Annotated in this window: 100 protein-coding genes, 4 tRNA genes, 2 pseudogenes and 1 riboswitch (1 of these 107 running past the window's edge); of the genes and pseudogenes, 58 read left to right on the top strand and 48 right to left on the bottom strand. The window is 60.6% G+C overall.

Annotated features, from left to right (window positions below; genetic code table 11):
• The 3 genes in view from srpC to srpA are tightly spaced (at most 13 nt apart) and all read right to left on the bottom strand, a layout consistent with a single transcriptional unit that may run on beyond the window.
• Nucleotides 1-173 carry the beginning of a solvent efflux RND transporter outer membrane subunit SrpC gene (gene srpC / locus ACMGGN_RS16095; RefSeq protein ID WP_023383546.1) on the bottom strand. The gene continues 1,237 nt to the left of window position 1, outside the view, so 173 of the gene's 1,410 nt are visible here — the first part of the coding sequence; its start codon is at nt 171-173; the stop codon falls past the left edge of the window.
• The gene (gene srpB / locus ACMGGN_RS16090) at nt 163-3,312 is read right to left on the bottom strand and encodes a solvent efflux RND transporter permease subunit SrpB (protein ID WP_023383545.1); all 3,150 of its coding nucleotides are present in this window, start codon (nt 3,310-3,312) and stop codon (nt 163-165) included. The genes srpC and srpB overlap by 11 nt, the downstream gene beginning before the upstream one ends.
• A gap of 13 nt (nt 3,313-3,325) precedes the next feature.
• Complete coding sequence (gene srpA, locus ACMGGN_RS16085) at nt 3,326-4,474, bottom strand: solvent efflux RND transporter periplasmic adaptor subunit SrpA (protein WP_148299951.1); 1,149 nt, start codon at nt 4,472-4,474, stop codon at nt 3,326-3,328.
• 227 nt (nt 4,475-4,701) lie between these two features.
• On the opposite strand from srpA, the gene srpS reads away from it, so the two are divergent.
• Both srpS and ACMGGN_RS16075 read left to right on the top strand, forming a co-directional pair.
• Nucleotides 4,702-5,481 (top strand): solvent efflux transporter transcriptional repressor SrpS, encoded by a 780-nt coding sequence (srpS, locus tag ACMGGN_RS16080; protein WP_060492617.1) that lies wholly within the window; start codon nt 4,702-4,704, stop codon nt 5,479-5,481.
• 5 nt (nt 5,482-5,486) lie between these two features.
• Nucleotides 5,487-6,137 carry a TetR family transcriptional regulator gene (locus ACMGGN_RS16075; RefSeq protein ID WP_414156110.1) on the top strand — a complete coding sequence of 217 codons (651 nt, stop codon included), beginning with the start codon at nt 5,487-5,489 and terminating at the stop codon, nt 6,135-6,137.
• Nucleotides 6,138-6,155: 18 nt separating this feature from the next.
• Here ACMGGN_RS16075 and ACMGGN_RS16070 read toward each other — a convergent pair whose 3' ends face one another.
• The 10 genes from ACMGGN_RS16070 to mhpB all read right to left on the bottom strand — a co-directional run bounded on the left by ACMGGN_RS16070 (nt 6,156) and on the right by mhpB (nt 18,819).
• The gene (locus tag ACMGGN_RS16070) at nt 6,156-7,799 is read right to left on the bottom strand and encodes an acetolactate synthase large subunit (protein WP_414156109.1); all 1,644 of its coding nucleotides are present in this window, start codon (nt 7,797-7,799) and stop codon (nt 6,156-6,158) included.
• A gap of 196 nt (nt 7,800-7,995) precedes the next feature.
• Nucleotides 7,996-9,744 (bottom strand): FAD-dependent monooxygenase, encoded by a 1,749-nt coding sequence (locus ACMGGN_RS16065; RefSeq protein WP_023383540.1) that lies wholly within the window; start codon nt 9,742-9,744, stop codon nt 7,996-7,998.
• Between the two features lie 371 nt (nt 9,745-10,115).
• Nucleotides 10,116-11,357 carry an MFS transporter gene (locus ACMGGN_RS16060; protein ID WP_023383539.1) on the bottom strand — a complete coding sequence of 414 codons (1,242 nt, stop codon included), beginning with the start codon at nt 11,355-11,357 and terminating at the stop codon, nt 10,116-10,118.
• 63 nt (nt 11,358-11,420) lie between these two features.
• Nucleotides 11,421-12,689, bottom strand: coding sequence for an OprD family porin (locus ACMGGN_RS16055; RefSeq protein WP_210172301.1), 1,269 nt, complete (start codon nt 12,687-12,689; stop codon nt 11,421-11,423).
• 41 nt (nt 12,690-12,730) lie between these two features.
• Nucleotides 12,731-13,948 (bottom strand): 3-(3-hydroxy-phenyl)propionate transporter MhpT, encoded by a 1,218-nt coding sequence (mhpT, locus tag ACMGGN_RS16050; RefSeq protein WP_023383537.1) that lies wholly within the window; start codon nt 13,946-13,948, stop codon nt 12,731-12,733.
• Between the two features lie 266 nt (nt 13,949-14,214).
• Complete coding sequence (mhpE, locus tag ACMGGN_RS16045) at nt 14,215-15,225, bottom strand: 4-hydroxy-2-oxovalerate aldolase (RefSeq protein ID WP_060492623.1); 1,011 nt, start codon at nt 15,223-15,225, stop codon at nt 14,215-14,217.
• 11 nt (nt 15,226-15,236) lie between these two features.
• Nucleotides 15,237-16,175: an acetaldehyde dehydrogenase (acetylating) gene (locus tag ACMGGN_RS16040; RefSeq protein WP_414156108.1), complete on the bottom strand. Its 939-nt coding sequence runs from the start codon at nt 16,173-16,175 to the stop codon at nt 15,237-15,239.
• Nucleotides 16,176-16,187: 12 nt separating this feature from the next.
• The gene (gene mhpD / locus ACMGGN_RS16035) at nt 16,188-16,982 is read right to left on the bottom strand and encodes a 2-keto-4-pentenoate hydratase (protein WP_023383534.1); all 795 of its coding nucleotides are present in this window, start codon (nt 16,980-16,982) and stop codon (nt 16,188-16,190) included.
• Nucleotides 16,983-16,993: 11 nt separating this feature from the next.
• The gene (locus tag ACMGGN_RS16030) at nt 16,994-17,851 is read right to left on the bottom strand and encodes an alpha/beta fold hydrolase (protein WP_023383533.1); all 858 of its coding nucleotides are present in this window, start codon (nt 17,849-17,851) and stop codon (nt 16,994-16,996) included.
• Nucleotides 17,852-17,874: 23 nt separating this feature from the next.
• On the bottom strand, nt 17,875-18,819 hold the full coding sequence (gene mhpB, locus ACMGGN_RS16025) for a 3-carboxyethylcatechol 2,3-dioxygenase (RefSeq protein WP_060492665.1): 945 nt from the start codon (nt 18,817-18,819) through the stop codon (nt 17,875-17,877).
• A gap of 329 nt (nt 18,820-19,148) precedes the next feature.
• On the opposite strand from mhpB, the gene ACMGGN_RS16020 reads away from it, so the two are divergent.
• The gene (locus ACMGGN_RS16020) at nt 19,149-19,814 is read left to right on the top strand and encodes a GntR family transcriptional regulator (protein WP_414156107.1); all 666 of its coding nucleotides are present in this window, start codon (nt 19,149-19,151) and stop codon (nt 19,812-19,814) included.
• Here the strand turns inward: ACMGGN_RS16020 and ACMGGN_RS16015 are convergent.
• From ACMGGN_RS16015 to ACMGGN_RS16005, 3 genes are read right to left on the bottom strand one after another with little or no spacing between them, the layout of a single operon-like run.
• The gene (locus ACMGGN_RS16015) at nt 19,809-20,726 is read right to left on the bottom strand and encodes a transporter (RefSeq protein WP_414156106.1); all 918 of its coding nucleotides are present in this window, start codon (nt 20,724-20,726) and stop codon (nt 19,809-19,811) included. The genes ACMGGN_RS16020 and ACMGGN_RS16015 overlap by 6 nt on opposite strands.
• A gap of 20 nt (nt 20,727-20,746) precedes the next feature.
• Entirely contained in the window at nt 20,747-21,286 is a 540-nt protein-coding gene (locus tag ACMGGN_RS16010) for a cupin domain-containing protein (RefSeq protein WP_414156105.1), read from the bottom strand.
• A 45-nt stretch (nt 21,287-21,331) separates the two neighbouring features.
• A complete protein-coding gene (locus ACMGGN_RS16005; RefSeq protein WP_414156104.1) occupies nt 21,332-22,447 on the bottom strand; it encodes an alcohol dehydrogenase catalytic domain-containing protein in 1,116 nt (371 codons plus the stop codon).
• A 2,647-nt stretch (nt 22,448-25,094) separates the two neighbouring features.
• Here ACMGGN_RS16005 and ACMGGN_RS16000 point away from each other — a divergent pair.
• From ACMGGN_RS16000 to ACMGGN_RS15975, 6 genes are all read left to right on the top strand, one after another.
• A complete protein-coding gene (locus tag ACMGGN_RS16000) occupies nt 25,095-25,583 on the top strand; it encodes a GNAT family N-acetyltransferase (protein ID WP_060492630.1) in 489 nt (162 codons plus the stop codon).
• Nucleotides 25,584-25,697: 114 nt separating this feature from the next.
• Nucleotides 25,698-25,970: a hypothetical protein gene (locus ACMGGN_RS15995; RefSeq protein WP_060492631.1), complete on the top strand. Its 273-nt coding sequence runs from the start codon at nt 25,698-25,700 to the stop codon at nt 25,968-25,970.
• A gap of 118 nt (nt 25,971-26,088) precedes the next feature.
• The gene (locus tag ACMGGN_RS15990; protein ID WP_414156103.1) at nt 26,089-26,877 is read left to right on the top strand and encodes a hypothetical protein; all 789 of its coding nucleotides are present in this window, start codon (nt 26,089-26,091) and stop codon (nt 26,875-26,877) included.
• A gap of 404 nt (nt 26,878-27,281) precedes the next feature.
• On the top strand, nt 27,282-28,874 hold the full coding sequence (locus ACMGGN_RS15985; RefSeq protein ID WP_414156102.1) for an SAVED domain-containing protein: 1,593 nt from the start codon (nt 27,282-27,284) through the stop codon (nt 28,872-28,874).
• Between the two features lie 47 nt (nt 28,875-28,921).
• Complete coding sequence (locus tag ACMGGN_RS15980; RefSeq protein WP_414156101.1) at nt 28,922-30,106, top strand: nucleotidyltransferase; 1,185 nt, start codon at nt 28,922-28,924, stop codon at nt 30,104-30,106.
• A complete protein-coding gene (locus ACMGGN_RS15975; protein ID WP_414156100.1) occupies nt 30,088-30,765 on the top strand; it encodes a hypothetical protein in 678 nt (225 codons plus the stop codon). Before ACMGGN_RS15980 ends, ACMGGN_RS15975 begins: the two co-directional genes overlap by 19 nt.
• Nucleotides 30,766-30,882: 117 nt before the next feature.
• Here the strand turns inward: ACMGGN_RS15975 and ACMGGN_RS15970 are convergent, their stop codons facing one another.
• The gene (locus ACMGGN_RS15970; RefSeq protein WP_060492636.1) at nt 30,883-32,001 is read right to left on the bottom strand and encodes an SAVED domain-containing protein; all 1,119 of its coding nucleotides are present in this window, start codon (nt 31,999-32,001) and stop codon (nt 30,883-30,885) included.
• A 277-nt stretch (nt 32,002-32,278) separates the two neighbouring features.
• Here ACMGGN_RS15970 and ACMGGN_RS15965 point away from each other — a divergent pair, with 277 nt between their 5' ends.
• From ACMGGN_RS15965 to ACMGGN_RS15955, 3 genes are all read left to right on the top strand, one after another.
• Nucleotides 32,279-32,638 (top strand): histone-like nucleoid-structuring protein, MvaT/MvaU family, encoded by a 360-nt coding sequence (locus tag ACMGGN_RS15965; protein ID WP_082421367.1) that lies wholly within the window; start codon nt 32,279-32,281, stop codon nt 32,636-32,638.
• 156 nt (nt 32,639-32,794) lie between these two features.
• Nucleotides 32,795-32,998 (top strand): AbrB/MazE/SpoVT family DNA-binding domain-containing protein, encoded by a 204-nt coding sequence (locus ACMGGN_RS15960; RefSeq protein WP_414156099.1) that lies wholly within the window; start codon nt 32,795-32,797, stop codon nt 32,996-32,998.
• A 105-nt stretch (nt 32,999-33,103) separates the two neighbouring features.
• On the top strand, nt 33,104-33,655 hold the full coding sequence (locus ACMGGN_RS15955; RefSeq protein ID WP_060492638.1) for a 3'-5' exonuclease: 552 nt from the start codon (nt 33,104-33,106) through the stop codon (nt 33,653-33,655).
• Here ACMGGN_RS15955 and ACMGGN_RS15950 read toward each other — a convergent pair whose 3' ends face one another.
• From ACMGGN_RS15950 to ACMGGN_RS15935, 4 genes are all read right to left on the bottom strand, one after another.
• A complete protein-coding gene (locus ACMGGN_RS15950) occupies nt 33,656-33,976 on the bottom strand; it encodes a Mov34/MPN/PAD-1 family protein (RefSeq protein WP_414156098.1) in 321 nt (106 codons plus the stop codon).
• 158 nt (nt 33,977-34,134) lie between these two features.
• Complete coding sequence (locus ACMGGN_RS15945; protein ID WP_414156097.1) at nt 34,135-35,922, bottom strand: ThiF family adenylyltransferase; 1,788 nt, start codon at nt 35,920-35,922, stop codon at nt 34,135-34,137.
• Nucleotides 35,906-37,159, bottom strand: a complete 1,254-nt coding sequence (locus tag ACMGGN_RS15940; RefSeq protein ID WP_414156096.1) for a nucleotidyltransferase — start codon at nt 37,157-37,159, stop codon at nt 35,906-35,908. The genes ACMGGN_RS15945 and ACMGGN_RS15940 overlap by 17 nt, the downstream gene beginning before the upstream one ends.
• Before the next feature lie 688 nt (nt 37,160-37,847).
• Nucleotides 37,848-38,321 (bottom strand): hypothetical protein, encoded by a 474-nt coding sequence (locus ACMGGN_RS15935; protein ID WP_414156095.1) that lies wholly within the window; start codon nt 38,319-38,321, stop codon nt 37,848-37,850.
• Nucleotides 38,322-38,464: 143 nt separating this feature from the next.
• Here ACMGGN_RS15935 and ACMGGN_RS15930 point away from each other — a divergent pair, with 143 nt between their 5' ends.
• Nucleotides 38,465-38,743, top strand: a complete 279-nt coding sequence (locus ACMGGN_RS15930) for a helix-turn-helix domain-containing protein (protein WP_082421369.1) — start codon at nt 38,465-38,467, stop codon at nt 38,741-38,743.
• A 142-nt stretch (nt 38,744-38,885) separates the two neighbouring features.
• Here ACMGGN_RS15930 and ACMGGN_RS15925 read toward each other — a convergent pair whose 3' ends face one another.
• Nucleotides 38,886-40,136, bottom strand: coding sequence for a ribonucleotide-diphosphate reductase subunit beta (locus ACMGGN_RS15925; protein ID WP_012313106.1), 1,251 nt, complete (start codon nt 40,134-40,136; stop codon nt 38,886-38,888).
• A gap of 577 nt (nt 40,137-40,713) precedes the next feature.
• Complete coding sequence (locus tag ACMGGN_RS15920) at nt 40,714-43,593, bottom strand: ribonucleoside-diphosphate reductase subunit alpha (protein WP_046787472.1); 2,880 nt, start codon at nt 43,591-43,593, stop codon at nt 40,714-40,716.
• A 680-nt stretch (nt 43,594-44,273) separates the two neighbouring features.
• Here ACMGGN_RS15920 and ACMGGN_RS15915 point away from each other — a divergent pair.
• Both ACMGGN_RS15915 and ACMGGN_RS15910 read left to right on the top strand, forming a co-directional pair.
• Complete coding sequence (locus ACMGGN_RS15915; RefSeq protein WP_039604244.1) at nt 44,274-44,972, top strand: response regulator transcription factor; 699 nt, start codon at nt 44,274-44,276, stop codon at nt 44,970-44,972.
• Nucleotides 44,969-46,576, top strand: a complete 1,608-nt coding sequence (locus ACMGGN_RS15910) for an ATP-binding protein (protein ID WP_046787471.1) — start codon at nt 44,969-44,971, stop codon at nt 46,574-46,576. The genes ACMGGN_RS15915 and ACMGGN_RS15910 overlap by 4 nt, the downstream gene beginning before the upstream one ends.
• A 3-nt stretch (nt 46,577-46,579) precedes the next feature.
• On the opposite strand, the gene ACMGGN_RS15905 is transcribed toward ACMGGN_RS15910, so the two are convergent.
• Nucleotides 46,580-47,281, bottom strand: a complete 702-nt coding sequence (locus ACMGGN_RS15905) for a 4'-phosphopantetheinyl transferase family protein (protein WP_119688394.1) — start codon at nt 47,279-47,281, stop codon at nt 46,580-46,582.
• Between the two features lie 64 nt (nt 47,282-47,345).
• On the bottom strand, nt 47,346-48,137 hold the full coding sequence (locus ACMGGN_RS15900) for a dienelactone hydrolase family protein (protein ID WP_346640972.1): 792 nt from the start codon (nt 48,135-48,137) through the stop codon (nt 47,346-47,348).
• Between the two features lie 129 nt (nt 48,138-48,266).
• Between ACMGGN_RS15900 and ACMGGN_RS15895 the strand changes: the two genes are divergently transcribed.
• The 4 genes from ACMGGN_RS15895 to ACMGGN_RS15880 all read left to right on the top strand — a co-directional run bounded on the left by ACMGGN_RS15895 (nt 48,267) and on the right by ACMGGN_RS15880 (nt 52,688).
• A complete protein-coding gene (locus ACMGGN_RS15895; protein WP_012313112.1) occupies nt 48,267-48,872 on the top strand; it encodes an outer membrane beta-barrel protein in 606 nt (201 codons plus the stop codon).
• Between the two features lie 149 nt (nt 48,873-49,021).
• On the top strand, nt 49,022-49,699 hold the full coding sequence (locus ACMGGN_RS15890) for a response regulator (RefSeq protein ID WP_046787467.1): 678 nt from the start codon (nt 49,022-49,024) through the stop codon (nt 49,697-49,699).
• On the top strand, nt 49,696-51,042 hold the full coding sequence (locus ACMGGN_RS15885; protein WP_115272989.1) for an ATP-binding protein: 1,347 nt from the start codon (nt 49,696-49,698) through the stop codon (nt 51,040-51,042). Before ACMGGN_RS15890 ends, ACMGGN_RS15885 begins: the two co-directional genes overlap by 4 nt.
• 323 nt (nt 51,043-51,365) lie before the next feature.
• Nucleotides 51,366-52,688 carry a dicarboxylate/amino acid:cation symporter gene (locus ACMGGN_RS15880; RefSeq protein WP_046787465.1) on the top strand — a complete coding sequence of 441 codons (1,323 nt, stop codon included), beginning with the start codon at nt 51,366-51,368 and terminating at the stop codon, nt 52,686-52,688.
• A 72-nt stretch (nt 52,689-52,760) separates the two neighbouring features.
• On the opposite strand, the gene ACMGGN_RS15875 is transcribed toward ACMGGN_RS15880, so the two are convergent.
• The gene (locus tag ACMGGN_RS15875; RefSeq protein ID WP_012313116.1) at nt 52,761-53,255 is read right to left on the bottom strand and encodes a SprT family zinc-dependent metalloprotease; all 495 of its coding nucleotides are present in this window, start codon (nt 53,253-53,255) and stop codon (nt 52,761-52,763) included.
• Between the two features lie 140 nt (nt 53,256-53,395).
• Nucleotides 53,396-53,995 carry a Yip1 family protein gene (locus tag ACMGGN_RS15870; protein WP_012313117.1) on the bottom strand — a complete coding sequence of 200 codons (600 nt, stop codon included), beginning with the start codon at nt 53,993-53,995 and terminating at the stop codon, nt 53,396-53,398.
• Between the two features lie 262 nt (nt 53,996-54,257).
• On the opposite strand from ACMGGN_RS15870, the gene ttcA reads away from it, so the two are divergent.
• Both ttcA and ACMGGN_RS15860 read left to right on the top strand, forming a co-directional pair.
• Nucleotides 54,258-55,082: a tRNA 2-thiocytidine(32) synthetase TtcA gene (gene ttcA / locus ACMGGN_RS15865; protein ID WP_119688396.1), complete on the top strand. Its 825-nt coding sequence runs from the start codon at nt 54,258-54,260 to the stop codon at nt 55,080-55,082.
• Nucleotides 55,083-55,086: 4 nt separating this feature from the next.
• Nucleotides 55,087-55,758 carry a DNA-3-methyladenine glycosylase I gene (locus tag ACMGGN_RS15860; protein ID WP_125924970.1) on the top strand — a complete coding sequence of 224 codons (672 nt, stop codon included), beginning with the start codon at nt 55,087-55,089 and terminating at the stop codon, nt 55,756-55,758.
• 32 nt (nt 55,759-55,790) lie between these two features.
• On the opposite strand, the gene ACMGGN_RS15855 is transcribed toward ACMGGN_RS15860, so the two are convergent.
• Genes ACMGGN_RS15855 through arsC form a run of 3 tightly spaced genes read right to left on the bottom strand, consistent with a single transcriptional unit; the run spans nt 55,791 to nt 57,152 of the window.
• Entirely contained in the window at nt 55,791-56,204 is a 414-nt protein-coding gene (locus ACMGGN_RS15855) for a DUF2069 domain-containing protein (RefSeq protein ID WP_046787461.1), read from the bottom strand.
• Entirely contained in the window at nt 56,197-56,802 is a 606-nt protein-coding gene (gene wrbA / locus ACMGGN_RS15850) for an NAD(P)H:quinone oxidoreductase (RefSeq protein ID WP_115272987.1), read from the bottom strand. The genes ACMGGN_RS15855 and wrbA overlap by 8 nt, the downstream gene beginning before the upstream one ends.
• Complete coding sequence (arsC, locus tag ACMGGN_RS15845) at nt 56,799-57,152, bottom strand: arsenate reductase (glutaredoxin) (protein ID WP_115272986.1); 354 nt, start codon at nt 57,150-57,152, stop codon at nt 56,799-56,801. Before arsC ends, wrbA begins: the two co-directional genes overlap by 4 nt.
• A gap of 85 nt (nt 57,153-57,237) precedes the next feature.
• Between arsC and ACMGGN_RS15840 the strand changes: the two genes are divergently transcribed.
• Entirely contained in the window at nt 57,238-57,702 is a 465-nt protein-coding gene (locus tag ACMGGN_RS15840) for a TlpA disulfide reductase family protein (protein ID WP_046787458.1), read from the top strand.
• A 76-nt stretch (nt 57,703-57,778) separates the two neighbouring features.
• Here the strand turns inward: ACMGGN_RS15840 and ACMGGN_RS15835 are convergent, their stop codons facing one another.
• The 4 genes from ACMGGN_RS15835 to ACMGGN_RS15820 all read right to left on the bottom strand — a co-directional run bounded on the left by ACMGGN_RS15835 (nt 57,779) and on the right by ACMGGN_RS15820 (nt 62,506).
• Nucleotides 57,779-58,183: an META domain-containing protein gene (locus tag ACMGGN_RS15835; protein ID WP_046787457.1), complete on the bottom strand. Its 405-nt coding sequence runs from the start codon at nt 58,181-58,183 to the stop codon at nt 57,779-57,781.
• Nucleotides 58,180-58,617, bottom strand: coding sequence for a hypothetical protein (locus ACMGGN_RS15830; protein ID WP_039602107.1), 438 nt, complete (start codon nt 58,615-58,617; stop codon nt 58,180-58,182). Before ACMGGN_RS15830 ends, ACMGGN_RS15835 begins: the two co-directional genes overlap by 4 nt.
• A 31-nt stretch (nt 58,618-58,648) precedes the next feature.
• Complete coding sequence (locus ACMGGN_RS15825) at nt 58,649-59,638, bottom strand: 2-hydroxyacid dehydrogenase (protein ID WP_204919968.1); 990 nt, start codon at nt 59,636-59,638, stop codon at nt 58,649-58,651.
• Nucleotides 59,639-59,746: 108 nt separating this feature from the next.
• Entirely contained in the window at nt 59,747-62,506 is a 2,760-nt protein-coding gene (locus ACMGGN_RS15820; RefSeq protein ID WP_115272983.1) for a response regulator, read from the bottom strand.
• Between the two features lie 194 nt (nt 62,507-62,700).
• Here ACMGGN_RS15820 and ACMGGN_RS15815 point away from each other — a divergent pair, with 194 nt between their 5' ends.
• The 7 genes from ACMGGN_RS15815 to ACMGGN_RS15785 all read left to right on the top strand — a co-directional run bounded on the left by ACMGGN_RS15815 (nt 62,701) and on the right by ACMGGN_RS15785 (nt 70,985).
• Nucleotides 62,701-63,417: a response regulator transcription factor gene (locus tag ACMGGN_RS15815; RefSeq protein ID WP_115275445.1), complete on the top strand. Its 717-nt coding sequence runs from the start codon at nt 62,701-62,703 to the stop codon at nt 63,415-63,417.
• 3 nt (nt 63,418-63,420) lie between these two features.
• Nucleotides 63,421-64,812: a sensor histidine kinase gene (locus tag ACMGGN_RS15810; RefSeq protein WP_414156094.1), complete on the top strand. Its 1,392-nt coding sequence runs from the start codon at nt 63,421-63,423 to the stop codon at nt 64,810-64,812.
• A 117-nt stretch (nt 64,813-64,929) separates the two neighbouring features.
• Nucleotides 64,930-65,829 (top strand): cysteine synthase CysM, encoded by a 900-nt coding sequence (cysM, locus tag ACMGGN_RS15805; protein ID WP_039602020.1) that lies wholly within the window; start codon nt 64,930-64,932, stop codon nt 65,827-65,829.
• Nucleotides 65,830-67,188, top strand: a complete 1,359-nt coding sequence (rlmD, locus tag ACMGGN_RS15800; RefSeq protein ID WP_414156093.1) for a 23S rRNA (uracil(1939)-C(5))-methyltransferase RlmD — start codon at nt 65,830-65,832, stop codon at nt 67,186-67,188.
• 95 nt (nt 67,189-67,283) lie between these two features.
• Nucleotides 67,284-69,524 carry a GTP diphosphokinase gene (relA, locus tag ACMGGN_RS15795; RefSeq protein WP_046787452.1) on the top strand — a complete coding sequence of 747 codons (2,241 nt, stop codon included), beginning with the start codon at nt 67,284-67,286 and terminating at the stop codon, nt 69,522-69,524.
• A gap of 61 nt (nt 69,525-69,585) precedes the next feature.
• Complete coding sequence (gene mazG, locus ACMGGN_RS15790; RefSeq protein ID WP_012313133.1) at nt 69,586-70,419, top strand: nucleoside triphosphate pyrophosphohydrolase; 834 nt, start codon at nt 69,586-69,588, stop codon at nt 70,417-70,419.
• Between the two features lie 26 nt (nt 70,420-70,445).
• Nucleotides 70,446-70,985, top strand: coding sequence for a DUF2058 domain-containing protein (locus ACMGGN_RS15785; protein ID WP_012313134.1), 540 nt, complete (start codon nt 70,446-70,448; stop codon nt 70,983-70,985).
• Between the two features lie 152 nt (nt 70,986-71,137).
• On the opposite strand, the gene ACMGGN_RS15780 is transcribed toward ACMGGN_RS15785, so the two are convergent.
• The 4 genes from ACMGGN_RS15780 to purM all read right to left on the bottom strand — a co-directional run bounded on the left by ACMGGN_RS15780 (nt 71,138) and on the right by purM (nt 73,916).
• Nucleotides 71,138-71,320: a hypothetical protein gene (locus ACMGGN_RS15780; RefSeq protein ID WP_119688400.1), complete on the bottom strand. Its 183-nt coding sequence runs from the start codon at nt 71,318-71,320 to the stop codon at nt 71,138-71,140.
• A gap of 165 nt (nt 71,321-71,485) precedes the next feature.
• Entirely contained in the window at nt 71,486-72,196 is a 711-nt protein-coding gene (locus tag ACMGGN_RS15775) for a DUF3108 domain-containing protein (protein ID WP_012313136.1), read from the bottom strand.
• An 8-nt stretch (nt 72,197-72,204) separates the two neighbouring features.
• The gene (gene purN, locus ACMGGN_RS15770) at nt 72,205-72,858 is read right to left on the bottom strand and encodes a phosphoribosylglycinamide formyltransferase (protein WP_046787450.1); all 654 of its coding nucleotides are present in this window, start codon (nt 72,856-72,858) and stop codon (nt 72,205-72,207) included.
• On the bottom strand, nt 72,858-73,916 hold the full coding sequence (gene purM, locus ACMGGN_RS15765; protein ID WP_012313138.1) for a phosphoribosylformylglycinamidine cyclo-ligase: 1,059 nt from the start codon (nt 73,914-73,916) through the stop codon (nt 72,858-72,860). The genes purN and purM overlap by 1 nt, the downstream gene beginning before the upstream one ends.
• Before the next feature lie 319 nt (nt 73,917-74,235).
• Here purM and ACMGGN_RS15760 point away from each other — a divergent pair, with 319 nt between their 5' ends.
• The 19 genes from ACMGGN_RS15760 to ACMGGN_RS15670 all read left to right on the top strand — a co-directional run bounded on the left by ACMGGN_RS15760 (nt 74,236) and on the right by ACMGGN_RS15670 (nt 90,359).
• The gene (locus tag ACMGGN_RS15760) at nt 74,236-75,309 is read left to right on the top strand and encodes a DUF2066 domain-containing protein (protein WP_414156092.1); all 1,074 of its coding nucleotides are present in this window, start codon (nt 74,236-74,238) and stop codon (nt 75,307-75,309) included.
• Between the two features lie 12 nt (nt 75,310-75,321).
• Nucleotides 75,322-76,395, top strand: coding sequence for an AI-2E family transporter (locus tag ACMGGN_RS15755; RefSeq protein ID WP_046787448.1), 1,074 nt, complete (start codon nt 75,322-75,324; stop codon nt 76,393-76,395).
• A 132-nt stretch (nt 76,396-76,527) separates the two neighbouring features.
• Nucleotides 76,528-77,235 (top strand): DnaA regulatory inactivator Hda, encoded by a 708-nt coding sequence (gene hda, locus ACMGGN_RS15750; RefSeq protein WP_039601502.1) that lies wholly within the window; start codon nt 76,528-76,530, stop codon nt 77,233-77,235.
• Nucleotides 77,236-77,361: 126 nt separating this feature from the next.
• A complete protein-coding gene (locus ACMGGN_RS15745; RefSeq protein ID WP_046787447.1) occupies nt 77,362-78,006 on the top strand; it encodes a C40 family peptidase in 645 nt (214 codons plus the stop codon).
• Between the two features lie 136 nt (nt 78,007-78,142).
• Entirely contained in the window at nt 78,143-78,676 is a 534-nt protein-coding gene (locus tag ACMGGN_RS15740; RefSeq protein WP_115272978.1) for a C40 family peptidase, read from the top strand.
• 125 nt (nt 78,677-78,801) lie between these two features.
• Nucleotides 78,802-79,022: riboswitch (cobalamin riboswitch) on the top strand.
• Between the two features lie 118 nt (nt 79,023-79,140).
• Nucleotides 79,141-79,752: a cob(I)yrinic acid a,c-diamide adenosyltransferase gene (gene cobO / locus ACMGGN_RS15735; protein WP_196997613.1), complete on the top strand. Its 612-nt coding sequence runs from the start codon at nt 79,141-79,143 to the stop codon at nt 79,750-79,752.
• Nucleotides 79,749-81,044 (top strand): cobyrinate a,c-diamide synthase, encoded by a 1,296-nt coding sequence (locus ACMGGN_RS15730; protein ID WP_115272977.1) that lies wholly within the window; start codon nt 79,749-79,751, stop codon nt 81,042-81,044. Before cobO ends, ACMGGN_RS15730 begins: the two co-directional genes overlap by 4 nt.
• On the top strand, nt 81,041-81,691 hold the full coding sequence (gene bluB, locus ACMGGN_RS15725) for a 5,6-dimethylbenzimidazole synthase (RefSeq protein WP_414156091.1): 651 nt from the start codon (nt 81,041-81,043) through the stop codon (nt 81,689-81,691). Before ACMGGN_RS15730 ends, bluB begins: the two co-directional genes overlap by 4 nt.
• Nucleotides 81,688-82,596, top strand: coding sequence for an adenosylcobinamide-phosphate synthase CbiB (cbiB, locus tag ACMGGN_RS15720; protein WP_115272975.1), 909 nt, complete (start codon nt 81,688-81,690; stop codon nt 82,594-82,596). Before bluB ends, cbiB begins: the two co-directional genes overlap by 4 nt.
• Nucleotides 82,589-83,581 (top strand): threonine-phosphate decarboxylase CobD, encoded by a 993-nt coding sequence (cobD, locus tag ACMGGN_RS15715; RefSeq protein ID WP_174142126.1) that lies wholly within the window; start codon nt 82,589-82,591, stop codon nt 83,579-83,581. The genes cbiB and cobD overlap by 8 nt, the downstream gene beginning before the upstream one ends.
• Nucleotides 83,578-85,032, top strand: a complete 1,455-nt coding sequence (locus ACMGGN_RS15710; protein WP_414156090.1) for a cobyric acid synthase — start codon at nt 83,578-83,580, stop codon at nt 85,030-85,032. The genes cobD and ACMGGN_RS15710 overlap by 4 nt, the downstream gene beginning before the upstream one ends.
• A gap of 1 nt (nt 85,033) precedes the next feature.
• Entirely contained in the window at nt 85,034-85,555 is a 522-nt protein-coding gene (cobU, locus tag ACMGGN_RS15705; protein ID WP_046787440.1) for a bifunctional adenosylcobinamide kinase/adenosylcobinamide-phosphate guanylyltransferase, read from the top strand.
• Nucleotides 85,552-86,607, top strand: coding sequence for a nicotinate-nucleotide--dimethylbenzimidazole phosphoribosyltransferase (gene cobT, locus ACMGGN_RS15700; protein WP_115272972.1), 1,056 nt, complete (start codon nt 85,552-85,554; stop codon nt 86,605-86,607). Before cobU ends, cobT begins: the two co-directional genes overlap by 4 nt.
• A complete protein-coding gene (cobC, locus tag ACMGGN_RS15695) occupies nt 86,604-87,173 on the top strand; it encodes an alpha-ribazole phosphatase family protein (RefSeq protein WP_046787438.1) in 570 nt (189 codons plus the stop codon). Before cobT ends, cobC begins: the two co-directional genes overlap by 4 nt.
• 1 nt (nt 87,174) lies before the next feature.
• Nucleotides 87,175-87,909 (top strand): adenosylcobinamide-GDP ribazoletransferase, encoded by a 735-nt coding sequence (locus tag ACMGGN_RS15690; protein WP_119688407.1) that lies wholly within the window; start codon nt 87,175-87,177, stop codon nt 87,907-87,909.
• Nucleotides 87,910-87,972: 63 nt separating this feature from the next.
• Nucleotides 87,973-88,377 (top strand): MarR family winged helix-turn-helix transcriptional regulator, encoded by a 405-nt coding sequence (locus ACMGGN_RS15685; RefSeq protein WP_119688408.1) that lies wholly within the window; start codon nt 87,973-87,975, stop codon nt 88,375-88,377.
• 62 nt (nt 88,378-88,439) lie between these two features.
• Nucleotides 88,440-89,642 (top strand): MFS transporter, encoded by a 1,203-nt coding sequence (locus ACMGGN_RS15680; protein ID WP_046787435.1) that lies wholly within the window; start codon nt 88,440-88,442, stop codon nt 89,640-89,642.
• Entirely contained in the window at nt 89,639-89,761 is a 123-nt protein-coding gene (locus ACMGGN_RS15675; RefSeq protein WP_256345742.1) for a hypothetical protein, read from the top strand. The genes ACMGGN_RS15680 and ACMGGN_RS15675 overlap by 4 nt, the downstream gene beginning before the upstream one ends.
• A 46-nt stretch (nt 89,762-89,807) precedes the next feature.
• A complete protein-coding gene (locus ACMGGN_RS15670; RefSeq protein WP_414156089.1) occupies nt 89,808-90,359 on the top strand; it encodes a glutathione peroxidase in 552 nt (183 codons plus the stop codon).
• Nucleotides 90,360-90,556: 197 nt separating this feature from the next.
• On the opposite strand, the gene ACMGGN_RS15665 is transcribed toward ACMGGN_RS15670, so the two are convergent.
• The 3 genes from ACMGGN_RS15665 to ACMGGN_RS15655 all read right to left on the bottom strand — a co-directional run bounded on the left by ACMGGN_RS15665 (nt 90,557) and on the right by ACMGGN_RS15655 (nt 92,924).
• A complete protein-coding gene (locus ACMGGN_RS15665; RefSeq protein WP_115272967.1) occupies nt 90,557-91,822 on the bottom strand; it encodes an OmpP1/FadL family transporter in 1,266 nt (421 codons plus the stop codon).
• 146 nt (nt 91,823-91,968) lie between these two features.
• A complete protein-coding gene (locus tag ACMGGN_RS15660) occupies nt 91,969-92,451 on the bottom strand; it encodes a hypothetical protein (RefSeq protein WP_012313161.1) in 483 nt (160 codons plus the stop codon).
• 248 nt (nt 92,452-92,699) lie between these two features.
• Nucleotides 92,700-92,924 carry a hypothetical protein gene (locus ACMGGN_RS15655; protein ID WP_012313162.1) on the bottom strand — a complete coding sequence of 75 codons (225 nt, stop codon included), beginning with the start codon at nt 92,922-92,924 and terminating at the stop codon, nt 92,700-92,702.
• 953 nt (nt 92,925-93,877) lie between these two features.
• On the opposite strand from ACMGGN_RS15655, the pseudogene ACMGGN_RS15650 reads away from it, so the two are divergent.
• Together ACMGGN_RS15650 and rmuC are read left to right on the top strand one after the other, a co-directional pair.
• Nucleotides 93,878-94,222: pseudogene (locus ACMGGN_RS15650) on the top strand (sel1 repeat family protein); the annotation flags it as partial.
• Nucleotides 94,223-94,392: 170 nt separating this feature from the next.
• Complete coding sequence (gene rmuC, locus ACMGGN_RS15645; protein WP_414156840.1) at nt 94,393-95,766, top strand: DNA recombination protein RmuC; 1,374 nt, start codon at nt 94,393-94,395, stop codon at nt 95,764-95,766.
• On the opposite strand, the gene ACMGGN_RS15640 is transcribed toward rmuC, so the two are convergent.
• Complete coding sequence (locus ACMGGN_RS15640; protein WP_125924953.1) at nt 95,738-99,214, bottom strand: hybrid sensor histidine kinase/response regulator; 3,477 nt, start codon at nt 99,212-99,214, stop codon at nt 95,738-95,740. The two genes, rmuC and ACMGGN_RS15640, sit on opposite strands and share 29 nt — an antisense overlap.
• 154 nt (nt 99,215-99,368) lie before the next feature.
• Nucleotides 99,369-100,106: a GntR family transcriptional regulator gene (locus tag ACMGGN_RS15635; protein WP_115272964.1), complete on the bottom strand. Its 738-nt coding sequence runs from the start codon at nt 100,104-100,106 to the stop codon at nt 99,369-99,371.
• Between the two features lie 166 nt (nt 100,107-100,272).
• Between ACMGGN_RS15635 and ACMGGN_RS15630 the strand changes: the two genes are divergently transcribed.
• Nucleotides 100,273-101,106 (top strand): amidohydrolase family protein, encoded by an 834-nt coding sequence (locus ACMGGN_RS15630; protein ID WP_115272963.1) that lies wholly within the window; start codon nt 100,273-100,275, stop codon nt 101,104-101,106.
• A gap of 32 nt (nt 101,107-101,138) precedes the next feature.
• Nucleotides 101,139-102,440 (top strand): SLC13 family permease, encoded by a 1,302-nt coding sequence (locus ACMGGN_RS15625; RefSeq protein ID WP_119688416.1) that lies wholly within the window; start codon nt 101,139-101,141, stop codon nt 102,438-102,440.
• A gap of 65 nt (nt 102,441-102,505) precedes the next feature.
• On the opposite strand, the gene ACMGGN_RS15620 is transcribed toward ACMGGN_RS15625, so the two are convergent.
• Complete coding sequence (locus ACMGGN_RS15620; RefSeq protein ID WP_371316832.1) at nt 102,506-103,219, bottom strand: methyl-accepting chemotaxis protein; 714 nt, start codon at nt 103,217-103,219, stop codon at nt 102,506-102,508.
• Nucleotides 103,220-103,360: 141 nt separating this feature from the next.
• Nucleotides 103,361-104,320: pseudogene (locus ACMGGN_RS15615) on the bottom strand (methyl-accepting chemotaxis protein); the annotation flags it as partial.
• Nucleotides 104,321-104,692: 372 nt separating this feature from the next.
• Here ACMGGN_RS15615 and ACMGGN_RS15610 point away from each other — a divergent pair.
• The gene (locus ACMGGN_RS15610) at nt 104,693-106,570 is read left to right on the top strand and encodes a 1-acyl-sn-glycerol-3-phosphate acyltransferase (RefSeq protein ID WP_346640979.1); all 1,878 of its coding nucleotides are present in this window, start codon (nt 104,693-104,695) and stop codon (nt 106,568-106,570) included.
• A gap of 10 nt (nt 106,571-106,580) precedes the next feature.
• On the opposite strand, the gene sugE is transcribed toward ACMGGN_RS15610, so the two are convergent.
• Both sugE and rdgC read right to left on the bottom strand, forming a co-directional pair.
• The gene (gene sugE, locus ACMGGN_RS15605) at nt 106,581-106,898 is read right to left on the bottom strand and encodes a quaternary ammonium compound efflux SMR transporter SugE (RefSeq protein ID WP_012313171.1); all 318 of its coding nucleotides are present in this window, start codon (nt 106,896-106,898) and stop codon (nt 106,581-106,583) included.
• 186 nt (nt 106,899-107,084) lie between these two features.
• Nucleotides 107,085-108,005, bottom strand: a complete 921-nt coding sequence (gene rdgC / locus ACMGGN_RS15600; protein ID WP_046787424.1) for a recombination-associated protein RdgC — start codon at nt 108,003-108,005, stop codon at nt 107,085-107,087.
• A gap of 215 nt (nt 108,006-108,220) precedes the next feature.
• On the opposite strand from rdgC, the gene ACMGGN_RS15595 reads away from it, so the two are divergent.
• From ACMGGN_RS15595 to ACMGGN_RS15580, 4 genes are all read left to right on the top strand, one after another.
• A tRNA-Val gene (locus ACMGGN_RS15595) sits at nt 108,221-108,296 on the top strand.
• Nucleotides 108,297-108,309: 13 nt separating this feature from the next.
• Nucleotides 108,310-108,386: transfer RNA gene (locus ACMGGN_RS15590), tRNA-Asp, on the top strand.
• A 170-nt stretch (nt 108,387-108,556) separates the two neighbouring features.
• Nucleotides 108,557-108,632, top strand: a tRNA-Val gene (locus ACMGGN_RS15585).
• A gap of 13 nt (nt 108,633-108,645) precedes the next feature.
• A tRNA-Asp gene (locus ACMGGN_RS15580) sits at nt 108,646-108,722 on the top strand.
• 86 nt (nt 108,723-108,808) lie between these two features.
• Here the strand turns inward: ACMGGN_RS15580 and map are convergent.
• On the bottom strand, nt 108,809-109,585 hold the full coding sequence (gene map, locus ACMGGN_RS15575; RefSeq protein WP_161871212.1) for a type I methionyl aminopeptidase: 777 nt from the start codon (nt 109,583-109,585) through the stop codon (nt 108,809-108,811).
• Nucleotides 109,586-109,918: 333 nt separating this feature from the next.
• Here map and ACMGGN_RS15570 point away from each other — a divergent pair, with 333 nt between their 5' ends.
• Complete coding sequence (locus ACMGGN_RS15570) at nt 109,919-113,692, top strand: molybdopterin-dependent oxidoreductase (protein ID WP_414156088.1); 3,774 nt, start codon at nt 109,919-109,921, stop codon at nt 113,690-113,692.
• The last annotated feature ends 64 nt before the right edge of the window (nt 113,693-113,756 follow it).

The following is a 113,756-nucleotide window of genomic DNA, read 5'->3' as shown; positions in this document are numbered from 1 at the left end:
AACTCTTTTGCCTCGGGGAGAGCCGCCCCGATGCGTTGATCTCCCTGCCCGCCGTAAGCTTCGCCCGTTGGCCACTGCGCCTGCACGGGGGCGGCTGGCTGCTCATAGTCGGGAATCAAGCTGCATCCGCTGAGCATCAGCAATGCAAACACGGGGAGCGACTTAAACATCATGAGTCACCTCCTTGACCGCTTTTGGCTTTCGTTTCATGAGCCCCTCGAACAGCTTGACAACTACCACGTAGAACAACGGAACAAAGAAAACAGCCAGCACGGTTGCTGTGATCATGCCGCCGACGACGCCCGTAGCAATGGAGTGCTGGCTGCCAGCGCCTGCGCCGGATGCAATGGCCATCGGCAGCACACCGAAGGTGAATGCCAGCGAGGTCATCAATATCGGACGCAAACGCAGCTTGGCGGCCTCTATCGCAGCTTTGACGATCGGATAACCCTCCTTCTCATACAGCTCTTTGGCGAACTCTACGATCAGGATGGCGTTCTTGGCGGACAGGCCTACCGTGGTCATCAAGCCCACCTGGAAGTACACATCCGCCGTCAGGTCGCGCCAAAGCGTTGCCAGCACCGCGCCCAAAATACCCAGAGGTACAACCATGATCACTGAGACCGGTACCGACCAGCTCTCATACAGCGCGGCCAGGCACAGGAAAACGATCAGCACAGTCAACGCATAGAGCAACGGTGCCTGGTCGCCAGTTTGGATTTCTTCATAAGAGAGACCGGTGTAGCTCAGGCCAATGCCTGGAGGCAGTTGTTGCATGATTTCAGCGATGGCTATCATCGCGTCACCAGTGCTGTATCCAGGGGCTGGCTCGCCGAGGATGTTCAGGGAAGAAATACCACCGTAGCGCTCCAGCTTCGGTGAGCCGTTTACCCACTCACCGGTTGCAAACGCCGAGAACGGAACCATCTGGCCAAGGCTATTGCGCACGTACCATTTATCGAAGTCCTCAGGTGAGATTCGCGAGATATCTTCGCCCTGGACATACACTCGCTTGACCCGGCCGCGATCGATGAAGTCGTTGACATACATCGAGCCCCAGGCTGCCGACATCGTTTCGTTGATAGACGCGATGCTTACCTGCAGCGCACGGGCCTTTTCGTCATCAATGTTCACCTGGAATTGCGGCTCGTCGTCCTTGCCGTTTGGACGCACTGCTTGGAGCTTCGGATTCTCGCTAGCCAGTTGCAGGAACTGGTTTCGAGCTGCCATCAATGCTTCATGGCCAAGACCAAGGTTGTCCTGCAGGTACAAGTTGAAGCCCATCGCATTGCCCATTTCCAAAATGGCAGGGGGCACGAATGCCATCACGCTTGCATCTTTGATCTTGGCAAAATGCTGATTAGCCCGCTGCGCGATGCTGAATACGTCTTGCCCGGCCCCGTGACGCTCCTTCCAATCCTTGAAGGTGATCAGCACCAGCCCCGAGTTCTGACCACGACCAGCAAAGTTGAAGCCATTCACCGTCATGAAGTGCTCAACCAACGCGCCCTCATCATTTGCCAAGTAGTCTCGCACCTCTTGAAGTACACCCTCGGTACGCTCTGCGGAAGCGTTTGCCGGCGTACGCACTTCGATCATCATCAAGCCCTGATCCTCGTTGGGCAGGAATGCCTTCGGGATCTGAGTGAACAAATAGCCAGTTCCCCCCGTGATGAGCAAGAATGCGAGCAGGTACCTAACGCGGCCCTTCAGCATTGCGCCGACGCCTCGCTCGAATCGCACCGTGCCGCGGTCGAAAACGCGGTTAAACCAGCCGAAGAAGCCCTTTTTCTCGTGGTGGGAATTACCCTCCGGGGCTTTGAGGATGGTCACGCAAAGTGCTGGGGTGAACACAAGGGCGACGAAGATCGACAGCCCCATGCAGACCACGATCGTGATCGCGAACTGTTGATAGATGATGCCAGCGGATCCACCAAAGAACGCCATTGGTACGAATACAGCCGACAGCACCATTCCGATGCCCACCAATGCCCCGGAGATCTGATCCATCGATTTGCGGGTAGCCTCAAGAGGCGACAAGCCCTCGTCATGCATAAGCCGCTCAACGTTCTCGACTACGACGATTGCATCGTCAACCAGCAAGCCGATAGCAAGCACCATGGCGTACATGGTGAGCACGTTGATATTCAGGCCGAAGTACGGCAGAAGGGCGAATGTGGCGAGCAGCACCACAGGAACTGCCAGAGTGGGGATAAGTGTGGCCCTGAAGCTCTGCAGGAACAGATACATGACCAGGAAGACCAGTACCACTGCCTCAAAGATGGTGTGGACTACCGATTCAATCGAAGCATCAACGACAGGTGTTGTATCGTAGGGATAAATCACTTCCACGCCGTCAGGCAGGTAGGCCTTTTGCTCCTCCATCAGCTTTTTGACCGCCTCTACGGTCTCCAGCAAGTTGCCACCAGTGGACAACCGCAGCGCCAGACTTGCAGTTGGCGAGTCCTTGTACTGTGCAGAAATGGCGAAGCTGTCAGCCCCCAGTTCGGCACGTCCGACATCCTTCACTCGTACCTGTGAGCCGTCCGCGTTCACCTTGACCAAGATCTCATCGAACTGGCTAGGCGTTGTCATGCGCGTCTTGCCGAGAACGGTGGCATTCAGCTGGACGCCTGAGCGAGTTGGTAGCCCACCCAACTGGCCAGAGGACACTTGGACGTTCTGTTCCCGGATAGCGTTGGCTACATCAGTAGGTGTCAGCTGATAGCTGTTGAGCTTGCCTGGATCTAGCCAGATACGCATTGCGTAAGGCGAGCCAAACAGCTGGAAATCACCGACGCCTGGAATACGCGAAATGGGATCCTGAAGCTGTGAAGCGATCAGGTTGCCCAGGTCGAAGTTATCGAGCTTCCCCGAGCGATCCACCAAGCTCATGACCAAGAAGAAATTCATCTGGTACTTCACTACGCGAAGCCCCTGACGCTGAACTTCCTCCGGCAAACGAGGTGTCGCCAGTTGCAGCTTGTTCTGCACCTGAACTTGAGCGATGTCCGGATCGGTCCCCTGTTCAAAGGTCACGATGATGGTCATGCTGCCGTCAGAGGCGCTCTCAGCCGACATATATCGGAACCCATCAAGACCACTGAGCTGTTGCTCAATGACCTGGACCACCGTGTCCTGGACGGTTTGTGCAGAAGCACCTGGGTAGCTGACCTGGATCGAAACGGCAGGGGCCGCGATGTTTGGATATTGGCTAATCGGCATCTTGGCCAGCGAGAGCGCTCCGGCGAGCATGGCTACGATAGCGAGAACCCAAGCGAAGATCGGCCGATCGATAAAGAAGCGAGACATTTACGGCGCCCCCTCAGTTAGCCGAGGCTTCAGTGGTAGCGGCGAAGTCAGCTACCAAATCCACATTTTTGGCTTCTACCGCATTGACGGCGATGCCGCTGCGGACACGTTGAACACCTTCGGTCACGATTCGCTCTCCCTCGGATACGCCTTTGCTGATCAGCCAGGCGTTGCCCACAGTTCGAAGGGTCTGGACCTCGCGGGCCTCAACAGTGTTGTCGGCCTTCACCACCCAGACACTTGGCACGCCACGCGTATCGCGGCTGATGGCTTGTTGTGGAACCAGGATCGCCGCCTGCTGCACACCTTCCTTCAGGAGGGCGTGAACAAACATGCCTGGAAGCAACTTGCGATTAGGATTCGGGAATTCGGCGCGAAGGGTTACTGAACCTGTAGTCGGATCAACGCTGACCTCTGAAAACTTAAGGGTGCCTGGGATTGGGTAAGCACTACCGTCATCCAAGGTCAGGCTGACCTCGGCCTGGTTCTCACCTGTCTTCTGAAGTCGCCCTGACTCCAATGCCTGTTGCAGGCCCAGCAGCTTCGTGATCGGCTGAGTGACGTCAACATAAATCGGGTCCAGCTGAGTAACAGTGGCGAGCGACTGTGCTTGACCGTTAGTAACGAGTGCACCCTCGGTAACTGTCGACCGTCCGATGCGGCCTGAGATCGGCGAAAGCACACGGGTGTACTGAACGTCGATACGAGCGACCTGATAGTCGGCCTCCGCCTGTTTCCATGCGGCAAGGGCATCGTCGTACTGCTGCTTGCTCACAGCCTTGGTTTTCAACAACGTTTCATATCGTCGCGCCAGGTTCTGCGCAGTAGTTCGATTAGCTTCGGCCCGACGCAATTGCGCCTCATAGGTACGCGGGTCAATTTGATAGAGCTGCTGACCCAGCTTGACCTCAGTCCCCTCAACAAAAGACCGCTTTTGAAGGATCCCCGATACTTGTGGGCGCACTTCCGCTACCCGGTAGGCCGAGGTCCGGCCGGGCAGGTCGGTTGTTAGGGTCAGAGATTGTGAGCGGACGGTGTATACGCCCACGTCAGGGGGGGGCGGAGCTGAGGCGACGTGGTCTTTTTCACCACAGGCGGTCACCAGCATCAGCGCCGTTAGAGGAATTGCATGTAATGCACGCGAGGATCGTATCTGTCTCACCGATTTGCTCCATCTCTGCGCCCCCTATGGCGGGGACTTGTAATTGCTGAATCACAATGTGGGCAAGTGTATCATTATGCGGTACGATGAGCGCAAGCAAGCAGTAACGACCATCGGTCGAACCTTGGTGAGATGGGTGTTTGGAACGTGTGACTGGCTAGGCGAGGCACGGAGCTCTAAAGTGGCGGCCATAACAGATGCTGCAGCGGTGCACGCTGAGGAGAGATATGAACCAATCAGACGAAGTCGGTGGCAAGGCGGGAGGTATTCAAGTCATCGCCAGAGCTGCCTCGATCATGCGAGCCCTTGGCAGTCATCCGAATGGCTTGAGTTTGGCGGCTATTGCGCAGTTGGTTGGGCTGCCGCGCTCGACCGTCCAGAGAATCATCAACGCCCTGGAAGAAGAGTTTTTGGTTGAGGCATTGGGCCCTAGCGGAGGCTTCCGCCTTGGGCCGGCGCTTGGCCAGCTCATCAACCAGGCACAATCAGACATTCTTTCGTTGGTAAAGCCGTACTTACGCTCATTGGCGGAGGAGCTTGAAGAGTCGGTCTGCCTGGCTTCTCTAGCCGGCGATAAAATCTACGTGCTGGATCGCATCGTGTCAGAACGAGAGCTGCGTGTGGTGTTCCCGATTGGCATCAATGTGCCCGCCGCTGCGACCGCCGCAGGTAAGGTCCTTTTGGCAGCGCTGCCTGAGGAGTCACTCCCAGCAGCACTCAGTGATCAACTTCCAGTGTTCACCCCAAACACGCTCGGACGACAGGCGCTGATCAAACAGCTGAGTGAAGTCAGGGCGAGTGGGGTGGCAAGCGATCTGGATGAACATATCGATGGCGTTTGCTCATTCGCAACGCTTTTGGATACCTACCTTGGCTATTACTCCCTCGCAGTCGTAATGCCGAGTTCCAGAGCGAGCAAGCAGTCCGACACCATCAAAAAAGCTCTGCTATTGAGCAAGCAGAATATAGAGCGCGCCATCGGTCGCGCGTCAAAGAAAGCGCCCTAGTTAAAATGGCCAGGAAGACGGTAGCCGAGGCTGAGGAGACACGACTGCGCATCATCGACGCGGCTGTCGAGGTGTTCGCTGCCCAAGGAGTTCCAGACGCTACGCTGGACGAAATAGCCCGAAAGGCAGGCGTCACTCGTGGCGCCGTTTATTGGCATTTCAATGGGAAGCAAGAAGTACTTCAGGCGGTGCTGACATCGCGGCAGCATCCACTTGAATTGGAGTTCTCCGCCGACGACGGGATCGAACTCTCCTGGGAAGCAGTGGTGACCGCCATGCTTGATGCTGTTAACAGCCCCCAGTCAAAGCAGTTCTCGGAAATCTTGATTTATCAGGGGGTGGACGAATCGGGTCTGATCCATAGCCGCATGGAGCAAGCGAGTAATCGATTCCTGCAGTACATTCATCAGGTGCTTAGGCATGCGATTATTCAAGGTGAATTGCCGCAGACTCTGGACCTTCACACTTCGATTGCCGTCTTCAAAGGGTTGGTCACCGGGTTGCTTTATGAGGGCCTACGCAGCCAGCATCAACCGTCTCAAGTCATCAAAGCCGCGCTGAGATCATTCTTGGCGTTGCTCAAGGAGCCTCCTCGCCACTTACTGTGCGAGGAGGTTCAAGTTCCGCAAGCCTCAACAGAGTACTGTCAGCAGTAGCGCCGTTTCTGCCACTGATTACACCGCCAGCGCTCGCTCGCGCAGTTCACTGTTCAGGATGCGGTCGTTCTCGCTGTAGTCGACCGGGCAGTCAATGACGTGAACGCCGGGGTTGGCAATACAATGATCCAACAGTGGCAGCAAAGCATCCGCGCTTTCCACCCTGTGTCCATGGGCACCATAGGCTTCGGCGTATTTGACGAAGTCCGGATTACCGTAGTCCAGACCGAAATCGGTGAAGCCCATGTTCGCCTGCTTCCAGCGGATCATGCCGTAACCGTCGTCACGCAGGATTACCACGGTGATGTGCATGCCCAGGCGCACTGCCGTTTCCAGCTCCTGGCTGTTCATCATGAAGCCGCCATCGCCGCACACCGAGATCACCGGGCGATCCGGGTGCACCAGGTGCGCCGCCATCGCCGATGGCAGGCCGGCGCCCATGGTCGCCAGGGCGTTGTCCAGCAGCACGGTGTTCGGCTTGTGCGCCTTGTAGTTACGGGCAAACCAGATCTTGTAGATGCCGTTGTCCAGGGCCACGATGCCTTCGGACGGCAACACGCGACGGATGTCGGCAACCAGGCGCTGCGGGTAGACCGGGAAGCGGTCGTCGTCGGCGCCTTCGGCGATCTGTGCTTCGTTGGCTTCACGGATGGCCATCAGGCGGGTGAAGTCCCAGTGCGACGTGTCGTTCAGCGCTTCGCTGATTTGCCACACGGCGTTGGCGATGTCGCCGATCACTTCAACCTGCGGGAAGTACACGGCATCGACTTCGGCGGAGCGGAAGTTGATGTGGATGACTTCGGTGCCGCCACGGAGCATGAAGAACGGCGGCTTCTCGATCACGTCGTGGCCGATGTTGATGATCAGGTCGGCCGCTTCGACGGCGCGGTGCACGAAGTCACCGGACGACAGGGCGGCGTTACCCAGGAAGCGCGGGTGGCGCTCGTCGACCACACCTTTACCCAGTTGAGTGGTGATGAACGGGATGCCGGTCTTGTCGATCAGTTGCTTGAGGACCTTGGCGGTCATCTTGCGGTTGGCGCCGGCACCGATCACCAGGATCGGGTTACGGGCGTTATGCAGTTTCTGCACGGCGGCTTCGATGGCCACATGCTCGGCCAGCGGGCGGCGGTGCAGGCTGCGCGGGATCGGCAGTGCATCGGTCTGCTCGGCGGCGATGTCTTCCGGCAGCTCCAGGTGTACCGCACCCGGCTTTTCTTCTTCGGCCAGGCGGAAGGCTTCTCGCATGCGCGACGGGATGTTGTCGGCCGAGGCGAACTGGTGGGTGTACTTGGTGATGGGCTCCATCATGCCGCACACGTCGATGATCTGGAAGCGGCCCTGCTTGGACTTCTTGATCGGCTTCTGGCCGGTGATCATCATCATCGGCATGCCGCCCAGGTAGGCGTAGGCGCTGGCAGTAACCAGGTTGGTGGCGCCAGGGCCGAGGGTCGACAGGCTGACGCCGGTCTTGCCGGTCAGACGGCCATAGGTGGCGGCCATAAAGCCTGCAGACTGCTCGTGACGGGTCAGTACCAGCTTGATGTTCGACTTGCGCAGGGATTCGAGCAGGTCGAGGTTTTCCTCACCAGGAATGCCGAATACATACTCGACACCTTCGTTTTCCAGGCATTGCACAACGACATCAGCGGCCTTAGCCATATTCACCCTCATCGCACTCGAGGCAGTTGGGGCCCACGAAGTGTGGCATAGCGGCAGCTGCGCCACTCAACCCACGGGCTCTTATCGGTTGATTTTGATTTCTAGCGTTCGCAGCGTAGGGGCCTAGTGGCCCATTGCGCTGGTGGGACCAAATAAAAAGAAGGCCCAGCATCGCGCCGGGCCTTTGAGGTAATGCTTAACCGAGGACGCTTTGGAGCGCCTGCTGCAGTTCTGAGGCAGCTTCGTCGGCAGACCAAACAGCATTGCTGTGCCGCCATGCGATATAGCCGTCAGGTCGAACTAAGAGCGCGCCTGCCTCGTGAATTTCTCGAACCGATTGCCAATCGCAGTAAAGGTCCGCCGTACCTTTTGCGCCTGTGACAACAGTTTTCAAGAATGGCAGGTTCAATCTCTCTGCAGCAGCCACCCAGGCCTGACCGGCAAGGCCAGTGATAAGGGTCATTTGCCCTTTACCCACGACGTCGAGCGTCGAAATCCGGTGTCCGTTCTCGTTCACCAGCCAGGCGTGGGGAAGTTTGGCACCTGCGCGAGTGGTAGCCTGGAGATACAGCTCTTTGTCCCGGGCCCAGAGCTCAACACCGTCCCTTGGGTCAGGCTTAACGGCAGAGGATACGTAACGCTGGTTCAGCTCGACGCCTTGAGCGTTAAACTCGCGACTCTTGATTTCCAGCGCTTTCTGCAGGTTCATGCGCACTTCTACACCTGCCGGGCTCGGATCGCGCATGCGATCAAGCAGTTTGGCGATGGTGTCCACGCCGTTGCCGAAGTTGAAGCACTCTTTCAGCAGGGCATAGTCCTTACGGGACTGATTGGCACGCGCCACGATCTGTTTGCCCACGGGAGCGCGCTCCGCGGTGTAGCTTTCCAGTAGATTCGGATCGGCGAATCCTTTGAGGACGTAAGCCAGTTTCCAGGCGAGGTTGAAACCGTCCTGCATGCAGGTGTTGGAGCCCAGGCCGCTGGATGGCGGGTGACGGTGCACAGCATCGCCGGCACAGAACACGCGACCACGGGAGTATTCGGTGGCATGCGCCTGGTTTACATACCAGGTCGACATCCGCTCAACCTGGACTTCCAACTTAGGATCGCCGACCAAGAGTCGGATTTTCTCCAAAACTGCTTCTGGGGACAGGTCAGGGGCGCCTTTGGCCATGTCGAAGCCCCAGCCCGCAATCCACTGGTCCCACGGGCGAATGGCGCGGAGCAAGCCCATCCCGATTTCACCGAAGCCCGCTTCGGGAGTAGCGATCCATTGCAGGATGCTCGGGCGGTGCTCTACGTACTTACTCAGGTCAGCGTTGAAGATAACGTAAGCGGTTCCGGCCCTGGCCATCTCGCCAACGATCGGCAGATCGATCTCTTTTGCTACTTTGGAGTTAGCTCCATCGGCGCCCACCAGATACTTCGCTCGGACTTCGTACTCGACACCGGTCAAAACGTCTTTCATGCGAGCAGTCACACCTTCGGCATCTTGCACATGGCTCAGATACTCGGTGTTGAAGCTCAATTGAGCACCGCGGATCGCGGCATGCTTGAGAAGGATTGATTCCATCTCGGGCTGGATGAGATCCAGCATGGTACATGGGCTGCCTTGGACATAGTCGCCCTTGCGTTTGTCGCCTGTGCCCCAGGTGCGCATACGTGCGATTTCCTCACCTGCCAGACTGGTGGTGAACAGCGTATCGCCCATCTGATCCCAAGGTGTGGCCGCTCTCACAACCTCCTCTTCCAACCCAAGATCACGCACGACCTCCATGGCACGCTGGTTCGTGATATGAGCCCGCGGCGAGTTCGCCAGCCAATTGAACATGGTGACCATTTTTACCCGGACACCGTAGGTGGCCAGCGCTAAAGCAGTGGTCGCACCGGCAGGGCCCGTGCCGATCACCAAAACGTCGGTGTCAAAGCTATCGGAGGTAGTCATTTTCTTATTCTCCAGGCATTACAAAAGTCTTTTCGAGCTCGCAAGGAGGCTCGGATCAGTTTGGGTACTGGTAACCGATACGCCGACGAACGAGGCGTCAGGGAATGCCAGTTTTTATGGACGTACGTCAGAACGCAGCGACATGGCGCATACGTGTGGGATGAGGGGATGCTGCATGGGACCTCCAAATATTTTTGTTTTCAGGCTCAAGGGCAGTCAGGTCCAGGTTAAGCGCGAGGGACAGCCTGCTACCAATCCATGCTTGCATGCTAGCATGCAAGTATTGCGTAGACAACGATATCGGTCCTGCATTTCGTCAGCCGCTCTTACCTGTACGCTCGCATTTTCTCTGAGTAAGAGGCACATCTGCGCTAGGGCTCGCTGACCGTCCCAATTCCGTCTACTTTGGGCGCTAAGCGGGTTGTGGCGATCAGTGCTATCAGGGCAATGAGCGCCAAAGCTAGACAAAAGCTCATCAGCAGTAATGCCGCACTCAACGCCGACATAACCTTGAAAAACAAAGGAAGAGTCATGCTGATGCCAGCGGAGAACAGCATTTGAACAGTTCGTACTAGTCCGGAGGCAGTGCCTCTGTCCTCTGTAGCCGTCGATAGGGCGCTATGGGTAGCTGCCGGAGATACCAACCCAAAAAAATAGATCGTTAGGCTGGAGCAGATAACCAGCATGACCAACGTTATGCCGCCAAGCGTTTTCTGCAAGACGAGTGCTGCGATGCTAACTAATAGGCCTGTACAGCCTATCACCATGACTCTTCTGTCGGTCCAACCTCGACGACTAAAGGCTGCGGTGGTCAGGGATCCAAAGAACGCGGCACCTGAGATCAGACAAATAAGCAATGAAAAGTGAAGGCTCGTTACCGGGTAATCGCCGTAAAAAATTTTTGGAGATGCAGTGATGAATACGAACATTATGGTGAAGCAAGCGGCGTAGATAATTGACGAGCAGGAAAAAACACTATTCTTCAGGAAGGCCTGGCATCGAATGAATGCTGAACTGAATGAAATCTGCTTCCGCAGGTGTGGCAACAGCGTTTCTTTGTAGGTTAAACAAACGCCAATCCAAATGGCGGCTCCCACGAGCGCTTGTACGATGTGTACCATGCGCCAAGTCCAGAAATCTATGATCACCCCACCAAGCAAAGGCGCGATCAACGGTCCGAGCCCCACAACCGCGGTCAAGCTGGCAATATGGGTGCGTGCGGCCCGTTCTGGGAGGCTTTCTCTGACAATGGAGAACGGCACTGCGACACATGCGCCAGCAGCTGCGCCCTGGAACGCTCTGGCCACTAGGAGCTCGATGAAGTCATTGGATAGTGAGCAGGCCAAGGCTGCGAGGCTGTAGCACAGTAGGCCTACTTGCAGCGTAATGCGACGACCGAATCGGTCAGCGACCAGTCCGCTGACAAGAGGAGTAGAGCAGAAGCCAGCAAGGAATATCGCCAAGGTCAGTGAGCCTTTTCCCGCTTGCGCGTCGAGCTCATTTTCCAAGTTAGGAATTCCAGGCAAGGACATGTCAATTGACATCGGGCCCAGCGCGCAGATCGCACCAAACAGAAAGATAAACCAGATTCCTAGTGAGCTGCGACCTGTCATGCTGAACTCCTCATATCGTCACTTCTTTTGCCTGAAAAATCGTACGGCGATAGCCCGTTTTTCTCACCACAAAGCAAACGTATAATCGATGTTCACACGAAGCTCATTGTCGTCACGGTGAGTCGCTCCAGGACCGAAATCATTTCGATACCAAGCGTGTCTAACCCGGAATGCCACGTCCTTGAACGTGCCGCTTTGGATTACATATGAAAGCTCGACGTCTTTTTCCGATTCTTTAAGTTTGTTGCCGCCGAGGTTCGGAAGGTCAATGTTGTCTCCGCTGACGTAGCGCAGCATCCCCTTCAGGCCGGGGATGCCAACGCCTACAAAGTCGTAGTCGTACTTGACCTGCCAGCTTCTCTCCTTAGGGTTGAGGAACTCCGAGCTCAAGGTGCCTTCCGTAATCACTAGTGGTTCGGTACCAAAGAGATAGGGCATTGCAGTGTCCCCAGTCAGCTGCATGTAGCCAGCGCCGAGACGATGCACGCCGAGCTGGTAGGTCAGCATTAAGGCGGTATTGCGGTTGTCTACCTTCCCAGCTTTTGCGGATCCATTGTCTTTGGAATCATAAAAGCGGAAGTCGGAGGTGAGCCGCCCTGGACCCAGCTCACGGTTGTCCACGAAACCGAGGTAGTTCTTGTCGTAGATGTCTTCGAGCTCTGCGTAGTAGTACTTGAGCGTGAGGTTCTTCGACCAGGCGTAATCGCCGCCAAGGAAGTAAAAGGCATCAGACTCCGCTGCTCCGTTGAAGCGTCCGTTTGGCGCTGAAACTCGCATTTTTTGATAGTCAGTAGAGTCCCGTAGGTTGATTCGGTCCAGCCAACCCGCGTGCAGAGAAAGATCTGGGATGTCTTGCGAGCGCAGGTAGGTACCGCGGAAGGTTTGTGGCAGCAGCCGTGTCGGACTTGCGAACGCGATTGGCAAGAACGTGCTCACGGTTCCGTACTGAAGCTCAGTTTTGGAAACCTTGACCTTCGCTGTCAGCCCTAGCTCGGAGTAGTCCTTAGCTGGCTTCCTGGTAGAGGCAGAGAACGGTAATAGACCGGTGCCGACACGATCTGGTGAGGAGTCAAGGCGCAACCCCATCATGGCTTGAGCATCCAGTCCAAAGCCGACTACACCCTCGGTGAACCCCGAATTGAAGTTCACGATGAAACCCTGAGCCCACTCTCGCGCTGCAGCTTGCGGTGTCTGGTTGATGTAGTTGCGATCGAAGTAGTAGTTGCGCAGTGTTACCTTGGCTTTCGAATCTTCCACGAAGCCGGCCGCTTGTAGCGAAGCTGCATTTGCAGCCAGCAGCCCTGCGAATGCAATTTTTTTTGATTTGCTCATGTCGTGTCTTCTTTCTTGTTTTTGTGATGACGCAATGCCGCTCAAACCACCGAAGGGCTCAGCTCAGGGCGTTTCTTCAGCGACGAGAGATAAAGCAGCGAGATAGCCGCCAGAACGATGCCGGGCGCCGAGGCCAACATGACACCGCCTGCACCGGCTCCAAGGACCATCATTTTTCCTACGACAAGTGGACCTGTCATTGCACCGATACGACCGACTGCGAGTGCTGCACCGGTCCCGGTAGCCCGACCATTGGCGGGATAGAACTGAGGAGCGAGGGCGTAGAGGACGCACTGGCCACCCGTTGTGAAAATGCCTGCCAAGAATCCTGCGCCGATCATGGTAGGGAGTGAGGCCGCCACTGTGAGGCAGGCCAAAGAAATCAGGATGCCCCCATATACCAGCGCCGACATGGCCCAGATAGGCAGGCGATCCATGGCAACGCCGAGCATCAAGGTACCCACGGCCGCGCCGAGCTGCATGGCCAATACTACGACGCTTGCCTCGCTCGGCTTGAATCCCTGTCCAATCAGGATGCTTGGCAGCCAGTTGATCAGGATGTAGGTGACCATCAGTGTGAAGAAGAAGCTAACCCACAGGAGCAGGGTTTTCTTCAGTGCACCGCCTTCAACCAAGATGGCTTTGGTGGAGGGAACTTCGATCGTGGTGGTGGCAGCAATCGATTGCTTGTACACGTCGGGCAGGAAGAGAACCAGCAAGGGAACGATGACCAAAGGGACCACGCCGCCGACGTAGAAGACGAGCTTCCAGCCAGCCCCGAAATCCAGCAGCCCAATGGCGGCTGCCAACGCGGCCCCCAGCGGTACACCGCAATACATCAAGCTGACTGCTGTGCCTCGCATGCGCTCACCAGCAGCCTCAGATGCGAGTGCAATGAGGTTGGGCAACGATGCACCCAGGCCCACACCTGTCAGGAACCGGGCGAATAGCAACGCGCCGAAGCTCCAGGCTACCGTTGTGACGAGAGAGAAGATGCCGAACAGTGCAACAGAGGCGATGAGCACTTTTTTCCGGCCATAGCGATCAGCCAGACGGCCGCCAACGAAAGCCCCTGGAAGCATACCCAGGACGCCAACACTGAAAACCCAGCCCATTTCCAGCTTATCCAAGCTGTACTCGGCAGACATGCCGTGGGCCGCAATTCCTGGTGCTTGGAGATCCAGGCCTTCCATCAGTGCAACGAGGAAGCAAAGCGCGATGGTGATGAAAAGTTTGGTCTTATCGGTTTTATCAGTCATAACGACCCCCTCCGAAGCCCTTTGAAAGGTCTTCAGAAATCACATGATTGTGGTTTTAGTAACGCCAGTGATGTGGAACTACATCAGCTCAGTAATCACTCAAGAAAGAGTGAGTAGGTGGGCTGATCACTGCGTGTTCGGAGGTGCTGCGAGTCGGGAGTCTGCGAGGCATTCATCTGGTGATCTCTCTTATTGTTGTGTCATAGACCCCCTCCCTTACGGGAGGGGATTGCTGCAGACAGCTTGCGTGGAGCTGTCTGCGAACCTCAGCGCTTCAGCAAATCCAATGCGACGTCGACGATCATGTCTTCCTGGCCGCCAACCATGCGGCGTTTGCCCAGCTCGACCAAGATGTCTACTGCTTTGATGCCGTAGCGAGCAGCTGCAACTTCTGCATGGCGAAGGAAGCTCGAATACACACCGGCGTAACCGAGCGCGAGAGTCTCTCGGTCAACACGTACCGGGCGGTCCTGGAGTGGGCGAACCAGGTCATCTGCTGCATCCATCAGGGCGTACAGGTCAGTGCCGTGGTTCCAGCCCAGCTTGTCTGCGGCTGCAATGAAAACTTCCAGTGGTGCATTACCAGCACCGGCGCCCATCCCCGAAAGACTCGCGTCGATGCGGTCACAGCCTTCCTCGACGGCGACGATCGAGTTGGCTACGCCTAGGCTCAGGTTGTGGTGCGCGTGGATACCGGTGTGAGTGGCCGGATCGAGCACCGCTTTCACTGCGCGGAAGCGCGCTCGGATATCATCCATATTCATCGCGCCGCCGGAGTCGACGACGTAAATGCAGGTGGCACCGTAGCTTTCCATCAGTTTTGCCTGCTGCGCGAGCCCTTCGGGGGTCTGCATGTGGCTCATCATCAGGAAGCCTACTGTGTCCATACCAAGCTCACGGGCGTACTCGATGTGTTGCTTGGAGACATCGGCCTCGGTGCAATGGGTGGCGACACGGACAACGCGAGCGCCCGCGCTATAGGCAGCTTTGAGGTCGTGCAAAGTACCGATGCCTGGGAGCAGCAACGTTGCAATCTTGGCGTGCTTCACTGCGTCGGCGGCAGCTTCGATCCACTCGATATCGGTGTGTGCGCCAAAGCCGTAGTTGAAGCTGGAGCCTTGAAGGCCGTCACCATGAGCGACCTCGATCGAATCGACCTTGGCGGCATCCAGTGCTCGAGCGATTGCTTGGACCTGATCCAGCGAGTACTGGTGACGAATAGCGTGCATACCATCACGCAGGGTCACGTCCGAAATGTAGAGCTTTTTACCGTTCATATCTGCGCTCCTCAGGCTTGGCTCATCGACTGCGCCATGCGCTCGGCGGTAGCCAACGCAGCAGAAGTCATGATGTCGAGATTGCCTGCGTACGATGGCAAGTAATGGGCAGCACCCTCGACCTCCAGGAACACAGAGGTCTTCAGGCCACTGAATTTTCCTTGGCCGGGAATGTTCAGTGGGGCAGATTCAGGGATGACTTCAAACTGCACTTTCTGCTTGAGGCGGTAGCCGGGGACATACGCATTCACTGCGGCAACCATTTCTTCAATGGAGGCCTCAACCTGATCCTGGTCCGCTGCTTCAGACAACACGTAGACGGTGTCGCGCATCATCAGAGGAGGCTCAGCCGGGTTCATGATGATGATGGCTTTACCTTTGGCTGCGCCGCCAATTACTTCGATGGCTTTCGAGGTGGTTTCAGTGAACTCGTCGATGTTCGCACGGGTGCCAGGGCCTGCCGATTTGGAGGCAATTGATGCGACGATCTCTGCGTAATGCACTTTGGCAACACGCGATACTGCAGCGACCATCGGAATAGTTGCTTGCCCGCCGCACGTGACCATGTTGAGGTTCTGCGCGTTGACATGCTCTTCGAGGTTCACGACCGGCACGCAGTAAGGGCCGATAGCTGCTGGAGTTAGGTCGATCACACGGATGCCCGGCTTGCACTCGCGCAGCAAGGCGTCGTTTTTGACGTGAGCACCGGCACTGGTTGCATCGAATACGAAATCGATGCCAGCAAACTCTGGCATCTTTACCAGCCCAGCTACACCTTCGTGAGTGGTCGCCACGCCCATCCGCCCAGCGCGGGCAAGACCGTCCGAGGCCGGGTCGATACCAACCATAACTGCCATTTCCAGGTGCTTGGAATTGCGCAGGATCTTGATCATTAAGTCGGTGCCGATGTTTCCGGAGCCGACGATGGCGACTTTGCGTTTTGTTGTCATTTTAGATCTCCATCACTCGACACTGAACGACACGCCGACTCGGCCAAGGCCATCGATCTCGGCTTCAAAATGATCACCTGGGCTTACGCCAACCATCGGCCCTAATGCACCGGTGAGGATGATGTCACCTGCTTTCAGTGGCTCACCAAACTCAGCCATTGTGCGGGCGAGCCAAACGGCCGCGTTCAGCGGGTTACCCAGGCATTCAGCGCCACTTCCGGAGCTGACAAGTTCACCGTTTTTCGAGAGGCGCATCGTTGCACCCCGCAGGTCAAGCCCGTCGATGCGCTGTGCAGGACCACCGAGCACAAAGCATCCGCTTGATGCGTTGTCTGCTACGGTGTCGGCGAACTTGATGTTCCAGCCCTCAATGCGGCTGCCGACAATTTCAAGCGCCGGGAGTACCCAGCCGGTAGCAGCGATGACATCTGCGAAGGTTGTGGAAGCGCTAGGGAGGTCGCGTTCCAGAACCAGTGCAATTTCTGCCTCGATTTTGGGCTGCAGAACACGTTCGAACGGAACCACTTCGTTGTCGCCGTAAGCCATGTCAGCGAACAGGCATCCGAAGTCCGGCTGGTCTACGCCCAACTGGGCCTGGACTTTGGGATTGGTCAAACCGATCTTGCGGCCAACCAGGCGTTGTCCATTGGCGATGGCGTAGGCTTGGTTCAAGCGTTGAATCGCATAGGCACTTTCCACGTTTGTGGCGCCGATGACGTCACGCAGTGGTCCAACTGGCTCGCCCTTTCCTTCAGCTCTGCGCAGATCTGCCGCCAAGCGCTCAAGGGTCTCTTGTGTGATGTTCATCGTGACCTCGATCAGTGGGTGAGGAAGTCGAGAACCATGCGGTTGAACGTGTCCGCGTGTTCCCATTGGGCCCAGTGGCCGCATTTGTTGAAGACATGCAGTTGTGAGTTGGGAATGCCGGCAACCAGGCGCAGACCGGTGTCCATCGGCACAAAGCGGTCATTGCGACCCCAAACTACGAGGGTCTCGGCCTGAATCTCGCCGAGGCGATGGCTGAAGTCAGGGAACTGCTTGAGGTTCGCAGCGAGGCTCGCGGTGAAGTTTTCGAGGTGGTCTTTTCGAGCCAACATGTTGTCCAGGCGCGCTTGGAACAGTTCCTCGGTGAGGTCGCTGGTGTCGTAGACGAAGATGTTCATCATCTTCTTGAGGTTTTCGATCGTTGGCTCGCGGTACAGACCGTTGAGCAATTTGATGCCTTCAGTCGGCATTGATACGAATGGGCTGACCCCACCGGTGCCACCGCCCATCAGCACGAGTTTGCCTACGCGCTCAGGCCAGGTCAGCGTGAAAGCTACGGCTGTATGGCCACCCATGGAATTGCCGAGCAAGTGCACCTTGTCCAGGTCAAGCTTATCGACCAATCCTTTCAGAACGCGGGCATTGAGATCGGAGCGAGAGCCGGTGCTGACGATCGAATCACTTTTACTCCAGCCAGGGCAGTCCATGAGGATGACCCGGAAGCCAGCCTCTACAAGCGGCTCGATGTTGCGATTGAAGTTGGCCCAGCCGCTCGCACCAGGGCCAGAACCGTGCAGCATGACAACCGTTTCTTTGCCTTCACCGCAGTCGTTGTAATGAATATTCAGATCCAGCTCGCCGTCTTGGATGCGAACGAATTTGCTGGTGCCTTTTTCAGTAATTGCAGTCACGATTGAATCTCCGTGAAGGTGTGTTAGCGCTGAGAGTGCGCACTGATTGAGCCGAAGCCTGCGATCCACTCTGGGATCTCTCGGTAATAGCGATCTGTCGCGGTGTATGCGCCGTGGGCAGCGAGCGCTGAGAAGGCTGCGACCCAGGCCTTGACCTCATGCGTGGATTTACCGGCCAATTCGGATAGATGTGCGTTGGGAAGGTGATCCAGGTCGCTCAAAAGGTCCTGTTCAACAACGTCCAAGAAGTACTGATCCCACTCGGGATTCAGCGGATGCAGGGTGTTCTGGTCTTCGACAAACCGCTCAGCTGCGATGACCACTCGTTGAGTGCGGGCGTTGCGCTCGTCTTCTGGCAGATTGCGTCCACTGCCCATGAGCCGATCAGCCATCCGGGCATCAACTTTGGCTAACTCTGGAACTGGTGGTTGGTGTGAAAGGCCTCCCGATCCCAGGAATAGCACCCGCTTGTTCAGGGTGCGGGTGAATCGACCGACTGCATCACCCATCAATCTGACTCGCTCGAAGGTAGGCAGAGGCGGGGCCACGCAGTTCACGAAGATCGGCAAGACCGGATATTTGTCTAAACCGCCAAGAAGGAATTCGAGCGGTTGAGCGAAGCCGTGGTCGACCTGCATGCGATACGAAACTGGCATGTCGATGCCATTGCTCAGCAGAGATTCAGCGCAAGCTTCCGCGATGGATTTGGGGACAGAAAGGGTGCCGGCGAGCGAGCCGAAATCGCCGATGGCTTCAGCGGCCATGCCCAGACAGAAAGGGGGCATGACATCGTAGAAGAAACCGTTGTAATGGTCTGGAGCGAAAAGCACCACGAGCTCAGGATCGAAAGCGGCGATGCGTGCACGGGCAGCGCGGACCACCTCATCCACTTCATCGAGCACGTTCTTGGGCGGATCGAAATGCCCAATGAGGGGTGTGTGCGATAGGCAATGCAGGTAAGCGTTCATCGATACGAAACCTTTACGTCGTGCCCCAGTGCCGGCCGCCTCGCACTGGGACGGCATGAGCGTTTTCCTCAATGCCTTACAACGGCAGAGGGGCAACGCCATGCAGGTAGATTTGTTTTTGTCTGCCTAATCATCATGCACGCTAGAATGCTAGCATGCAAGCTTGGCGATGCCCGCTCATCGTCGGATGGATCCTCGCCATGGGAACTGGGTTGCGACGGATGACGAAGCGATGGGTGCAAAAATCTGGTTTACTATCCGAAATGCTAGTATGCAAGCCATTTAGCGAATTGTTGAACCGCGCACTCAGCCCCAGGAAAACCACAACGATGCAAGTGGCAAACAAGAAGACCGCTATTTACCAGCACATTTTGGAGCGGCTGCTGAATCGTAGGTATGCGTTCGGCGAGAAGATCCTCGTAAAAGAAATTGGCGAGGAGACTGGTGTCAGTCGTCAGCCAATCATGACCGCACTGAACAGCCTGCAGGAAAGGGGCTTTGTGGTGATCACGGCCCAGGTTGGATGTGAGGTCGTGCACCCTACACGGTTGGAGGTCGATGACTTCTACCAAATGTTTGCGAACAACGAAGCGCTTATCGCCGGGCTTGCTGCTGAACGTGGCTCCCCTGATGAAGTGCTGCGTATGTCAGAGCTTAACGACAAAATTAGAAGTATCAATCCAGCTCACAGCGATGCTGCAGACAGTTATCGAATTTTAAACGTCGAATTCCATCGTGTGCTGCATGCAATGGCGAAATCGCCAATACTCTCGGCACGCCAGGTAGCAAATTTCGAGCTGTCCGACTTTTTCATCGTGCAGACCTGTGGCTTTCAAGTGCATTTGGGTGCTGCTACTGATGAACACGATGAGATTATTGCAGCGCTGAAAACGAGGAACAAAAAGGCCGCAGCCAATGCGGCTGCGAGCCATATTCACAGTGTGGCGAAGGACGTCGTGTCTAAGATGTCTGAGGAAGCGAAGCTCGCCTCATAGTGGGAAGGCGAACTCAAGCCACACCGAGTCGCCTTTTGGGCCGTTTTTGACCGCGGTCTCACGCATCCACTTGAGGACGACTCCTGACTTCTGATCGAACGCATAGAAGATCTGTGGGCCAACGGCGAATTTGCTCAGCCGATTCCCATCATCGAGGTCACCATGGTCGTAGCGATCGTCGGTGACCTGCTTGGTGTAATAACCCACCAAGCCTAACTGAACCTTGGGATTGGACTGCAGCCTGTAGCCGAGCAGGTAGTCAACGTTGAACACGTTGCCTGAGCGATAGTCGGTGTCGTCGTTCTTCGCATTGATAGTGAAGGTCGGTGCAATGGACACCTCCCAGTTAGGGTGGGGGAACCAGGTCAGGTCGAATTCTTGGGTATAGCTCGCATTTCCTGTAGGGCTATTCGCTAACTTATTGCCGTCATAGTTTCCCAATGGGACGAAGGCGCTGAATCCCGTTAGCAAATGCAAATTTTCGGAAGGCGAATAGCCGACATACAGAGGGGTCAGATACAGCTGCCTGAAACCGGAGTCTGTATCGCTATTTCCGAATGCCTCAACCTTGATCTTGTTCGCTGATCCGATGATTCCGCTGCTCAAAGTAACGCCGCTATCGAATTTCACGTCCCATGTGTGCACTACTCGAATGGCTTGAATAAAGTTTTCCAAGCTGAATCCGGGTACCGTAGATTTGCCGCTGTTATCTTTAAAGCTGTCCGCCTTGTAGTAGGCGGTATAGCTGTACAAAGAGGTTTCACCTGGGGGAGGCAAGATCGCCGGAAGAACGGTCTGTACACCTAGCGGCCAAACGGTATCTCCATTTTCAGTTCCGTAGCAGAGCGAAGTAACGAGCAAAGAGCATCCGAGCGCGCTGGCAACGCCAGCGCGTGTTACATAACTTTTCATTGTTATTATCCTATGTATTTTTACAGCTTGGTGTGGGCCCCAATAAGGACGAATGTAACCAGCGCAGGTTCGGTGCCAGGGTTTCGCCAAGCATGGATATTACCTTGCTGCACCACGATGTCTCCGCTCGCAAGCTCCCTTATCTGGCCGTCGTCCAGTTCGAGAACGAGAGGGCCTTTGACCACAATGCCATAGTCAATTGTCGGAGAAGCGTGCATACCTGGTCGCTCAGGATCGAAGCATTCATACAGTCCGAGTAGGTGGCGTTGCTGCTCAGCATCAGCCTCCTCGGGATTGAAATCCGAGGACTGGAAGATTGAGTCAGGCGGGAAACTCACCGCCAGACACTTTGTTTCTCCAGGCCCAGGCAGCAGGGAAGAGGTGGCTTGAACTGGGTCGTCAAATGCTTCAGGAACGGTCGGAGACGCCACCGTGTGCCAAATTAAAGAGGTAGCGAATCCCGGAACCTTTTTGTATTCATAGGTCTGAGGCGCCAGACCGTCGGAAAGGAACACAGCTTTACCATTCTGCGTACCTGCAACCACTCGTCTCACTTTCATGTTCGGTCTCCGATTGAGCGCCGCCCGATCGAGCGGCGCTGCGGTTCAGGTCAGGCTGGGGTTGATTACAACGTTGGTGAAACCGCCTTTGCGGTCTGCAATTGCATCCATTGCCTCGTTGACCTGTTCGATTGCGAAGACCTCCTGGTCGAAGATCGACAGATCCAAAGTGCCAGCGGCAGCCATTTCGGCCATGTCCTGACCTTCTGCCACAGTGAACCAGAGGGAGCCGATCACGCTGATCTGGAAGCACATGAGTTTGAACATGGGGACCGGCAGATCCTCAGACATACCGCCGATATCCACCATGCGACCGCCGCGGCGAAGGGCACCAATCGCCTCAACGGTAAGTTCGTGAGGAGCGCCAGGGCCAACCGCATCAATGAAGACGTCAGTACCGAGCTCATCAGTGTGCTTACGAACCCAATCACCCAGTGGCTCATCGCCGACAGAAATAGTGAAGATGCGATCTGGGGCGAGAGCGCGAACGCGCTCCAACAATTGGCGGTTGCGAGCCATCGCGAAGATTTTTGTAGCCCCCATCGCCAGGGCAAGCAGGACGGCTCCAAGTCCGAGCGTACCGGTGGCGCCACTGATCAGCACAGACTGGCCAGAGCACACGCCAGCTTTGCGAAGGGCCGAATAGGCGGTGCCGAGATAGCCAAACCGGCACCCTTGCTCGAAGGTGATAGCTTCCGGGAGCTTGACCAAGCCCGACGCCGGCGCGGTCATGTATTGGCACAGTCCGCCGTAGGGGTAGTCTTCAAAGATTTCTTGGGAGCCTGGGCCAAACCCGAAGTAGCCCTGGAAGGTAAATGCGGTGCAGTTGATGTGCTGACCGCGCAGGCAGGCATGACAGGAGCCGCAGCTACGGCCGGGGTTCACGTAAACCCGGTCTCCGACTTTGATGCCGTGCACGCCTTCACCCACTTCTTTAACAATGCCTGCGGCGTCCAAACCGTAGACCGCTGGCAGTTTAGGGAGGGGGAGGTAGGGGAACCAGGTGGAGTAGCTCTCGATGACATTGCGAAGGTTAGGCACCAAGTTGCAAGCCTTGACCTCAACAACTACGTCGTGTGCACGTGGTTTCGGGACCTCGATCGAGTCGAGCTGGAAGGTCGGGCCAACCTTATGCAAACGGGCAGCTTTCATCATACTCATTTTCTATTTTCCTTATTTTCATTGGGCCAGAGGCCGTGGGCACTAAATAGGCAGACACCTCTAGCTCAAGAAAGCGAAAGGACTTAACTGCTTGGGAAAACGATTCGGGTAAGACCTGCGATGATGGCGGCCTTTGGAGGATCGCTTCACGTGGAGAAATAACGTGAAGGTAGAGGGGGCTTTGCACGCAATGCTGACCATGATGGGCACCGCTTGTTTGTATTTATGAACACATCATGCATCACTGGAATGCTAGCATGCAAGATGTCTTTCGATGGACGGAGCCAGTTTTGGCTGCTCCTGTTCGAAGCGCGTATTCATGGTCTCGATGGCGAGTGAACTGTGTCGATGCGTATCACTGGGATAGTGCAGCCCTTTGGGTCGCAGGTCGCCCATTTCCCGGCAGGGCTTCCTCACCCTATGGCTTCAATGGGTACAGCACCATCAGGGGCGCATGGCGGTCAGCAAGCACAGCAGAGCATTACCAATAACGAGCCGCGTCCGAGTCGGTCGAACGCATCGTACTGCTGATCCGCAGCCCAGTGTAATTGCACAAACCCAACAGCAGTAGCCAAGCGTACTTGCTCGGCATACATGAGCCCTGTGATGGTGCAGCGCTCCGAAAGGACTGAAAAAAATCTTAGGGTAGGTGAAAAGCCACGGTTGGCATTAGGAGGTGAAACTTGCGAGCTACCGGTCTGCTAACTTAATGAACTTTCCAGTGTAGGAAATGAAGTTAAAGTAGGCATAGTGCTGATACGCTGAATCTAGTGGCAGCCCGATGATGATTGGTATTCGCAATATGAGGTGACTGGCCTTGCATGGTGTGCCGCGCATGAAAAGCTATCAGAATTCCTTTCCGTAGATGGCCAGGAACCCTTACAGAAATTCAGCTTCTGAGGGGCATCAATTCAGTTTCTCGGGATTTCGTACAGAGCCTAGAGTTGTTCCAGCGCTGACACCTGCCTGCAGCACGGCTCACAAGAGCGCTGATTGCCCTCTCCCTCACCGAGACGACCTGTGTCTTACGGCAGTGCTGGAGTGTTTTTTTAGCGTGTGGCTGTGTGGTTCGGCAGATGCGACTTCCATTCGAGACGCCTGTATCCATATACATGATGGCGCATACTAGCATTTCACTTCACTGGCGAGGAGGCACGGTCCTCGTTCACTGCCCGAGACTGGAAATCGCGCCAGGCAGCCTGCTTTAGGGTCCCGAGACTGGTCTTGACTATCAGAGTCGAGCCTTTCGTTGCCTTGAGGTACCGGATAGCCGATGGCGGGCCTGGGGGGGCCGGGTGCTGCAGGTCATAAGTGCTTATCAGTCGCTGGATCGACTAGGAGGTTCAATGGCGGATCGTTGCACAGTGGTAGCCGAACCCTGTATACCGGGGGAAGGACGCCTGCTGGCGTTCGCGAAACCGCCTAGCTCCGAACACGCTGGGCCGAGACCGTAAGTAAGGCACGTTTTTCGTGCTTGAGGTGCGTAGGCAGTATGAGCAACTTTTTTTGGCTACTGGGTGCGTTCGCACTGTTTGTTGCGGTTGTATGGGGATGGATCAAGTGGTCGCGTCGGGGGCAGCGGAAGATCTCGAAGGCAGCCGACAAAGGTTGGGAGGAGGCTGGTCGAAAGTTCTAGCGCGAACCCAGCGCAATCCAATGGAAAATCAATCAGTCGTGACTAGGACGGAAGCGAGGAGAAGCTAATGGGGACGCAGAGGATTGATGACAAGCACGACGTGACCATGCGACCACCCGATAAAATCGCACCTAGGCATTACCGGTGCGAAGCAATCATTGGACTAACCAATGGCTCAATGACGAACTCTCGGTTCATTGGTGAGGGCTCTACGGCAGCGCAAGCCGAGAGTGCTGCCCTTGGCAAGGCCCGGTCTGCTATCCATGCTGGACAGGTCAAGTATCGTGATGCCACTCCTTTCGCTGAGTAGGAACTATGGAGCAACCCCCAACCCCAACCCCATGCCCTGACCCAGAGCCTGGCGCAGTGTTCTTCCGTATCTACCAGGATCAAACCTTACGTCGGATGTACGAGCTGAGCAGAACGAACCGGACCTTTCAACCCTTCCTGCTGAGCGATGGTGGCTATCCCATGGATCTCGCCCATTGCGTACGTGGGCAGCGCTATTGACCTTCGGGTGGAAACCGCGCTTGGTTTAGTTGCTCAGTTCCAACCCGAACCACACCCGGTCGAGCCGGGATAGAGGAAAAATGCCACGGACTTACCCTCCAGGATACTGCCCTGATAAATGCTCTGGTGGTCAGTCGGATCGTCAAATGACCATACAGGAGGGGTTGTTAAACATGCTCCCAGATGGGGTTCGTGACGTGATTGCTGCCAACGGCGGTGCTAAGCGCTGCACATACTGCGGCCTGGTCTATTTGTCGGCAGGCCTGCAATGCGGACGCCGCCTCGGATTCTGGAATTCCGGAGTTCGAGGCCAAGGCTGGGCAACGTAGGGTTGATCTCTCGGATGCACCCAGGCCTGGGCCTTATGAGCCAGGGTAAATCCGGGCGTTCTCTAGTTGAATCGAAAAGCGTAGACACAGTCACAAAACCGTCTAGGCCAAGTTGGACGCCGACCACGGCGGAACGCCATATAATTCAAAGTGAAACAGGGAAAGTCACTAAATGTCAGTTATAGTCGATCCTCACATTGGTTTTCTAAGCTTCCAGGAAGCGGTGAGGGCGGGGAGAATTCAACTTGCAAAATGCGACAGTCACGCAAATCTCTATATGTTTCATGACACCCCAAAACCTGGTGTGCAACGTCTGACTTATGCGCTTGTAACGGGGGCAATGGCGACAACCTACGCCGTTTACGTTTTGGCAGAGCCCCTGAATGGAAAGCCTTGCTTCGGGTTAGGTTACGCGACGGATAGCGAGTATCGGGGGCAAGGTCTTGCGACAGAGGTTGTCCAGGCAAGTATGGCCGAATTGCAAAAAAATATGGCGCCGAGACTTCGTTCACCGGGCTTCTATGTCGAAGCGATCATTGGTGCTGATAACCTAGCTTCGCAGATCGTCGCGACACGCACTCTCAGTGGGCAACCTAAGCAAACGACGGACAAAGAATCGGGACAGCCAGCGCTCCAGTACGTGAAGCTGCTCGACGGTTAAGCGCGAGATGGAAAATTTCGCTATGCCCGAGCCTCGGCCCTGAAACACGAGGCCGTAAAGGCAGGCGACCATGATGAATAATGGCAATCCTGGCACTAAAAAAGGACGCGCACTATGGAATACCACGGTCTAGCCGATCTGACTCTCAAATACAGATCGCTCGGCGGCGAAAAGTCCGCTACCTGCAGTGGCATTACCGTGCAGCTATTCAGAGAGCCGAACTGGCGGTGGACGGTGATTTTCCACGACCCGACCAATCAGGCTCCACTCGACGGACTGATCCGCGCCGTCGTGAGGCTGCCCGATGGCCGTAGGCTTGAGGGCGCCGCCGAGCGAACGCCCAACCTAGGCGGTAATTTCACCCTGATTGAAGACAGAGAACGTTGAACGCGAGTATCGCAAGGATTGCCTTCCGATCGCGCCCGAGGCTGACATGACCGTAGCGCCCCCTACTCAAAGTCTTGTGCTGCCTCGGCGATGCAATCTGTGCCTGAGGCGCGGCAAGATGACCAAGGACCATCTATTCCCGAAGAGTCTCGTAGCTCCCGGGCAGCGTCGCGTGACGAGGATCGCGCAGCAGGTGGATCCGAACTTCCGGGGACGTCAGGGCACATTCTTGGCGCAAAACGGCGTAACGAAATCGACGTTGTGTTCAGACTGCAATAATCGGGTACTGGGTGCAGAGCTCGATCCTGCATTGATCGACGCCTACAAAGCGGCCTCGAAGCCACTGGAATCGGCGAAATACCCTGTTATGGGACAGCTCTACCTGCATGGCGTGCAGCTCAACAAAGTTGCCCGCGCTGTGGCTGGTCATATAATTGCGCTGAGTGACAAAGCCGAGCCACGCTCACCTATGATCCGGCACCTGAGGCGATTCGTGCTTGGCCGAGCAGAGCTTCATTCCAGCCTGCAATTCCACATGTGGCTCTACCCTTCATCCCGTCAGGGCATGTTGAAAGACCTATTCCATACGGTATTTGGTGCGGGCTATGAGCCGATGCAGATATCGGCCTTCAAGACTTACCCTCTCGCCTTTGCCTTCAGCAGTGTGATCCAGAACCCCAGCTACCGGCTGCATGGAGTAATGGATCTCACCGCATATGTTTCGGACGAATCAAAGGTATACAACCTAAAAATTCCGACTCGCCCACTTGTCGACTTCAACTGGCCGTATGCCCCTCACCGCAATGGCGCGATCCTTACGGGAAACACAGGCAGCCTGACCACTCACCCATTTAAGAGTGAGGCGCCTCAGCGGGTAAAAACGTTGCCTGATCACGTCGATAGTTGATCTTGGTGGACAGTGGCAAAAGCCCGCTCTTGGCGGGCTTTTTATGGTCTGCAGGATCGCTTTACAAGCTGTAAGGCTCGATGCCGATCTCCAGAGCGACTTGGCCGGCGACGGGTCAATAACGGCCTCACCGGTGGTCGACGCGGCCTGATTGATGCCCACAGTCGCCGCTGTGAAGGGCGGTAGGTGCCGGTAGGTTATGGGGGTTATTCGATATTGCGTATTAAATAAATTAAATATAGATCATTATGGAATATAAAGCACATCATGTTGTGCCTTAGCTAAAAAATGACACTATATCTTGATTTGGCGGAAGCCATTTCGTACTCTCAAAGCGCTGGGTGTCGCCAGCGATGCAGTATCCCCATGCCAAACGTAAAGGTGGTTACTCCCAGGAGGGACTAATGGCGGTACCGTTGGATGCACTCTACGATCAGGACCTGAAGGCCACTCTGGAGTATTGGCAGCAGACCCCGAACTGTCGGGTCATCATGACCTTCGAGGAGGGTGGTTGGAGGTTTGCAATCGTTCGAATCGACACGTTATCAGGCGCGCTTGATCATGCTGTCACTGGCGATTTGGGGGAGGACACCAAGGAGTTCTTGATCGCCTGGGCAGCAGCGAGGCCTGCATTCAATATCAAGCTCGAGCTTCATGCTGTATCAGATATACCTGTGGTTGCTACCGACGTTACTCAGTTCGCAGAAGGCCTGGCTGCGCTTCCTGAAGCAAAGGCTACAAAAGGGGCTCTGACATGCTTCATAAAATGCCGTGAGGCTCTGCTTAGCGACCTCAAACGGCCTAGCCTGCCAGACCAGGTCGTTAACTGGGTCTATTCGAGGTCTGCCGGCATTTGTGAGTTTGAGGGCTGTGATGCCGTCTTGTTCAAGGATGATCGTGACCACTACGGCTATTATGGGTATCTCGCGCATATCGTAGCGGCTAAGGCCAAGGGACCTCGGGGCGATGAAAAGCTCTCCGCTGTCTTGGCGCAGTCGCCGAACAACATCATGCTCTGCTGCGACATCCATCACCGGTTAATAGACAAAGTCGACCCCGACAGCTATCCGCGTGAGCGACTAGAGGCCATGGTTGCGTCTCGGGTGAAATGGCGTACTCATCAGGTCAGGACACTGGCGTATCCGGTGGTTCATGCCCTGGCATTCATTGGCGACATCGCAGGTAGAACCACCTCGTTCTCTCAGCACGATGCCCGTAAGGCTTTGCTGCAAGCTCAGTTGACCCCGACCAGCGAAAGGGTTGCTGAGTTCCTGCTACGCGACTCCCAGGGCGGCAATGACGTGAATGACCCGGGTTATTGGTCGTCGTTCTTGAGAGCATTCCGGTCTCAGATCTTGCACATCCACGAAGCGGTTCGTGGACACGGCGCATTTGGTACCCAAGCAGAGCAGTTGGCAATCTTTCCGTTGGGCAACATGCCGGCAATGTTGCTGGGCGGATGGTTGATCGGCGAGGCTCGCCGGGTTGAATTATTTAGCTTCAGACGCAATCACGGCACATGGGTACGCCCTGAGACGAATCCAGCACCTGTGACCTTCACTTGGACTAAGCCAGACCAGCCCCCTTCGCCCGCGGGTAGGGTGCTGATCACTCTGGAATTGACTGCGGAAATCACTGACTCGGCGCTGAATGATGAGCTTCTGTCGATGCCCCGCATCCGTATTGAGCCCAGCGTCCATGGTGTTGATGTGGTTGTGCTCCCGAAGGCAATGGAGGCTTACCGGGTGGCTTGTCATGAGGCCTGGGCTTACGTCACTGATGTCCTCAAAGCATCGGAAGTATGTATATGCGCCATCGCCCCGGCAGCTGCAGTCTTTGCTTTTGGGATGAAGCTGCAGGCAAGGTTGCATCCACTAATCCACATGTACCAGATGGCTCCGCAGAAGCCGCCATTCAGGGCCTTCAGTCTCGGCCGGCACACCATCATTGCTCCACATGAACCACCCCATAACGAGCTGCAGCTCGAAGCCTTCTGAGCGCTGGCTGGACAATATCGGCTTCAACCCAATCAAGGAATTTCAACGTGGACCATGAAGAACGTAGCCTGACCACCGCAGTGGAAGCGCTTGAGTTGCCACCTGGTGCGTATGAGAGAGCTAAGCGCCGGTATGAATCGTTGGGGGAGTGGTTCAGCCGCAAGGAGTCAACGCTGGCGGATAACGATCCCCATATCTTCGTGCAGGGGTCATTTGCCCTCGGCACGGCGATCAAGCCGCTGCTGGAGGGTGAAAGCTATGATCTAGACCTCTCCTGCAAGCTGCGGGAGGAAGTGTTCCGCCATACTCACAGCCAGGCACAACTCAAGGAAATGGTGCGCCTCGAGCTCGAAGGCTACCGTGATGCCAAGCAAATCCGCGAGGATCTGGAAGAGAAGCATCGGTGCTGGCGTCTCTACTACCAGGATGATATGAATTTTCACATGGACGTAGTGCCCGGAGTTCCTGTGGATGAGGCCAGAAAACAAGCGCTTTCTATCGCCATGGAGAGTTTCGGCTTCAGGCAAGTGCTTGCGAACGATGTCGCGGAGTTGGCCGTTTACATCACTGATGATCAACGCCCTAACTACGAGGCAATCAGTGATGACTGGCTTCTAAGCAATCCTGATGGTTACTGCAAATGGTTTGAGTCGAAGTCAGACCCAGAGCCGGTCGGGCCGGCCGGGGCGGTAGTGACGATGGAAGCACAGGTTGATGAGGTGCCATTCCACTCAAGAAAAACTAATCTGCAGCGGGCAGTTCAGCTCCTCAAGCGGCATCGGGATGTCATGTACATGGACGATCCGGATCCCAAGCCCATCTCGGTCATCATCACTACCCTGGCTGCAAGCAGTTATCTGCCCGCCGCGACGCTTGGAGAGGCCCTCACCTGCTGCTTAGGTGCTCTCAGCCACTTCGTCGAGTCAAATGCCAATGTGGTGCCGAACCCAGTCAACCCAAAAGAAAACTTTGCCGACCGCTGGGCAACCCTTGAAGGGAAAAAGCTTCGGTTGAAGGAAAACTTCCAACTCTGGGTACGCCAAGCACTACGTGACTTCGAGAAAATCCGCTCACTCGATGGGCAGTCTCTTATCGACCACTTGAAAGACGTGCTTGGCGTTAACGTTTCATTGAACCAGGTCGGCGCACCTGTCATGGCTTCAGCAGCATCGACGCCGGCGTCCACGATCGTCGTTACCAAGGCGCCGAGGCCATGGAGTGGTCGCGGTTGAGGGCATTCGATCCAGAGATAGAGGCATTTTTAGACGCCTATCCAATGATGCGGCATCGGCCATCAGTGGCCGGTGCTGTCAGGTTGGCTGGCCGTTTAGTGTTCTCTGCGTTTTCGGAAGGGCTTCCGGAGTTAGGGGATGAGTATCGCGTCCAGATCGGCATAGCCAAGCCCTTGGATCAGTCGCTGCCTCAGGTTTTCGAGACGGGTGGTCGAATTGCCAGGGAGAGGGTGAATCATGTGAACCCTGATGGCTCACTCTGTCTGGGCTCTCTGCTCAGTCAGCGCCTTGTCCTCGGTGCCAAGCCAACCTTGACTGACTTCGTCGAAAAGTGCGTCATTCCGTTTCTTTATGCTCATAGCTTGCGTGAGCAAGGCTTGGCACTGTTCCCTTTTGGTGAACTCGAGCATGGGGAGCAGGGCCTGATTGACGACTACCTCAAGATTTTTGGCGTGCCTGATTCTGCCAGTCTGCGATTGCTTATGAAAATGCTCGCACTTAAGCGGCGGCGAGCGAACAAGCTTTCTTGTATCTGCGGTTGCGGACGCCGCTTCGCGGCTTGCGGCCTTCATGCTCGTGCTCATGCCGCTCGGCGCACGCTTTCCCGCTTGGATATAAAACGAGCCTACAAAGAGATATGGTTTGAGGATGCTCACTAGTGCGGCGGTCAGCCTCTTGCGGTCGCGGGTGATGTCCTCATCACGGATGGCCAACTGCGTAGGTGTGGATCAGCACGCCAGCCGGCCAACAAACTCGTCGGTTTCTTACTGCGTAGTTTAAGACAGTGGTTCTGCTGCTCTTTTCACCTCGTATCGAAAAATTGATGGCTCATCCTGCGCGTGAGAGGGAAGGGCAACCCCCCAGGGGAACGCCGGACTGGATGACCGTTCGTATTGATAGACAATGGCCGAAGGTAGCAGTCTCCGATCATAGATACGCCCCAGATTGAATACCACGCTGTTTGGCGCGGCGATGATCAGGTGAATTGTCTTGGCCCCTTTAGCTAACAAGCCCTTCACAACTTGCAGGAATTGTTCTGCTAAGGCGCTTTGTTTTTCAAGGGACCAGTGGGCGTTGGACGAGAGATCGTCCATTTTCATGTGCAAAACAGGCAATTCTGGGAAAGTGGTTGCGATGCCGGCCTCGTCTACCGGATAAGAAATCGAAAGCGCCAGGACGACTTCTTCTACCTCTCCGGCGATAGAAGACGCAGCTTGAAGCCGCTGATTGTCGTCAACGCCGCTCTGAATCAAGCGCCATTGTCCGGCCCCTAGGCGGTCCCAATCAAAGACCTTAATTTTGCCTCCCGCGTCATCAATGAGGCACCCAGTCAAAAACGTGAATGGCACTGCCATGAGTCCGCCGTAGACGATCTCAATATCATCTTTGTTCTGCCCATCAAGGCGTCGGACCAGATCACCCCTTCCGTCCACCACCTTTTTCAGGGCCGCCTCTGGGCTTGTGATGCGGCCCTCGGTAATGCCTTCGCGAATATCGACGAGGATGGTGTCGACGTTACCTCCAATAGTGTTCTTGACCGTGGTGTCCAAAGGGCTATCGATTTTGAAAAGTCCTTTTTGCTCGAGGATCAGTACCCGTTGACGGGCCAGTTGCTGACGGTCGTGCAGGTTGATGCAAACCCCAAGCACAATCATCAGTACGCCAACGCCGAATGCAGTCAGGCTGATCCAGGTGGCAGGTCCGCCTGAGGTGTCTACGCTGGCCTGTAGCTGGGTCGAATCGCTTTTATACACAATTTGCCCGACGATCCCGCCGGCAAGCGAAAGGCCTATGACTAAAGCGCCGCTGCGGATCAGCGTTACGCCCAGGTTTTTGGGGCGCACAAACCAGTCGACTAGCTTTCTTCCCCAATTCAGCAATTCTTCCTTAAGCATAAGTACATCCTAGGTCTGGTTGGCTGCCGCAATCTTAAAACTGACTGCAGGTGGTTAGTTGATCGGGCGGGCTAGGGTGAAATTAATAGATTTAGCAATTCAACAGGTCGGAAAAACTATAAGCGTTGGTGAGAATGATATCAAACTGTCCGGATAGGTAAGATTTCTTGCGCACTTTGGATTCGTTTTTTCGTCGGGCATAGATGATTGCATCAGGTTGACATGCTAAGCAAGCTAATGATTGAATGTTTGGACTTACTCACTGAAGGTTATTTTCATGTCTAAACTCGCTGAATTTCGTGCCCTTGAGCAAAAGCTTGCGGCGCAGCTGGCCGAGCTGGAAAGCTTGAAAAATGACAGCGCGCTGAAGCAAGAAATCGAATTTGAAGGAAAGCTGCGTTCGTTGTTGGGAGAATATGGTTACAGCTTGCGCGACGTAATTCAGATTTTGGACCCCAGCGCTCGTGCAGTAGTAGCAGTCCTGCCGGCCAAAAATGCTCGAAAACCTCGTCAAATGAAGGTCTTCAAAAACCCCCACACGGGAGAGGTGGTTGAAACCAAGGGTGGGAATCATCGTACCCTGAAAGAATGGAAAGCTCAGTACGGTGCCGGTACCGTAGAGTCCTGGCTTTCTTGAGTCCCTCACTGATCCTGTTTCCCAACAAGGTGGCCCAGATTGGCGGCCACCGTACCCTTCAAGGCAGGCAAATGAGTGCTGCCTTGAGCGAGTCAGGTGCTGAGCAGGATTTGGGTCTTGTGGGATTTTCTATGCGTGGCGGATTTTGGAGCGACGATGAGTACTCGATTCAGAATAACCATTGAAGACTGGGATGGAGACGGAGCCGTCCGCATACCCGACCAAGCCTTGCAAGAGCTTGGCGTTGACGTTGGGGATTCGCTCTATCTGATTGAAGAGTTTGTCGGTACTACACGCTGTTTGGTGCTCTCAAAGACGCCAAAAATTCCGGATTGCGTGGACGAGCTATTTGGCGTTTAAATACTTATTGCCATATTCCAATATGCTCGGCTGCTAGCCTGTGTTCTAGTAGCATAGAGAATTCGACCCTGCAGATCGTCAGGTGTCTATCCAGGAGGTAAGGGAATGAGCACTGAAGAACTTTATATTTCTATAGATATTGAGGCTTCGGGCCCGATCCCTGGAGAGTACAGCATGCTCTCCCTTGGGGCGTGTGTTGTCGGGTGCCCAGATCAGGCTATCTACCTGGAACTAAAGCCAGACAGCCCCAAGCACGATCCTGAAGCGGTGGCTGTAACGGGATTCGATCTGCAGGAGTTGACAGTTACAGGAATTGTTCCCGTACAAGCGATGCAGAGGCTTGCGGAATGGTTGGCCAATGTCAGTCTGCCCGGTCAAAGAGCTGTATTTGTCGGTCTTAACGCTCCTTTTGATTGGTCGTTTGTCAATTATTACTTTCATAAGTATGTGGGGGAGAACCCCTTCGGGTTTGCGGCACTTGATATCAAGGCCTATTACATGGGGGCTTTCAATCTCGATTGGAAGCAGACCAAATCATCGCACATGAGTGCAAATCTGCTACCGCAGTCATCTCCCACGCATAATGCGCTGGATGACGCGCGCTATCAGGCAGAGCTTTTCCAGTTGATGCTGCAGCGTAGGGCAGCGCTGCCCTGATCAGTTGGCCAAGGCGGCTTCCACGCATTTCCCGTCACGGAACAACCACGCCTTGATGCCGTCGGGTTCTGGGGATAGGCCTACAATCACTGCGATCGGGTGAGGTAGTTCCTGCGCGTAGCGTGCTGCGAATCGAGAAAAGCTTGCTATATCTGTGGGTGAAATCGCCGTAACGGTTTGCGGATGTGTATGCCAATACCCCACAAGCCGAAGCCCTTGTGCATTGGCCGATTCAATTTCCCTGCGGCAGCGGTCAGCGTCGAGTTCCAGCCAGGACCATCCAGCGCGGTCTCTTGCATGTGGCGGTGTGGCGAGGCTCATGATCAATCCAGCGGGGTTCGCCAGGTCGACAAACAGTTGACCACCTCTTTCAGTTCTCCACGTTCGTTGCCTGTACTGATCGAGCACTTCGGCAACAGCTTGGGAAACCGACAAGCGAACATCGATGCCAGGCCATTGCCATGCCCACGCTATAGCACTCACTGCTTACCACTCTCCGCATCTGGCCAATCACGTTCAAGCACGATGTGTTGGACGCCATCTGCTAAGGGTGGCCCGCTGTAAGTGCCCTCATGAGTAGGAATGTCCTGAGGTCGATAGATACTTGTGGTCCACACAGGTTTGGTGATCTGCCCGGTAAGACCCCGCAATGCTACTTGGGTAACCATCGACGCCACGTTGACCATGCCTGAGGCGCCTCCAGGGATGAAGGTTTGGCCACACGCCGGCAGTGAAACCACCCCGCCACCGTTCGGCCACTCGGTGTACTTGAAGTTGAAATTACCAGTGTCATCGAACAAGGGGCGTCCATCATGCTGCCCCTGTGGCGCTAAGAGCGCATGCCCAACAAACGAGTGAGGCTCACTCCACGCTTGCAGGAGATTCCAGCCTGCGGCTTGCGCTTTGCGGAACCACAGGGCTACTTCCGATGACCAGTCTGCAGTGGTGACAAGCACCATGTCTGCATTGTCGAAAATTTCCGGCATCTTGAGCAGCATGAGCTCAGCGAAATCCATGAAGGCTGTGACCTTAACGGTAGGCAGATCATGCGTAATCTTTTCGGCAAGAGCAGTCGCTTTTGACTGAGCGAGATCGTCGGCCCCTAGTACATGACGTCCCAGATTCGCAGACTCTAGGATGTCAGGGTCGATGAGGACGAGCTCTCCCACGCCCGAGCGGGCCAATTGTAAGGCAACAGTGCTCCCCAGCGAGCCGACGCCGACCATTACTACTTTGGACTTTTCCAGACTCTTGGCGGTACCGCTGAGGTCGCGGGAAAGAATGTCATCCCGATCTAACACATTGAGGATGGCGCCCCTCACCAGAACAGGCGAGTGGGATGGCTGATTCTTGCCTGACCATCGCCGAGCTGAGCGAAAGCCATACCAGCGGCCATGGTCTGGTTGTTTACTGTAAGAACGGACATCTAGGCAATACAGAGGCGCTCCTGTGGGGCCGGGTAACTCAAGTACAAGCCACCGATTGGCCAGTGAGCCCTTTCCGGAGAACCAGGCCAGGAATTGCTTGCTATCGTCTGGGCTGAGGTGCGGTGTCAGCCATTCCAGCAAGCGATCAGGAGTTGGACATTGGATATCGGGGTAGGTCAGCAACTTCAGATAGAAGCCTGCGACTGCTGGTGCTTTGATTTTCGCGCTTAACCCAAGCGTACGGTTGATATGCGTTCTGAGTAATTGCACATCCGGTGCAAGCCAGGCGCTACGGGTGCGTCGGCCAGGGCGAGGGTCGCTGGTTGCAAACAGTTCTGATGCCGCCTTAGGCCTCTCCAGCAGCAAGACATCTTGAGGAGAAATATCAAGCTGCATGTTCCAATACGAGGTAAATTCTTTTTCGAATTCAGTGTCACGCAATGCAGGATCGGCATCTGTTCGAACAAACTCAAGAATTGCCCCAAGCCGTACGAGGCAGTCCTGTACCACTGTTTCCGGATCTCCCGTAATTGGCCTTTCGCGGAAACCGTGCAGACAGAGCCCGGATCTAGTGGCATGCGGCCATGCGAGCCAGGGGGACGGCTCGACTTGGATCCTCAGCGAGACCAATGGAAACTGGTTTGGAAACGCTATGCGCAGCTGCCTTTCAATGCCGGTGTAGTCGGGTGGGAGAGGCAACAGAAAGCTGGCGGCTTCGCCTTGTTTTCGATCTGTGGTTCTAAGGATCGTAGTCGCAACTTCCTCGCCTATAAATGCGCGAAGCGCGGCGATGCCACGCTCCACGGCCGTGGATAGGTTGGGCTTAACCGAGGCGTTCAACTGGCTTCACATTCGTTTGTGGAGTGGCGTGGCTCGAGCTGCCAAAGATTGCAGTAGCGGCTAAGATGTTTTTGGTAGTCCCAACTTTTCGACCAGCCATCGTCCAGTGCCCCGGAATTTCGTTGTTGACCTCTGTAATCACACTCTGGCCGATCCCGAAGCTTCGCTTCATGACGTTGGCGAATGAGTCAGCGCTGTCGTGGGGCTGCAGGCCAAGCATAAAGGCAACCAATGCACTCGCATGCCAATTGTCAAAGGCTTGGCAGTATTTGTGTCCTTCCTCAGGCCTATTCCATTTCTCCGCAAAGTTTTCACCGGGATCTCGAGGGTTCACCACATAGTACTTCCCAGCAAAGACTTTGATCTCCTCAGGTATTTTTTCCACAATCTTGAGGATCGCATCGATCGGGGTCAGTGGAGTGTGATGTGACTCTTTTACCACCTTGAGGTAGGCATGAGTTGCCAAGGTGGTGATCACAGCCGAAATTGGGCGGTAATCCTCATTTCGCGTTTCAATTGCCCATTCATCGCGGTGCCGTTTAAGCAGTTTGATGGTGGCTCGCAAAGGATCGAGCTTGTCGTACTCCTGATACGAGGGAAGGGGCTCTTGTGTGGCAGCGTCCATGGCTCGACTCTCATTGGCCACAAAGCTCTTGAGGAGCTCCAGCGAGATTTTTTGCTCCGAAGCGCTATGTAGCCAGTCGGCATACGGGATTGGGCTACTGGCCTTCCAGCCTGTGACACGGTCAGGTACTTCAAGTTTTCCTTGACCGTTACTCTCGTTATTCACCTGCACCGCACGCGCAGGTGTGATGTCAATGTGGAATCCAGGGTTTTCGTCTGCGTACTCGATACGGATTCCTCGGCGCAGCTGGACAATATCCGATTGCACTCGGCTGCCTTCACGGAAGCGCTGTTCTATAGCTGCTAGAACCGTGTCGGCATCTGCATCACCGGCATTGGGTAGCCAGACGATGGCATCAGCATCGATCGTGCCGAGATCTTTGGGGGCATCTTTGACTGGGTTGATCGTAGTCTTGAGGCGCATTGAACCCTGAGGGAAGATATGCGCACCCTCAAGCAAAGGGTCTTTGGAGGCCGAGAGGATACTCTGCAGCTGTGAGTAGCGATCCTCAATCACCTTGTATTGGCTGGCAGTCAAAGAGATGCTGCTCGCAGCGCGCAGAAGTAGGCGTTCCCAGCTACTGCGCCTGGTTGATTCATCTTGTGTAATCATGGTCGAGTCTCGTCAGAAGTGTGGCCCAAGGTCATAAGGCGTAGGAATGGTTTAATAGCTCCATTCTTTCGCGTGTATAACGCATATGCTTCCTGCTGCTCCGGCGCTGCCAGAACCAATCTCTTTAGATGTACCGGCAATGAAGATGGTAGGGTTGCAGGTTGTAAATTTTTAGCTGATAAATAATGAGCGCGGCCGTAGGATGAAATCCCTAAGGTGCTCACAGAAGTGCGCGGTGAAATTTGCCCAAGACTAGAGCTTGCACCGTTTTTCGCTGCCGAATTGACGGCGATTTTTTGACATCGATTTGCTGTATGTTTGACCCTCACCGCACAGGCCGAAGAGCTGGTGTGGATATTCTATCTAGACCAGATTTGATCATGGATCCAATAGGAAGTCAAAGAAGATAAACTTTGATGAATCGTTTCATCTAATTTTGCTTTTGAAGCAAAACATAGTGTTTTCAAATCGTAACTTGTAACTGATTTTAGAGGGGAGTGCGACTTAATATGTCGCACCCGAATTGCCTGCTTGATCTGCTTAATGCTGTTTAAGTGATTCTCATGTTGAAAAAACTCATCGGCCTAGTGGGGGCGTGGCCTATGCGCGAAAAAAATAGCGCGAGTTCTGAAAATGATTTCAAGCGTTGTACGTTTCAACATTGGACGCCGCTTGTGATAGCTGGTGCCTACAGTTTGTTATTTTTTTGAGCTGGCGAGCGTCTTGTACGCGCTTTGTATACTGTTTTTAATGCTGGCTGATTTTGGTTTTTGCGCTTTCCGTACACACGATCCTCATAGTAGGTTTCGTCAATCGTGTGGTAGATGATCGAGTTTGGTACTTCATTGTCATCGAAGCCTACCTCAATTTTGGCGAGTGCCTCGGTGCGCCATTTCCTGGACCGGTTAGCATGAGGAGGGGTTGATATAATAATTTGCACAATTCGTATTTGCTCATCCCGTTGACAGCATTCCAGAAAATCTAGGAGCGCCCGCGGGGTCGCCAGTAATATTACGCCGAAGGTGAGCTTGGGGTCCCCTTGTTGCTTAGTATGTACCTGGAAGAATGTTTCGCTTGTATCAACTCTAGGCCAACTCTTGTGGCTGGGGTCGACCTTGCCTATAAGAGTGATGACCTCTTCCTGGGGATCTGAAACAAACACGGCTTGAATCCTCAATCGAAACGGAGACGGAGTGGGGTCGTACTGATTATTTAGGAGTACAACGAATTTTCTCATATATGCTGTATGCAGCATAGCGTTTGAGTCCGCATCAGGGCTTTATCGTTCCTTTTGTGGGTAACCAGATGGAACGCAAGTTGGCTTTTGGCTCCGCGCTTAAGGAGGTGCGGGTACGAAAGGAGATCGCACAAGAGCAGCTGGGGGCGAGCCAATCCTTCGTTTCCACAATTGAGCGTGGCATTCGCAGTCCAACGATCGAAAAAATGGAAGAATTTGCGGAGCGACTAGGAGTGAATCCTGCGACCCTGATTGTCTTGATGCAGGTCGGTCAGGAGGGCGATGTGGACGAGCTTCTGGCAAAAATCCGGGATGAAATCAGAGCGCTGAAGCGGGTAGGGGTTTAGCCGTTCTTCGGCTTATACGAAAAAGCCACCTTGGCCCTTGCGGCTCAGGTGGCTTTTTTCATTTCATGCGCTTATTTGGTGCATTCAGTCTGAGATTGCTGAAAAAAGTCTCAGTCATCGTGAAAAGTGAAGGCCCGGACAATCAGTCCCAGCTCAACGCCCCACCCGTCTGATACTCGATCACGCGGGTCTCAAAGAAGTTCTTCTCTTTCTTCAAGTCCATGATCTCGCTCATCCATGGGAACGGGTTGGTCGTCCCTGGGTACTCTTCCTTCAAACCAATCTGGGTCAAACGACGGTTGGCGATGAACTTGAGGTAGTCCTCCATCATTGCCGCGTTCATGCCCAGTACGCCGCGTGGCATGGTGTCACGGGCGTATTCGATCTCCAGCTGGGTCCCTTGCAGGATCATCTGGGTCGCTTCTTCCTTCATCGCCGCATCCCACAGGTGCGGGTTTTCGATCTTGATCTGGTTGATCACGTCGATGCCGAAGTTCAGGTGCATCGACTCGTCACGCAGGATGTACTGGAACTGCTCGGCAACGCCGGTCATCTTGTTGCGGCGGCCCATGGACAGGATCTGGGTGAAGCCGCAGTAGAAGAAGATGCCTTCCAGCACGCAGTAGTAGGCGATCAGGTTGCGCAGCAGCTCTTTGTCGGTTTCGACGGTGCCGGTGTTGAACTCAGGGTCGGAGATGGCGCGGGTGTACTTCAGGCCCCAGGCGGCTTTCTTCGCGACCGACGGGATCTCGTGGTACATGTTGAAGATCTCGCCTTCATCCATGCCCAGCGACTCGATGCAGTACTGGTAGGCGTGGGTGTGGATCGCCTCTTCGAAGGCCTGGCGCAGGATGTACTGGCGGCACTCCGGGTTGGTGATCAGGCGGTACACGGCCAGGGCCAGGTTGTTGGCAACCAGCGAGTCGGCGGTGGAGAAGAAGCCGAGGTTGCGCATCACGATGCGGCGCTCGTCTTCGGTCAGGCCGTCCTGGCTCTTCCACAGGGCGATGTCGGCGGTCATGTTGACCTCTTGCGGCATCCAGTGGTTGGCGCAGCCGTCGAGGTACTTCTGCCAGGCCCAGTCGTACTTGAACGGTACCAGCTGGTTCAGGTCGGCGCGGCAGTTGATCATGCGCTTTTCGTCAACGGCGACGCGGGCCGAGGAGCCTTCCAGCTCGGCCAGGCCTTCGGCGATGTCCAGGGCGTCCAGCGCGGCCTTGGCGCGCTTAACAGCGTCGGAGTCGGCGGCGGTGGCAGCACGGGCTTCCAGGGCGGCAGCACCGCCGGCGCTGTCGAGCTTGTCGAGGGTGGCGGCGGCGTTGGCCTGCGCAGGGGTGTTGCCTTTGGCGGCTACTTCGCCGTCTTCTTTGTCGAATTCGTCCCAGCTCAGCATGGTTTGGCTCCTGCTTGAGGATTGCCCTGAGGCAACCGGTTGGATTTTAAGAATGTGATGCCTGACGCAAGGCCGTTACGGCGAATGGACAGCTCGAGAGGCTGACTCTCGTTACATCTGGATTCGTGCCTGGCCAGGCCTCGGGGAGGGGCCAGGGACTTGAATAGGTGCCCTTTTCAGAGGGGGCGGAGTATACCGGAATTCGCTTTCGATCGGGGTGCGCGTCTTGCGGGCGAGGGTAATTTTTCGACCGGTTTTAAGCGCGTCCGTTCACGGTATCTCGTGTCGTCTTTTACGGGAAGGGAGTTTAGCGGCAAATGGCGCGAGGCACTACATGTTGTGGTTTTTTATTTTATCGATACATCATGTTGGGTTGGCGCGGTTTTTGTAGGAGCGGCCTTGTGTCGCGAAAGGGGCGCAAGGCGGCCCCTGGAATCCACTATTTTCACAAGGATTCCGGGACTGCTTTGCAGCCCCTTCGCGACACAAGGCCGCTCCTACAAAAGCTGCGCTTGCGCAGATAAGAAAATGCCACCAGGAGCACCCGTTGGGGCACCCCTTGCGGCATCAGCAGGCCTTACTGGCAGGCTTCGCAGTCCGGCTCGTCGATCGCGCAAGCCTTCGGCACTGGCGCCGGGCCTGCGGCCTGGGCCGGGGCGCTGTCGCCGCCGCTGGAAACGGCGTTGAGCTTGCCGGTGTTGATGGTCGACTTCTCGGTGCTGGTCGCGGCCAGGGCACGGAGGTAGTAGGTGGTTTTCAGGCCACGGTACCAGGCCATGCGGTAGGTCACGTCCAGCTTCTTGCCCGAAGCGCCGGCGATGTACAGGTTCAGCGACTGCGCCTGGTCGATCCACTTCTGGCGACGGGAGGCGGCATCGACGATCCACTTGGTCTCGACTTCGAACGCGGTGGCGTACAGGTCTTTGAGCTCCTGCGGAATACGCTCGATCTGCTGCACCGAACCGTCGTAGTACTTCAGGTCGTTGATCATGACCGAGTCCCACAGGCCGCGGGCTTTCAGGTCGCGCACCAGGTACGGGTTGATCACGGTGAACTCGCCCGACAGGTTCGATTTCACGTACAGGTTCTGGTAGGTCGGCTCGATGGACTGCGACACGCCGGTAATGTTGGCGATGGTCGCGGTCGGCGCGATGGCCATGATGTTCGAGTTACGGATGCCTTTCTGTACGCGGGCACGTACCGGCGCCCAGTCCAGGGTTTCTTCCAGGTTGACGTCGATGTACTTCTGGCCACGGGCCTCGATCAGGATCTGTTGCGAATCCAGCGGCAGGATGCCTTTGGACCACAGCGAACCCTGGAAGGTCTCGTACGCGCCGCGCTCATCGGCCAGGTCGCAGGACGCCTGGATCGCGAAGTAGCTGACCGCTTCCATCGACTTGTCGGCGAACTCCACAGCAGCGTCGGAGCCGTACGGGATGTGCTGCAGGTACAGCGCGTCCTGGAAGCCCATGATGCCCAGGCCGACCGGGCGGTGCTTGAAGTTCGAGTTACGCGCTTGCGGCACCGAGTAGTAGTTGATGTCGATCACGTTGTCGAGCATGCGCACGGCGGTGTTCACGGTGCGTTGCAGCTTGGCGGTGTCCAGCTTGCCGTCGACAATGTGGTTCGGCAGGTTGATCGAGCCCAGGTTGCAGACCGCGATCTCATCCTTGTTGGTGTTCAGGGTGATCTCGGTGCACAGGTTCGAGCTGTGGACCACGCCCACGTGCTGCTGCGGCGAGCGCAGGTTGCACGGGTCTTTGAAGGTCAGCCATGGGTGGCCGGTTTCGAACAGCATCGACAGCATCTTGCGCCACAGGTCTTTGGCCTGGATGGTCTTGAACACCTTGATCTTGTTGTACTCGGTCAGGGCTTCGTAGTACTCGTAGCGCTCTTCGAAGGCCTTGCCGGTCAGGTCGTGCAGGTCTGGCACTTCCGAGGGCGAGAACAGGGTCCACTTGCCGTCATCGAAGACGCGCTTCATGAACAGGTCAGGGATCCAGTTGGCGGTGTTCATGTCGTGGGTACGACGACGGTCATCACCGGTGTTCTTGCGCAGCTCGATGAATTCTTCGATGTCCAGGTGCCAGGTTTCCAGGTAGGCGCACACAGCGCCTTTGCGCTTGCCACCCTGGTTCACGGCGACGGCGGTGTCGTTGACCACTTTCAGGAAGGGTACGACGCCCTGGGATTTGCCGTTGGTGCCTTTGATGTAGGAGCCCAGTGCACGCACAGGAGTCCAGTCGTTGCCCAGGCCACCGGCGAATTTCGACAGCATGGCGTTGTCGTGGATCGCGTGGTAGATGCCCGACAGGTCGTCCGGCACGGTGGTCAGGTAGCAGCTCGACAGCTGCGGGCGCAGGGTACCGGCGTTGAACAGGGTCGGGGTCGAGGCCATGTAGTCGAAGGACGACAACAGGTTGTAGAACTCGATCGCACGGGCTTCCTTGTCTTTCTCTTCCAGCGCCAGGCCCATGGCCACACGCATGAAGAACACCTGCGGCAGCTCGAAGCGTACGCCATCCTTGTGGATGAAGTAGCGGTCGTACAGGGTCTGCAGGCCCAGGTAGGTGAACTGCTGGTCGCGCTCGTGGTTGATCGCCTTGCCCAGTTTTTCCAGGTCGAAGGCGGCCAGGGCCGGGTTCAGCAGCTCGAACTCGACACCCTTGGCGATGTAGGCCGGCAGTGCCTTGGCGTACAGGTCGGCCATCTCGTGGTGGGTGGCGCTGTCGGCAACGTTCAGGAAGCCCAGGCCTTCGGCACGCAGGGTGTCCATCAGCAGGCGGGCGGTGACGAACGAGTAGTTCGGCTCGCGCTCTACCAGGGTACGTGCGGTCATCACCAGGGCGGTGTTGACGTCCTTGATGGCCACGCCGTCGTACAGGTTCTTCAGGGTTTCGCGCTGGATCAGGTCGCCATCGACTTCGGCCAGGCCTTCGCAGGCTTCGCTGATGATGGTGTTCAGGCGCGCCATGTCCAGCGGCGCCAGGCTGCCGTCGGCCAGGGTGATGCGGATGCTTGGGTGCGGCTCGACTGCGGCGTCGGTGTTGGCGCGGGTAGCGCGCTCTTTGGCACGCTGGTCGCGGTAGATCACGTAGTCACGGGCGACTTTCTGCTCGCCGGCACGCATCAGGGCCAGTTCGACCTGGTCCTGGATTTCTTCGATGTGGATGGTGCCACCCGATGGCATGCGACGCTTGAACGTGGCGGTGACCTGCTCGGTCAGGCGCGCGACGGTGTCGTGGATGCGCGACGAGGCAGCGGCGGTGCCGCCTTCAACTGCGAGGAACGCCTTGGTGATGGCCACGGTGATCTTGTCGTCGGTGTAAGGGACGACAGTGCCGTTGCGCTTGATCACGCGCAGCTGGCCCGGAGCGGTCGCGGCCAGATCCTGGTTGGAATCGGCGGCCTGCGGCGCCAAAGCCTGCGGGTTCTCGCGAGTTGTGTCGGTTTGCATGGGTGGGTGTCTCCACAGTTTCTATATGTTCAGGCGCCTTTTGGGCGCCCACCGTTCTGTCCACTTGTTCGACGGCCCTGGCGGGGATGCGTCATGCGCGCGCATCCGCCCGCTCGGGCGTACCGACTTCGGGACAGACTCAGGAATAAGGGGCAAAGAACATGCCGCTCCCTGGCCGAAGTCAAAGGCTATGGGGCTAGCCCAAAAGCTGTTGCTCTCCATCTCCGCTGGAGCGATTTGGTTGTTGAAACCACAATAAGTTCAGGCAGAAAAATCGCTTGAATTTGTCTGCTGACTCATGCTTGGCGTTGGTGTGTGAAACCCAACATCTAGTGGTTCGCTGCGCTGGGGATACAAGATAATGCGGTATCGGGGGCTTTGCAAGGCGAGCGCCTGTGGATAAGTTGTGCGTACTTTGTGAGTGAATAGTGGGTATTCGCTGTAGGCCTTGTACCAAGTGGTTTGCAGTATTTTTCTGCGGCTCGTTGCCCCGGTGCAGATTTTTCAGGGCGCGAACCCTAGCACAAAAAACGGTTCAGTCCAGGGGTGTTTCCGCTGAGGTTGGCAGTGCCGGGTGCGGGACGTAGTATCGGCAGGGGATGTTGCCTTTTGGTTAAGGTGGCAATGCCGGCGATGGGGCCGGAACAGGCAACGCAAAAACAACAATCAAGGCAAACGCCATGGACCAACCCGTACCCCGCATCCTGATCGTCGAAGACGACCAGCGCCTCGCCGAGCTCACGGCTGAATACCTGCAGGCCAACGGTTTCGAGGTGGCAGTGGAGGGCGATGGTGCGCGCGCCGCCCGGCGTATCGTCGACAGCCAGCCAGACATGGTCATCCTCGACCTGATGCTGCCCGGTGAAGACGGCCTGAGCATCTGCCGCCGCGTACGTGGCCAGTACGCAGGCCCCATCCTCATGCTCACCGCCCGCAGCGACGAGCTCGACCAGGTCCAGGGCCTGGACCTTGGTGCTGACGATTACGTGTGCAAGCCGGTGCGCCCACGCCTGCTGTTGGCACGCATCCAGGCCCTGCTGCGGCGCAGCGAGCCGGCACAAGGCAAAACCCAGGAGCTGGCCTTTGGTGACCTGCGCATCGACAACCGCCTGCGCGAAGCCCGGCTCGGCGAACAGCTGATCGAACTTACCGGTGCCGAGTTCGACCTGCTCTGGCTGCTGGCCAGCAATGCCGGGCGGGTACTGTCGCGTGAGCAGATCTTCACCGCCTTGCGCGGTGTCGGTTACGACGGCCAGGACCGCTCCATCGACGTGCGCATTTCCAAGATCCGCCCCAAGATCGGCGACGACCCGATCCACCCCCGTCTTATCAAGACCCTGCGCAGCAAGGGCTACCTGTTCGTCGGCGATGCACCATGAACAACTCGATCTTCCTGCGTATTTATGGCGGCATGCTCGCGGTGCTGGTGCTGGTGGCCCTGCTTGGTGTGCTCAGCCTGCACCTGGTCAACGAGGTGCGCGCCGCCCAGCACCGCGAGCGCCTGGCCCAGGGCACGTTCAGCCTGATGGCTGACAACCTGGCCCAGCAGAATGAAACCGAACGCAAACGCTCGTTGTTGATGTGGGAGCGCTTGCTGGGCGTGCCGCTGGACTTGCAACCCCTGTCGGCGCGCACCCTTGATGGCGGCCAGCGCGCGCGGCTCAATCGCGCCCTGGTGGTGGTGCAGAAAACCGGCCCACACGCCGCCCAGGTGCTGCGCAAGGTGGGCCAGGAAGACCTGCTGCTGGTGGCCGAGGTCAAGCAGGTCAGCGAGCAGCTGGCGCGGGCCACGCTCTATCTGCTCGCCGATGAACTGGTGCGCTTCCCGGTCACCGAACAGCAACAGCGCCTGGCGCAGATCAGGCAGAGCAAGGGGTTCGGTTTTGGTATCGCCCTGCAGCGCCTGGAGCGGGTCGGCCTGGACGATGACCAGCGGCGCCGGGTAGAGGAGGGCGACACGGTCATGGCGCTGGGCAAGGATGGCGATTCGATCCGCGTGTTCGCAGGCTTGCCGGGTTCGCCCTGGGTGCTGGAGATTGGCCCGCTGTATCAGCTCAACCCCTATCCGCCGCAATTGCTGGTGTTGATCGCATTCCTCGGCCTGTGCCTGATTGGCCTGGTGGTCTATCTGCTGGTGCGCCAGCTGGAACGGCGGGTGTCGGGCCTGGAAATGGCCGCCACGCGCATAGCCCAGGGCAGCCTGGAAACCCGTGTGCCCGCCGGCGATGCCGATTCGGTGGGGCGCCTGGCGGCGGCGTTCAACGGCATGGCCGAACACCTGCAGCGTTCGTTGAACATGCAGCGCGAGCTAGTGCGGGCGGTGTCCCATGAGTTGCGCACGCCGGTGGCGCGTTTGCGCTTTGGCCTGGAAATGATTGAAAGCGCACCGACCGAACAGGCCCGGGCCAAGCACCTGGCGGGCATGGACGGCGATATCCAGGACCTGGACAGGCTGGTCGACGAGATGCTGACCTACGCCCGCCTGGAGCAGGGCGCGCCGGCCCTGAAGTTCCAGCGCGTCGACCTGGATGCCTTGCTCGACCGGGTGATCGACGAGCTGGCCCCGCTCAATGCCGGCGTCAGGCTGGTGCGTGGTGCCTGTCAGCTTCAGGATGGCGAAGACGCCTGGGTCGAGGCCGAGCCGCGCTATCTGCATCGGGCGCTGCAGAACCTGGTCAGCAATGCCCTGCGCCATGCCCGGGCTGAAGTACGGTTGAGCTATCAGTTGGGCCAGCAGCGCTGCCGCATCGAAGTGGAAGATGACGGGCCGGGCATCCCCGAAGGTTACTGGGACCGTATCTTCACGCCTTTCACCCGGCTCGACGACAGCCGTACCCGGGCTTCGGGAGGGCATGGCCTGGGCCTGTCGATCGTGCGGCGGATCATCTACTGGCACGCCGGCCGGGCCACGGTAGGGCGCAGTGAAGCGCTGGGCGGTGCCTGCTTCAGCCTCAACTGGCCACGCGAGCAGGCGCCGCTGTAAGGCTTAGACGCTGACCAGGCTGAGCAGATGGCCGTCCTGCAGGCAGAACTGGCCTTCCAGCTCGACGCCATGGCGCCATTCTGGCGACAGGTCGATGAGCAGGCGCAGGCGTGCCAGGCCTTCAGGTGACCACTGCAGCACCTCGGCGTGCTCGAAGTAGAAGCGCTGGCGGGTCAGTGGGTAGAGGGTCTTGAACAGGCTTTCCTTGAGCGAAAAAGTCAGGGTAACCGCCAGCCCCAGCTGGCTGCGGTCCAGGCGCTCGAGCTCTGCCTGGGTGAGGATTTCGCCCATCAGCCGTTCGGCACGCTCGTCGTCCAGCAATGCTTCCTGGTCCAGCCCCAGGCCGCGGCAGCTGTCTTGCGCGGCAACCACGGCCGCAGCCCAGCCTTTGCCGTGGGTGATCGAACCGTGAATGCCAGCGGGCCAGATCGGTGAGCGGTCCTCATGGGTGCCGGGCACATGGTCGCGGCCATCCAGGCGTTGCAGCGCGGCGCGCGCGCACACCCGGCCGGCCAGATACTCGGCCTGGCGCTTGGCCACCGAGCGTTGCAGGCTGGGGCTGGGTTCGATACCGGCACGCTGGAAGTCATCGGCGGCCAGGCGGCCGGGGTCGAAGGCGCAACTGACCAGCACCGCGCCAGGCAACGGGCGGGGCAGGGGCCAGTGGTGCTGGAGCGGGGCGCAGCAGGAAGGCAATCTGTTCATGGCGGTATTGTGCCAGCCGATGTGGCTGTGTGGGAGATGGGCCGCGAAGCGGCCCCGGCAATCTTCATTCGAACGCTTTCTTGAAGAACGCCTGCATGTCCGCCCACGAACGCTCGTCCGCGGCCTTGTTGTAGCCAATATCCGGCCCGCCATGGGCGCCGTGGCTCAAACGGTCGGCATCCGGGTTGGTGAAGCCATGCTTGGCGCCGGCAATGCTGACGAACTGATAATTGACCTTGGCCGCATCCATTTCGGCCTTGAACGCGGCGACCTGCTCATCAGTGACCATGCTGTCCGCCGCACCGTGCTCCACCAGGATATCGGCCCTTACCACACCAGGCTTGGCCGGCGTCTGGGTGGCCAGCGCGCCATGGAAGCTCACCACACCGTCCAGCTTCTCGCCGCGCCGTGCCGCGTCCAGTACCACCTTGCCGCCGAAGCAGTAACCTACGGCGCCCAGTTTGTGCTTGTTGACGTTCGGCTGCTTTTTCAGCAGTTCAAGGCCCGCGTCGAAGCGCGCGGCCGCCGCTGCCGGGTCCTTCAGCGCTTGGGCCATGAATGCCTGGGCATCCTGGGGGTGCTCGGTGTGCTTGCCGTCGCCGTACATGTCGATGGCCAGCGTTTTGTAGCCCAGTGCCGCCAGGTCACGGGCACGGCGCTTGGCGTAGTCGTTCAGCCCCCACCATTCATGCACCACGACGATGCCCGGGCGTTTGCCCTCCAGCGCATCGTCATAGGCGTAGTAGCCGACCAGGCGGTTGCCATCGTCGTCCTGGTAGGGGATCTCGCGGGTCACTACTGCCGCCTGGGCAAGAGCGGCGCTGCACATCAGGGTCAAAGCCAGCAGGGCACGCATGTTCACTACTCCTTGTTTTGCAAACGTATCGTTCAGCCCAGGTTCAGCCAGGGTTCAGCCGCGGTTCAGGGCGTTCTGCTTACTCTAGCTTCCAGACCGAAACAGCGCATTCAACTGGAGTACAACGCCATGAAAACCTTCAATACCCTGCTGGCCGCCATGGCCGTCTGTGCCGCCGGCATCACCACCGCCCAGGCCGCCGACGACAACTTCGCCAGCCTCACCTATGGCCAGACCAGCGACAAGGTCCGCAAGTCCGGGCTGCTGCAACGCAACACCGACCACCTGAACGCCGACGGCATCATCGGCAAGGATGACACCTGGGGCGTGCGCCTGGGCAAGATCAACGACCAAGGTCGCTACTACATGACCTACGACAATGTCTCGGGCGACCACAGCGGCCTGAAGCTGCGCCAGGAGAACCTGCTGGGCAGCTACGACCTGTTCCTGCCGGTAGGCGATACCACCAAACTGTTCGGTGGTGGCAGCCTGGGCATGACCAAGCTGACCCAGGACTCGCCAGGGGCCAGCCGTGATACCGACTATGGCTACGCGGTCGGCCTGCAGGCCGGCGTCATCCAGGAGATCACCGACCGGGCTTCGGTTGAGCTGGGTTACCGTTATCTGCGCACCAACGCAGCGACCGAGGTGGGAGCGAGCGGCGGGCCGAAAGAGGGTACCCTGCGCCTGACCAGCAGTGCTCAGACTTACCTGTCGGCGAACTACAAGTTCTGATCCGCGAGTCGAGTTATCCTTTACTGGCCTCGTCGCCGGCAAGCCGGCTCCCCCGGGTTCTCCACTGCTTTCAGGCGTGTGGAGCTTCCTGTAGGAGCCGGCTTGCCGGCGATGAGGCCGGCCCAGGCAATAATTGAAAGGAGCGTGACATGAAACTGCTGGTGGTAGAGGACGAAGCCCTGTTAAGGCACCACCTCTATACACGCCTGGGCGAAAGCGGCCATGTGGTCCAGGCTGTGGCTGACGCCGAAGAAGCGTTGTACCAGGCCGAACAATTCCACTTCGACCTGGCCGTGATCGACCTCGGCCTGCCCGGCATGAGCGGCCTGGAGCTGATCGGCCGCCTGCGTACCCAGGCCAAGACCTTTCCCATCCTGATTCTCACCGCCCGCGGCAACTGGCAGGACAAGGTCGAAGGCCTGGCCGCCGGTGCCGACGATTACCTGGTCAAGCCCTTCCAGTTCGAAGAGCTTGAGGCACGCCTCAATGCCCTGCTGCGCCGCTCCAGCGGCTTCACCCAGTCGACCATCGCCGCAGGCCCTTTGGTGCTGGACCTCAACCGCAAGCAGGCGACCCTCGATGAGCAGCCGCTGGCGCTGACCGCCTACGAGTACCGCATCCTTGAGTATCTGATGCGTCATCACCAGCAGGTGGTGGCCAAGGAGCGCCTGATGGAACAGTTGTATCCGGGCGATGAGGAGCGTGACCCCAACGTCATCGAGGTGCTGGTCGGCCGTCTGCGTCGCAAGCTCGAAGGTGAGCGCGGGTTCAAGCCGATCGACACTGTGCGTGGGCTCGGCTACCTGTTCACCGAGCGCTGCCGATGATTCGTTCGCTGCGGGTGCGCTTGATGCTCGCGGCAGCGGTGCTGGCAGTGCTGTTCATGCTGGCGCTGCTGCCCGCCCTGCAGAAGGCCTTCAGCCTGGCCTTGCAGGAATCGATCGAACAGCGCCTGGCTTCGGACGTGACCTCGCTGATTTCTTCGGCGCGCATCGAGCATGGCCAGTTGCAGATGCCCGCACTGCTGCCGGACGAGCGTTACAACCTGCCTTATACCGGTTTGCTCGGTTACATCTTCGACCGCGAAGGTAAGCTGGTCTGGCGCTCCCGCGCCACCGCCGACCAGCACATCAACTACCAGCCGCGCTACGATGGGCGCGGCAATGAATTCGCCCGCATGCACCAGGATGACGGCGAGGAATTCTTCGTCTATGACGTCGAAATCAAGCTGTTGGGTGGCCAGAGCGCCGCCTACAGCATCGTTGCCCTGCAGCCGGTGCGCGAGTACCAGCAAACCCTCGATGGCCTGCGTGAAAAGCTCTACTTAGGTTTTGGTGCGGCCCTGCTGGCGTTGCTGGCATTGCTCTGGGCCGGCCTGACCTGGGGCCTGCGTTCGTTGCGCCGGCTGAGCCGCGAGCTGGACGAGGTGGAGGCCGGTGCGCGCGATGGGCTAAGTGCCGAGCACCCGCGTGAGCTGTTACGCCTGACCGGCTCGCTCAACCGCCTGCTGCGCAGCGAGCGGGAACAGCGCCAGCGTTACCGTGACTCGCTGGGTGACCTGGCACACAGCCTCAAGACGCCGTTGGCGGTGCTGCAAGGCGTGGGGGAGAGCATGCAGCAGCGCGTCACCGAGCGCGAGCAGGCGCGGGTACTGCAGAGCCAGATCGAGCGCATGAGCCAGCAGATCGACTACCAGTTGCAGCGCGCCAGCCTGCGCAAGAGCGGCCTGGTGCGCCACAGCGTACAGTTGCTTGCGGTGCTGGACAGCCTGTGCAGCACCCTGGCCAAGGTGTACCGCGACAAGCGCGTCGAAGTGCTGCTTGAGGTGCCGGCGCAGGCACAAGTGCCGATGGAGCAGAGCGCGCTGCTCGAGTTGCTGGGCAACCTCCTGGAAAACGCCTTCCGGCTTAGCCTGGGGCTGGTGCGGGTGAGCTTGCAGGAAGCGCCCGGGCGGCAGACGTTGTGCATCGAAGATGACGGGCCGGGTGTGCCGGCGGATCAGCGTGAGCGGATTCTCGAACGGGGCGAGCGCCTGGACCGCCAGCATCCGGGGCAGGGGATTGGCCTTGCGGTGGTCAAAGATATCGTCGACAGCTATGACGCTGAACTGAGCCTGGGTGATTCGCCGCTGGGCGGGGCGGCATTCCGGATCACCTTTTATCTTGATTGATGTTCAGGCAGCCCCTGCCTCATCGCTCGCAACAAGCAGGGCGGATTCCCGCCAAGGTGCCTGTACAAATCCCGCCATCGGGCGGAAATCCGCCATCCTTTCTCAGGCAATTCGCCCTGTCGTTGGGCATTTTCCTCCAGCAAATACGGCCTTTGCACCCTTCATGGGCGTTTTGGCATCGCCCTTGCTATCTGACTTGGCAGAGGCCTGCCCAGGCAGCTCGAACACAACGACAAATCCCTCCGGGTGCAGGAGGGTTAGCGATTCAGGTGCCCCGACATCCTGGGAAGGGTGAAGCCGGCACACTTGAGGAAAAATTAGCCATGACGACACGTCAGCCGCTGTACAAGTCCCTGTATGTCCAGGTGATCGTTGCCATCACCATCGGCATCCTGCTCGGCCACTTCTATCCAGAAACCGGCGTCGCCCTCAAACCCTTGGGTGATGGTTTCGTCAAACTGATCAAGATGGTCATCGCGCCCATCATCTTCTGTACCGTGGTCAGCGGCATTGCCGGCATGCAGAGCATGAAGTCGGTCGGCAAGACCGGCGGCTACGCGCTTCTGTACTTCGAAATCGTTTCCACCATCGCCCTGATCATCGGCCTTGTCGTCGTCAACGTGGTCAAGCCGGGCGCTGGCATGCACATCGACGTCAGCACCCTGAACGCCAGCAGCGTGGCCGCTTACGCCGCCGCAGGTGCGCAGCAGACCACCATCGGCTTCCTGCTCAACATCATCCCCAATACCGTGGTAGGTGCCTTCGCTAATGGCGACATCCTGCAGGTACTGATGTTCTCGGTGGTCTTCGGCTTCGCCCTGCATCGCCTGGGCAGCTACGGCAAGCCATTGCTGGACCTGATCGATCGCTTTGCCCATGTCATGTTCAACATCATCAACATGATCATGAAGCTGGCCCCCGTCGGTGCCTTCGGTGCCATGGCCTTCACCATCGGCCAGTACGGCGTTGGCTCGCTGGTACAGCTGGGCTACCTGATGGCCTGCTTCTATATCACCTGCCTGCTGTTCGTGCTGGTGGTGCTGGGCGGTATCTGCCGCGCCCACGGCTTCAGCGTGCTCAAGCTGATCCGCTACATCCGTGAAGAGCTGCTGATCGTACTGGGTACCTCGTCCTCGGAATCTGCGCTGCCACGCATGCTGGCCAAGATGGAGCGCCTGGGTGCCAAGAAGTCGGTGGTTGGCCTGGTGATCCCGACCGGTTACTCGTTCAACCTGGACGGTACCTCGATCTACCTGACCATGGCCGCGGTGTTCATCGCCCAGGCCACCGACACCACCATGGACATCACCCACCAGATCACCCTGCTGCTGGTGCTGCTGGTGGCTTCCAAAGGTGCTGCCGGCGTTACCGGTTCGGGCTTCATCGTCCTCGCCGCCACCCTGTCGGCTGTCGGCCACCTGCCGGTTGCCGGCCTGGCGCTGATCCTGGGTATCGACCGCTTCATGTCCGAAGCCCGCGCCCTGACCAACCTGGTGGGCAACGCCGTTGCTACCGTGGTGGTGGCCAAGTGGGTCAAGGAGATGGACAACGACAAGCTGGCGTCGGAGCTGGCCTCCGGTGGTGCGCCGCTGGCTGACACCCGCCCGACCGACGACCTGGGCGTGGCTGAAGGCGTGGCTCGTTGAGCCTGCTGCAGTAAAGCAAAAGGCGACCTTCGGGTCGCCTTTTTTGTGCCTGGTCTATCAGTGCGCTGGCTGTCATTCGACCCGAGTCTCACCGCTGTACACCAGCGTCTCCCTGCACCGCTTGCACAGATACCGCCGCCCCTGCCTCACCAGCTTGTGCCGCTGCGCGGTAAACGCAAACTCACCCTGTGGGCATGGGCAGCGATAGATGTACCGCGTCGCGACCCGCCGCTGCACTTCATAGTTGTGGCAGCGATTGGGCGGCAGTTCATACACCCCGCGCATGATCAACTGCCACTCTTCGCCATGGGCCTGGATGCGGTCCCCGAACAGTTGGTGAGCCACCAGGTGCGCCACTTCATGGGCCACGGTCTGGCGCAGGAAGTCTTCCTGGTTTTCGCGGTACAGCTGCAGGTTGAAGCGCAGCAGGTTCTCGTGCAGGTGGGCGACGCCCGCCTTCTGCCCGCGCAGCTTGAAGCTGACTTCCGGGCGCGGGAAGGGGCGCTTGAAAAAGGTTTCGGCTTGCTGGTAACAGGTTTCGACGCGTTGTTTGAGCAGCTCGGGCATGGCGGGGTAATTCTCCTGACCGGGCATTATGCCGCAAGCACCGGCAGGCTGCCGAGCCCACCGGTCAGCACACAGCCAAAAGCCGCCTTGCGGCGGCCTCCGGTTTGATGCCCCAGTGTTGGATCTAGGTGTTTTCCAAGCTAGTTGGTATAGACGGGCCCCACGCCCAGTCCCCAGATGATCACGGTCGCAGCCATGATCGCTACCAGTACCACCAGGCCCACTGCCAGCACCGAGCTGGAGAACAGGAAGCCTTCATCGGTCGGTATGTTCATGAATGTCGGCAAACCGACGTACAGCAGGTAAACGGTGTAGCAAATGGCCGCAGTCCCCACCAGCATGCCCAGCCACAGGTGCGGGTAAAGCGCTGCCAGGCCGCCGAGGAACAGCGGGGTGGCGGTGTAGGTGGCAAAGGCGATGCATTGCGCCATGGACGGGTTGGCGTCGTAGGTACGTGCCATCCAGTGAATGAAAGCGCCCATTACCGCGACCCCGGCGAGCATCGCCAGGTAGGACATGATGCTCATCCATAGTGCGCTTTCCATCGTCAACATTACCGCTGGCCGGTCGCCGATCACCCAGCCGACCTGGGTAGTGCCAATGAACGCCGAAACGGCGGGTATCGCCGCCAGGATCAGCGTGTGCGTCAGGTACATGTGGCTGATGCTTTCGTCTTCCCCGCGTATCTCCCGCCATTCCTGGTCAGGGTGGGTAAACAGCCCCACAACGTGATGAATCATGCCGGTCACTCCTCTCGTTGTTGCCAATCGCCCCCCAGATGGAGCGCAAGCGGCCCGAGGCCAGGGCACCGATGCAAGCGGTAATGTGGCCTTATGTCGCAGTATAGGAAGCCGTTACCTGCACAAACTGTGCTTTTTAGAGCAAATTGCGCTGTAAGGCGGGCTGCTGATTCCCTTGAAGTCTTTATCGGAATCCCTACAGGTGCGCGTGGTTTGTGCGTAAAATAGCCGGCTTTTGTCACACCTCGCGGATCCAAGCGCTATGGGCACCCTCTCGGTCAACCAGAACAAACTGCAAAAACGCCTGCGTCGTCTCGCCGGCGAAGCCATCACCGACTACAACATGATCGAGGATGGCGACAAGGTCATGGTCTGCCTGTCCGGCGGCAAGGACAGCTACACCATGCTCGACGTTCTGTTGCACCTGCAGAAGGTGGCACCGATCAAGTTCCAGATCGTCGCGGTGAACATGGACCAGAAGCAGCCGGGCTTCCCCGAGCATGTGCTGCCGGCCTACCTGAAAGAGCTGGGCGTCGAGTACCACATCGTCGAGAAGGACACCTACTCGGTGGTCAAGGAGCTGGTGCCCGAGGGCAAGACCACCTGTTCGCTGTGCTCGCGCCTGCGCCGTGGCACCCTGTACACCTTCGCTGACGAAATCGGCGCGACCAAGATGGCCCTTGGGCACCATCGCGACGATATCGTCGAGACCTTCTTCCTCAACATGTTCTTCAACGGCTCGCTCAAGGGCATGCCGCCCAAGCTGCGCGCCGACGACGGCCGTAACGTGGTGATCCGCCCGCTGGCGTACTGCAACGAGAAGGACATCCAGGCCTACTCGGACATGAAGGAATTCCCGATCATCCCGTGCAACCTGTGCGGTTCGCAGGAGAACCTGCAGCGCCAGGTGGTCAAGGACATGCTGGTGGAGTGGGAGCGCAAGCACCCAGGCCGTACCGAGAGCATCTTCCGCGCCCTGCAGAACGTTGCCCCGTCGCAGCTGGCCGACCGCAACCTGTTCGACTTCACCAGCCTCAAGATCGACGAAAGCGCCACCCCGCGTTTTCTCGATGTACTGAACATCTGAGCCCATGCGCGATTACCAGTGGTTGCATGAGTACTGCCTGAACCGCTTCGGCTCGGCCCAGGCCCTGGAGGCCTTCCTGCCGCAGCCGCGCACGCCGGCGCAGCTGCGCGACATCCGCAACGACCGCTACCTGTCGACCCTGGCCTTGCGCGTGTTCCGCGCCGGGCTCAAGCACAGCCTGGTAGATGCCAAATGGCCGGCGTTCGAGCAGGTGTTCTTCGGCTTCGACCCGGAGAAGGTCGTACTGATGGGCGCAGAGCACCTGGAGCGGTTGATGCAGGACGAGCGCATCATCCGCCACCTGGGCAAGCTCAAGAGCGTGCCGCGCAATGCGCAGATGATCCTGGATGTGGCGAAGGAGAAGGGCAGCTTTGGTGCGTTCATCGCCGATTGGCCGGTGACCGATATCGTCGGGTTGTGGAAATACCTGGCCAAGCATGGCAACCAGCTGGGCGGGCTGTCAGCGCCGCGCTTTTTGCGCATGGTTGGCAAGGACACGTTCATCCCCACCGATGACATGGCCGCTGCGCTGATTGCCCAGAAGGTGATCGACAAGCAGCCGACCAGCCAGCGCGACCTGGCGCTGGTACAGCAGGCGTTCAACCAGTGGCATGCCGAAAGCGGGCGGCCGCTGTGCCAGTTGTCGGTGATGCTGGCGCATACCGTCAACCATTGAAAAGCCCGGGGCTGCGATAGCAGCCCCCGGAATCAAAGCCCTTCGCCCGCCATGCGCCGTTCATGCTGGAATTTCCAGCGCACGAACAGCAGCCCGCTGACGAACAGCCCAAGGCTCAGCAGCACCTCAACCCAGCCGAACACTGCCCGCGCCGGGTCGAACGCTGCCAGCACCCCTTTGATGAAATAGATATTCACCACAAAGCAGGTCCAGGCATGCGCCCGGGCGCTGCCCAGCAACATGCCTGGCAGCAGCAACAGCAGTGGCACAAGCTCGATCGCCAGGATCACTTCGACCCGCGCCCCGTGCAGGTTGGCGAACCACAGGTTGTTCACCACCAGCAATGCGATCAGGCCAAAAAAGAACGCCAGGCTCAGGGCGCGTGTGAGGCGCAGGCGCGGTGCCAGCCACTCCAGTTGTGGCAACACCTTCGGCTTCTTAGCCACGCGAGGCCTCCAGGGCCTTGGCCGTGGTTGCCAGGCGTTGGCCCAGGGCGCGGCACAGGGTGATCTCGTGTTGATCCAGCTCGCGCTTGCCGTCTGCGCCGGCATGGTGGCTGGCGCCGTAAGGCGTGCCGCCGCCGCAGGTTTCGAGCAGCGCCGATTCGCTGTAGGGCAGGCCCATCACCAGCATGCCGTGGTGCATCAGTGGCAGCATCATCGACAGCAGGGTGGTTTCCTGGCCGCCATGCAGGCTGGCGGTGGAGGTGAAAACGCCAGCCGGCTTGCCGACCAGTTCACCACCCAGCCACAAACTGCTGGTGCCATCGAGGAAGTACTTGAGCGGTGCGGCCATGTTGCCGAAGCGGGTCGGGCTGCCCAGCACCAGGCCTGCGCAGTGGCGCAAGTCGTCCAGGGTGGCGTACAGCGCGCCGCTGGCCGGAATGTCCGGCGCCACGGCTTCGCACTCGGTGGAAATCGCCGGCACCGTGCGCAGGCGCGCTTCCATGCCGGCCAGCTCGATGCCGCGGGCGATATGCCGGGCCATTTCGCTGGTCGAGCCATGGCGGCTGTAATACAGCACCAGGATATAGGGCGCGCTCACGGCAGGATCTCCAGCACTTTCTCAGGTGGCCGGCCAATCACCGCCTTGTCACCGGCAACCAGGATCGGGCGCTCGATGAGCTTAGGGTGCTGCGCCATGGCGTCGATCAGTTGCGCATCGCTCAAGGCCGGGTTGGCCAGCTCGAGTGCCTTGTACTCGTCTTCACCGGTGCGCAGCAGTTGGCGCGGGCCGATGCCCAGCTTGCCGAGCAGAGCCTTGAGGGTGGCAGCGTCGGGCGGGGTTTCGAGGTAGCGCACGATGGTCGGTGCCAGGCCGCGCTGTTCGAGCAGTTCCAGTGCGCCGCGGGATTTCGAGCAGCGCGGGTTATGATAGAGCGTCAAGTCAGTCATGTCGGGTCGCATCCAGCTGGGTGTGGCGGCTATTCTAACCGCAGGAACTGACCCATTCGCTTGAAACTTCGAGAAGGATTGACCCATGGCAAGGCGTTTGGCAGCAGCATTGGCCATTACTGCAGGCCTTTTGCTAGGTGGCTGCGGTGCCGACTACGGCGTGGACCAGCACGGCAACACGGTGAAGGCCGAGCAGATCGACGGGCACTGGCTGGTGCTCAACTATTGGGCTGAATGGTGCGGCCCGTGCCGTACCGAGGTGCCTGAACTGAACACTGCGGCCAAGCAGTGGGCGGCCGATGGCATCAAGGTGGTGGGGGTGAACTTCGATGGCCTGCAGGGGCAGGAGCTGAAGCAGGCGGCCGATACCTTGGGCATCGGCTTTACCGTGCTGGCGCAAGATCCGGCCGAGCGCTATGACCTGCCACGCAGCGAAGCGTTGCCGGTGACCTACATCATCGATGACAAGGGCAAGGTGCGCGAGCAGCTGCTGGGTGAGCAGACCCTGGAAGGGCTGCAAGCCAAGATCAAGGCGCTCAAGGGGGCTTGAAAGCTGCAAGCTGCAAGCTACAAGAAAAAGCTGGCCGTGCACCGATCCGCCTTTTCTTGCAGCTTGCGGCTTGAAGCTAGCCCTCCTCAGGCCAGAACCGCAGCGGCTTGCCCTCGGCCGGCCAGAAGCGCATCTGCTCGATGGGCGATACATCCCAGCGCTGCACCGTCTCCAGCGCCTGCAGGAAGCGCTTTTCCTGCTCCATCAACGCCGGCGCGCACAGCTTGCGGGTTTTGCCGACCTTGCCGAAGCTCAGGTGCTCACCGTCCAGCGTGTACGGTGCAAACCAATGGTTGCAGCCCGCATTGCCATAGGCCCGGCCATCGCTGGCCAGCGTCAGTGTCAGGTGGCTGTAGTCGATCAGCGGCCGCTCGCCGATCCACTCCAGCACATAGCTGCGTTCCAGTTGCAGCTTCGAGGGTTCGGCGGCGCAGCCGAGCAGGCCGGTGGCAATCAGGGCGCCGGTCAGCAGATTCTTCACTCGGCGCTCTCCTGGCAACGCGGGCACACGTGCTTGTCGCCACGGCTGGCCCAGCCCAGCTCGGCGATGCGCGCAGTAGCAGCCGGCTGGCGGGCTTTCTTGCCAAGCTTTGCGTCCACGGCGAACTCGAAGTCCAGCACGGCATCGCAGCTGTCGCATTCAGCCTGCCAGTTAAGGATTTCCAGCTCGTTGAACAGCGGGCCGCTGGCCACGGCCACCCACTGGCCACGCGGGTTGATCAGGTGGCGCACGCTCTCGACGGTCAGGCGCATGGACAAGTCCTTGCTGCCCTTGAGGGTGACCAGCAGGGTGTCGCCCTTGTGCATCGAGCCACCGTTGCCGGTCACCTGGTAGCGGCCCGGTACCAGGGCGCGGCACTCGATCAAGGTGTGTTGCGGGTTGAAAAGGGTGTAGCGGAAATCGTGCTCGACCATGGGTCCTCCAGAAATGCCGCGTATCCTAGCATCAACCTGTGACCAGATTCTGCGCATTACCCGCCGCCCAGCGGTTGATGTTGTCCAGCGTGGTCGCGGCAATGGCGTCCAGCGCTTCGCGGGTCAGGAACGCCTGGTGCGCAGTGACGATCACGTTGGGAAACGTCAGCAGCCGCGCCAGCACATCATCCTGCAACGGCAGGTCGGAACGGTCCTCGAAGAACAGCTGGGCTTCTTCTTCATACACATCCAGCCCCAGGTACCCGAGCTGGCCGCTTTTCAAGGCGTCGATCAGTGCCGGAGTGTCGACCAGCGCACCACGACCGGTGTTGATCAGCATGGCGCCGGGCTGCAACTGGGCCAGGCTTTGCGGGTTGACCAAGTGCCGGGTGTGCTCGGTGAGCGGGCAATGCAGGCTGATGATCCGCGCCTCGCGCAGCAGTTCTGGCAACTCGACGTAGCGTGCCCCCAGCGCCAGCAGCTCAGGGTTGGGGTAGGGGTCGTAAGCCAGCAACTGGCAACCGAAGCCAGCCATGATCCGGGCGAAGGCGGCGCCGATCTGGCCGGTACCGACCACGCCGACGGTCTTGCCGTGCAGGTCGAAGCCGGTCAGGCCATGCAGGGTGAAGTCACCTTCGCGGGTACGGTTGTAGGCCCGGTGCAGGCGCCGGTTGAGCGCCAGGATCAGCGCCACGGCATGTTCGGCCACGGCATGCGGTGAATACGCGGGCACGCGCACCACTGCCAGGCCCAGGGCTTGGGCGGCGGCCAGGTCCACATGGTTGTAGCCGGCCGAACGCAGGGCGATCAGGCGCGTCCCGCCAGCGGCCAGGCGTTGCAGTACCTGCGCGTCGAGCTCATCGTTGATGAACGCGCAGACCACCTCGAAACCCTGAGCCAGGGCTGCGGTGTCGAGGGTCAGGCGGGCGGGCTGGAAGTGCAGCTCCAGGGCGCTATCGCAAGTGGCCCGCGTGAAGCTTTCCTGGTCATAGTGCTGGCTGCTGAACAACAGGGCGCGCATGGTCGGGCTTCCTTTATCGTGGTTGGGGGATTGTAGCCACCCGGGCGTGCAGGGAAGTTGATCTGCACCGGCCTCATCGAGGGCTTGCCGGCGATGAGGCCCTGAAGGTCAGGCGTTCTGGCGTGCCTGCTCCGCCAGCCGGACAATTGCGCCATCCAGCTCGTCGAGCGCCTGCTGGGCTTGCGGATGCTCCTGTTTAAGCAAGGTCTCGCTGCGCTGGCAGGCTGCACGCAACTGCGGCACGCCGCAATAGCGCGAGGCACCGTTGAGCCGATGCACCTGCTCGATCAGTGCGCCGTGATCGTCGCCCTCCCGTGCAGCACGAATGGCTTCACGGTCCGATGCCAGCGATGCCAGCAGCATGGTCAGCATGTCTGCCGCCAGATCCGGCTTGCCTGCCGCCAGGCGCAAGCCTTCCTCAGGGTCGAGCACCGGTAGATCCTGGCCCTCGGCCTGCTGTTCGTCCAGGCGCTCCAGTGGCCCGACACCCAGGCTCAGGCCGGTCCATTTCATCACCACCTGGGCCAGCTGGCGCTCGCTGATCGGTTTGGTCAGGTAGTCGTCCATGCCGCTGTGCAGCAGTGCACGTTTCTCGTTGGCCATGGCGTGAGCGGTAAGGGCGACGATCGGCAGCGGGCTGCCGCTCTGGGTGTTTTCCCACAAGCGGATCTGCTCGGTGCAGGCACGGCCATCCATGCCTGGCATCTGCACGTCCATCAGCACCAGGTCGAAGTGTTCGCTCTGCACCGCCTGCACCGCAGCATGGCCGTTGTCGAGCGCCAGCACATCGGCGCCGAGATCTTCCAGCAGGGTCTGTACCAGCAGCAGGTTGGCCGCATTGTCGTCGACGCAGAGGATTTTCGGCTGGCGCTGGCCGCGCGTTGGCGGGGCCGGTTCGCCCCGCGTGCGGCGCGGTTGCAGCAGCTCCAGCAGCAGGCGGCGCAGCTTGCGCGTGCAGGTCGGTTTGGACAGCAGTTGGCCGTGGCCGTTAGGCAGGTGAGGGTGGTACAGCGCTTGCTCGGTAGTCGGGCAAAGTACCACGCAATGGCAGTGGTAGCGCTCCAGTTGCTGGTGGTACTGGCCCAGCTGTTCGGGCGTGAGATTGCCCAGGTTGGCACCCAGCACCGCGAAATCGAAGGGCATCCCAGCCTGCAAGCCAGCCTGTACACCCTGCAGCAATTGCTCATAGGACGCGAACAGGCTGACGCTCAGGCCGCAATCCTGCAACTGGTGCTCCAGGGCCTGGCGTGCCAGGTCATGCCCGTCGACGATCGCCGCGCGCCGCCCCAGCAGCGGCTGCGACGACTGCGCCTCGCTGTCGTCGTGGGCCTTGGGCAGGCTCAGGCTGATCCAGAACTGCGAACCCTCGCCCGGTGTGCTGTCGACCCCGATCTCGCCGCCCATCTGCTCGATCAGGCGCTTGGAGATCACCAGCCCCAGGCCGGTGCCGCCCGGCTGGCGGGCCAGCGAATTGTCGGCCTGGCTGAACGCCTGGAACAACGTGCGCACATCCTGAGGCGACAGGCCAATACCGGTGTCCTGCACGCTGATGCGCAGCTGCGCGCTGTCTTGCTGCTCGTCCTCGAGCATCGCCCGCACGACGATGGTGCCCTCGCGGGTGAACTTGATGGCATTGCTCACCAGGTTGGTGAGGATCTGCTTGAGCCGCAGCGGGTCGCCTACCAGCGATGACGGGGTGTCGCGGTAGATCAGGCTGAGCAGTTCCAGCTGCTTGGCGTGGGCGGCGGGCGCCAGGATGGTGAGGGTGTCCTGGACCAGGTCGCGCAGGTTGAACGGAATGCTGTCGAGCACCAGCTTGCCGGCCTCGATCTTGGAAAAGTCGAGGATCTCGTTGATGATCCCCAACAGGTTGTCGGCCGATTTTTCGATGGTGCCCAGGTAGTCCAGCTGGCGCGGGGTCAGCTCGCTTTTCTGCAGCAGGTGGGTGAAGCCGAGGATACCGTTGAGCGGGGTGCGGATCTCGTGGCTCATGTTGGCCAGGAATTCAGACTTGATGCGGCTCGCCTCCAGGGCCTCCTTGCGCGCCATGTCCAGCTCGATGTTCTGGATCTCGATGGTTTCCAGGTTCTGGCGGACATCCTCGGTGGCCTGATCGATACTGTGCTGCAGCTCTTCATGGGCACTGTGCAGGGTTTCTGCCATGCGGTTGATGCCCCGGGCCAGTTCGTCCAGCTCGTGGCTGCCCATGGCCGGCAGACGTTCTTCGAGGTGGCCGTCCTTGAGCTGGTTGACTGCATGCTTGATGCGCGCGATCGGGTCATTGATGGTGCGGCTCATGCGCATCGCCAACAGGCCGCTGAGCACCAGGCAAGCGAGTATCAGCAGCATGCTGGTGAACAGGTTGCGGTAGCCGCGCAGCAACATGCCGTCGTGCGACAGCTCGATCTCGACCCAACCCAGCAGGCGCTCGGCTTCGGCCGGGACGGCCTCGGTGGCCAGGTCGCGGTGGTGGCCGAACACCGGCATCAGGTAGCGTGTGGCATCGTTGCCGCTGCGCTCCAACAGTTGAGTGCCCGTGCCGCCGCTGGGTGGCCGGTTGATCATGGTGGGGCCGGCGTGGGCCAGGCGGGAGCGGTCCGGGGCGAGGAAGGCCACTGCACGGACGTCGGCTTGCTCAAGGGTTTGCGCGGCAATCCGCTCCAGCTGCGCAGGCGTCTGCCGGGCCATGGCGGGCGCGGCCAGGGGGGCCAGTTGTTCGGCAATCATCTTGCCGCGTTGCAGCAGTTGAGTGCGCAACTGGTCTTGCTGCAGCCACGTGAAATAGCTGCCCAGCACCAGAGCCATCAAGCTGGCAGGCAGCACGGCCAGCAGCAGTACCCGGCTTCTGATTCCCAAACGATCGAGCACACTCGCCTCCTGTGATGTGCCTGGACGCCGTTACCGGGGTAACGGACCAAAGCGGAAAGTTACTCCGCCTGCCTGCCTAATGCACCCTTTATATGGCTGTTTTCACCCAGCCGGCGGGCGTTGATCGCAGGACGGTTGCCTATGGCGTACGCATGCTCAATAATCGCGCAATTGAGAATATGTGGCAGTTGCCAATGAATCCCGTAACTATTAATGCTTCCAGCATCCTCGCCATCGAGGATGATCCGGTGTTGGGTGCCTATCTGCACGAAGAACTGCAGCGAGGCGGCTTTGAGGTGACCTGGTGCCGCAACGGCCTGGAAGGTTTGGAAACCGCTGGTCGCCAAGCCTTCGACGTGGTCCTGATGGATATCCTGCTGCCTGGGCTCAACGGCCTGGATGCCCTGGCCCAGTTGCGTCGACGCAGCGCCACGCCGGTTATCCTGATGTCGGCGTTGGGTGCTGAGGCCGACCGTATCAATGGCTTCCAGCGCGGTGCCGACGACTACCTGCCCAAGCCTTTCAGCATGGTCGAGCTGCAGGTGCGCATCGAGGCCATCCTGCGCCGCGTTGCCCTCGAGCGTCGTCACCAGCCGCCATCGGGTGTTGCCTGTGGCGAGCTGTGGTTCGACGAGACCCTTTGCGATGTCAGCTTCGGCGGCCGCCAGGCAGGCCTTACCCCTAGCGAGTATCGCCTGTTCGAAATCCTCAACCGCAACGTCGACGAGGTGCTGAGCAAGCCTTTTCTCTACCAGCAGGTGCTGCAACGGGGTTATTCGCGGCATGACCGCAGCCTGGACATGCATGTCAGCCAGATCCGCCGCAAGCTCAAGGGCATCGGCTACCAGGACCGGCAGATCCGCACCGTGTGGGGCAAGGGCTACGTGCTCAGTGCCGGCGAAGCGGAGTAGGCCATGCTGGACCGCCACTCGCTGTTCTGGAAGCTGGCCATCCTGCTGGTGGGCTTCTGCCTGCTGATGATCGGCCTGAGTTACACCTGGGGCCGCCATATGGAAACCCAGAATGCCTTTCTCGATGAGCCTGCCCGGCAAGTGCTGCGCAGCTATGCCGGCGAGGCCGAGCAGGCGTGGCGCAGCGGTGGCCGCAGCGGGCTGGACCAATGGGTTGCGGCCATGCACCAGCGTGAACGTGGCTGGATAGGCGTGCTCGACATCAATCTGCAACCGCTCGCCAGCGCCACGCTCGGCCCCGATGTCATGCACCGGCTCACGCGCCTGCGCGGTGTCGACTGGCCCATGAGCCGGCGCAGTACCGACCAGCCCTGGCTGCGCATACCGTTCCCGGGGGCGCCGGAGCATGGCATGCTGGTGATGGAGCTGCCCGAGCGTTTCAACCCTGGCCAGTACCGGGTGCTGTGGCGGGTGTTGACCAACGGTGTCATTCCAGGGTTGTTCACCTTGCTGCTGTGCGTCGGCCTGTACCGCATGCTGATCGTGCCGCTCAACCAGTTGCGCGAGCAGGCCAATGCCTGGCGTGCCGACCAGCTCTCGGCACGGCTGGATTCGCGCACCATCGCCCGGCATGACGAACTGGGCGAGCTTGCCCGCGCCTTTGACCAGATGGCCGAACGGCTGCAGGGCACGGTGGCGATGCAACAGCAGTTGCTGCGTGATCTGTCCCATGAAATGCGCACACCGTTGAGCCGGTTGCGCGTGGCCTGCGACGGTGAAACCGACCTGCAGCGCCTGCGCGAGCGGCTGGGGCGCGAGGTGGATTGCATGCAGCAGTTGGTCGAGGACACCTTGCAGCTTGCCTGGCAGGATGCCGAGCGTGCGCCGATGAACCTTGAGCCGATCCAGGTGCAGGCCCTGTGGGACCTGCTGGCAGAGGATGCCAGTTACGAAAGCGGCTGGTCGCCCGAGCGTTTGCGCTGCGAGCTGCCAGTCGACTGCTGGGTGCAGGGCAATCTGAATTATCTGGCCCAGGCCCTGGAAAACATGCTGCGCAACGCCATCCGCCACTCCCCGGAAAACGGCCTGGTGTACTTGGCCGGGCAGCGTGAAGGTGGCTATTGGCACCTGTGGCTGGAAGATCAAGGCGGTGGAGTGGCTAACGAGGATCTGGAGCGAATCTTTGCCCCCTTCACCCGGCTCGATGGCTCGCGCCCTGGTGACGGCGGTTTCGGCCTGGGCCTGAGCATCGCCCGCAGTGCGATTCAGCGCCAGGGCGGAACCCTGTGGGCAGAAAACGGCAAACGCGGCTTGAAGCTCTGCATGCGCTTGCCGCTACACCTGCCCGCCCCCTCGCGGGAACCCCCGCAGCCACAGGCGCTAGCTACAGCTTGAAGCTTGAAGTTTGCCGCTTATAGCTTGTAGCTATACCCACCACAGATTGCGTGATATGGCCGCGAACGGTTTGCCGGTATGATAGGCGCCCCTGCCGTCCGGATTGTGAAATACACCATGACCTTGCAGTACCCAACCATCGCCGATTGCGTCGGCAATACGCCCCTGGTTCGCCTGCAGCGCATCGCTGGAGAAACCAGCAATACCCTCCTGCTCAAGCTCGAAGGTAACAATCCGGCAGGCTCCGTGAAGGACCGCCCGGCCCTGTCGATGATCGCCCGCGCCGAACTGCGCGGTCAGATCAAGCCCGGCGACACCCTGATCGAAGCCACCTCCGGCAATACCGGTATTGCCCTGGCCATGGCGGCAGCGATCAAGGGCTACAAGATGATCCTGATCATGCCCGACAACTCCACCGCAGAGCGCAAGGCAGCGATGACCGCCTACGGTGCCGAGTTGATCCTTGTGACCAAGGAAGAGGGGATGGAAGGCGCTCGCGACCTGGCCGAGAAGCTGCAGGCCGAAGGTCGCGGCCTGGTTCTGGACCAGTTCGCCAACGGCGACAACCCGATTGCCCACTACAACAGCACCGGCCCGGAAATCTGGCAGCAGACCCAGGGCACCATCACCCATTTCGTCAGTTCCATGGGCACCACCGGCACCATCATGGGCTGCTCGCAGTACCTCAAGGAGCAGAACCCGGCGGTGCAGATCGTTGGCCTGCAACCGATGGAAGGCTCGGCCATTCCGGGCATCCGCCGCTGGCCCGAGCAGTACCTGCCGAAAATCTTCGATGCCACCCGCGTTGACCGCGTCATGGACATGTCCCAGCACGAAGCTGAGGACACCATGCGCCGCCTTGCCCGTGAAGAGGGCATTTTCTGCGGCGTGTCTTCCGGTGGTGCAGTGGCAGCCATGCTGCGCCTGTCCCGTGAAGTGGAAAACGCGGTAATGGTCGCGATCATTTGCGACCGTGGCGACCGTTACCTGTCCACCGGCCTGTTCGACCCGAGCTAAATGTCCAGAAAGAAAACCAACAGCGGCCTGCGCTTTCAGCCGGCCGGCGGTAACCGCACGCCCCAGGTCCCTGTGGGCAAAAAGCAGCGCCTGGAGATCGAGCGCCTGGCCGGTGACGGCCGCGGCATCGCTTTTTGCGACGGGCGCACCTGGTTCGTCAGCGGCGCCCTGGCCGGTGAAGCGGTCGAGGCACGCGTGCTCAATGCCCGTGGCAAGGTAGTCGAGGCGCGCCTGGAGCGTGTGCTGCAGGCCAGCCCCGAGCGCCGCCAGGCGCCGTGCCGCCATTACGAGCGGTGTGGCGGCTGCAACTTGCAGCACCTGCCGCATGAGGCGCAGCTGGCGCTCAAGCAGCGTACCTTGGCCGAACAGCTGCAACGGGTTGCCGGTGTGCAACCGCAAGAATGGGCGGCGCCATTGAGCGGGCCGGAATTCGGCTATCGGCGGCGGGCGCGTGTGGCGGTGCGCTGGGATGTCAAAGCGCGTCAGCTGGAGGTAGGGTTCCGTGCCGAGGCCAGCCAGGACATCGTCGCCATCGACGACTGCGCCGTGCTGGTACAGCCTTTGCAGTCGATTCTGCGGCATCTGCCGACCGTGCTGCGTTCGTTGGGCAAGCCCCAGGCCATCGGCCACGTCGAGCTGTTCAGCGGCACGGCCGAAGCGCTGCTGGTACGCCACGTGGCGCCGCTGCCGGCCGATGACCTGGCGCGTCTGCAGGCATTCTGCAGCGAGGCCAAGGCGCAGCTGTGGCTGCAGGGTGAAGGTGAACCGGTGCCGGTGGATGCTGGCGCGAAGCTGGGCTTCACCTTGCAGCCTTGGCAGTTGGAGCTGGCCTGGCGCCCGGGTGATTTCGTTCAGGTCAACGCCCAGGTCAATACCGCAATGATCGAGCAGGCTCTGGCCTGGCTCGCTCCGCAGGCCGACGAGCGAGTGCTCGACCTGTTCTGTGGCCTGGGCAATTTCGCCCTGCCGCTGGCCCGCCAGGCGCGGGAAGTGGTGGCGGTCGAGGGTGTGCAGGCCATGGTCGATCGGGCTGCGGCCAATGCCCGAGACAACAATGTGCATAACGCACGGTTTTTTCAGGCCGATTTATCCCAGCCTTTGGCAGGCGCCGGATGGGCCGCCGAGGGCTTTTCTGCGGTACTCTTGGATCCACCGCGCGACGGTGCTTTCGAGGTGGTGCAAGGCATCGCACGCCTCAGGGCCAAGCGACTGGTTTATGTATCATGCAACCCGGCCACGCTGGCGCGAGACGCCCAGGTGCTGGTCGGCCAAGGGTACCGGTTAAAAAGGGCCGGGATTCTCGACATGTTTCCTCAGACGGCGCATGTCGAGGCCATGGCGTTATTCGAAGCGGGCTAGCAGGCTGGCCCCTTGGTGCGGTTCCCATGGACTGGGAGCCGTACGGTGATAGCCAGCGCTCCGAGTGGTGCGCTGTATGGAAAGGTAAAACAAAGATGGTACAGGTGAGAGTGCACCAGCCGGTCAATACGGACGGCAGTATCAATCTCGAAGCATGGCTGGATCATGTGGTGAGCGTCGATTCGGCACTGGATCGCGCGGCACTCGAAGAGGCCTGCGAGTTCACCCAGGAAATCGAGAAAAAGGGCAACCCGGCCAAGCATTCCTGGGCCGATGGTACCTCCAGTTTCCAGGCCGGCCTGGAAATTGCCGAAATCCTCGCCGACCTCAAGCTCGACCAGGATTCGCTGGTGGCGGCGGTGATCTACCGCTCCGTGCGCGAGGGCAAGGTGACCCTGGCCGAGGTCGGGCAGCGTTTTGGCCCGGTAGTGTCCAAGCTGATCGACGGCGTGCTGCGCATGGCTGCCATCAGTGCCAGCCTCAGCCCGCGCCAGTCACTGGTGCTGGGCTCGCAGGCGCAGGTCGAGAACCTGCGCAAGATGCTGGTGGCGATGGTCGACGATGTGCGCGTGGCGCTGATCAAGCTCGCCGAGCGTACCTGCGCGATCCGTGCGGTGAAGTCCGCCGATGACGAGAAGCGTCTGCGTGTGGCGCGTGAGGTGTTCGACATCTATGCGCCGCTGGCCCATCGTCTGGGCATCGGCCACATCAAGTGGGAGCTGGAAGACCTGTCCTTCCGCTACCTGGAACCCGATCAGTACAAGCAGATCGCCAAGCTTTTGCACGAGCGCCGGCTGGACCGTGAGCGCTTCATCAGTGATGTGATGAACCAGTTGCAAAACGAACTGCTGGCCACCGGGGTCAACGCCGACATCAGTGGGCGGGCGAAACACATCTATTCGATCTGGCGCAAGATGCAGCGCAAAGGCCTGGAGTTCAGCCAGATCTACGACGTACGTGCGGTGCGCGTACTGGTACCGGAAGTGCGCGACTGCTATACCGCGCTGGGTATCGTCCACACCTTGTGGCGGCACATTCCCAAAGAGTTCGACGACTACATCGCCAACCCCAAGGAGAACGGCTACCGCTCGCTTCACACCGCCGTGATCGGCCCCGAGGGCAAGGTACTGGAAGTGCAGATCCGTACCCACGGCATGCACGAAGAGGCCGAACTTGGCGTCTGCGCCCACTGGCGCTACAAGGGCACCGACGTCAAGCCCAGCTCCAACCACTACGAAGAAAAGATCTCCTGGCTGCGTCAGGTGCTCGAATGGCATGAGGAACTGGGCGACATCGGTGGCCTGGCCGAGCAGTTGCGGGTCGATATCGAGCCGGACCGGGTCTATGTATTCACCCCCGACGGCCATGCCATCGACCTGCCCAAGGGCGCCACGCCGCTGGACTTCGCCTACCGCGTGCACACCGAGATCGGCCACAACTGCCGTGGCGCCAAGATCAACGGGCGCATCGTGCCGCTCAACTACAGCCTGCAGACCGGCGAGCAGGTGGAGATCATCACCAGCAAGCACGGCAACCCGAGCCGTGACTGGCTGAACTCCAACCTGGGGTACGTCACCACTTCGCGGGCCCGGGCCAAGATCGTCCACTGGTTCAAGCTGCAGGCCCGCGATCAGAACGTCGCCGCCGGCAAGACGTTGCTCGAGCGCGAGCTCAGCCGCCTGGGCCTGCCGCAGGTAGACTTCGAACGCCTGGCCGAGAAGACCAACGTCAAGACCGCCGAGGACATGTTCGCCTCGCTCGGTGCCGGTGACCTGCGCCTGGCGCATTTGGTCAACGCTGCCCAGCAGTTGCTCGAACCCGAGCGTATCGAGCAGATCGAGCTGGTACCGCGCAAGCCTACCGGCCCGCGCACTGGCAAGCGTGGCGACATTCAGATCCAAGGCGTCGGCAACCTGCTCACGCAGATGGCCGGCTGCTGCCAGCCGCTGCCGGGCGATGCCATCGTCGGCTACATCACCCAGGGCCGCGGCGTGAGCATTCACCGCCAGGACTGTGCCTCGGTGCTGCAGTTGGCAGGGCGTGAGCCGGAGCGCATGATCCAGGTCAGTTGGGGGCCGATACCGGTGCAGACCTACCCGGTCGATATCGTTATCCGTGCCTACGACCGCCCAGGTTTGCTGCGTGACGTGTCGCAGGTGCTGCTCAACGAGAAGATCAACGTGCTGGCGGTCAACACCCGCTCGAACAAGGAAGACAACACCGCGCTGATGTCGCTGACCATCGAGATCCCGGGCCTGGATGCGCTGGGGCGTCTGCTGGGCAGGATTTCGCAGTTGCCGAACATCATCGAGACGCGGCGTAATCGTACCCCTTGAAACTGCGGTGGCTTCTCGTGGGCTTGCCCGCGACGAAGTCACCGCCGAAGGACCTGCTTACATGACCTATTCCCTCGAAGACCTGCTGCACCTCATGGCCCGGCTGCGCGACCCGCAGTACGGTTGCCCGTGGGACCTCAAGCAGAACTACGCCAGCATCGTGGCGCACACCATCGAAGAGGCCTATGAGGTTGCCGACACCATCGAGCGCGGGGATTTCGAGCACCTGCAGGGCGAACTCGGTGATCTGCTGTTCCAGGTGGTCTACTACAGCCAGCTGGCCCGGGAGGAGGGGCGTTTCGAGTTCGACGGTGTGGTCGATGCCATTACCCGCAAGCTGATCCGCCGTCACCCCCATGTATTTCCCACCGGTGAGTTGTACGCACCGCTGGACACGCCTAGCCTGAGCGAGGCCCAGGTCAAGTCACGCTGGGAAGAAATCAAGGCCCAGGAGCGCGCCGAGAAAAGCGAGCCCGAACAGCTGTCGCTGCTCGATGATGTGCCAGCTGCACTGCCTGCCCTGTCGCGGGCGGCCAAACTGCAAAAGCGTGCCGCCACCGTCGGTTTCGACTGGCCAGACGCCTTGCCGGTGCTGGACAAGGTCCGCGAGGAGCTCGACGAAGTGCTGCAGGCCATGGCCGACGGTGATGCCGAGGCCCTCGAGGATGAAGTCGGCGACCTGCTGTTCGCCGCCGTCAACCTGGCCCGCCATCTCAAGCAAGACCCGGAAAACGCACTGCGTCGCGCCAACCGCAAGTTCGAACGGCGTTTTCGCTTTATCGAACAGGCATTGCGCGACAGCGGTCGCCCCATCGAATCGTGTAACCTTGACGAACTGGACGCCCTTTGGGGGGAAGCCAAACGTCAGGAAAAGAACCTGCCCAGCTGCGGCTGAGTGGCTGAATAAGTGAGTGAACATCCATGAGTCTTTCCCTTCGCGATCAATTGCTCAAGGCCGGCCTGGTCAACCAGAAGCAGGTCTCTCAGGCCAACAAGGCCCAAAAGAAACAGAAACGCCTGGAGCACAAGGGCCAGGTCGAAGTCGACGATACCCAGCAGCGCCTGGCCAAGGAAGCCATGGCCGAGAAGGCCAAGCGTGACCAGGAACTGAACCGTCAGCAGCAGGAAAAGGCCGAACAGAAGGCCCGTGCCGCGCAGATCAAGCAGTTGATCGAGGCGACTCGCCTGCCCAAGCTCACCACCGAGGACTACTACAACTTCGTCGACGACAAGAAGGTCAAACGCATTGCGGTGAACGCCCTGATGCGCAGCAAGCTGAGCAATGGCGCGCTGGCGATCGTGTCGTTTGGTGGGGGGTACGAAGTCATCCCTCGCGAGGCAGCGGTGAAGATCCAGGAGCGCGACCCCCATCGCATCCTGCTGCTCAACACCCATGTCGAGGAAGCGGATGAGGACGATCCGTACGCTGCGTACAAGATCCCTGACGACTTGATGTGGTAAGCATGAAAACCCCCGCCTAAGCGGTAACGCCTATTGGGGCTGCTTCGCAGCCCCATCGCCGACAGGTACAGCACAAACCTGCGCGGTACCTGTAGGAGCCGGCATGCTGGCGATGGGCCGCAAAGCGGCCCCAAATCAAAAGACTGTGTGGGTCATTGCGTAGCGCGCTGGTTTTCCAGCACTTCAAGCTCTGCCCGGTATTGGTGGGCTTCGTGTTCGTTATGGAACATCCCGACCAATTCACCTTGCTGGTGCACATCCCAGATCCGCACGCCAGCGGCCAGGCCTTCGTGGGACATTTTCGATTCGTCGCGTTCGGTTACTTGGACTGTCATCGTTAAACTCCACTGCTCAGTTGGTTGCGACATAATGTCGCGCACTTCTTTTATAGAGTTTGTTAGCTGCCTAAGTAAATAAAATGACCATGAAACAAGTTTCATGTGGCCCAGGCAAAAAGAAGCCCCGCACAGGGCGGGGCTACGGATCTTGCGGGCTGCGGCTTAGTTGCCTTTGACCGACTTGCCGTCGACCGTACCATCCTGCAGCACGATCACATACTCCTTGCCATCGGTCTCGACCTGGCGCAGTTGTACCAGCAGGTAGTCCCAGTCCTTGGCGAACCACAGCTCGGTGATGCGCTTGCTCTGGCTCGGGTCGCGCACGCGCTCGACCTTGACCGCCTCGACCTGGCCAGTCTTGGTGGTGACCTTTTCGGTACCCAGCACGCGGAAATCGTAGGTGTCGATCTCGTCACCATCGACCACCTGGTAGGTCATGCTTTTCTTGCCGGCGGCCACATCATGCTGCAGCGCCAGCTGATAGGAGGACTTGTCCAGCACGCCGCGGTTGAGCGGCAGGCTGACGGCATCGCCCCGATCGCTGCCGGTGACTTTCTTGCCGTTCCAGTCGAAGGTGAGGTCGACTTTCTTGGCTTTGCCCAGGCCGCCACGCTCGAAGTGATACTTCTGCGGCAGCAGGGTGTCGTTGTCCATGCGCAGGGTGCTTTGCTCGGTCAGGCTGGCGATCATCATGGAAGCCTTGAAATTAAGGTCCCAGGTACCGTTGGCATTTTTGACCAGGCTGCGCTCGGCAGTGCCGCTCATGGGGAGTTGCTTCCAGTCGGCGGTGTAGCTGGCCGAGAAGGGTTTCAAGTCGGCTGCCTGGAGGGGCAGGGCGAGCACGGCGAGAGCCAAGAGCAGGGCGCGACGCATAAATTCTCCTAGGGTCGGATCAAATGGCCACTGGCCGGCAGTGGCTGGCCGTCCAGTAATGCACCCTGTTCGCCCAGGCGCAAGCGCCCCTCGGCAAACCAGTGCACTGCCAGCGGGTAGATCTGGTGTTCCTGTTGGTGTACCCGCTGGGCCAGGCTTTCGGCGCTATCGCCTGACACTACCGGTACCACAGCCTGTACGACCAGAGGGCCGCCATCGAGTTCCTCGGTGACGAAGTGTACGCTGCAGCCGTGCTCGGCGTCGCCTGCCTCCAGGGCCCGTCGGTGAGTATGCAGGCCCTTGTATTTGGGCAGCAGCGACGGGTGGATGTTGAGCAGGCGGCCCTGGTAGTGGCGCACGAAGCCGCCACTGAGGATACGCATGAAGCCGGCCAGCACCACCAGGTCGGGCGCGAAGCCGTCGATGCGCGCCATCAGTGCCGCATCGAAGGCTTCACGGCCGTCGAAGCCGGTGTGGTCCAGTACGGCGGTGGCGATACCCGCCGCCGCCGCGCGTTGCAGGCCGTAGGCGTCGGCGCGGTTGGAAATCACCGCAGCGATGCGTACCGGGCTGTGTTCACCACGGCTGCTGTCGATCAAGGCTTGCAGGTTGCTGCCCGAACCCGACAGCAGTACCACAACATTACAGGGCTTGCTCGGCATCAGTGTGCCTTGAGGTTCTGCAGCTCGACCTGGGCAGCGCCTTCAGCGGCTTGTTCGATGCGGCCGATGACCCAAGGCTGCTCGCCTTCTGCGCGCAGAACATTCAGTGCTGCTTCGACCTGGTCCTGCGCCACGCAGATGACCATGCCCACGCCGCAGTTCAGTACGCGGTGCATCTCGTGCTCATCGACGTTGCCTTTTTCCTGCAGGAAGTCGAATACCGCAGGGCGCTGCCAGCTGGCCACGTCAACCACGGCCTGGGCGTTTTTCGGCAGAACGCGCGGGATGTTGTCCAGCAGGCCGCCACCGGTGATGTGGGCCATGGCCTTGACGGCGCCGGTCTGCTTGATCAGTTGCAGCAGTGGCTTGACGTAGATGCGGGTCGGCGCCATCAGCAGGTCGGTCAGCGGCTTGCCGTCGAGCTGGGTGTTCTCGATGTCGGTTGCCGACACTTCGAGGATCTTGCGGATCAGCGAGTAGCCGTTGGAGTGCGGGCCCGAAGACGGCAGGGCGATCAGCGCGTCGCCGGTAGCGACCTTGGAGCCGTCGATGATCTCGGCCTTTTCCACCACGCCGACGCAGAAACCGGCCAGGTCGTAGTCTTCGCCTTCGTACATGCCCGGCATTTCGGCGGTTTCGCCGCCAACCAGGGAGCAGCCGGCCAGTTCACAGCCGGCGCCGATGCCGGTAACCACGGTCGCAGCGACGTCGACGTTGAGCTTGCCGGTGGCGTAATAGTCGAGGAAGAACAGCGGCTCGGCGCCGCAGACCACCAGGTCGTTGACGCACATGGCGACCAGGTCCTGGCCGATGCTGTCGTGCTTGTTCAGGTTCAGCGCCAGGCGCAGCTTGGTGCCGACGCCGTCGGTGCCGGAGACCAGCACCGGCTGCTTGTAGCCGGCCGGGATCTCGCAGAGGGCGCCGAAGCCACCCAGGCCACCCATGACTTCAGGGCGTGCGGTGCGTTTTGCCACGCCCTTGATGCGTTCGACCAGTGCTTCGCCGGCGTCGATGTCTACACCGGCGTCCTTGTAGCTCAGGGAGGGTTGCTTGCTCATTGATCCAGGCCTTTAAGGGGGAGGGATTCGTAAAAACGACCGTGACGGCCAAGGCCGGCTGGGGAGCGGCGGCTGCCTGAAACGTCAGAGGTCTGTGAAGGCGCGCGATTTTATCAGGGTTGCCGTGCAGCGGCCATCCTCAGGCCGACGGGCAGGGCAGTAAATTGCTGAAAAAGGCTCGCGGGTGGTTGATGCAGTTCCTTCTGTATAAGCTGCAAGCAGTGAGCCCCAAGCCGCAAGCGAAAGCGTTGGGGTTCTGACTGCTTTTTCTTACAGCTTGAAGCTTGCAGCTTGAAGCTCGACTGGACAGGAATCCTCAATGCGTCTTCTCAATTATCTGTCAGCCGGCTGCCTTGCCTTGGTCAGTATTGCCGCCCAGGCCGAAAACGTTGCCGGGCTCTATCAGGTGCGCGAACCGCTCGAAGGGCAGGGCGCTGAAGCCCGCGCCGCAGCCACCACCAAGGCACTCGATACATTGGTGCTGCGCCTGACCGGCGACCCCAAGGCGCCGCAAAAACCGGCGCTGGCCGAACTGCGCAAGGACCCGCAACAGGTCATCAACCAGGTCGGTACCGAGGCCGGCCCGCCTGAGTCGGTGATGGTCGAGTTCGACCCGGGCAGCACCGAGCGGGCCTTGCGCAAGGCCGGGCTGGCGCTGTGGGGCAGCAACCGGCCGTCGATCCTCGGCTGGTGGCTCAACGACAGTGTCGAGGGCAGCAGCCTGGTTGGCGATGGCCAGACCAGCGCCCAGTCCCTGCGCCGTGCCGCCCAGCACCGCGGCCTGCCATTGCGCCTGCCGCTGGCCGACCTGCAGGAACAACTGGTGGCCAACGCCAAGCAGCTCGAAGGCAGCGATCCGGCGCCACTGCGCGAAGCTTCCGAGCGTTATGGCGCCGACGCCCTGTTGGCAGTGCACGCGCTTGAAACCGATGGCAAGTGGCAGGGCAAATGGCAGTTGTGGCTGGGCGACAAGCGCGAGCAAGGTAGCGCCGAAGGCGCTGACCAGGCCGCATTGGCCGATGCCGTGATGCTCGCCGTCAGCAACCGCCTGGCGCCACGTTACGTGACCCGGCCAGGTGCCAGCAGCCAGTTGCAAGTGCAGGTGCAAGGCGCGAACCTGCAGCGTTACGCTGAGCTGAACCGCGTTCTCGAACCTTACGGCCCGCGCCTGCAAATGGCCGACGGCAAGACGTTGACCTACGGCGTCACTGCCAACGCTGAGCAGTTGCGCGCGCAGCTGGGCCTGGCCAAGTTGCAGGAGGTCCCGGCTGAGCAGGCGCCTCCCGTCCCGTCCCCGGCAACGCCTGCACCCGCAACCGAGGCTGCGGCAGGGCAGCCTGCAACGGCTGCCGTAGCCCCCAAACCGTTCGACGGCCTGCGTTTTCGCTGGTAAGGAAGAGCGACCATGACTGATATGCGCCGTTGGATCTGGCTGGGCGCAGCCCTGCTGATTGCCCTGCTTCTTTATGGCCTGCACAACATCCTCTCACCCTTTTTGGTGGGTATCCTGCTGGCTTATCTGGCCGACCCGCTGGTCGACCGCCTGGAGCGCATGGGGCTGTCGCGGACCTGGGGCGTGGTGGTGGTATTCAGCCTGTTTACCTTGATCCTGCTGGTTCTGCTGCTCATCCTGATCCCGATGCTGGCCAAACAGCTGGTGCGCCTGTACGAACTGACGCCGCAGATGCTCGACTGGTTGCAACATGTGGCGCTGCCCTGGGTACAGAGCCGCCTGGGCCTGGCCGACGGGTTCTGGAAGTTCGACAAGATCAAGGCCGCCGTCAGTGAACACATGGGCCAGACCACCGACATCGTCGGCATGCTGCTGTCCCAGGCCACTGCGTCGAGCCTGGCGCTGCTGGCCTGGCTGGCCAACTTCGTGCTGATCCCGGTGGTGGGCTTCTATCTGTTGCGCGACTGGGACCTGATGATGGCCAAGTTGCGCAGCCTGCTGCCGCGCCAGCGCGAGGCGCAGGTGGTCGGGCTGGCCGCAGAATGCCATGAGGTGCTGGGGGCGTTCGTGCGTGGCCAGTTGATGGTCATGCTGGCGCTCGGCGTGATCTATTCCGCCGGGCTGATGCTGGTGGGGCTGGAGCTGGGGCTGCTGATCGGCATGCTGGCCGGCCTGGCGGCCATCGTGCCCTACATGGGCTTTATCATTGGCATCGGTGCGGCGCTGGTGGCCGGGCTGTTCCAGTTTGGCGGCGATCTGTACCCGATGCTGGGTATCGTTGCAGTGTTCATGGTCGGCCAGGCGCTGGAAGGCATGGTGCTGACACCGTTGCTGGTGGGTGACCGTATCGGCCTGCATCCGGTGGCGGTGATCTTCGCCATCCTGGCCGGGGGCGAACTGTTCGGCTTTACCGGCGTGCTGCTGGCCTTGCCGGTGGCGGCAGTGGTCATGGTGCTGCTGCGCCATGTGCATGACCTGTACAAGGAATCGGACATGTACGCGGGGGAGGTCGACCCTGATCTATAAGCCAGACTGCCTTGCAACTCGTTGATTTTGCTTGTGCTACGTGCCTTCGCGATTGTGCCCCCCGCATTGCGGGTATAGACTTTGCACACCGATCACCCTAGGCCCCCTGTGGTCCCCCGACCGCCCGCGAGCATGAAACCACCGATCCAGTTGCCCCTGGGTGTGCGCCTGCGCGATGACGCCACCTTCATCAACTACTATCCGGGCGCCAATGCAGCGGCATTGGGCTACGTCGAGCGGCTGTGCGAAGCCGACGCCGGCTGGACCGAGAGCCTCATCTACCTGTGGGGCAAGCAGGGTGTCGGCCGTAGCCATCTGTTGCAGGCTGCCACACACCGCTTCCAGCAGCGTGGCGAAGCCGCTGTGTACCTGCCGCTGGCGCAGTTGCTCGACCGGGGCATCGGGTTGCTCGATTACCTGGCGCAGTACGAGCTGGTGTGCATCGACGACTTGCATGTGATTGCCGGCAAGGCGGAGTGGGAAGAGGCGATGTTCCATCTGTTCAACCGCCTGCGCGACAGCGGCCGGCGCCTGCTGCTGGCGGCCTCGGCCTCGCCGCGCGAACTGCCGATCAAGCTGCCCGACCTCAAGTCCCGCCTGACCCTGGCGCTGGTATTCCAGATGCGCGGCCTGTCTGATGAAGACAAGCTGCGCGCCCTGCAATTGCGCGCCTCGCGCCGTGGCCTGCACCTGACCGACGAAGTCGGCCATTTCATCCTTACCCGTGGTACGCGCAGCATGAGTGCGCTGTTCGACCTGCTCGAGCGGCTCGATCAGGCTTCTTTGCAGGCGCAGCGCAAGCTGACCATCCCGTTCCTGAAAGAAACGCTCGGCTGGTAAGCCCGTAAATACGCGGCTTTGAGCGGCAAAACGAAAAAGTCACATCTTTTTCGATAAAATTTGCAAATGGCCCTGATAGAAGGCATAGTTTCCCCCTTCTAAAGGACTACAGACACGGTCGTGCCCATGCTCAAGCGCTTCGCACCCCTCGTGCCCCTCGCACTCGTGACCCTGCTGATTGGCTGCGCGGCCCAAGGCCCTGTTTCCCAGCCCCAGGATCACACCCCGGTCGCCTCCCAGTCGGCGCCCGAGGCCAAGGCTTCGGTATCGTCCGTATTCGGCGAGCAGCAAGAGCTGGCCACTGAAGATGACCTTCAGGCGTTCTCCAGCAACAGCAAGCCTTATCAGTTGCCAGTATTGGCCGACAGCATCCTGGAGCGCGGCATGTCCCTGATCGGTACCCGTTACCGCTTCGGTGGGACCTCGCAGGCGTCCGGTTTCGATTGCAGCGGTTTCATCGGCTATCTGTTCCGCGAAGAGGCCGGCATGAACCTGCCGCGCTCGACCCGCGAAATGATCAAGGTCGATGCGCCCAAAGTTGCCCGCAACAAGCTCAAGCCAGGTGATCTGCTGTTCTTCAGCACCAATGGCCGTGGCCGTGTCAGCCATGCCGGCATCTACTTGGGCGACAACCAGTTCATTCATTCCAGCAGCCGCCGCAGCGGTGGTGTGCGCATCGACAACCTCGGTGATCGCTACTGGAGCAAGACCTTCATCGAAGCCAAGCGCGCCTTGGCCATGGCGCCAGCGAGCAATATCGCACGCAACTGATATCAAAATGATGTACCCTGCCGCGGCGACGAAGCTTGAAAAGCTCGTCGCCGTGCGCATTTACAGAATGCGTCTAATCTAAATTCTCAACACTTTTCGGTTGCAGCCCAGCGATCTCAGACAGGATGTTCTGGCCATGGTGATGATGGCGCGCTTCGCATTCCTTTCCCTGGTGGCATTGCTTGCCGCCTGCTCCGGCCGTGCCCCGGCACCGGCGCCTGTGGTACAGCCACAGGTCCCGTACAGCCAACCCATAGCGTCCCCGGTTGCCAACGACGTGCTGATCCGCGCAATCGGCCTGGTGGGTACGCCGTATCGTTGGGGCGGCAACACTCCCGACTCCGGTTTCGATTGCAGTGGCTTGATCAACTACGTCTACCGGGACGCGGCGGGCATCAGCCTGCCTCGCTCCACGCGAGAAATGATCGTCATGCGTGCGCCGACCGTAGACGTTCACTCACTGCAATCGGGCGACCTGGTGTTCTTCGCGACCAGCGGTGGCTCGCAGGTGAGCCACGCCGGCATCTACGTGGGCGAAGGGCGGTTCGTGCATGCTCCGTCCACCGGTGGCACCGTGCGCCTGGACTACCTGTCCAACAGCTACTGGTCCAAAGCCTACCTGCAGGCAAAACGGGTGATTACCCAGGGGCACCTGGCACAGAACCCCTGATGGCGAAGCCGGCCACTCGCAAGGTGGCCGATGCGCGCCGCGCGGGCCGCGCTCCCTATCAAGAGCGCCTGAACCCTCAAGCGAAATCCCCGCCCTTCGATTGACGCTCCCGGTGCAACACTCTAACCTTCGCGCGTGTTTCAGGTGCCCTGCCAGCTCGTCTGGGCAGGGTGAAACTGGGAAGCCGGTGTGCGCCTGCAAGGTGCGAGTCCGGCGCTGCCCCCGCAACGGTAGGTGAGTCAAAAGCCGCGCACGGCCACTGGATACCAGTATCCGGGAAGGCGCGCAGGCCCGGGCCAACGCCCGCTCACGAGCCCGGAGACCGGCCTGTCACTGCCAACGGCATCACGGAGGGTGATGCGCGGTGCACCGTGGCATCTGGCCACGGCTCCTGCGCGTTCTCCGTCTGCCCGCCTATCGACCTGTCGCCGTATTTTGCGGGGCGACAGCCTGCGGAGACCCCCATGAGCGAAACCACCGAACGCGACGAACGTCATCTGGCGCGTATGCAGCGCAAGAAGGCGATCATCGACGAGCGCATCGCCAATTCCCCTAACGAGTGCGGCCTGCTGCTGGTGCTGACCGGCAATGGCAAGGGCAAGAGCAGCTCGGCGTTCGGCATGCTCGCACGCGCCCTGGGCCATGGCATGCAGTGTGGTGTGGTGCAGTTCATCAAGGGCCGCAACAGCACCGGCGAGGAGCTGTTCTTCCGGCGCTTCCCCGAGCAGGTGCGCTACCACGTGATGGGCGAAGGCTTTACCTGGGAAACCCAGGACCGCCAGCGCGACATTGCCGCCGCTGAGGCAGCCTGGGCGGTTTCGCGCCAGCTGCTGCAGGACCCGAGCATCCAGTTCGTGGTGCTCGACGAGCTGAACATCGCCCTCAAGCACGGCTACCTTGACCTCGATCAGGTGCTTGGCGATATCCAGGCGCGCCCCCCCATGCAGCATGTGATCGTCACCGGCCGCGCGGCCAAGCCCGAAATGGTCGAGCTGGCCGACACCGTCACCGAGATGGGTATGCTCAAGCATGCCTTCCAGGCCGGTATCCGCGCGCAGAAGGGCGTCGAACTGTGAGTCAGACGCGCCACTGCCCAGCCGTTCTGATCGCAGCACCGGCATCTGGCCAGGGCAAGACCACCGTGACTGCGGCCCTGGCCCGCCTGCACCGCAACCTGGGGCGCAAGGTCCGTGTGTTCAAATGCGGGCCTGATTTTCTCGACCCGATGATCCTTGAGCGTGCCAGTGGGGCGCCGGTGTACCAGCTCGACCTGTGGATGATCGGTGCGCAGGAAAGCCGGCGCCTGCTGTGGGAAGCGGCGGGTGAGGCCGACCTCATCCTGATCGAGGGCGTCATGGGCCTGTTCGACGGCACCCCATCCAGTGCCGACCTGGCGCGCCACTTCGGCGTGCCGGTTCTTGCCGTGATCGATGGTACGGCCATGGCCCAGACCTTTGGCGCACTGGCCCTGGGGCTGGCGCGCTACCAGGCCGACCTGCCGTTCGCTGGCGTGCTCGCCAACCGTGTCGGCAGCCTGCGCCACGCGCAGTTGCTCGAAGGTAGCCTGACCGAAGGCCTGCGCTGGTACGGCGGGCTGTCGCGCGAGCGCGGTATCGAGCTGCCCAGCCGCCACCTGGGGTTGGTTCAGGCCAGCGAGCTGAATGACCTGGATGCGCGCCTGGACGCTGCCGCCCAAGCACTGGGCAGCAGCTGCGATGCCGCATTGCCGCCGCCGGTGGCATTCGCCGCACCGGACGTACCGACGTGCAGCGCCACGCTGGCGGGTGTGCGCATTGGCATTGCCCGGGACGAAGCGTTTGCCTTCACCTACGGCGCCAACCTCGACCTGCTGCGCAACCTGGGCGCACAGCTGGCGTTCTTCTCGCCGCTGCACGACCGCGAGCTGCCCGCCGTGGACAGCCTGTACCTGCCGGGCGGCTACCCTGAGCTGCATCACCATGCGCTGGCCGCCAACGCACCGATGTGCGCCGCGATCCGTGCGCACCACGGCGCAGGCAAGCCGTTGCTGGCCGAGTGCGGTGGCATGCTTTACCTGCTCGATGCCCTGACCGATGTGGCCGGCGAGCGTGCCGCATTGCTTGGCCTGCTGCCCGGCGAGGCGACCATGCAGAAACGCCTGGCGGCGCTGGCCCTGCAGGCTGTGGAACTGCCCGAAGGCACCCTGCGCGGCCACACCTACCACCACTCGCTGACCAGCACCGAACTGCAGCCCATCGCCCGCGGCCAGAGCCCCAACGGCGGGCGCGGCAACGAGGCGGTCTATCGCCTTGGTCGGCTCACGGCATCCTATGTGCACTTCTATTTTCCCTCCAACCCTGAGGCGGCGGCGGCGCTGTTGCGGCCATGAGCGAGCACGCCTTCAGTGATGCCGAACGCGCGGCCGTCTACCGGGCAATCGGCGAGCGCCGCGACATGCGCCACTTCGCCGGCGGCAGCGTTGCGCCTGAAGTGCTCGGCCGCCTGCTCGCTGCCGCGCACCAGGCCCCCAGCGTTGGCCTGATGCAGCCTTGGCGTTTCATTCGCATCACCCAGGGTGAGCTGCGCGGGCGTATCCAGGCGCTGGTGGAGCAGGAGCGGGTGCGCACGGCCCACGCCTTGGGCGAGCGCACCGACGCATTCATGAAGCTCAAGGTAGAAGGCATCAACGACTGCGCCGAAGTGTGGGTGGCGGCGTTGATGGACAACCGCGAGCCACACATTTTCGGCCGGCGGACTTTGCCGGAAATGGACCTCGCCTCGCTCGCCTGCGCCATTCAGAACCTGTGGCTGGCGGCCCGCGTCGAAGGGCTGGGGCTGGGCTGGGTCTCGCTGTTCGACCCACAGGCACTGGCCGCGCTGCTGGGGATGCCAGCCGGCGCCAAACCGGTGGCGGTGCTGTGCCTGGGGCCTGTCACCGAATTCTATCCGGCACCCATGCTGGTGATGGAAAACTGGGCCGAAGAACGGCCCTTGAGCGACATGTTGTATGAAAACCAATGGGGGGAGCGCCCATGAGCGTCGCCTTGCTGACCGTGGCCGGCGTGGCCCTGGATGCGTTGTTCGGCGAGCCGCAGCGGCGCCATCCGCTGGTGGCCTTCGGTAACCTGGCGTCGAGCCTGGAGCAGCGCCTGAATGCCGGCGGGCGCGGTTGGCGCAGCCACGGCGTGAGTGCCTGGTTCCTGGCAGTGGTGCCCTTGACCCTGGTGGCGCTGATCCTCTCCTGGCTGCCCGGCATTGGCTGGCTGGTTGACGTGCTGGCGCTGTATTGCGCGCTGGGCCTGCGCAGCCTTGGCGAGCATGTGCTGCCGGTGGCCAGTGCCTTGCGCCAGGGTGATCTGGAGGAGGCCAGGCGCCGCGTCGGTTACCTGGTCAGCCGCGAGACCCGCGAACTCGATGAGCCGGCCGTGGCCAGGGCCGCAACCGAATCGGTGCTGGAGAACGGCAGCGATGCAGTGTTCGCCGCGCTGTTCTGGTTCATCGTGGCCGGTGCGCCGGGCGTGGTCCTGTACCGCTTGAGCAATACGCTGGATGCCATGTGGGGCTACCGCAATGAACGTTTTGAACGCTTCGGGTGGTGCGCGGCGCGCATCGACGATGTACTCAACTATATTCCCGCAAGGCTGGTGGCATTGACCTACGCCTTGCTCGGCAAGACCCGCCTGGCCCTGGCCTGCTGGCGCAAGCAGGGCCCGTTGTGGGACAGCCCCAACGCCGGGCCGGTGATGGCGGCCGGTGCCGGTGCGCTGGGTGTCGAACTCGGTGGCCCGGCGGTGTATCACGGCGAGCTGCACGAGCGCCCGCGCCTGGGCGAAGGGCCGATGGCCGATGCCGGTGCCATCGAGCGCGGCTGGGCCCTGGTACAGCGTGGCGTGTGGTTGTGGTTGCTGGTGATCTGCGTGGGAGCCTACTGCAATGCTTGAACATGGCGGCCGACTGCTCAGGGCAGTACGGCAATACGGGATTGCACGGGAGGCCTGGCTCGACCTGTCCAGCGGTATTGCGCCGTGGGCTTATCCTGTGCCGGCGATCCCGGCGCACGCCTGGGCGCGACTGCCCGAGACCGAAGACGGCCTCGAAGAGGCGGCCCGCCAGTATTACGGTGTTGGCCAGTTGCTGCCGGTAGCGGGCTCGCAAGCAGCGATCCAGGCCCTGCCGCATCTGCGCCCGAGCGGTCGCGTGGGGGTGCTGTCGCCGTGTTATGCCGAGCATCCGCAGGCCTGGCAACGGGCCGGGCATCAGCTGATCGAGCTGGATGAAAGCCAGGTCGAGGCGTATCTGGACAGCCTCGATGTGCTGGTGCTGGTCAACCCGAACAACCCGACCGGTCATCGCGTGCCCCCCAACCGCCTGCTTGCATGGCATGCCCGCTTGGCCGAGCGTGGCGGCTGGTTGGTGGTCGATGAAGCCTTCATGGACAACACGCCCGAGCACAGCGTGGTCGGTTGTGCCGACCGCCCCGGGCTGATTGTGCTGCGCTCGTTCGGCAAGTTCTTCGGCCTGGCCGGTGTGCGGCTGGGCTGCGTGGCGGCCGAACTGCCGTTGTTGCAGCGCCTGGCCGAGCTGCTTGGCCCATGGACCGTCAGCGGCCCGACCCGGGTGCTGGCCCAGGCGTGTTTCGCCGACCTGGTAGCCCACCCGCTGCAGATCGAGCGCTGTGCCCACGCCAGCCAACGGCTTGCCACGCTGCTGAAAAGCACCGGCCTTGCGCCCGCGGGTGGTTGCGACCTGTTCCAGTACGTACGCTGCGAGCGCGCAGCGCACCTGCATGACTTTCTCGCCCGCCGCGGCATCCTGGTGCGCCTGTTCGAACAGCCGCCTGCCGTGCGCCTGGGCCTGCCCGCCAGCGCCGCTGAAGAGCAGCGCCTGGCCCAGGCCCTGGCCGATTATCAGAAGGAAACGGCATGACCACCCTCATGGTGCAAGGCACCACCTCCGACGCCGGCAAGAGCACGCTGGTTACCGCCCTGTGCCGTTGGCTGCTGCGCCAGGGGGTGGCCGTGGTGCCGTTCAAACCGCAGAACATGGCCCTCAACAGCGCGGTGACTGCCGATGGCGGTGAGATCGGTCGCGCCCAGGCGGTGCAGGCCCAGGCTTGCCGGCTGGCGCCGCACACCGACATGAACCCGGTGCTGCTCAAGCCCAACAGTGACACCGGCGCCCAGGTCATCATCCATGGCCGCGCGGTCACCAGCATGAACGCGGTGGCCTATCACGACTACAAGGCTATCGCCATGCAGGCGGTGCTGGCCTCCCATCAGCGCCTCAGTGGCGCGTATCCGGTGGTGATGGTCGAAGGTGCGGGCTCGCCTGCCGAGATCAACCTGCGTGCCGGTGACATCGCCAACATGGGTTTTGCCGAAGCGGTCGACTGCCCGGTGATTCTGGTTGCCGACATCAATCGCGGCGGCGTCTTCGCCCACCTGGTCGGTACCCTGGAGCTGCTGTCGCCGACCGAGCAGGCCCGGGTCAAGGGCTTCGTCATCAACCGTTTCCGTGGCGACATCGCCCTGCTGCAGCCAGGCCTGGACTGGCTGGAGCAGCGCACGGGCAAGCCGGTGTTGGGTGTGCTGCCTTATGTCAGCGATCTGCACCTTGAGGCCGAAGACGGCATCGATGTACGCCAGGCGGCCAAGGATGAGCGCGTGCTCAAGGTGATCGTGCCGGTGCTGCCGCGCATCAGCAACCACACCGACTTCGACCCGTTGCGCATGCACCCCCAGGTGGACCTGCAGTTCATCGGCCCTGGCCAGCCGATTCCGCCTGCCGACCTGATCATCCTGCCTGGCTCCAAAAGCGTGCGTGGCGATCTGGCGCAACTGCGCGAGCGCGGTTGGGACACCGCCATCGCCCGGCACCTGCGCTACGGCGGCAAGCTCATCGGTATCTGTGGCGGCCTGCAGATGCTGGGCCGTGAGGTGCATGATCCGCTCGGCCTCGAGGGGCCTGCCGGGTCCAGCCCGGGGCTGGGCCTGCTCGATTACGCCACGGTGCTTGAGGCCCAGAAGCAACTGCGCAACGTGGCGGGGGCTTTGAGCCTCGAACAGTCGCCCGTGACCGGTTACGAGATCCATGCCGGCGTCACCCAAGGCCCTGCGCTGCAGCGCCCCGCCGTGCAACTGGCCGATGGCCGCAGCGACGGCGCCATCAGTGCCGACGGGCAGATCCTCGCCACGTACCTGCATGGCCTGTTCGAAGGCCGCCAGTCGTGCGCAGCGCTGCTGCGCTGGGCGGGCCTGGCGCACGTGCAGCAGATCGATTATGAGGCCCTGCGCGAGCGGGATATCGAGCGCCTGGCCGACCTGGTGGAAAAGCACCTGGACACCGCGCAGCTGCGAAAACTTTGTGGGGTCGCCTGACATGCGCAACCTGATCCTCGGCGGTGCCCGTTCGGGCAAAAGCCGCCTGGCCGAGCAGTTGGCAGCCGACAGCGGCCTGCCGGTGACCTATATCGCCACCAGCGAACCCCTGGATGGCGAAATGAACGAACGGGTACGCCTGCACCGCCAGCGCCGGCCAAGCGATTGGGCGCTGATCGAAGAGCCGCTCGCCCTGGCAGCCGTGCTGCGCGCCGAAGCTGCCGAAGGGCGCTGCCTGCTGGTGGACTGCCTGACCCTGTGGCTGACCAACCTGCTGATGCTCGATGACGATCAGCGCCTGGCTCAAGAGCGCGATGCACTGCTCGACTGCCTGGTGCAATTGCCCGGCGTGATCATTCTGGTCAGCAATGAAACCGGCCTGGGCGTAGTGCCCATGGGCGAGCTGACCCGGCGCTATGTCGATCTGGCCGGTTGGCTGCACCAGGCCGTCGCCGAACGTTGCCAGCGCGTGGTACTCACCGTCGCCGGCCTACCCCTGATGCTCAAAGGACCTGCTCTATGAACCCGACCTGGTGGCGTGACGCCTGCCAACCTCTCGACACCGCCGCCATGGATCAGGCCCGCGCCCGTCAGCAGCAGCTGACCAAACCTGCCGGGTCGCTCGGCCAGCTGGAAGCCCTGGCAGTGCACCTGGCCGGGCTGCAGGGGGTTGAGCGGCCGAACCTGGATCAGGTGGCCATCACTATTTTTGCCGGTGACCATGGCGTGGTCGAGGAGGGCATTTCGGCCTATCCGCAGGCGGTGACCGGGCAGATGTTGCGCAACTTCGTCGGCGGCGGCGCGGCGATCAGCGTGCTGGCGCGCCAACTGCAGGCAAGCCTGGAAGTGGTCGACCTCGGCACCATCGACCCGCATCTGGAATTGCCGGGTGTCCGCCACCTGCGCCTGGGGGGCGGTACCGCCAACTTCGCCCGCCAGCCGGCGATGACCGAGGTGCAGCTGCGCTCAGCCCTGCAAGCCGGCCGTGACAGCGTCCTGCGCGCTGCCCAGAGCGGCGCGCAGTTGTTCATCGGTGGCGAGATGGGCATCGGCAATACCACCGCTGCTGCGGCGCTGGCCAGCACCCTGCTGGGCTGCCCGGCGCGCGAACTGAGTGGCCCGGGCACTGGCCTGGACACCGCAGGCGTACGCCACAAGGCTGAAGTGATCGAGCGGGCCCTGGTGCTGCACGGTCTGCGTGCCGACGACCCGCTGCAGGCGCTGGCCTGTGTGGGTGGTTTTGAGATCGCCGCCCTGGCCGGCGCGTACCTGGCCTGTGCACAGCAGGGCATTGCGGTGCTGGTGGACGGTTTCATCTGCAGCGTCGCCGCGCTGGTAGCCGTGCGCCTCAACCCGCAATGCCGGGCTTGGTTGCTGTTTGCCCACCAAGGTGCCGAACCAGGGCACAAGGCGTTGCTCGATGCCTTGCAGGCCGAGCCGCTGCTGGCCCTGGGCCTGCGCCTGGGCGAGGGCAGCGGTGCGGCGCTGGCGGTGCCACTGTTGCGCCTGGCCTGCGTGCTGCACGGGCAGATGGCGACCTTTGCCGAAGCAGCCGTGGCGGACCGCCCGGCATGATCCTCGACCTGCTGCGCCACGGTGAAACCGAGCAGGGTGGCGGCTTGCGCGGCAGCCTGGACGATGCCCTCACCGAGCTGGGCTGGGCGCAGATGCGCAGTGCCGTGGGTGAGTGCGCCCCTTGGGACGTATTGGTCAGCTCACCCTTGCAGCGCTGTGCGCGGTTTGCCGATGAGCTGGGTGAACGGCTGGGTTTGACGGTGCAGCGCGAGGCCGATCTGCAAGAGTTGCATTTCGGTGAGTGGGAAGGGCGCAGCGCCTTGCAGATCATGCAGACGCAAGCGGATGAGCTCGGGCGTTTCTGGGCCGATCCTTACAGTTACACGCCGCCCGCCGGTGAGGCCGTCAGTGCCTTCGCTGAGCGGGTGCTGGGTGCTGTCGCCCGCCTGCACCAGCAGCATGCCGGCAAGCGGGTGTTACTGGTCACCCACGGTGGCGTCATGCGCCTGCTGCTGGCGCGTGCGCGCGGTTTGCCCAAGGAGCAGTTGCTGCAGGTGGAGGTGGGCCACGGCGCGCTTGTACGTCTGAGCCTGGGCGAAGACGGCCAACTGGCCGAGGTGCACTGAGATGCTGCCTTTATGGATTGCCCTGCAGTTTCTCAGCAGCCTGCCGGTAAGCTTGCCCGGTATGCCCGAACCGCGTGAGGTGGGGCGCTCGCTGCTGTGCTATCCGCTGGTCGGTTTGCTGTTCGGTCTGCTGCTGTGGCTTGCCAGCCATCTGTTGCAAGGCGCGCCGGCGCCTTTGCACGCGGCGTTGCTGTTGACGCTGTGGGTATTGCTCAGCGGTGCGCTGCACCTGGACGGCCTGGCAGACAGTGCTGACGCGTGGCTGGGTGGGTTCGGCGATCGCGAGCGCACGCTCAAGATCATGAAGGATCCGCGCAGCGGGCCGATTGCCGTGGTCACCCTGGTGCTGGTGTTGTTGCTGAAGTTCTGTGCGCTTTGGGTACTTGTCGAGCGCGGCGCCGGTGCGCTGCTGGTGCTGGCACCTGTGATCGGGCGGGCTGCGATGCTGGGGCTGTTCCTGCGCACGCCGTACGTGCGCCCAGGCGGGCTTGGGCAGGCGCTGGCCGAGCACCTGCCGCGCCAGGCTGCTGGCTGGGTGCTGCTGGGCAGTCTGCTGCTGTGCCTGGTGTTGGGCGGCTGGAGCGCGATCTGGCCGATGGCGCTGGCGCTTGGCGTGTTCTGGTGGTTGCGACGATTGATGTGTCAGCGGTTAGGCGGGACAACCGGCGATACTGCCGGGGCGATGCTGGAGTTGCTGGAGCTCACCGTGGTGTTGGGGCTGGCGTTAGCGACTTGAGTGGCTGCTTGGCACAATTGAAACTTCTTGCAACATCCATAGTGCGGGTATATACACGTAATCATGTTGACCAGTGAATGCATCTGCACGCACCTGCGTCGTGCCGCCCGTGGGGTGAGCCGGCATTACGACGAAGCCCTCGTTGGTTTTGGCATTAATGTCGCCCAATTTTCCCTGCTGCGCCATCTGCAGCGCCTCGACCGTCCTAGTATCACTGCCTTGGCCGAAGCCATGGGCCTGGAGCGCAGCACCCTGGGCCGCAACGTGCGAGTGTTGGAGGCCGAAGGCTTGGTGGCCTTGGCCGACGGTGACGACCAGCGCAACCGCGTGGTGTTATTGACTGCGGCGGGTGCTGAGCGCTTGCAAGCGGCATACCCTGCCTGGGAACACGCGCAGCGGCTGCTGGTGGATCAACTGGGCGAAGGGCAGCGTGACGAATTGGTGCGTTTGCTGGGCCAACTGGCCTGATTCATACGATCATAAGCGGGTATATACCCGCATAACCTTGCGATGTGCTGGAGATAACGACAATGACTTCGGTTTGGCGAACCAGCGGGTGGGTACTGGCGGGGGCGGCGTTGATCTTGGCGTTGTCCCTTGGTGTCCGGCACGGCTTCGGCTTGTTCCTGGCGCCGATGAGCGCCGATTTTGGTTGGGGCCGTGAGGTTTTCGCGTTCGCCATCGCCCTGCAGAACCTGATCTGGGGCTTGGCGCAGCCGTTTGCCGGCGCGTTGGCCGACCGCTTGGGCGCGGCGCGGGTGGTCATCATCGGCGGCATTTTGTATGCCGCCGGTTTGCTGCTGATGAGTACGGCCGACTCGGCCTGGTCGCTGTCACTCAGTGCCGGCCTGCTGATTGGTATCGGCCTGTCCGGCACCTCGTTCTCGGTCATTCTGGGCGTGGTTGGCCGGGCGGTACCGGCTGAAAAACGCAGCATGGCCATGGGCATTGCCAGCGCAGCAGGCTCGTTCGGCCAGTTTGCCATGTTGCCCGGCACGCTGGGCCTCATCGAGTGGCTGGGCTGGTCTGCAGCGCTGCTGGTGCTCGGCCTGCTGGTGGCATTGATCGTGCCCTTTGTCGGGCTGCTGCGTGACCGCCCGTTGCCTGCCTACGGTGGCGAACAGACGCTTGGCCAGGCGTTGCATGAAGCCTGCTCGCACTCGGGTTTCTGGCTGCTGGCGCTGGGCTTTTTCGTCTGCGGCTTCCAGGTGGTGTTCATCGGCGTGCACTTGCCGGCCTATCTGGTCGACCAGCACCTGGCGGCAACCACCGGTACCACCGTGCTGGCGCTGGTCGGGCTGTTCAACATCGTAGGTACCTACACGGCGGGCTGGCTGGGTGGGCGCATGTCCAAGCCGCGCCTGCTCACGGCGCTGTACCTGTTGCGCGCGGTGGTGATCGTGCTGTTCCTCTGGGCACCGGTGACCCAGTTCAGCGCCTATCTGTTCGGCATTGCCATGGGCTTGCTGTGGCTATCGACCGTACCGTTGACCAACGGCACCGTGGCTACTGTGTTCGGTGTGCGTAACCTGTCGATGCTGGGTGGCATCGTCTTCCTGTTCCATCAGTTGGGTGCCTTCCTCGGCGGCTGGCTGGGTGGTGTGGTGTATGACCGTACCGGCAACTACGACCTGGTCTGGCAGATCTCGATTCTGCTCAGTCTGCTGGCTGCGGCGCTCAACTGGCCGGTGAGTGAACGCCCGGTCGCCCGTCTGCAGGCTCAGGCGGCATGAACCGCTACCTTGCTTGCGGGTTGCTGGCCTTGGGGGCCGCACTGCTGCTGGTGCTGGCGTGGTGGGGCTGGCATCGGGGCGGCATGGCCCTCATGCAACTGGGCATGGGCGTTTGTTAAGCGCTACTCTGCAAGTTCGAGGATCGTTTTGCAGGGGAGTCTTTTGATGCGTGCATATGGGTTGATGATGCCGTTGCTGGCTATGTTCGCTGCCGGTTCTGCCGGGGCGGCGGATTGCCCGGCATTGCTGCAGGGCAGCCTGCCGGAGTTGCGTGGCAAGGGCGAGGTCGACCTTTGCCAGCGTTTTGGCGGCAAGCCGTTGGTGGTGATCAACACGGCCAGTTATTGCGGGTTTGCGCCGCAGTTCGAGGGGCTCGAGAGTACCTACAAGGAGTACAACGAGCAGGGGTTGGAAATGCTCGGTGTGCCATCCAACGATTTCAAGCAGGAAGACGCCGACAGCGAGAAGACGGCCAAGGTCTGTTATGCCAATTATGGCGTGACGTTCACCATGACCAAGACCCAGTCGGTACGGGGCAAAGATGCGATCCCGCTGTTCGTGGGGCTGGCGGAGCAAAGCAGTGCTCCGAAGTGGAATTTCTACAAGTACGTGGTTGATCGCAAGGGCAAGGTGATTGCCAACTTCTCCAGCCTGACCAAGCCGGATGATCCTGAGTTCAAGGCGGCGATCGAAAAGGCGATTGCATCGCAGCCATAACCCCGCGCTCTTGTTTTTGCTGTCCTTGTGATTTGCAGCCATGGCCGGCAAGCCAGCTCCCACAGGTACCGCGCAGGCCTCAAGAGCTGCGCGGCCCCTGTGGGAGCTGGCTTGCCGGCGATGGGCTGCGTAGCAGCCCTGATAAAGCTAACTGACTGGCATCAGCCACAAGGGCGGCGTTCACACAGCCGTACGTATCAGAAGCGGTAGGTGAGGGAGGCACCCACACCGTGAGCGCTGTTCTCGTACTTGGCCTGGTAGCTGCCTTTGCTGGCGCTGACCTGGTTGACCTTGGTGTCTTCCTCCCACAGGTAGGAGTAGGCAACATCGATGGTCATGTCGTCGTTCGGGCTCCAGCCCGCACCCAGGCTGAACACCTTGCGGTCGCCGGTCGGGATGCGCGGTGAACGGTCGTGGTTGTTGGTTGGCGACTGGTCGACGGTAAAGCCGGTGCGCAGCACCCACTCCTTGTTCACCTTGTAGGACGCGCCAATGGCGTGGGCCCAGGTGTCATGCCAGTTCTGCTCTTCGCTGATGGTCTCGAACGCCGAACCTGCCAGCGGTGCCGGAACATCGTTCTGCACGGTGATGTCTTCCAGGCGGCTCCAGCGGGTCCAGGTGCTGCCCGCGTAGAGGGTCCATTGGTCGTCAAGCTCATGGGTGACCGAAAGGTCGACCGATTCCGGTGTCTTGATCTTCAGGCTGGCGTCGAACTTGTCGCCGTTGAAGGGGCCGATCAGTGGTGTGCTGACACGGGTCTTGCCTTCGAGCTTGTAGTCGACCATGGAGTGATAGGTCAGGCCTACGCGGGTACGGTCGGTGGCCTGCACCAGGATACCGATGTTGTAACCGATGGCGGTATCGTCGCCCTTGATCTTCACTTCACCGTCGTTGCTGCCCGGGGTGAACGGGTTGATCAAGCTCGAGCCCAGTTCGCCCTTGATGCGGTTGATGGTCGGGCCGAAACCAATCGAGACTTTATCGTTGAAGGCGTAGCTGACGGTGGGCTGGAAGGTGATGACTTCGACGTGGCTCTTTTTACCCCAATAGCGCGCGGCATCGTCGCTACCGTAGTCGGTTACCAGGCCAAAAGGTACATAAACGCCGAAACCGACGCTCCAGTGATCATCGATAGGTTTGACGTAGTAACCCATCGGCACGCCGACCACAGGCACCATGTCACCATCGGTTTCCCCCCCGAGGTTGCTTCCAGGGCCCGAGATATCGGTTTTGGCGATGACGGCTGCGCCGCCCACGGTGAATTGTTCGCGCTTGAGGCGTGACATGCCTGCCGGGTTGCCAAACACGGTACTGGCATCTTCGGCAGAAGAAGAACGTCCCGCGAAACCTGTCCCCATGCTGCTGATGCTCTGTTCGTTGAGGGCGAAGCCGGCAGCGAACAGATGGCTGGAAGCGAAAGCCACGGCCAAGCCGAGGGAGGTTTTGAGCATTACTTTTTTCATTATTAGAAACTCCTTGGGATCTCCGGGGCGAAAAGCTACCAACAATTCACGCGCCGCGCCATAGCCTGTATCGCAGGAGATAGAGCGGTTTTGTAGGACAATCCGACCAAAATTCCATTTTTTCCGGCAATGCTGTAGGACGTTTCTTAAGATGCCTGTGGCAATTTCTGAGCAATACACAGATGCCAGGCCTGGGTGAAGTCGCGCAGACGACCTTGGGGGTGAAAAATCTGGCGCCAGATTCGCGCCTGGCCTAGCAGGTCGTCAACGGCAGGCAGGGGCGTTGCTTGTGCTTCGATGAGCATCCAGGCAATGGCGGTGGAGTAGCGCAGGTTGACTGCCAGTTCCAGGTGCGGGCCGCCCAGGAAGGCATGCTGGCTCGCCAGGCCGCGAACCAGGCTGGCCAGCTCAGGGTCACGGGCGAGAAAATCGTCCCAGACCGCCCGATGGCGATGCTCGCCAATACGGTACAGGCCGTGGCCGCGGCGATCATGCAACGCCGAACCGAGTGCCGACTGGCTGGCCGCGATGCCCAGCAAAAGGGCTTCGGCACTGGCGCAATGACGATTGAGGTAGACCAAGGTTGGTCGAATCACATACTGACACAATTCATTCGCCGCAATACCCATGATGCCCTCGAGCAGTAAGGGGCCGACGGGCGTGGGAGCTTGGCAGCTGGTGAGTGATCAGGCCCGCCGGAAGCGGCAAGGACCGCTCGAGTTGAAGTGTAGTGTGATAATCGTGGTGTAAAGGGCTGTTTTTAAATCGATTGCTGCCTGACGTTCGGCGCTATATGCCCTGCGGCAATTAGGCCAAGAACGATCAGGTAGCTTACCGTTTACTGCATTCAACAGCTGAATGCTACGGTATTCGCCGCTCACGCAGTGAGCGACTGGCGCGTCCGGGCAATGACGGCCTGCAGCGGTTCCGAGCGGCTGTACTGTTCTGGGTACAGGCGTTCGGTGTGGCAGGCAACGCCGTGCTCGTCCACCAGGGTGAAGCTGAAGTTGCCCTTGCGTGGGGCAGTGATAAGGCACTTCAACGGCGAGAAGGCCTGGGAAAGGGTGCCAATGGCAGCCTGAATTTGATGATGAGTTTGCATATTGTTGGATGTTCCTGCTTTAAACACGGGGATTATGATCCGTGCATGATAGAAACGTTCCAGTGACGCCTTTATTAAGGGACGAACGAACCTGACTGGAACAGGGCAGCCAGAGGGGGCGCAATCATAAGGTGGGCGCTTGGGCTGACTGGTAGGTACTTCAGAGGGCAGGCAGCATGCCGGGGCCAAGGTTCTAGGCCATCGGTATGGAATCCTGATCAATCTGTCACGTGATTCGTGCTGAACAGCGCAAGGCTGGTGAGTGAATCATCGAAAGGGCCGGTCCTGGTTTCAGCAGTGTTGCTCTTGGGGGGAGCAGGCCTGCAAGGACGTTTCTGGCCAGAATTGACTTTCAGCTTGGTACTAACGAGGGGCACCTTACCGGAAGCTGAGGTGCTTTGCAAGCTTTGTCACAGGTCTTAAGGTAAGCCGAGCAGTATGGCGTTTCTTTTGCGTTGTGTGAAGAGGGGGCAAATGGCGCACAACCGGCTGGATGTACCAAGTTCGTGCATTCAAATGCAGGTTTTCGGTGCACTTGTTCACATTCGAGGCGTGACTTGTAACAGCTCGACAACACCCTCCGCCAAGCCTGCCAATGCCTTGACTGCTACCTTAAGTCAATGAAAAAAAACACTATTTTTAGCTGGTGAAAAAATCGTCAGTTTGACTGAAAGCCCCGTTTCACGCGGGTTTGCGGGGTGGTTTGGGGGGTTGTCCACCGAGTTATCCACAGGAACTGTGGATTGTCCCGAGCGCTTGCTCTAGGACGGGAGTGCCAGCAAATTACAGAACTGTCCGACAATCATCAGGCAGCTGCAGATCCGCCGGCCATCCACTTGGAAACGTCAAGAAAAGATCATCGAAATTTTTTTCCGGGCGCAGAAAATCCTCAGGTCACGATATGAAAAAAAGGGTAGAGTGGCGCGCCTTTCGAATTGCCTTCTCTGTTTGTCATGAAATTTCGCGGTAAATCCCCCACCGAACCCGCTGTCACTTCATCAGCCCCTTCGTCCAAACGCTTTTCACTGAAAGTGGCCCTATGGCTGCTGGACAACCCGCGCCTGGGCGAAAAGCCGCAGGTCAAGCACTTGGCCGGACGCCTGCTCAAACAGCCGGCTCGGGAGGGCGTGGTAGTGGCCCAGAGCCGGTTGGGGCAGATGCTCTGCCGCGATTGCGGCAATTCCCGTGACAGGCGCATCGGTCATGAACTGCTGCGCCAGGCGGCGCGCGCCGGCGACCGCCTTGCGCAACTGGAGTACGCGCGGCTCTGCCAGGCCAGTGAGCCGGGGCAGGCGCAGGAACAAACGGACTGTTAAGCTGCATCTCATTTGCGACAGACTTGTTCGGGGTAAGCATGGCAGTGGATCTGACCAGCATTGTGCTGGGCTTGGTGGCAGGCGCCTTGCCTTGCCTGGTTTGGGTCATGCAGGTGCAGCGCCGTCAGGCTGCCCGCCAAAGCGAGCGGGCCTTGCTCGAAGAACGCCTCAATGGCGCCCTGCTGGCCCAGGCCGGCCTGCAGGCGCAACTGGATGCCAGCCGGGACGAGGTCAGTGACCTCAGCGAAGCCAACACGCTCAAGCAGGCCCAACTGGCCGCCCAGGGCCGCGAACTCGAGCTGCTGCAGATTGACCGCGACAATGCCCGAGACGCTGCCCACGCCTGGCACCTCGAACGCGTCAACCGGGAAGCCGAACAGCGTCGCCTGGAGGCCCAGGCAGCACGCCTGGAAGCTGAGCTGCGTGAGCAGCAGGACAGCCATCAGCAGCGCCTTGAAGACCTGCAGGAAGCCCGCGATACCCTGCGTGCGCAGTTCGCCGACCTGGCCACGAAAATCTTCGACGAACGCGAGCAGCGTTTCGCACAGACCAGCCAGCAGCACTTGGGCCAGTTGCTCGACCCGCTCAAGGAGCGCATCCAGGCCTTCGAAAAGCGTGTCGAGGAGAGCTACCAGCAGGAAGCCCGTGAGCGTTTTTCCCTGGGCAAGGAACTGGAACGCCTGCAGCAACTCAACCTGCGCCTGTCCGACGAAGCCACCAACCTTACCCAGGCGCTCAAGGGCCAGAAAACCCAGGGCAACTGGGGTGAGTTGATTCTCGAGCGTGTGCTCGAGCATGCCGGGCTGGAAAAGGGCCGCGAGTACCAGACCCAGGTCAGCCTCAAGAGCGCCGATGGGGAGCGCTTCCAGCCAGACGTATTGATCATGTTGCCGGGTGACAAGCAGGTGGTGGTCGATGCCAAGGTCAGCCTCACTGCCTACCAGCAGTTTGTCAGCAGCAATGATGAAAGCGCGCTGAAGCAGCACGTACAGTCGCTGCGCAGCCACGTGAAAGGGCTGTCGAGCAAGGACTACAGCCGCCTGGAAGGCCTGCACAGCCTGGATTTCGTGCTGTTGTTCGTGCCCATCGAGGCCGCGTTCTCGGCAGCCCTGCAGGCCGAGCCGAACCTGTTCCAGGAGGCCTTCGACCGGCAGATCGTGATCGTCAGCCCGACCACTTTGCTCGCTACCCTGAGGGTGATCGACAGCTTATGGAAGCAAGAGCGCCAGGGGCAGAATGCCCGCGAGATCGCCGAACGCGCCGGTTGGCTGTATGACAAGTTCGTGCTGTTCATCCAGGACCTTGACGAGCTGGGCAATCGCCTGCAGCAGGTCGACAAGGCCTATGCCGCAGCGCGCAACAAACTCTGTGAAGGGCGTGGCAACCTGGTCAGCCGCAGTGAGCAGCTCAAGCTGCTCGGCGCCCGTGCCAGCAAGAGCCTGCCGGCCGACTTGCTGGAGCGGGCACTGACGGATGAAGCGGTGCCGGACGAGGCGGTTACTGAACCAGGCTCAGATGGCGATTGAGCAGTGCGCGCAAGGCCGCCGGCTTGACCGGCTTGGCCAGGTAATCGAGGCCTGCGGCATGCACCGTGGCCAAGGTTTCCTTGCTGCCGTCGGCGCTGATCACCACCCCAGGCACCGGCTCGCCCAAGCGGGCGCGTAGCCAGCCCATCAGCCCGGTTCCGGTTTCGCCGTCATCCAGGTGATAGTCCACCAGCGCCAGGTGCGGGCGCATGCCCTGCGCCAGCAACGCCTCGCAGTCGGCGCGGTTGCGCGCTGTCCACACCTGGCAGCCCCAGCGGCTGAGCAGGCTGTTCATGCCGATCAGGATGCTGTCTTCGTTGTCGATGCACAGCACCTGCAGCCCGGCCAGCGGCTGGCTGGCTTGCTCCACCGGTGCGCTCGGCGCGGCTACGGCCTGGCGGGCGATCGGTACGTTGACGCGGAACACGGTGCCTTTGCCCGGCCATGAGCGCACCTGCAGCGTGTGGCCGAGCACCCGGCACAGGCCATCGGCAATCGCCAGGCCCAGCCCCAGGCCCTTTTCGGCGCGGGTCTGGTGGCTGTCCAGGCGCTTGAATTCCTGGAAGATGACCTGCAGCTTGTCGTCGGCGATGCCCGGGCCGCGGTCCCACACCTCCAGCCACAGCCGTTCGCCCTGGCGCCGGGCGCCCAGCAGGATCGGGCTCTTGCCGTAGCGCAGGGCGTTGGTAAGGAAGTTCTGCAGCACCCGGCGTAGCAGCCTCATGTCACTGTCGATCCGCAGGCGGCTACCGCGCAAGCGGAACTCCAGCCCCTTCTCGGCGGCCAGGACCTTGAACTCCGCACCCAGCGTGTCGAACAGCTCATTCAGGGCAAACGGCTTGATGTCGGGGGTGATCTTGCCGTTTTCCAGGCGCGAGATATCCAGCAGGTCGCTGATCAGCTCTTCGGCCGAACGCAGCGAGCTGTCCATGTGCTGCACCAACTGTTGGGCCTCGTCGTTCATGCCCCCGGCCTGCTGCGACAAGGCGGCGGAGAACAGCCGCGCGGCGTTGAGCGGTTGCATCAGGTCATGGCTGACCGCCGCCAGGAAGCGGGTCTTGGACTTGCTGACCGCTTCGGCCTGGCTTTTGGCCTCCGACAGGGCCTGGTTGAGTTGCGACAGCTCGTGGGTGCGTTCGGCCACCCGCTGTTCAAGGCGCTCGTTGGCATCGCGCAACGCCTGTTCGGCCTCGCGGAACGGGGTGATGTCGGTGAAGCTCATCACAAAGCCGCCCCCGGGCATCGGGTTGCCGATCAGTTCGATCACCCGGCCATTGGGGAACAGCCGCTCGGACGAATGCGCACGGCCTTGGCGCATCCAGTGCAGGCGCCGCGCCACATGCACCTGTGCCTCGCCCGGGCCGCACAGGCCGCGTTCGGCGTTGTAACGGATGATGTCGGCGATCGGCCGGCCGACGCTGATCAAGCCGTCGGGGTAGTTGAACAGCTCCAGGTAGCGGCGGTTCCAGGCCACCAGGTGCAGGTTCTGGTCGACCACACTGATGCCCTGGTTGATGTTCTCGATGGCGCCTTGCAGCAGCGCGCGGTTGAACTGCAGCACTTCGCTGGCTTCGTCGGCGATCCGCACCACGTCTTCAAGCTGCATGTCGCGGCCTTCGATGGCAGCCTTGACCACGGCGCGGGTCGAGGAGCTGCCGAGCACCCCGGCGAGCAGGCGCTCGGTGTGTTCGATCCAGTCGCCGTCAGCGTTCTGGTTGGGGTTGAAGCCTTTGCCCTGGCGATAGGCAAAGCGGATGAAGCTTTGCCGCGCACGTTCCTCACCGACAAAGCGCGAGGCCAGCGTCAGCAGGTCATCGATCTGCACCGCCAGCAGCGGTTTGCCGTTGGGGCGGGCACTGGTCTGCTGGCCGATGAAGCGCCCGGCCTGCCAGTGCTCCGAGACGCGCGTGCGTGACAGCATCGAGACCCAGGCGAACAAGGTGAAGTTGCCCGCCAGTGACAGCACCACGCCCTGGGTGAGCGGCGTGATCGGCAGGCCCAGCGGGTTGCCGTGCAGCCACGCCAGGCCCGGGAACAGCTGCAGCGACCAGCCCAGGCTGTGGGCGGCGATCGGCAGCACCAGGGTGTAGAACCACAGGAATATACCCGCAGCGAGGCCGGCGAACACGCCACGGCGGTTGGCTTGCTTCCAGTACAGCGCACCGAGCATGGCTGGAGTGAGTTGGGTCACGGCGGCGAAGGCAATCTGGCCGATGGTTGCAAGGCTTGCGGTAGAGCCAAGCAGGCGATAGCTGACATAGGCCAGCAGCAGGATGACCACGATGGTCACCCGGCGCACCGACAGCATCCAGTGGCGGAACACCTCGAAAGGCCGCTCTGCGTTATTGCGGCGCAATAGCCACGGCAGCAGCATGTCGTTGGAGACCATGGTCGACAACGCCACGGCCTCGACGATGACCATGCCGGTGGCGGCCGAGGCACCGCCGATGAAGGCCAGCAAGGCCAGGCTCGGGTGCGCTTCGGCCAACGGCAGGCTGATCACGAAGGAATCGGAAATCACCGTACCTGGCAGCAGCATTTGCCCAGCCAAGGCAATGGGCACCACGAACAGTGCGGCCAGGGCCAGGTACATCGGGAACACCCAGCGCGCCAGGCGCATGTCCTGTGGCTCGATGTTCTCCACCACGGTCACGTGGAACTGCCGGGGCAGGCAGATGATCGCCATCATCGCCACGGCGGTCTGCACCACCATCGATGGCCAGTTGATCGTCTCCTGCCAGTAGCTGTCCAGCAGCACCGACTGGCGTGCCTGGGTGAACAGGTCGTCAAACCCGTCGTACAGGTTGAACACCACGAACACGCCGACGGCGAGGAAGGCCAGCAACTTGATCAGCGACTCGAACGCGATGGCCAGGACCATGCCGCGGTGGTGTTCGGTAACGTCGAGGCTGCGCGTGCCAAAGACGATGGCGAACAGCGCCAGTACCAGCGACACCACCAGCGCGGTGTCCTGTACGCGGGTGCCGGTGGCGTCGGCATTCGCGCCGATCAGCAGGTTGACACCGAGCACGATGCCTTTGAGCTGCAAAGCGATGTAGGGCAGCACCCCGACAAGACAGATCAGCGCCACCACCACGGCCAGGGTCTGCGACTTGCCGTAGCGCGCAGCGATGAAGTCGGCGATCGAGGTGATGTTCTGCTGCTTGCTGATCAGCACCATCTTCTGCAGCACCCAGGGTGCGAAGATCAGCAGCAGGATCGGGCCCAGGTAGATCGGCAGGAACGCCCAAAGCTGCTCGGCCGCCTGGCCGACCGCACCGAAGAAAGTCCAGCTGGTGCAGTACACCGCCAGGGACAGGCTGTACACCCAGGCGCGCAGCCGCGGCGGCAATGGTGTGCTGCGGCGGTCGCCGTAGAAGGCGATGGCGAACATGACGGCCATGTAGGCCAGGGCGACCAGGGCGATCAGCCCGCTGGACAACGACATGAAGACTCCGGAGCAAAAAAAGTAACGCGGTCCCGATCAGTCAGTCTGGCACGCAGGCACAGGTTCGTCAGCGCCGACGATGGTCGCAGTGGCGTGTCGTCGCAGGGCCGGGCACATCAGCCTGTGCCGGTGCCCGGCAATGCCCGCCATCGCCTCAGGAAATGTCGATCTGGTAGCGGAAGCCTTCTGCTGCTGCCTGGGACACGCGGTACTCCAGCGGGTTGCGGTCGTAACCCAGGGCCGTGCGCTGGATTATCACCACGGGCGCACCTTCCTCGATTGCCAGGTGGCGGGCACTGGCGGCATCGGCAGTACCGACTGTCAGTGTTTCCTTGGCCGAGGCTACGCACTGGCCACAGTGGGACTCGTAGAAAGGGTAGAGCAGGTCGCCGAAGGCCTCTGCATCGATATCCAGCAGGGCCATGAAACGCGCAGCCGGTAGCCAGATCTGCTCATGAAACAGCGGGCGGCCATCTACCAGGCGCAGGCGCTCGAGCCAGATGACCTGTTCTGCGTCGCCCAGCCCAAGGGCTTTGCTGACTTCAGCCGGCGGCTCGCGCAACTGCTTTTCCAGTATGCGGCTGATCGGCACCAGGCGCTGGCCGGTCGAATCCACCTGTCGGAAAAACCGAAACAGTGAACCCTCGAAGTCAGGGCGCCGCACGAAGGTGCCGCGGCCCTGGCTGCGCAACAGCAGGCCTTCATTGACCAAGGTGTCGACCGCCTTGCGCACAGTGCCGATGGCGACACCGTAGAGGCGGGTCAGCTCCGTTTCAGTAGGTATCGGTGCACCCGGTAGCCACTGCCCGGCGGCGATCCTGGCGAGGATTTCTTCCCGTACTTGCTGATAAAGCGGTAGGCGCGGGTCTTGTCCGAGTATCCCGTTACTCATTGTGCGAAGGGTCCATGGCTGACGAGTTGGCGCTACTTTACCACCCGGGGCTCGATTGACAGAGTCGGTCGACTGAAGATATGGTCATATATTCATATATATGACTGCATGTTTGTATAAAAACACAGCGCTTCAGCTGCCATAACAATCGACCAGGGTTCGCTTCATGACCAACCCCTATCTGCCCGCCATCACCGGCGTCGATACCCATGCCCATATCTTTCGCCAAGACCTGCCGATGGTGGCCAACCGTCGCTACAGCCCGGACTACGATGCGCTGATCGAGCAGTACCTTGCTCACCTGGATCAGCATGGCCTGTCCCATGGCGTACTGATCCAGCCCAGTTTCCTGGGCACCGACAACAGCTTCATGGTCCAGGCCCTGCGCCGCTTTCCAGAGCGCCTGCGCGCTGTGGCGGTCGTCGATGCGACGGTCAGCGATCAGCAGCTGGATGCGCTGGCTGACGTTGGCGTGGTCGGCATCCGCCTGAACCTGATCGGCAAGCACCTGGCAGACTATGCCGGGCCCGAGTGGACCGCATTGTTCAAACGCCTGGCTGCGCGCAGCTGGCAGGTGGAAATCCAGCGTGGTTTCGATGACCTGGCATTGATCGTGCCGGCGATCCTCGCCTGTGGCGTGGATGTGGTGGTCGATCATTTTGGTCTGCCTGGCGAAGGGATCGACCCGCGAAAGGACAGCCACCGCACTTTCCTTCACCTGCTCAGCGAACCGAAGCTGTGGCTGAAGCTGTCTGCCGGGTATCGCAGCCAGACCGATCTGGCCAAAGCGCAGGTACTTCTGGCGCAGATACGGCAAGCGGCGGGTGGCCTGGAGCGCTTGCTGTGGGGTAGCGACTGGCCCAATACCCAGTTCGAACGCCAGACCAGCTACGCCGATCAGTATGCCTTCTTCGAAGCGCTGCTCCCCGATGTGGGCGAGCGTGCCCAGGTGCTGAGACTCAACCCGGCGAAGCTGTTCGGCTTCGACCGTTCGCGCTGATACTTACACAATAACAACAGGACACTTTCAACATGATGAGCATGCTCGTCGTCGCGGCCATCGTCGTCGCCGTGGCCCTCGGTTACAAGACCAAGATCAACATCGGCCTTTTTGCCATCGCCTTTGCCTATCTGATCGGCTGTTTCGGCATGGGCCTGAGCCCTTCGGAGGTCATCGGCCTGTGGCCGCTCAAGATCTTCTTCGTGATCTTCTCGGTCTGCCTGTTCTACAGCTTCGCCACGGTCAATGGCACCTTGGAGAAGCTGGCCGAGCACCTTATCTACCGCTGCCGGGCAGTGCCGCAGTTGCTGCCGTTCGCCGTGTTCTTCGCCGCCACCGTGATCGCCGCGATGGGGGCGGGGTACTACACCGTGCTGGCGTTCATGGCGCCGATTACCCTGCTGCTGTGCGAGCGTACCCGCATGAGCCTGATCGTCGGCGGCATGGCCGTGAACTATGGCGCGCTCAGCGGGGCCAACTTCATGTCCAGCCAGAGCGGCATCATCTTCCGCGGGCTGATGACCAATGCCGGCGTGAGCGACAACCAGGCTTTCATCAACGCGGCCGGTATCTTCGTCAGCACCTTGGTCATCCCATTGCTGGTGATCGGGGTATTCGTCTTCCTCACCGGCCATGGCCGCGCGTTGAAGGCGTCTGCCATTGCTGTCGAGGCGCCAGCGGCGCTCAACAGCCAGCAGCGAACCACGTTGTGGTTGACCCTGGCGATGATGCTGATGGTGCTGGCTGCGCCGGTGGCCAGCATCGCCCTGCCGGGCAATGCCACGGTAGCCTTCATCAACGCCAAGGTGGATATCGGCCTGATCGCCAGCCTGTTCTCGGTGATCGCCCTGTTGCTCAAGCTCGGTGACGAACGCAAGGCCATGGCGACCGTGCCCTGGGGCACGCTGATCATGATCTGTGGTGTGGGCATGCTGATTTCCGTGGCGATCAAGGCCGGCACCATCGACATTCTCGCCTCCTGGATCGGCACCAGCATCCCGCCAATCATGGTGCCGGTGGTATTCGGTGCGGTGGCGGCATTCATGTCCATCTTCTCCAGCACCTTGGGCGTCGTGACGCCGGCGCTGTTCCCCATGGTGCTGCCGATTGCACAGAACATGGGTATCGAGCCCATGATCCTGTTCATTGCCATCGTTGCGGGTGCCCAAGCCACCTCGATCTCGCCGTTTTCCTCCGGCGGCAGCCTGATTCTGGGCTCCTGCAGCAACGAGAAGAGCCGCGCTTCGTTGTTCCCGCAGTTGCTGTTCAAGGCGGCGCCCATCGGCTTCGTGGCGGCGCTGGCGTTCAATGTGCTGCTGACCTTCGTGCTCTGACGTTCAAAAGCATGAAAAAAAACCGCAGCCTGGCTGCGGTTTTTTCATGCCTGTCGTTGCAGTGACTAGAACCGGAACCGGCTGATCATCTGCTGCAACTGCCCACCCAGGCGCGCCAGCTCGACACTGGAAGCGGACGTCTGCTGGCTGGCCTGCGCCGTCTGCTCGGAAATATCCCTCACTGTCACCACGCTACGGCTGATCTCTTCGGCCACCGCGCTCTGCTGCTCGGAAGCCGCAGCAATCTGCTGGTTCATCGATTGAATCCCCGAAACGCGTTGGGTTATGCCTTCCAGCGCTACCCCGGCTTCACGCACCAGCGCCACGCTGCTCTGGGTCAGGCTCTGGCTTTCGTCCATCAGTTCGCTCACTGAGCGGGTGCCTTCTTCCAGGCTGCCGATGGCCGACTCGATTTCCAGGGTCGACGCCTGGGTACGTTGCGCCAGGCTGCGCACTTCATCGGCCACCACGGCAAAGCCACGGCCAGCCTCACCAGCGCGTGCTGCTTCGATCGCGGCATTGAGCGCCAGCAGGTTGGTCTGCTCCGCCACTGCCTTGATAACGTCCATGACCTTGCCGATACGCTGGCTCTCGTTGCGTAGCGCACCCATGGCTTGGCCAGTGGCGTCCACCTGGTTGGCCAGCCGGCCGATCTGCGCGACGGCGCGGTTGGCCACACTTTCCCCTTCGCGTGCTTCCTCGTCCGTGGCACTGGCGGCCTGCGAGGCCTCACCGGCGTTGCGCGCCACTTCATGCACGGTGGCGGCCATTTCCTGCATGGCCGTGGCAACCTGATCGGTTTCCACTTTCTGGCTGCTGGCGCCGGCGCTGGTCTGCTCGGTGATGGCCGACAGTTCTTCGGTGGCACTGGCAATCTGCGAAATACCGTCGCGCACCTGCGCGATCAAGTCGCGCAGGTTGCCGGTCATGCCCTGCAAGGCATTTTGCAACTGGCCGACTTCGTCGCGGCGGCGGCTGGCCGGTTGCTCGCTGAGGTCTCCGGCGGCTACCTGCTGCATGGCACGCAAGGCCTGCTGCAGCGGCGCGCTGATCTGGCGGGCGATGATGAGCGCGGCGAAGATACCCATGAGCAGCGCCAGCAGCGTGGTGAAGATCTGCAGGTTCTTGGCGAACTGGCTATCACTGACCACCGATACCGCCTGGGCGTCGAGCAGTTCGCCGATCAGGCCTGTGAGCGTGTTTATGTCGCTGGCCATGGCGTTGCGGCACGCGACCAGCTTGCTCACTTCTCCACGGAAAGCTTCGACCGCCTCGGCATAGGCGCGAACCTGTTGGTTCAGGGTGGCGAACTGTGCGTCGAAGCTGCCATTGAAACGCGCCACCAGGCCTGGCAACTCGTTCACCGTGGTGGCGATCTGTGCGTTCATCAGTTTTTCGGTGTCGGCGTTGGTGTTACCGGTGTAGCCGCGTACGTGGTAGCGGAGCAGGATCAGGTTCTCGCGGATCTGGTTGATCGCTTCGCTGCGTACTACACGTTGCTCGGCATCGGGCAGGGCGCGTACCTGGGTGCGAATGGTCTCGATGCTGGCGAACGAACGGGTGGCAAGGGCGCCCATTTCCTTTTGTGCCGCGCGCATTTTCTGGTACGACTGGAAGCTCTGCGCCTGGTTGGCGGCATACCCGCGAAGGGTCTGCTCGGCCTTGTCGATCAGCGCCAGGCTCTGTGGCTTGACCAAGGTCCCGCGCAGCTTCGCCAGCGGCGTCTGGAACGCTTCAAGCGCGCCCTGCAACGCCTTGCCTTCGTTTTCTGCGCCATTGGCGATGGCGTGGCGCAGGCGCGCCTCACGCAGGTCGCCCAAGGCATCGTTGAGGCGCGACACCTCACTGACCACCTCGCTGCGGCGTACCAGGCTGCCCATGCCTTCCCAGCTGATCAGCGACTGGAGCAAGGTCAGGCCCAGCACCAGGCCGAAACCGAGGAAGAGTTTGTGGGCGATCCTGAGGTCGCCTATCCAGGTAAGCATGCTGCTGAGCTCCTTTTCTTGTGCGTTGGAGGAGACCGGAGGTCCGTTCCTTCTGGTAGATACAGTCATCTATATGTTTAATCGGCAGATGTAACAAAATCTGAACACTGATATCAAGAAGATTGGCGTCAAAATGCCATCATGCGGCGCCGCGGGCGCTGTGCCCGACGTGCCTGGCTTGCCAGCAACAGGCGTTCCCGTGCAAATTTGTGGCTTATCGCGGCCTGCGTGCCTCAAATGACAAAAGCCCCTCAGGGAACAAGGACGATGAGTCATTCCTCGCAATTCACCTTGCTCGGCAAGCGGCGCTTCCTGCCGTTTTTCATCACCCAGTCGCTGGGTGCCTTCAACGACAACCTGTTCAAGCAGTCGCTGATCCTGGCGATCCTGTTCAAGCTCAGCCTTGGCGACGGGGACCGCTCGATCTGGGTCAACCTTTGCGCGCTGCTGTTCATCCTGCCGTTCTTCCTGTTTTCGGCACTGGGCGGGCAGTTTGGCGAGAAGTTCGCCAAGGACGCCTTGATCCGCGCGATCAAGCTGGCCGAAATTGCCATCATGGCCATCGGTGCGCTCGGTTTTGTCAGCGATAACCTGCTGCTGATGCTGGTGGCGCTGTTCTGCATGGGCACCCATTCGGCGCTGTTCGGCCCGGTGAAGTATTCGATCCTGCCCCAGGCGCTGCGTGAAGAAGAGTTGGTGGGTGGCAACGGCCTGGTGGAGATGGGCACCTTCCTCGCCATTCTCGCCGGCACCATTGGCGCCGGGGTGATGATGGCCAGCGACAGCTACGCCACGGTGGTGGCGGGCGGGGTGGTGGGCACCGCAGTGCTGGGCTACCTGGCCAGCCGCTGGGTCCCGCGTGCGGCGGCCGTATCACCGCAAATGCCACTGGACTGGAACATCTTCAAGCAGTCGTGGGTGATCCTGCGCATGGGGTTGGGGCAACCGCCCGCGGTGTCGCGTTCGATCGTCGGCAACTCGTGGTTCTGGTTCGTCGGCGCCATCTACCTGACCCAGATCCCGGCCTACGCCAAGGATTGGCTGCATGGTGACGGCACGGTGGTGACCTTGGTGCTGACCCTGTTCTCGGTGGGTATCGCCTTGGGCTCGTTATTGTGTGAGCGGCTCAGTGGGCGCAAGGTCGAGATTGGCCTGGTGCCTTTCGGCTCGTTTGGCCTGACGCTGTTCGGGCTGCTCTGGTGGTGGCACTCCGGTGATGTGCCGGCCGGCGCAGCGCCGCACGACTGGCTGGCACTGCTGGGCATGAGCCAGGCCTGGTGGATCCTGGTGTCGATCGTCGGCCTTGGGGTATTCGGCGGCTTCTATATCGTGCCGCTGTACGCGCTGATCCAGGCGCGCACCGCCGAGGGCCAGCGCGCGCGAGTCATCGCCGCCAACAATATTCTCAATGCCTTGTTCATGGTGGTGTCGGCCATCCTCACCATCGTCCTGCTGGGCCTTGCGGACCTGAGCATCCCGCAGCTGTTCCTGGTGGTGTCGCTGCTCAATATCCTGGTCAACGCTTACATCTTCAGGATCGTGCCCGAGTTCACCATGCGCTTTTTGATCTGGCTGTTGAGCCACTCGATGTACCGCGTGGAGCATCGCGGCCTCGAGCGCATCCCCGACGAAGGCGCAGCGTTGCTGGTGTGCAACCATGTGTCATTCGTGGACGCGCTGCTGCTCGGCGGGGCGATCCGCCGCCCGATCCGGTTCGTGATGTACTACAAGATCTACAACCTGCCGGTGCTCAATTTCGTGTTCCGCACCGCAGGTGCCATCCCGATTGCCGGGCGCAATGAAGACCAGGCCACTTACGAACGCGCGTTCGCCCGTATCGCCGAGTACCTGGCGGCGGGGGAGGTGGTGTGCATTTTCCCGGAAGGCAAGTTGACCGGCGATGGCGAGATCGATGTGTTCCGCGGTGGTGTCAGCCGCATTCTCGAAGAAACGCCGGTGCCGGTGATTCCACTGGCGCTGCAGGGGCTGTGGGGCAGTTTCTTCAGCCGCGATCCGGGCAAGGGGTTCTTCAAGCGCTTGTGGTCGCGGGTGACCATCGTCGCCGGAGCGTCCATCCCGGTGGAGGTGGCGCAGCCTGAGTTGCTGCGTGAGCAGGTCAGCCGCTTGCGCGGCGACCTGCGTTAGGCATAAGCCGTCAGCTGGCGCTGACTTTCAGGCCGATCAGGCCGGTAACGATCAGCGCCACACTGACCAGCCGCACCAGGGCCATGGATTCACCGAACAGGATGATCCCGGCGATCACTGTGCCGACGGCACCCACGCCGGTCCAGATGGCATAGGCGGTGCCCAGCGGCAGCTCTTTCATGGCCAGGCCCAGCAGGCCCAGGCTGATGACCATGGCGCCGACGGTTAGCACGGTGGGAAGCGGGCGGGTGAAACCGTCGGTGTATTTGAGGCCGACAGCCCAGCCGACTTCGAACAGGCCGGCGAAGAACAGGATGATCCAGGACATGAGTGAGTCTCCATCGTTTGAATGATGGGGCCGTCCCCGGAATGGTCACGCGGTGCGTCGTGAGGTCGTCCTCACCGTGGGCATGATAGTGCAGCTGCAAGCTGCAAGCTGCAAGCAGTACGGCGTCGTTTTGGGCGCCGCGGTACCGCTTTTGATTTTTCTTGCAGCTTGCAGCTCCAAGCCGCGTCAGACCCCTTGCGGAATCTCTTCGCCGCCCAGCGCTTCGAACAGCACCGGCAGGAATTCGCTGAAGGTCATCATCATCAGCAGGAAGCTGGCATCGAACTGCTGCGCCGCTTCATCGCCGCCATCCTGTTCGGCCTGCTCCTGCAGCAACTCCTCGAACTTCAGGCGCTTGATCACCATCTTGTCGTCGAGCACGAACGACAGCTTGTCCTGCCAGGCCAGGGCCAGCTGGGTGACCACCTTGCCAGTGCTCAGGTGCAGCTGGATTTCCTCGCCGGTCAGGTCCTGGCGCTTGCAGCGCACGATGCCGCCATCTTCGGCGGTGTCGCGCAACTCGCATTCATCCAGCACATAGAAACCTTCGGCAGCCTGCTGCGACTTGACCCAGTCGGTCATGGTCGCGGCCGGTGCGATCTTGACCGTGGCAGGGCGCACCGGCAGCGAGCCCATCACCTCACGCAGGGTCGACAGCAGGTCTTCGGCGCGCTTGGCGCTGGCCGAGTTGACCAGGATCATGCCCAGGCGCGGGGCGATGGCGGCGAAGATCATCGAGCGGCGGATGAACGCGCGCGGCAGGAAGGCCTGGATGATCTCGTCCTTGATCTGGTCGCGTTCCTTTTTATAGACCTTGCGCATCTGCTCGGTCTCGATCTCTTCGACCTTCTCTTTGACAGCATCGTTTACGACGCTGCTTGGCAGGATGCGTTCTTCCTTGCGCGCGGCAATCAGCAGGAACTCGCCGCTGACGTGCACCAGGGGAGCGTCTTCGCCTTTGCCGAACGGCGCGACGAAACCATAAGTGGTCAGCTCCTGGCTGGCGCAGGGGCGGGCCGGCTTGCTGGCCAGGGCGGCCTCCAGTGCTTCAGCCTCGAACGGGACATCCTGGGTCAGGCGGTAGGTCAGCAGGTTCTTGAACCACATGAGGGTGAGTCTCTCCTTAATGCATAAGGGGGGCATTATTCTCCGTGCAGCCGTTCCAGGCCAGCCCTGTCATCGGGCCAGCAGCCATATAGAGGAAAGAAACCGTAGACGGCGCTAGGTCTTTGAAAGGCCTGAGAATTTTTTTTAGAAAAGTTGAAAAATGTGCTTGCCAGGGTGGCGCTCCCTCCGTAGAATGCGCGCCACACCGAGACGAAGGGTGATTAGCTCAGCCGGGAGAGCATCTGCCTTACAAGCAGAGGGTCGGCGGTTCGATCCCGTCATCACCCACCACTCGATGTATAGCGCAGCGGTAGTTCAGTCGGTTAGAATACCGGCCTGTCACGCCGGGGGTCGCGGGTTCGAGTCCCGTCCGCTGCGCCATATTCCACTTCCAGGGCCCACTGAACACCCGGAAGTAACAAAAGAAGCGACCTTAGGGTCGCTTTTTTTGTTTGTGCTGTTTGAATCTTTTCAATTTTTTTAAAAAAAACAGCCCAACGACTTGCCACGCTTGCGCTTGCTCCGTAGAATGCGCGCCTCACCGAGACGAAGGGTGATTAGCTCAGCCGGGAGAGCATCTGCCTTACAAGCAGAGGGTCGGCGGTTCGATCCCGTCATCACCCACCACTCGATGAATAGCGCAGCGGTAGTTCAGTCGGTTAGAATACCGGCCTGTCACGCCGGGGGTCGCGGGTTCGAGTCCCGTCCGCTGCGCCATATTCCACTTCCAGGGCCCACTGAACACCCGGAAGTAACAAAAAAAGCGACCTTAGGGTCGCTTTTTTTGTGTCTGCGCCGTGCGCTCAGCCCACGTGCTCTTCCTTGCGTAGCGTCAGCACCTCGACCCCATCCTCGGTCACCGCGACGGTATGTTCCCACTGCGCCGACAGCGTGTGGTCACGGGTAATCACCGTCCACCCGTCCTTCAAGGTCCGCGTGCCACGCCCGCCCTGGTTGATCATCGGCTCGATGGTAAACACCATGCCCGGCTTGAGCTTCATGCCCATGCCGCGCTGGCCGTAATGCAGCACCTCTGGCCCTTCATGCATTTGCTGGCCAATGCCATGGCCGCAGTACTCGCGCACCACGTTGTAGCCCGCCGCCTCGGCATGGGCCTGGACGGCGTGGCCGATGTCGCCAAGCGTCGCCCCCGGGCGCACCTGCTCAATCCCCTTCCACAAGGCCTCATAGGTGGTGTCGACCAGGCGCCGTGCCTCATCGCTGACCGGGCCCAGGCAATACATTTTCGACGAGTCGGCGATATAGCCGCCTTGTTCCAGCGTGATGTCGACGTTGATGATCGACCCTTCACTCAACACCTCATCGGCCTTGGGCATGCCGTGGCAGACCACGTGGTCCACCGAGGTATTGAGCGCGTAGGGGAAACCGTACTGGCCCTTGCTCGCCGGGCGCGCCTTGAGGGTGCCGACGATGAAGGCCTCGGCGCGGTCGTTGATCTGCATGGTGGTCACGCCGGGGCGGATGAAGGTATCGAGGTCGGCGAATACCTGGGCCAGTAAACGGCCGGCGTTGCGCATAAGGTCGAGTTGGGCGGGGGTCTTGAGGATCACCTGGGACATGTGGGTGCAAAGTAGCTCTGAGGCGGAAAGCTTTCAGCATAGCGCCATGGGGCGCCCGGCTGCCACCTGATGGTGCGTCGGTCACCGTTTTGGGGCTGCTGTGCAACCGTTAGCGGCACATGGCTAGCGCCTGTAGGGGCGGCCTTGTGTCGCGAAAGGGCCGCAAAGCGGCCCCAGGGCACAGCTGGCCCAACAATTGCTGAAAGACCACCATCAAGGCCGTCAACGTCGACCGCCTTCAACCCTTCACGACAAAGGCGCCGTGTTGCCCTCGCTTGCAAAGCAAGCCGGGGGCAGCCGGCGCCTTTTGCGTTTGCACCAGGAGACCCCCCCATGGCCAGCACCGAAGTACGCAGCGTCTGCCCCTATTGCGGCGTAGGCTGTGGCATCGTCATGAGCGTGGCCGATGGCAAGGTCAGCAAGATCAGCGGTGACAAGCTGCACCCGAGCAACTTCGGCCGCCTCTGCACCAAAGGCCTCACCGCGCACCTGCCCCTGACCGCCGCCGGGCGCATGGAAAGTGCCTTTGTACGCCAGCAACGCGACCATGAACCGGCGCGCAGCAGCATGGACCAGGCCATCGCCCAGGCTGCCGAGCGCCTGCGCGGCATCATCGACCAGCACGGCCCGGACGCCGTAGCGCTTTACGTCTCCGGGCAGATGTCACTGGAGGCCCAGTACCTGGCCAACAAACTGGCCAAGGGCTTTATCCGCACGCGCCATATCGAGTCCAATTCACGCCTGTGCATGGCCAGCGCCGGCAGCGGCTACAAACTCTCGCTGGGGGCCGATGGCCCGCCCGGCAGTTACCAGGACTTCGAGCGTGCCGAGGTGTTCCTGGTGATCGGTGCCAACATGGCCGACTGCCATCCGATCCTCTTCCTGCGCCTGCTCGACCGGGTAAAGGCTGGAGCGAAACTGATCGTTGTCGACCCGCGGCGCACCGCCACCGCCGACAAGGCCGACCTGTTCCTGCAAGTGCGCCCCGGCAGCGACCTGGCCCTGCTCAACGGCCTGCTGCACCTGCTGCACCGCAATGGCCAGACAAACCGCGCCTTCATTGCCCGCCACACCGAGGGCTGGGAAGCGCTGCCAGCCTTCCTCGAGGACTACACGCCTGAACGCGTCGCGGCCATCACCGGCCTTGCAGAAGATGACATCCGCCAGGCTGCCGCGTTGATCGGCAGCGCGGGTGAATGGATGAGCTGCTGGACCATGGGCCTGAACCAGAGCGTGCACGGCACCTGGCATACCAATGCGCTGTGCAACCTGCACCTGGCCACCGGCGCCATCTGCCGCCCCGGCAGTGGCCCGTTCTCGCTGACCGGCCAGCCCAATGCCATGGGTGGCCGTGAGATGGGCTACATGGGGCCGGGACTGCCGGGCCAACGTTCGGCGCTGATCGACGCCGACCGCAGCTTTGTCGAAGCGCAATGGGGCCTGGCACCCGGCAGCCTGCGTGCAGAAAGCGGCGAGGGCACGGTAGCGCTGTTCGAGCAGATGAAAACGGGTGAAGTGAAGGCCTGCTGGATCATCTGCAGCAACCCGGTGGCCAGCGTCGCCAACCGCCAGCAGGTGATCGATGGCCTGCGCCAGGCGCAGCTTGTGATCACCCAGGATGCCTTTCTCGACACCGAAACCAACCCTTACGCCGACATTCTCCTGCCCGCCGCCCTCTGGGCTGAAGGTGAGGGCGTGATGATCAACAGCGAACGCAACCTCACACTGATGCCTCGCGCCGTGGCTGCACCAGGCCAGAGCTTGCCGGACTGGCAGATCATCGCCCGGGTCGCCTGTGCCATGGGTTATGCCGAGGCCTTCGATTACCCCGACGCCGAAGCGGTGTATGACGAAATCCGCCGCTTCCACAACCCGCTCACCGGTTACGACCTGCGTGGGGTCGGCTACCCGCAACTGCGTGACAAGCCGCACCAGTGGCCTTGCGCGCCGGGCCGCGTGGACGACCGCAGCCCCGTGCGTTACATCGAAGAAGGCGCACCCTCGTCCCTTGTGTTCCCCACAGCCAGTGGCAAGGCCCGCTTCTTCGCCCGGCCCTGGCTGCCCGCGTCGGAGTTGCCGGACGCCGATTACCCGCTGGTGCTCAATACCGGCCGCGTGCAACACCAGTGGCACACCCTGACCAAGACCGGCAAGGTACCGGCGCTGAACAGGCTGGAGCCCGGCCCCTTTGTCGAACTCCACCCCGAGGATGCCGCGCGGCTGGGTATCCAGGACAAGGACCAGGTGGCGATCCGCTCGCGCCGTGGCCGGGCCGTGCTGCCGGCGCGTGTCAGCGACCGGGTCATGCCGGGCGATTGCTTCGCGCCGTTCCACTGGAACGATGTGATCGGCGAGCACCTGGCAATCAATGCCGTGACCTGCGATGCGGTCGACCCGCTGTCGCTGCAGCCTGCCCTCAAGCACTGCGCCGTGGCCCTTGAGCGGGTTGCCGGCGAGCGCATCGATGCCCTCGACCTTGGCACCACCACCCTTGCCCCGGAGCCTGCCCGCGTGCTGCTGGCCATGCCCCCCGGCCCGCCCCGACATCAGGTGTTGTGGGCCTCGCAGACCGGCAATGGCGAGGCGCTGGCCGAGCGCTGCGCAGAGCGTTTGCACGGCGCAGGGCTGCAGGTACAGCTCAGTTGCATGGAGGCGGTCAGCCCAAGCCAGCTGCAAGGTGCGGCCAGTGTGCTGCTGATTGCCAGCACCTTCGGCGATGGTGATGCGCCCGACAGCGCCACCGCGTTCTGGCGGGCGCTGCAGGGCGAGGAGGGCGCCCACTGCGCCGAGCTGCCTTATGCCGTGCTGGCCCTGGGCGACTCCAGTTACGCCCAGTTCTGCGGGTTTGGTCGCAAGCTCGACCAGCGCCTGGCCGAACTGGGCGGGCGCCGCCTGCTGCCGCGCGTCGATTGTGAACCGGATTTCGATGAGGCCTTTGCCACCTGGCTCGACGCGCTGTTGCCCGAGCTGGGCAGCGCTGGCGTAGCGCTACCGGTCAACGAGCCCGCACTGGCTGCGCCCTGCAGCAAGCAACGGCCGTGGGCGGCTACCCTGCTGGAAAACAACCTGCTCAGTGGCCCCGGCTCGAGCAAGGAAACCCGCCAGTTGGTGTTCGATATTCAAGGCAGCGGCTTCACCTACGCAGCGGGCGATGCGCTGGGCGTGTGGCCCCGCAACTGCCCGGCGCTGGTGGAGGAATTGCTGGCGCTGATGCAGCAGGACGGCAAGACCCAGGTCCAACTCAAGGGCCAGCCGCCCATGCCGTTGGCCCAGGCACTGGAGTCGCACCTGGAAATTGCCAGGGTCACCCCACAGCAACTGCAGGTGTTCAGCCAGCAGGCTGACGACCTGCGGCACCTGTTGCAGCCTGAACGCAAGGCCGCACTGCAGGATTGGCTGTGGGGCCGGCAGTTGGTCGACGTGCTGCGCGCGTTTGCACAGGACCTGCCGCTGGCAACCTGGCTCGAACTGCTCAAACCCCTGCAACCGCGGCTGTACTCGATCAGCTCAAGCCCGATTGCCCACCCCGGCGAGGTGCATCTGACCGTCTCTACCGTACGTTATGGCCAGCGAAAAGGGGTGTGCTCAAGCTTCCTCGCTGACCGGGGGCAGGCTGCGAAGGTGGCGATCTTCCCCCAGGCGTCCAGGCATTTCCGCCTGCCTGATGACGATGATGTACCGCTGATCATGATTGGCCCCGGTACAGGCATCGCACCGTTTCGTGCGTTCCTCGAAGAGCGCGAGGCGCGGGGTGCAAAAGGGGAAAACTGGCTGTTCTTCGGCGAGCAATATGCAGCCACCGACTTTTATTACCACGCGCAGTTGCAGGCCTGGCAGGCGAGCGGACACCTGCGCCTGGATACGGCGTTTTCCCGCGACCAGGCAGAGAAAATCTATGTGCAGCAGCGGATGCGTGAGCAGGGTGCACAGGTGTGGCAGTGGCTGGAGGCGGGGGCGTACTTCTATGTCTGTGGTGATGCTCAGCGCATGGCCAAGGATGTGGATGCGGTGCTGCGCGAGATCATTGCCGAGCATGGGGGTGTGAATGCCGATGCCTATGTGGAAGGTTTGAGCAAGGCCAAGCGGTATCGGCGGGATGTGTACTGAAATGCTCCAGGATGGGGAGCAACGCACCTTGAATGTGCATGGTTTGGGCTGGCGCTATCGCCGG

Origin of the sequence: Pseudomonas sp. BNK-30, from assembly GCF_047456185.1 — a bacterium.
Taxonomy (GTDB): domain Bacteria; phylum Pseudomonadota; class Gammaproteobacteria; order Pseudomonadales; family Pseudomonadaceae; genus Aquipseudomonas; species Aquipseudomonas putida_E.
Note: the sequence above shows the minus strand (reverse complement) of the source record. Positions and strands in the feature narration are given on the sequence as shown.

Coding starts and splice junctions, on each gene's coding strand:
- srpB (WP_023383545.1), bottom strand. CDS start 3,312: ATGTCTCGCTTCTTTATCGATCGGCCGATCTTCGCTTGGGTTCTCGCT.
- srpS (WP_060492617.1), top strand. CDS start 4,702: ATGAACCAATCAGACGAAGTCGGTGGCAAGGCGGGAGGTATTCAAGTC.
- ACMGGN_RS16075 (WP_414156110.1), top strand. CDS start 5,487: ATGGCCAGGAAGACGGTAGCCGAGGCTGAGGAGACACGACTGCGCATC.
- ACMGGN_RS16070 (WP_414156109.1), bottom strand. CDS start 7,799: ATGGCTAAGGCCGCTGATGTCGTTGTGCAATGCCTGGAAAACGAAGGT.
- ACMGGN_RS16065 (WP_023383540.1), bottom strand. CDS start 9,744: ATGACTACCTCCGATAGCTTTGACACCGACGTTTTGGTGATCGGCACG.
- ACMGGN_RS16060 (WP_023383539.1), bottom strand. CDS start 11,357: ATGACAGGTCGCAGCTCACTAGGAATCTGGTTTATCTTTCTGTTTGGT.
- ACMGGN_RS16055 (WP_210172301.1), bottom strand. CDS start 12,689: ATGAGCAAATCAAAAAAAATTGCATTCGCAGGGCTGCTGGCTGCAAAT.
- mhpT (WP_023383537.1), bottom strand. CDS start 13,948: ATGACTGATAAAACCGATAAGACCAAACTTTTCATCACCATCGCGCTT.
- mhpE (WP_060492623.1), bottom strand. CDS start 15,225: ATGAACGGTAAAAAGCTCTACATTTCGGACGTGACCCTGCGTGATGGT.
- ACMGGN_RS16040 (WP_414156108.1), bottom strand. CDS start 16,175: ATGACAACAAAACGCAAAGTCGCCATCGTCGGCTCCGGAAACATCGGC.
- mhpD (WP_023383534.1), bottom strand. CDS start 16,982: ATGAACATCACACAAGAGACCCTTGAGCGCTTGGCGGCAGATCTGCGC.
- mhpB (WP_060492665.1), bottom strand. CDS start 18,819: ATGAACGCTTACCTGCATTGCCTATCGCACACACCCCTCATTGGGCAT.
- ACMGGN_RS16020 (WP_414156107.1), top strand. CDS start 19,149: ATGCAAGTGGCAAACAAGAAGACCGCTATTTACCAGCACATTTTGGAG.
- ACMGGN_RS16015 (WP_414156106.1), bottom strand. CDS start 20,726: ATGAAAAGTTATGTAACACGCGCTGGCGTTGCCAGCGCGCTCGGATGC.
- ACMGGN_RS16010 (WP_414156105.1), bottom strand. CDS start 21,286: ATGAAAGTGAGACGAGTGGTTGCAGGTACGCAGAATGGTAAAGCTGTG.
- ACMGGN_RS16005 (WP_414156104.1), bottom strand. CDS start 22,447: ATGAGTATGATGAAAGCTGCCCGTTTGCATAAGGTTGGCCCGACCTTC.
- ACMGGN_RS16000 (WP_060492630.1), top strand. CDS start 25,095: ATGTCAGTTATAGTCGATCCTCACATTGGTTTTCTAAGCTTCCAGGAA.
- ACMGGN_RS15995 (WP_060492631.1), top strand. CDS start 25,698: ATGGAATACCACGGTCTAGCCGATCTGACTCTCAAATACAGATCGCTC.
- ACMGGN_RS15990 (WP_414156103.1), top strand. CDS start 26,089: ATGACCAAGGACCATCTATTCCCGAAGAGTCTCGTAGCTCCCGGGCAG.
- ACMGGN_RS15985 (WP_414156102.1), top strand. CDS start 27,282: ATGGCGGTACCGTTGGATGCACTCTACGATCAGGACCTGAAGGCCACT.
- ACMGGN_RS15975 (WP_414156100.1), top strand. CDS start 30,088: ATGGAGTGGTCGCGGTTGAGGGCATTCGATCCAGAGATAGAGGCATTT.
- ACMGGN_RS15970 (WP_060492636.1), bottom strand. CDS start 32,001: ATGCTTAAGGAAGAATTGCTGAATTGGGGAAGAAAGCTAGTCGACTGG.
- ACMGGN_RS15965 (WP_082421367.1), top strand. CDS start 32,279: ATGTCTAAACTCGCTGAATTTCGTGCCCTTGAGCAAAAGCTTGCGGCG.
- ACMGGN_RS15960 (WP_414156099.1), top strand. CDS start 32,795: ATGAGTACTCGATTCAGAATAACCATTGAAGACTGGGATGGAGACGGA.
- ACMGGN_RS15955 (WP_060492638.1), top strand. CDS start 33,104: ATGAGCACTGAAGAACTTTATATTTCTATAGATATTGAGGCTTCGGGC.
- ACMGGN_RS15950 (WP_414156098.1), bottom strand. CDS start 33,976: ATGAGCCTCGCCACACCGCCACATGCAAGAGACCGCGCTGGATGGTCC.
- ACMGGN_RS15940 (WP_414156096.1), bottom strand. CDS start 37,159: ATGATTACACAAGATGAATCAACCAGGCGCAGTAGCTGGGAACGCCTA.
- ACMGGN_RS15930 (WP_082421369.1), top strand. CDS start 38,465: ATGGAACGCAAGTTGGCTTTTGGCTCCGCGCTTAAGGAGGTGCGGGTA.
- ACMGGN_RS15925 (WP_012313106.1), bottom strand. CDS start 40,136: ATGCTGAGCTGGGACGAATTCGACAAAGAAGACGGCGAAGTAGCCGCC.
- ACMGGN_RS15920 (WP_046787472.1), bottom strand. CDS start 43,593: ATGCAAACCGACACAACTCGCGAGAACCCGCAGGCTTTGGCGCCGCAG.
- ACMGGN_RS15915 (WP_039604244.1), top strand. CDS start 44,274: ATGGACCAACCCGTACCCCGCATCCTGATCGTCGAAGACGACCAGCGC.
- ACMGGN_RS15910 (WP_046787471.1), top strand. CDS start 44,969: ATGAACAACTCGATCTTCCTGCGTATTTATGGCGGCATGCTCGCGGTG.
- ACMGGN_RS15905 (WP_119688394.1), bottom strand. CDS start 47,281: ATGAACAGATTGCCTTCCTGCTGCGCCCCGCTCCAGCACCACTGGCCC.
- ACMGGN_RS15900 (WP_346640972.1), bottom strand. CDS start 48,137: ATGCGTGCCCTGCTGGCTTTGACCCTGATGTGCAGCGCCGCTCTTGCC.
- ACMGGN_RS15895 (WP_012313112.1), top strand. CDS start 48,267: ATGAAAACCTTCAATACCCTGCTGGCCGCCATGGCCGTCTGTGCCGCC.
- ACMGGN_RS15890 (WP_046787467.1), top strand. CDS start 49,022: ATGAAACTGCTGGTGGTAGAGGACGAAGCCCTGTTAAGGCACCACCTC.
- ACMGGN_RS15885 (WP_115272989.1), top strand. CDS start 49,696: ATGATTCGTTCGCTGCGGGTGCGCTTGATGCTCGCGGCAGCGGTGCTG.
- ACMGGN_RS15880 (WP_046787465.1), top strand. CDS start 51,366: ATGACGACACGTCAGCCGCTGTACAAGTCCCTGTATGTCCAGGTGATC.
- ACMGGN_RS15875 (WP_012313116.1), bottom strand. CDS start 53,255: ATGCCCGAGCTGCTCAAACAACGCGTCGAAACCTGTTACCAGCAAGCC.
- ACMGGN_RS15870 (WP_012313117.1), bottom strand. CDS start 53,995: ATGATTCATCACGTTGTGGGGCTGTTTACCCACCCTGACCAGGAATGG.
- ttcA (WP_119688396.1), top strand. CDS start 54,258: ATGGGCACCCTCTCGGTCAACCAGAACAAACTGCAAAAACGCCTGCGT.
- ACMGGN_RS15860 (WP_125924970.1), top strand. CDS start 55,087: ATGCGCGATTACCAGTGGTTGCATGAGTACTGCCTGAACCGCTTCGGC.
- arsC (WP_115272986.1), bottom strand. CDS start 57,152: ATGACTGACTTGACGCTCTATCATAACCCGCGCTGCTCGAAATCCCGC.
- ACMGGN_RS15840 (WP_046787458.1), top strand. CDS start 57,238: ATGGCAAGGCGTTTGGCAGCAGCATTGGCCATTACTGCAGGCCTTTTG.
- ACMGGN_RS15830 (WP_039602107.1), bottom strand. CDS start 58,617: ATGGTCGAGCACGATTTCCGCTACACCCTTTTCAACCCGCAACACACC.
- ACMGGN_RS15825 (WP_204919968.1), bottom strand. CDS start 59,638: ATGCGCGCCCTGTTGTTCAGCAGCCAGCACTATGACCAGGAAAGCTTC.
- ACMGGN_RS15815 (WP_115275445.1), top strand. CDS start 62,701: ATGAATCCCGTAACTATTAATGCTTCCAGCATCCTCGCCATCGAGGAT.
- ACMGGN_RS15810 (WP_414156094.1), top strand. CDS start 63,421: ATGCTGGACCGCCACTCGCTGTTCTGGAAGCTGGCCATCCTGCTGGTG.
- cysM (WP_039602020.1), top strand. CDS start 64,930: ATGACCTTGCAGTACCCAACCATCGCCGATTGCGTCGGCAATACGCCC.
- rlmD (WP_414156093.1), top strand. CDS start 65,830: ATGTCCAGAAAGAAAACCAACAGCGGCCTGCGCTTTCAGCCGGCCGGC.
- relA (WP_046787452.1), top strand. CDS start 67,284: ATGGTACAGGTGAGAGTGCACCAGCCGGTCAATACGGACGGCAGTATC.
- mazG (WP_012313133.1), top strand. CDS start 69,586: ATGACCTATTCCCTCGAAGACCTGCTGCACCTCATGGCCCGGCTGCGC.
- ACMGGN_RS15785 (WP_012313134.1), top strand. CDS start 70,446: ATGAGTCTTTCCCTTCGCGATCAATTGCTCAAGGCCGGCCTGGTCAAC.
- ACMGGN_RS15780 (WP_119688400.1), bottom strand. CDS start 71,320: ATGACAGTCCAAGTAACCGAACGCGACGAATCGAAAATGTCCCACGAA.
- ACMGGN_RS15775 (WP_012313136.1), bottom strand. CDS start 72,196: ATGCGTCGCGCCCTGCTCTTGGCTCTCGCCGTGCTCGCCCTGCCCCTC.
- purN (WP_046787450.1), bottom strand. CDS start 72,858: ATGCCGAGCAAGCCCTGTAATGTTGTGGTACTGCTGTCGGGTTCGGGC.
- purM (WP_012313138.1), bottom strand. CDS start 73,916: ATGAGCAAGCAACCCTCCCTGAGCTACAAGGACGCCGGTGTAGACATC.
- ACMGGN_RS15760 (WP_414156092.1), top strand. CDS start 74,236: ATGCGTCTTCTCAATTATCTGTCAGCCGGCTGCCTTGCCTTGGTCAGT.
- ACMGGN_RS15755 (WP_046787448.1), top strand. CDS start 75,322: ATGACTGATATGCGCCGTTGGATCTGGCTGGGCGCAGCCCTGCTGATT.
- hda (WP_039601502.1), top strand. CDS start 76,528: ATGAAACCACCGATCCAGTTGCCCCTGGGTGTGCGCCTGCGCGATGAC.
- ACMGGN_RS15745 (WP_046787447.1), top strand. CDS start 77,362: ATGCTCAAGCGCTTCGCACCCCTCGTGCCCCTCGCACTCGTGACCCTG.
- ACMGGN_RS15740 (WP_115272978.1), top strand. CDS start 78,143: ATGGTGATGATGGCGCGCTTCGCATTCCTTTCCCTGGTGGCATTGCTT.
- cobO (WP_196997613.1), top strand. CDS start 79,141: ATGAGCGAAACCACCGAACGCGACGAACGTCATCTGGCGCGTATGCAG.
- bluB (WP_414156091.1), top strand. CDS start 81,041: ATGAGCGAGCACGCCTTCAGTGATGCCGAACGCGCGGCCGTCTACCGG.
- cbiB (WP_115272975.1), top strand. CDS start 81,688: ATGAGCGTCGCCTTGCTGACCGTGGCCGGCGTGGCCCTGGATGCGTTG.
- cobD (WP_174142126.1), top strand. CDS start 82,589: ATGCTTGAACATGGCGGCCGACTGCTCAGGGCAGTACGGCAATACGGG.
- ACMGGN_RS15710 (WP_414156090.1), top strand. CDS start 83,578: ATGACCACCCTCATGGTGCAAGGCACCACCTCCGACGCCGGCAAGAGC.
- cobU (WP_046787440.1), top strand. CDS start 85,034: ATGCGCAACCTGATCCTCGGCGGTGCCCGTTCGGGCAAAAGCCGCCTG.
- cobT (WP_115272972.1), top strand. CDS start 85,552: ATGAACCCGACCTGGTGGCGTGACGCCTGCCAACCTCTCGACACCGCC.
- cobC (WP_046787438.1), top strand. CDS start 86,604: ATGATCCTCGACCTGCTGCGCCACGGTGAAACCGAGCAGGGTGGCGGC.
- ACMGGN_RS15690 (WP_119688407.1), top strand. CDS start 87,175: ATGCTGCCTTTATGGATTGCCCTGCAGTTTCTCAGCAGCCTGCCGGTA.
- ACMGGN_RS15685 (WP_119688408.1), top strand. CDS start 87,973: ATGTTGACCAGTGAATGCATCTGCACGCACCTGCGTCGTGCCGCCCGT.
- ACMGGN_RS15680 (WP_046787435.1), top strand. CDS start 88,440: ATGACTTCGGTTTGGCGAACCAGCGGGTGGGTACTGGCGGGGGCGGCG.
- ACMGGN_RS15675 (WP_256345742.1), top strand. CDS start 89,639: ATGAACCGCTACCTTGCTTGCGGGTTGCTGGCCTTGGGGGCCGCACTG.
- ACMGGN_RS15670 (WP_414156089.1), top strand. CDS start 89,808: ATGCGTGCATATGGGTTGATGATGCCGTTGCTGGCTATGTTCGCTGCC.
- ACMGGN_RS15665 (WP_115272967.1), bottom strand. CDS start 91,822: ATGAAAAAAGTAATGCTCAAAACCTCCCTCGGCTTGGCCGTGGCTTTC.
- ACMGGN_RS15660 (WP_012313161.1), bottom strand. CDS start 92,451: ATGGGTATTGCGGCGAATGAATTGTGTCAGTATGTGATTCGACCAACC.
- ACMGGN_RS15655 (WP_012313162.1), bottom strand. CDS start 92,924: ATGCAAACTCATCATCAAATTCAGGCTGCCATTGGCACCCTTTCCCAG.
- ACMGGN_RS15640 (WP_125924953.1), bottom strand. CDS start 99,214: ATGTCGTTGTCCAGCGGGCTGATCGCCCTGGTCGCCCTGGCCTACATG.
- ACMGGN_RS15635 (WP_115272964.1), bottom strand. CDS start 100,106: ATGAGTAACGGGATACTCGGACAAGACCCGCGCCTACCGCTTTATCAG.
- ACMGGN_RS15630 (WP_115272963.1), top strand. CDS start 100,273: ATGACCAACCCCTATCTGCCCGCCATCACCGGCGTCGATACCCATGCC.
- ACMGGN_RS15625 (WP_119688416.1), top strand. CDS start 101,139: ATGATGAGCATGCTCGTCGTCGCGGCCATCGTCGTCGCCGTGGCCCTC.
- ACMGGN_RS15620 (WP_371316832.1), bottom strand. CDS start 103,219: ATGCAGGAAATGGCCGCCACCGTGCATGAAGTGGCGCGCAACGCCGGT.
- ACMGGN_RS15610 (WP_346640979.1), top strand. CDS start 104,693: ATGAGTCATTCCTCGCAATTCACCTTGCTCGGCAAGCGGCGCTTCCTG.
- sugE (WP_012313171.1), bottom strand. CDS start 106,898: ATGTCCTGGATCATCCTGTTCTTCGCCGGCCTGTTCGAAGTCGGCTGG.
- rdgC (WP_046787424.1), bottom strand. CDS start 108,005: ATGTGGTTCAAGAACCTGCTGACCTACCGCCTGACCCAGGATGTCCCG.
- map (WP_161871212.1), bottom strand. CDS start 109,585: ATGTCCCAGGTGATCCTCAAGACCCCCGCCCAACTCGACCTTATGCGC.
- ACMGGN_RS15570 (WP_414156088.1), top strand. CDS start 109,919: ATGGCCAGCACCGAAGTACGCAGCGTCTGCCCCTATTGCGGCGTAGGC.